The sequence below is a fragment of the Nocardia pseudobrasiliensis NBRC 108224 genome (genome assembly GCF_001613105.1).
Taxonomy (GTDB): domain Bacteria; phylum Actinomycetota; class Actinomycetes; order Mycobacteriales; family Mycobacteriaceae; genus Nocardia; species Nocardia pseudobrasiliensis.
In genome coordinates, this window is the sequence record NZ_BDBS01000050.1 from 1 (window position 1) to 96,498 (window position 96,498).

Below are 96,498 nucleotides of genomic sequence, written 5' to 3' on the forward strand. Positions count from 1 at the left end.
GATGATCGCGCCGGTGACCGCGCCGACTCCGGTGCCGATGATCGCGCCGGGGACGGCTCCGATCGCGGCGGCGGGGAGACCCGCTGCGGCCGCGCCGAGGGCCGCGCCGCCCGCGGCACCGGCGACGGTCAGGCCCGCGATCTTGTCGGAGCGGGTGGCGTTGATGCCGACGGAGTTCAGGCCGGTGGCGATCGCGGCCTCGGTTTCGGCGGCGGCGAAATTCACGGGGGTCAGGACGTTATCGGTGATGTCGTCGGGCACGGCCGTGGTGAACGCGCCGACGCGCAGGGTGCGCGGCGGGGGTGCGATCGGTGCGACGGGGGCGACCGGGGTGGGCGCGTGCAGGGCCTGCCAGTCGATCGCGGGTGCGGTCTGCGGGGTGGGGACGGCGCGGAAACTTTGCGGCGCAACGTATTCGGGGACGAGCGGGGCGGGGACGGCCGGTGTGGTCACGCCGGGCTGCGCCGGGCCGGGGTGGCGTGGGGTCGCGGTCACGCCGGGCTGGACCGGGCCCGCGGGGGTCGGTGCGACATGGTCGCCGCCGGGTGCGGGGGCGGGCTCGACGGGAGACGGTGTACTCGAACCCGGCCGGATGTTCTCGACGGTCGGCGCGCCGCCGCGCACGACCACCGGACCGTCGGGACCGTTGGAACACGCCACGGCCAGGGCCAGCGGAATCGCGCCGACGATCAGGGCGCGCCGCGGCGCGCCGGAATTCACTAGCTGCCGACGAGCCACGTCGAACACACCACCCTGCAACTTCGATTGGTGAGAAGCAGATCCCCCACGAGCGGAAAGATCCCCCGGCGATCCGGTTCGGATCACCCGGGCAGGATGGTAACCAATTGATAACTATCGATGGCAAATCGATGTGACCACGCTCACCGAATATCGATGAACTGCGCCGTCGATCTCAACCCCGCTGTTTGCCGCTCGGTGGCTCTCCGCGCATGAGTTCGGCGAGCGCCTCCCGGTCGGTGACATCGAGTTTGATGCAGGCCCGGTACAGATGCCCCTCGACCGTGCGCACCGACACCGTGAGCCGATCCGCGATCTGCCGATTGCTCAGCCCGGCCGCTACCAGATTCGCGATCTCGCGTTCGCGAGCGGTCAGCGGCAGCGGTTGTGCGGATTGCCGCAGCGCGGGGGTGCTCGCGCCGCCGCAGGCCGCGGCCAGGCGATTGGCGGTGGCGGCCGATTCCAGCAGGCGGCGGCGATCACCCGAACGCTCGTGCGCCGAGGCCGCCTGCGCCGCGGCGTCCGCGGCCGACAGCAGCGCCCCGAGTTCCTCGAATTGCGCTGCGGCGGTGTCCAATCCGGGTCCGTCGTTGGAGGCCACCGCCACCGCGTGCCGGGCCTGGACCTGTACCAGCCGCCCGTCGATGCGGGCGGCGAGATCGGCCAGGCGTCCCGCGACGGTGTGATCGCCGAAGCGGGCCGCGGTGTGCAGGGCCATCGCCTCGATCGCGTGCTGATGGGCCCGCGCGGCGGCGTCGGCGGCGCCGATCGCCAGCCGCACCGCCGGGGTGACCGTCCCCTCGGCCGCGGCCTGCCACGCCTGTGCGATCTGCAGTTGCGGCTCGTACACCGCGCTGTGGCGGCCGCCGCGCGATACCGCCTCGGCGATGGTTTCGGCCGCCTCGGCCGCACGTCCCAGTGCCGAATACGCCTCGGCCAGGCGAATTCTCGCCGGGAACATCCACGCCGCCGCACCCTCGGTATGCAGTGCGGCCAGCGCCTGCTCCAAATTCTCGATGCCGTCGGGGAAGCGGCCCTGCGCCACGTTCACGGTGCCCTGCAGGATGCGCGAAAGGCCCCACGCCAGAAACTGTCCCGGTGCGGAGTAGCCGAAATAGGTACTGGCACAATGTCGCGCGGATTCCAGATCGCCGGTGAGGGTCAGCGCCAGCACCTCGGCATGGGTGGACATGAACCGATTGAGTCCGTCTATATGGGATTCGACCTGATGACCCCGGTCCGCGTACTGTCGGGCCGCCTCGCCGCGTCCCATCAGCGCCAGTGCCAGCCCGCCGCCGAACGAGGCCCACCACACCGCCCAGGGCGGCGCGTCGGCGGTCTCCATCACCTGTTCGGCATCGACGAACGCGTCCTCCAAACGGTTTTCGTTCACCGCGCACGCCGAGGCCAGGCCCTGCAGCGTCAACGCGATTCGCGGATGGGTGACCTTGCCGCGGACCAGCGCCAGCACCTCGTTGGCGCGATCGGCATCGCCCATGGCCCACAGCAGATTCGCCACCCGCGTACTGCCCCAGCGCGCCAGCTGCACCTCGTCGAGTTGATCGGGATCGAAACTGGCCAGCGTGCGCTCGGCCTCGATCCGATGCCCCTGCCACAGCAGCGCGCGGGCCAGCAGATCGGCCGCCTCGAGTCCGCCGCGTCGCTCGACCGCCGCCCGCGCGAACCGCTCGCCCAGCGGAATATTGGCCAGTCCGATGGCATCCTCCGACGCCGCCACGAACAGCTCCAGATCCGCGGATTTATCGCTGTCCAAGGCCAATTCGGCCAGCCGGATGCGATCGGAGGCGGATTTTATCGGCCGCTCCTTCAGTGAGGAGTACAGCCGCCCGCGCAGTCGCCGGGCCGAGGCGATGCCCAGCCGCCGTCGGATGACCTCGCCGAACAGCGGATGGTTGTAGCGCACCAGCAGCTGATGGGTGTTCTCGACAATCCTGATGACACCGCGGGATTCGGCCGACTCCACGGCCTCCTCGCCCGCGAGCTCGGCCAAGACGTCCAGATCGATCGGCTCGCAGAAGGTCAGCAACTCCAGCACCCGCAGCACCGACTCCGGCAGCTGTTCGACCCGATCCTCCAGCAGCGCGGCCAATTCCGAGGTGACCGCGGCCCGACCGCGCAACTGCCACACCCCGTTGACCTGCCGCAGCGTGCCCGCCTCCAGCGCGCCCTCGACCAGATGCCGCAGGAAAAGCGCGTTGCCGCCGGAGGATTCCCACATCAGATTGGCGGTGAAGCCCTCCAGCTGGCCGCCCAGCATGGATTCGACGAGTTCGACGCTCTGGCGTTGGGTGAACGGACGCAGGTCGATTCGCAGCAGATGTCCGTCTTTCCACAGCGAGGTCACCGCGTCGGGAACCTGCACCCCGCTGCGCACCGTGCAGACGATCCGCGCGGCCTTGTCGATGGCCAGCTGCAGCAGCAGCGTCGCCGACAGCTGATCCAGCAGATGCGCGTCGTCGACGCCGATGATGGTGTCGCCGTCGGCAAGCAGCGCCTCGCGCGCGGCGGCCATGAATGTCACCGGATCGTGCGCGGTGTACACCCCGACCATATGCGCGAAGACGCCCAGCGGAATGCTGCGCGCGGATTCGGTCCCGGCGACCCATCGAACATTCCCGCCCACCGCGGCCGTCGTCTGGCGGGCCAGCGTCGTCTTACCGACCCCCGCATCGCCGGTCAGGACCGCCCCGACGAATTCGGTGCCGGTGAGTGCCGCGCGGATGGCGTCCAGCTCGTGCCCGCGCTCGATCATCGGCCAATTCCGAGCCATATCAATCACTCTAGTGCCCGAGTCGATCGTAAGCGGTGCGAACCAAGACCAGGCGGTAACCGCGTTATACCGTCCACACCTGGTCGATCGGGGTGCCCTGCTCCGGCGGCGGCGTGGGGGTCCCGGCCGGGGTGCGCGAGAAGCGGGGCGCGGGTGCGTGCTGGACCACGCCATCGATCTCGATCAGGCCGGTGCGGGCCACGATATGGGCATTCCGCTCGGCCTCGGTCAGGGTCAGCACCGGGGTGCAGCAGGCGTCGGTGCCGTCGAAGATCGCGGTCCATTCGTCGCGTGTTCTGGTTTTGAACTTCTCGGTGAACAGTTTCCGAAATTGTTCCTGACCGTTCGGATCGAGCTGATGTGGCAGGCCGTCGGCGTCGATTTCCAGGCCCCGCAGCAGCTCCTCGAAGAACTGCGGTTCGATCGCGCCCACGGCCATGTACTTGCCGTCGGCGGTCTCGTAGGTGTCGTAGAAGGCCATCCCGGTGTCGAGCAGATTGGTGCCGCGTTCGTCGGACCACAGGCCCACGCCCTTCATGCCCCAGATCATGTGCGACAGCGCCAGCGCGCCATCGATCATCGCGGCATCGATGACCTGGCCCCTGCCCGAGTTCTGCCGTTCCACGAGCGCGGCGAGGATGCCGAACACCAGGAACATCGAACCGCCGCCGAAGTCGCCGACCATGTTCAGCGGCGGCACCGGGCGTTCGCCCCGGTGGCCGATGGCGTTGAGCACGCCGGTCAGCGAGATGTAGTTGATGTCGTGGCCCGCGCGATCGGCCAGCGGGCCGTGCTGACCCCAGCCGGTCATCCGCCCGTACACCAGGCGGGGATTGCGCTCGAGCGCCACATCCGGGCCCAGTCCCATGCGCTCGGTGACACCGGGACGGAAGCCCTCGATGAGCACATCGGCCTTATCGATCAGGCCGAGCACCTTATCGATCTCGGCCGGATCCTTCAGATTGGCCTCGACAATGGTGCGGCCCCGCCACTGCGGTCGTTCCATGAAGCCGGGCAGCATGCCGGGCCGCTGCACCCGCACCACATCCGCGCCCAGGTCCGCGAGCAGCAGCGCCGCATGCGGGCCCGGGCCGATTCCGGCCAGTTCAACAACTCGAATGCCCGCGAGCGGACCCTGTTTCGCGGCGGTGGATGGAGTGCTCACGCCCTACCTCGTTCGTCGTCGATGCTGCGCACCGGATCACATCCGGTTGTTGTCAGTATGACAATAGGGCGTGGGGTCCGCGCGTCAGCGTCCGGACGAACCCGAGCCCGGCATCACGCGGGGCGCCTCGGCCTGTCCTCCGAGCAGCCGTGCCCGCTCGGAGGACAGGCCGACGTTCGCGCAGTCCTGATACGGATCCCAATCACCGTGCAGCTGTTGGCAATTCCAGGTCCGACCGGCGGCTTGAACGACGATGACCACGCCGTAGCCCCAGCGCGCGGACTCCTTGCCGTAGGCGTCGATCACCTGGAAGGCGGTATCGCAGGAGATGTCGAGGGCGCGGACCTCGAGGTCGTTGAAGCCGCGGCCGCAGTGCCAGCCGTCGAAGTCGGGATCCGGGGCGACCGTGCTCGTCGGGCTGGTCGTGGTCGGAGATGGCGAGGTGGTGGGTTCGATCGTGGGCGGGGTGGGCGTCGTGGTGACGGTCGGCGGCGTGGTGACGGTCGGCGGCGCGGTGGTGGTTGTCGGCGCGCTGGTGGTCGGCTCGGTCGTGGTGGTGGGCGCTGCCGTGGTGGTGGGTGTCGCTGGGGCGGTTTGGGTTTCCGGCCCGGCTGCGTGTGCGTAGGCGAGGGCGGTGAGCGAGACGGCGGCCGCGCCGAGGGCGAGACAGGCTACGAGTCGCAAGGGGGTGCTCCGATCTGATGAAAATATCTGTAGCACCGCGGATTTCGACGGCAGACCCCCGATACCGGACTCCGTCGGTGAGGCCCAGCGTACCGATGGGCGTAATGCCCACCTCGCCCATGCTTCCAGGGGCTACCGCCCGGATCCCGCATCGACTACCGACTGTGCGGTATTTCTATTGGGTAGATATTCGTCGAGGTGAGGGAGGTTCGTTGTACACCAGATTGGTCGGCGCGATGCTGTCGGCGCTCGGGTTGGTATTCGTTCTGACCGGATGCGGATCGCATTCGTCGGGTGACGATCGGATCGGGGTGCGCGCCATGGTCATCACCATGTTCGATCCCGAGGTCGAGCCGTGGGTGAAGCAGCGGCAGTGGACGCGGGAGATCTCGGTGCCGGGCGTGCGAACCCCGGTGCGCTGCAACGACTCCGGACTCTGCGTGCTGGTGACGGATATGGGCAAGACCAATGCCGCCCTGTCCACCTCGGCCGTATTGGCCTCGCCGCGACTGGATTTCGACCGGGCGTACTTCATCACCGCGGGAATCGCGGGCACGCCGCCGGAGGTTGGCACCCTCGGCTTCGCCGCGTGGGCGCGCCGGGTGGTCGACATCGACCTCGGACATCATGTTCTGCCGCAGGACGATCCGACCGTGCCCAACTACGGCTTCCTGGATATGCCCAGGGCGGGCACCGAGGTCTACGAGCTGGATCAGCAACTGGTCGACGCGGTGTACCGCAACACCAAGGACGTCGCCCTCGCCGACAGTCCGGCCGCGGCGGCCGCCCGCGCCGCCTTCCCCGGTCAGGAGGGCCGCAAACCCGATGTGCAGCAGTGTGATACGGCCACCGGCGACAACTTCTGGTCCGGCGCCGCGTCTTCGGCGCAGACCGCGGCCATCGTCAGCGCGCGGACGAGCGGTCAGGGCCGCTACTGCACCTCGCAGATGGAGGACAATGCCACCGCCGCCGCCCTGGCGCGCGCGGGGATGCTCAACCGCTACGTATGTCTGCGCACCGCAAGTAATTTCGACCGCCCGCGTCCGGGGCAGACGGTTACCGAACTACTGACCGCCATCGACTCCGGCGCGGAGAATCCGGGCTTCCCCCTGGCCGTCGACAATGCCTACCGTGTCGCCTCGGCGGCCGCCGACTACCTGATGGCGCATCCGAACCTCGACTGAGGTCATTCGACGACGGGCAGCTGCGAGCGGGGCATGCGCAGCGTGGGGGGCTCGTCGTCGGAGATGGCGGGCATGGGCAGGGTGGGAAGCGGATCCTCGTGAACCGGGCGCACCTTCACCGGCAGGCGGTAGAACGCGCGGGCGTTGTCCGCCAGGACCTTGTACATATCGGCGCCGACCACATCGCCGATCAGCTCGATATCGGAATCCCGGAAGGGCCGCCCGGCGCGGGTGCCGGGCAGATCGGAGCCGAACATCAGGGCGTCCGGATTCACCGCGTGGATGCGCCGCAGCGCGGCGGGGATGTCCATCGACACCCGGCCGAAGCCGGAGGCCTTCACCCGCGCACCGCGATCGACCAGATCGAGCAGATATGGCAGGCAGTCGTCGGACATGCCGAGATGGTCGATCGACAGCGACGGCAGTTTGGAGATCACCGGTTCCAGTGAACCGAGCATCGAGCCGTCGATGTAGAGCTCGACATGCCAGCCCGCGAGCTCATGGGCCCGCAGGGCCTGCATGGTCAGGGTGACGATATCGACCGCGGCGCGCTTGAGATTGAATCGCAGCGCGCGCACCCCGGCGCGATCCAGTGCGAGGATCTGCTCGTCGGTGGCGTCGGGGTGCAGGGTGATCACCCCGACCCAGCCGGGGCCGAGTTCGGCCAGGGCCGTGGTCAAGTAGCGGTCGTCCGCACCCTGGAACGACGCGCTCACCACCGCACCACCGTCGACGTCGAAGCGCGACATGCGCTTTCGGTAATCGGCGATGGTGTAGTGGTCGGGCAGGTAGCCCTGGTTCTCGATCAGCGGGAACCGCGGATCGATGACGTGGACATGGGCATCGAACACGTGATCAGCATGCCTGAAGGACGGTCGCGCGGTCACACCTTGTTCGGTTCGCTGGCACGCAGCATGTCCTCGCGCTCGACGACCTTGACCCGCTCGCGGCCCTGCGGCTCGCCCAGGGCACGCTCGTGCGCGTCGAGCCGGTACCAGCCCGCCCAGGTGGTGAACGGAATTCCCTTGTCCTCCAGCCACTTCGTCACGGCCTCGGGATCCGGCTGCTCGGCCGGAGCGAAGGCCGGGGCGTCGTCGAGCAGGCAGGCGATGGTCTCGTTGGCATCGCCCTTGGTGTGGCCGATCAGACCGACCGGGCCGCGCTTGATCCAGCCGGTGACGTAGGTGCCGGGCAGATAGCGCTGCGCGGGATCCGCGGCGGCGTCGTCGGCCAGGACGCGACCGGCCTCGTTCGGGACGGTTCCGGCCTGCTCGTCGAACGGCAGCTGCGGGATGTTCTGCGACAGATAGCCCACGGCCCGGTAGACGGCCTGGACATCCCAGTCGGTGAATTTGCCGGTCGGCTTGCAGTTGCCGGTGCCGTCGAGCTGGGTGCGCTCGGTACGCAGGCCGACGACCTTGCCGTCCTCGTCGCCCAGCACCTCGGCGGGGGATTCGAAGAAGTGCAGGAACAGCTTGTGCGGCCGATCGCCCACATCGCGAATCGCCCACTGCTCCAGCGTGTTGCAGACCATGTCGACCTGCTTGGAGTGGCGGCGCGCGGCCTCGGAGCCCTCGTCGTAGTCGATGTCCTCGGGATCGACGATGACCTCGATATTCGGCGAATGATCCAGCTCGCGCAGCTCCAGCGGGGTGAACTTGGCCTGCGCCGGGCCGCGGCGGCCGAAGACGTGCACCTCGAGCGCCTTGTTACCGCGCAGGCCCTCGTAGACGTTCGGCGGAATCTCGGTGGGCAGCAGTTCGTCACCGGTCTTGGCCAGCACGCGCGCCACATCCAGCGCCACATTGCCGACGCCGAGGACCGCGACCTTCTCCGCCTCCAGCGGCCACTCGCGCGGCACATCGGGATGTCCGTCGTACCAGGACACGAAGTCCGCTGCGCCGTAGGAGCCGTCCAGTTCGATGCCCGCGATGCCCAGTGCGCGATCGGCATTGGCGCCGGTGGAGAAGATCACCGCGTCGTAGAAGCGGCGCAGCTCGACCAGGGTGATGTCGGAGCCGTAGTCGATATTGCCGAGCAGGCGCACCTGCGGCTTGTCGAGCACCTTGTGCAGCGCGGTGATGATGCCCTTGATGCGCGGATGATCCGGCGCGACGCCATAGCGGATCAGGCCGAACGGGGCGGGCATCCGCTCGAACAGGTCGATGCTCACGTCGGCATCGGATTTCATCAGGGCGTCGGCGGCATAGATTCCGGCCGGTCCGGCGCCCACGATCGCGATGCGCAGTGGGCGGTTCGCTGCACTGTGTTCGGTCATTCTTACGCGCACCCTCTGGTCGAGAACTCTGTCGTCATGTCTTAGCCGTCGTTCTTAGCTTAGGCTAAGTTGACGCCCGGATCGCTACCTCGTTGCTGCATCGGGATCCGATCCCACCGGCCGCGGCCGGAGTTCCAGGCATTCTATCGGTGGCAGCTATGGCCGATATTCCCGGTCTCGGCCGGGAAATTCGAGTGTGATTCGAACCACTATCGATGACCAGCGATGATATCCGCATGACCGATGCCGATGAACCGACCCCGATCGACCAGCGCGAGCCCGTCCGGTCCCTGGCGCCGTTCATCGCGGCCGCGGTGGTGGCGTTGCTGTTGATCGGCGGAGTGGTTCTGCTGGGCGTGCTGCGCCCCGCTGAGAACAATGTCACAGAATCCGATCGTCTGGCCGTCGCGGTCCGCAATTTCGCCACCGCCCAAGCGGATTCGAACGCCGACCGCCGCGCGACCACCGTCTGCCCCGGCTTCGATCCGGCCAAATCCCCGCTGGGGCCCGACGCCGTCGGCAAGCAGGTCGAGATCTCCGGCATTCGCGACGCCACCGTCGACGGCTCCCGCGCCAAGGCCACGGTGACCAGCAAGATCGACGGCCGCGAACAGACCGCCACCTGGAATTTGAGCAAGTCCGGCGATCAGTGGGTGGTCTGTAACTCCTGACGTTTGACAGCCGGGCCCCTGACCAGGCACTCTCATCCCAGGTCATGAGTACCAGCGCTAAGCCCCGGCTAGCTGGTCGGCAACCCTCTTTCGTGGCGGGGTGCTCCGGGTGACGACCTGGCCACGCGCCGAAACCGGCGCGGCAAGTGCGGATTCGAGGAGGTTCGATCGAATGTACGAGCAGATCTGCTGTCCCCGTGAGGTGCGCTCATGAGTTACGCCGGCGATATCACCCCGCAGCAGGCGTGGGACCTGTTGCGCGACAACCCCGATGCGGTCCTGATCGACGTGCGCACCGAGGCCGAATGGCGGTTCGTCGGCGTACCCGATACGAGCGATGTCGACCGGCCCACGGCCCTGATCGAATGGGTCGACAGCACCGGAACGCCGAATTCGCAGTTCGTGGATCAGTTGAAGCAGACCTTGGCCGGTCGCCCGTCCGACAGCGACGCGCCGGTGATCTTCCTGTGCCGGTCCGGTCAGCGCTCGATCGGCGCGGCCAAGGCGGCGACCGCGGCGGGATATGAACCGTCCTACAACGTGCTCGAGGGCTTCGAGGGCCCGCTCGACGCCGACGGACATCGCGGCGGCGCGGGTTGGCGCGCCCTCGGCCTGCCCTGGCGGCAGTCGTGATCACCGGCGGCGCATTCGACAAGCCACTGCCCGAGGGCGTCGGCCCGGCGACCATCGGCGTGCGCGGCGGCGTGCGGCGCTCGGGTTTCGAGGAGACCGCCGAGGCGCTGTATCTGTCCTCCGGCTTCGTCTACGAGAGCGCCGAGGCCGCCGAGGCCGCGTTCACCGGCGAGGTCGAGCACTTCATCTACTCGCGCTACGGCAATCCCACGGTCGCCATGTTCGAGGAGCGGATGCGCCTGATCGAGGGCGCCGAGGCCTGTTTCGCGACCGCGAGCGGTATGGCGGCGGTCTTCGTCGCCCTCGGCGCGTTGCTGGGCGAGGGCGATCGGCTGGTGGCCGCGCGCAGCCTGTTCGGCTCCTGCTTCGTGGTGTGCAATGAGATCCTGCCGCGCTGGGGCGTGGAGACCGTCTTCGTCGACGGCGAGGATCTCGATCAGTGGGAGCGGGCGCTGTCGCAGCCCACCAAGGCGGTGTTCTTCGAAACCCCGTCCAACCCCATGCAGACGCTGGTGGATGTGCGCCGGGTTTCCGAACTCGCACACGCCGCGGGCGCGAAGGTGGTGCTGGACAACGTTTTCGCCACGCCGCTGCTGCAGCGCAGTCTCGATCTGGGCGCGGATGTCGTGGTGTATTCGGCCACCAAGCACATCGACGGCCAGGGCCGGGTACTCGGCGGCGCGATCCTGGGCGAGCACGACTACATCGACGGGCCGGTGAAAACGCTTATGCGCCATACCGGTCCGGCGCTGAGCCCGTTCAATGCCTGGACGCTGCTCAAGGGTCTGGAGACCATGCCGCTGCGCGTGCGCCACTCGGTGCGGTCGGCGCTCGAGGTTGCGCAATTCCTCGAACGGCATCCGTCGGTCGCGTGGGTGAAATACCCGTTCCTGCAATCACATCCGCAGTACGAGCTGGCTCGTCAGCAGATGTCGGGCGGCGGCACAGTGGTCACCTTCGAGCTCGCGGCGCTGCCGGAAGAAGCCAAGAAGCGGGCCTTCGAGGTGCTCAACCGCCTGCGCATCATCGATATCTCCAACAACCTCGGCGACGCCAAATCGCTGGTCACCCATCCGGCCACCACCACTCACCGGGCCATGGGCCCGGAGGGTCGTGCGGCCGTGGGCATTACCGACGGCGTCGTACGCGTCTCGATCGGCCTGGAGGACGTCGAGGATCTGCTCGCCGATCTGGATCAGGCGCTCACCTGAGCCGATGAATTTCGGCGCGCGGGGCCGTCTCTTCTGTGACTCGACAGAAGGGACTTCCCGTGCAGATCCTCGCTCGCCTGTGTATGACCGCCGATGGCTATGTGACCACCCCGGACGGCTGGCCGCCGCAGGTCATCGATCCGGTACACGGTCCGGGCAGCCACGGCATCGCGGAATTCCTGCGTACCTGTGAGGCGGCCCTGATGGGCCGCACCACCTTCGAACCCGCGCTCACCGCCGACCGCTGGCCGTGGCCGGATCTGCGGGTCTTCGTCCTCGGCTCGCATCGGCCCGAGGGCACGCCCGACGAGGTGACCTTCGACGACGATCCGGTCCGGCTGCTCGAGAAGATCCGCGCGGCCAACCGCGGCGGCGATGTCCATCTGATCGGCGGTCCGGGCACGATCGAGACCTATCGCGCCCTCGGCGTACTCGACAAACTCGAACTCGTGGTGCTGCCGTTCCTGGTGGGAAGCGGTATGCGCCTGACGGATTCGTTCGATCCCGACACCGATCTGGAGTTCGAGAGCTCGCGTCCGCTGCCGGGCGGTTCGGTGGAGATCGTCTATCGGGTACTTCCGAAGCATTGACAGCATTCTGTCAAATATGACAGCATGCTGTCATGATGAAAACGGTGCACATGGCGGTTTACGACACCTTCGCCGATTGGGAGGTCGGTCATGCGACCGCGCATATCAACCGGTCGATGTGGCAGCGTGAGCCGGGGACGTGGCAGGTGCGCACGGTCGGTGCGGGCCGCGAGGCTGTCACATCGGCGGGCGGAATGCGGGTGCTGCCGGATATCGCGGTCGACGAGTTGTCCCCCGCCGACAGCGCGATGCTGATTCTGCCGGGCGCGGACACCTGGGTGGGGCCGGAGTTGGCCGTCTTCGCCGCCAAGGCGCGTGAATTCCACGAGGCGGGTGTGCCGGTCGCGGCCATCTGCGGGGCGACCTTCGGGCTGGCGGCTGCGGGCCTGCTCGACGATCGTCAGCACACCAGCAATGACCCGGGATACCTTGGGATGAGCGGATATTCGGGCGGAGCGCACTACCTGGCCCGGCCCGCGGTGACCGACGGCGATCTCATCACCGCGACCGGGACCAAACCGGTCGAATTCGCTCGCGCCGTCTTCGCGCGCCTGGATCTGTACGAGCCGCATATCCTCGAGGCCTGGTATCGGCTCTACGGCGACAATGATCCCCAGGGGTTCTACGCCCTCGCCGAATACGAGCAGAGCCGGGCGGGGGTCGGCGCGTAATGCCGCGGTCGGAGCAGGAGCTGTTCAGTACGGCCGCGATCACCTCGTTCAAGCTCAACGGCCAATTCCTCACCATCGCAGAGGAATTGGCCCGCCCGGCCGGAATCACCGCGGCCTGGTGGCAGGTGCTCGGCGCGGTACTGCCCGAACCGCTGCCGGTCGCGGGGATCGCCCGCGCCATGGGGATCACCCGTCAGAGCGTGCAGCGCATCGCGGATCTGCTGGTGGACAAGGGTTTGGCCGAATATCGGCCCAACCCGGCCCATCGCCGCGCCAAACTCATCGCCGCCACCGAGGCGGGCCGGGCGGCCGTGGCCCGGATCTCGCCGCGGCACGCCGTGCTCGCGAAACGTCTTGCGGCCGAACTGGGTTCGGCCGAACTGGCGAAGATCGTCGACGCCCTGACCACCCTGTCCGCGGCCGTGGAGCGGTTGGAAGCCGAATAGCTCAGGCGTCGAACGGATTCGAGGTGCGGCCCACCAGATCGGCCACCGAGTCGATCACCGTTGTCGGCCGGTACGGATACTTCTCCACCGAGGCGCGCGAGGAGATCCCCGAGGTCACCAGGATGGTCCGCATACCGGCCTCGAGTCCGGAGATCACATCGGTGTCCATCCGGTCGCCGATCATTACCGTCGACTGGGAATGCGCGCCGATTCGCCGCAGCGCCGAACGCATCATCAGCGGATTCGGCTTACCGACGTAATAGGGATCCTTACCGGTGGCCCGGGTGATCAGCGCGGCCACCGAACCCGTCGCGGGCAGCAGACCCTCGCGTGAGGGGCCGGTCGGGTCCGGATTGGTCGCGATGAAGTTCGCGCCGCGATCGACCAGGCGGATCGCGGTGGTTATCGCCTCGAACGAATAGGTGCGCGTCTCACCGAGGACCACATAGTCCGGATCGCTGTCGGTCAGTACGTAGCCGATCTCGTGCAACGCCGTGGTGAGCCCGGATTCGCCGACCACATACGCGGTGCCGCCCGGCTTCTGATCGTTGAGGAAGGTCGCGGTCGCCAGCGCCGAGGTCCAGATCGACTCGGGCGGGATGTCCAGGCCGGTGTGGCGCAGCCGGGCCTGCAGATCGCGCGGGGTGCGGATGGAGTTGTTGGTGAGGACCAGAAACGGGATGTCGTTGGACTGGAGTTCGGCCAGGAACTTGTCGGCGCCCGGCACCAGATGATCCTCGTGGACCAGCACCCCATCCATATCGGTCAGGTAGGACAGAATGGGCTCTCCGCTTGCAGTCACACAGCCAATTGTGGGCTATCGGCGTCGTCGAGGTGGACGACTCGGCCATATGCGACGATTCACACATCGGCCTATGGTCGAAGGCGGCCGAGCGCGTCCCGTACGTCGGGTCGGTGAAATAGTTGGTCGCCGCCCGGCGCTGCACTCGGTCGAACGGGAAACACGATCCCATCAGTGACAGCGAACAGGAGTGGCGCAAGTGAGTGAACTCAGGCTCGGGTACAAGGCGTCGGCGGAACAGTTCGGACCGCGTGAGCTCGTCGAGCTCGCGGTGCTCGCCGAGGAACACGGGCTCGACAGCGCCTCGGTGAGCGACCACTTCCAGCCCTGGCGGCACAAGGGTGGCCACGCGCCGTTCTCGCTGGCCTGGATGACCGCGGTGGGCGAGCGCACCCAGCGCATCCAGCTGGGCACCTCGGTGTTGACCCCGACCTTCCGCTACAACCCGGCCGTGATCGCCCAGGTTTTCGCGACCATGGGCCTGCTCTACCCGGGCCGGATCATGCTTGGCGTGGGCACCGGTGAGGCGCTGAACGAGATCGCGACCGGCTACAAGGGCGAATGGCCCGAGTTCAAGGAGCGATTCGCGCGGCTGCGCGAGGCCGTCGACCTCATGCGCGCGCTGTGGACCGGTGACCGCACCGATTTCGACGGGCAGTACTACCACACCGTCGGCGCGTCGATCTACGACGTGCCCAAGGGCGGCATCCCGATCTACGTCGCCGCGGGCGGGCCGCTGGTGGCCCGGTACGCCGGTCGCGCCGGTGACGGTTTCATCTGCACCTCGGGTAAGGGGATGGATCTCTACACCGAGAAGCTGATGCCCGCGGTGAAGGAGGGCGCGGACAAGGCCGGGCGCTCGGTCGAGGACATCGATCGGATGATCGAGATCAAGATCTCCTATGACACCGAACCCGAACTGGCGCTGGAGAACACGCGCTTCTGGGCGCCGCTGTCGCTGACCCCGGAGCAGAAGCACTCGATTACCGATCCGATCGAGATGGAGGCCGCCGCCGACGCGCTGCCGATCGAGCAGATCGCCAAGCGCTGGATCGTCGCCAGCGATCCGGACGAGGCCGTCGCCCAGATCAAGCCGTATGTGGACGCGGGCCTCAACCATCTGGTCTTCCACGCCCCGGGCCACGACCAGCGCCGGTTCCTGGATCTGTTCCAGCGCGATCTCGCGCCGCGGTTGCGGGCGCTGTAATGCGATCGGGCCGCCGCTCACAGGTGAGCGGCGGCCCGAATCTCGTTGTGCGGCAGGTCAGAACATATTGCCGCCACCCTGCATGGTCTCGACGACGCCGAGGACGAACATCAGCGGGCCGTAGAGTGCCGAGGCCAGCGGGTCGCCGTTGCGGTGGCCGTCCAGAATCCAGTTGTAACCCATGGGATTTCCTCCGAATCTCGGTTGTCCGGTCGTCTACTACTTCGCGGGCAGTTCGCAGGTCTTCTTGGCGCCCTTGGTCTTACAGGTGTCCTTGCCGCCCGCACCGCGCCCTCGCCGTTCACCACGGCCGGCCTGCCGTTGATATCGGTGACGGTGATCCGATCGGCCAGCGGTCCGCCGCGAATCTCGGCCTGCCCGTTGACGGTTGTGACCTTGATGGCGTCCTTGCCCTTCGGCTCGGAGCCCTTCGTTATTGATCGGACATCGAGTGCATATCGCGCGTGGAACAGCCGGTCGGCGCGGGCGCGTCGGTATCCAGGCGCTGGGCCAGCCAGTCGACGGCCGCCGGACGCGCGGTATCGCCGATGGTGGTGTGGTCGGCCGTGAGATCGCGGACATAGGTCACCGATGTGCCACCGACGCAGTATTTTTCGGCCAGCGCGTCGGTCGAGGCGACGGTGATGATCTCGTCGTTGACGTCCTGATAGAGGAAGATCGGCGCGGTGGGGGCGTTGGCGCCCAGGGCGATTCGATCGAGGACCGCCGAAACCTGCGGCAGGGCCAGGAATTGGGTCAGCGGCAGATCCAGATAGCGTTGCCAATCGGTGAACATGAAGCGGAAGTTGTTGGCGATCACGCATTCCGAGCGCGCCGCGTTCAGCGCGGCCTGACCGTCGGGTGACATATGCGCGCGCACCGCGTCACCGAAATCGGGATAGGCCGCGGCCAGCGAGGCGAACAGCGCGCCACCCAGCCCGGCGGAGATGCCGCCGTTGCTTTTCAGAATCGAATCGCGGGGCGCGGGCACCGGCGTGCCGATCGAGGCCCCGACCAGATTCAGCTCCGGCGCGTAGCGCGGCTGGGTCTGGGCCGCCCAGGCCGTCGCCAGGCCGCCGCCGGAATTGCCGTACAGGCCCACCCGGGTTCGCTCGCTCAGGCCCAGCGGCTGGAAGTGTTCGGCGGCGCGAATGCCGTCCAGAATCGCGTATCCGGGTTCGTCCGCGACGGCGAAATGCCCTCGGGGACCGTCGAAATCGGCGATCGAGACCGCCCAGCCCCGCTGGAGCAGCGCCGCGATATCGGGGCGTTGCATCGTCGCCGCGTTCGTCGGCAGATCGGGCAGTCGCAGTTGATACGAGGTCGCGCAGGCGGGCGCGGAGCTGTTCTCGTAGGCCTGGAACGCGGCCAGCGGGCGATCGTCGCGGGCGTCGTCGGGCAGCAGCACCGTGGTCGCGGTCACCTCCGGCCCGCCGTCGAGATCGGTGCTGCGATACAGCAGTTGCCAGGCGGTGGCCGGGATCGAGACGCCCAGCTGAACCGGCCGCGACCGCAGCACCGTGCCGGGCGCGCTGGTCGCGAAATCGGCGGGTGGCGCGTAGAACGGATCGGACTGCGGCGGCGCGGGCAGCAGGTCGGCATGGGCGGGGGCGCTCAGGCCGAGGCCGGTCAGGGCCGCGACGATCACACCGGCAACGGCTCCGGCCCGGCGTGCGACTGTGGACAATGCGGTCTCCCGTCCGGCAAATCAATTCCGGACAGAAATACTAATCGACGCGACCGTCGACCTAGCTGATGTGTTGCCGACGCAACAATTCAGGCTCGGGTGAGAGCGAAGATGCGCAGATCCCGGCTCGTGCGGTTGCGATAGGCGGCATAGGCCGCGGTCGTCTCGACGAACCGGGCGAAGATATCGTCCTTCTGCGCGGGATCCTCGATCAGCTTGGCGCGCACCGCGATTCGCTCACCCGCGATGGTCACCTCGCCCTCGGGACGGGCCAGTAGATTCGCCGTCCAGGCCGGATGGCTGGCCTGTCCGAAATTACTGCCGATCACATACAGCACATCGCCGTCGTGCACATACAGCAGCGGGCTGGTGCGCGGCTGGCCGGATTTGCGGCCGGTGGTGGTGAGCAGGATGACCGGCGCACCGATCGGGCCGAGTACGGTGTAGCGGCCCGCGGTGCGAGTGAGCAGCCTCCGGTCCAGCGGGGTGAGCTTGCGGACGACGAACGAGCCCGGCTCGGTCGACGCGAAGCGACTGGCCAGGCGCGAGAGCAGGCTCGTACGTGAACCCCATTGGCGGTGCGGGAACGGTGCTGTCATGGCGAGTATTTTAGGTAGCTCCGGGAGACCGGGGAATTCACAGTTCGGCGCGCACCTTCGCCACGAATTCGATATGTCCGCGCCAATCCTCATCGCGCGGTGCGACCAAGACGCGCTCGACCCCGGCCTCGGTGTACCCGGCTACCTGATCGGCGGTCTCGACCACCTCGCCCGCCGGGAACGCGACGATCGTGACCGAGGGTGCGGTGCGGCCGAATCGCTCGGCCAATTCGGCCAATTCGGCCCGTGCGGCCCTCGCCTGCTCGGGTGTCTGGCCGATGCCGATCCAGCCGTCGGCGAATTCCGCGGCCCGTCGCCGCGCCCGGACGCCATCGCCCGCCACCAGGATGGGCGGCACGGTCGCGCCCGGCGACAGCGTCGCCACCGTCCCGTCGCGCAGCGTGGCCGCCCGTCCGGCGATCAGATCGGGCAGGATCCGCAGGCTCTCGTCGGTGCGACGACCGCGTTCGGCGAACGACTGTTCGGCCGCCCGCCAGCCGATATCGCCGTGCGCCGGATTGCCGGTGCCTACGCCCAGCAGCAGCCGGTCGCCGGAGACGTACTGCAGCGAGATCGCCGATTTGGCCGCCCAGGCCGGGGGTCGCAGGGCCAGCAGCATGACGCCGTAGCCGAGGCGCAGCCGCTCGGTGACGGCCGCGGCGGTGGCCAGCGCGACCGTACTGTCCAGCATCGGCGCACTACCGATCAGATGGTCGGTGGCCCAGACCGATTCCAGGCCGCCCTCCTCGGCGAGCCGGGCCGCGACCCGCACATCGCCCAGGATCGGCCGGGCCGGATCCGGAGTCGAGGTGGGTAGGAAGGTGCCGATCAGCGGTGTCATGACGATCCCGTCCGCGGCCCGAAACGCACGGGGCCGCATTGCTTTTGGTGTGTAACTGATAGTGACGCTACGGCACGGACATGAGCCGTCCAATGCCTGGAAAGCGCAGAATGATGTCCGAAACGCTCGCAGACCCACGAGTCGAACTTCACGTGTGATTTTCCAGAAAGTTGCCGTCCGGACGGCAGGTACGGACCTCGACCCTCATTAAGCTCGTGCTCATGTCCGAACCCGCTCCGTCCACCGTGTACATCGCCTCCCTCGAAGGGGACACCGGCAAGTCGACGGTGGCGCTGGGCATGCTGCACCTGCTGTCCGCGACCACGCCCCGGGTCGGGGTGTTCCGGCCGATCACCCGCTCCACCGACGGCGCGGACTACATCCTCGAGCTGCTGCTCGAGCACTGCACCGCCGATATCGACTACGAGCAGGCGGTCGGGGTCACCTACGACCAGGTGCACGCCGATCCGGACGCCGCGATCAGCGAGATCGTGATGCGCTTCCACGAGGTGGCCAAGGTCTGCGACGCCGTCGTCATCGTCGGCAGCGACTACACCGATGTGGCCAGCCCCAGCGAGCTGCGCTTCAATGCCCGCATCGCGGTGAATCTGGGCGCGCCGGTCCTGCTGGTACTGCGCGGCGCGGATCGCTCGCCCGCCGATATCGTGCACGTGGCCGAGCTGTGCCAAAACGAATTGGCCGCCGAGCACGCCAGGGCCATGGCGATAGTCGTCAACCGCTGCGATCCCGCCGAGATGGACCAGGTCGCCAAGGCCATGGCCAAGATCGACGCACCCTCCTGGACCCTACCGGAGGTGCCACTGCTGACCGCGCCGACGATGTCGGAGCTGCGCGAGGCCATTCGCGGCGAGTTGTACTCCGGCGATCCGGAACTCATGCACCGCGAGGCGTTGTCGGTGATGGTCGGCGGTATGACCGCCGAGCACATCCTGGAACGACTGACCGACGGCGAGGCCGTCATCGTGCCCGGTGATCGCTCCGACGCGCTGCTGGCGCTGGTGAACGCCCATGAGGCCGAGGGCTTTCCGTCGCTGTCGGGCATCATCATGAACGGCGGCATGCTGCCCGATCCGGCGATCGCGCGGCTGATCGGCGGCCTGAAGCCGAAGCTGCCGATCCTGACCACCGAGCTGGGCACCTTCGATACCGCCAATGCCGCCGCCCGCACCCGCGGCCGGGTGTCGCTATCGAGTATCCGCAAGGTCGACACCGCGCTGGCGCTGATGGAACAGCGCGTCGACGGGCGAAAACTGGTGGAGCTCATCGAGGTTCCGGTGCAGTCGGTGGTGACGCCGCAGATGTTCGAATATCAGCTGGTCGAGCGGGCCCGCGCGGACCGGCGGCGAATCGTGCTGCCCGAGGGCGACGACGATCGGATCCTGCGCGCGGCCGGACGGGTGCTGCAGCGCAAGATCGCGGATCTGACCATCCTGGGCGACGAGGCCGCGGTGCGCGGCCGGGCCGCGGAACTGGGTGTGGACATCGATGCCGCGCAGGTCCTGGATCCGCGCACCTCCGAGCTGTGCGGGCGGTTCGCCGAAACCTATGCGCAGCTGCGCAAGCACAAGGGTATGACGGTCGAGCGAGCGCGCGAAACCATCAGCGACATTTCGTATTTCGGCACCATGATGGTCTACGAGGGCATCGCCGACGGCATGGTGTCCGGCGCGGCGCACACCACCGCGCACACCATCCGGCCCGCGCTGGAGATCATCAAGACCGAACCCGGCGTCTCGACGGTATCGAGCGTATTCCTCATGTGCCTGGCCGATCGGGTACTGGCCTACGGCGACTGCGCGGTGGTGCCGGACCCGACCGCCGAGCAGCTGGCCGATATCGCGATCTCCTCGGCGCGCACCGCCGCCCAGTTCGGCATCGACCCGCGGGTGGCGATGCTGTCGTATTCGACGGGTGAATCCGGCAGCGGCGCCGATGTCGACAAGGTGCGGGCCGCCACCTCACTCGTACACGAGCGCGCGCCGGAACTGCTGGTGGAGGGGCCGATCCAGTACGACGCCGCGATCGAGCCCTCGGTGGCCAGCTCCAAGCTGCCGAACTCTCAGGTAGCCGGGCGCGCAACGGTTTTCGTCTTCCCCGACCTCAATACCGGCAACAACACCTACAAGGCGGTGCAGCGCAGCGCGGGCGCGGTGGCGATCGGCCCGGTGCTGCAGGGTCTGCGCAAGCCGGTCAACGATCTGTCGCGCGGCGCGCTGGTCGCCGACATCGTCAACACCGTCGCCATCACCGCCATTCAGGCGCAGGCGCAATGAGCAATGCCACACCCCCGGCGGAACTACGCGGGGTAATCCGGGGTTGAAGGGAACGAAGGAGGCGTTATGCGGGTCCTGGTGATCAACTCCGGTTCGTCGTCGATCAAATATCAGCTGCTGGATCCCGTTTCGGGTTCGGTGGCCGCATCCGGGCAGGTGTCGCGGATCGGTGAGTCGGTCTCCGACGGCACGGCCACGGTCGAACATCACGGTGACGGGCACACCCTCGAACACGACGGCCCGATCGCCGATCACGCGGCCGGGCTGCGGGTGGTGTTCGACCTGTTCGAGCGCAGCGGACATCCGCTGGCCGAGGCCGGGCTGGCCGCGGTCGGACACCGAGTGGTGCACGGCGGCGAGGTGTTCTATCGCCCCACGCTCGTCACCGACGATGTGGTGCGCTCCATCGAGGAGCTGTCCGCGCTTGCGCCACTGCACAATCCGGCCAATGTGACCGGCATCCGCTCGGCCCGCGAACTGCTGCCGGACGTACCGCAGGTGGCGGTGTTCGACACCGCGTTCTTCCACGGCCTGCCCGATGCCGCCAAGACCTATGCCATCGATGCGAAAGTGGCCGCCGAACACGGCATTCGGCGCTACGGATTCCACGGGACCTCACACGAATACGTCTCGGGCCAGGTGGCCGAGTTGCTCGGGCGCGATCCGGCGGGGCTGAATCAGATCGTGCTGCACCTGGGCAACGGGGCCTCGGCCTCGGCGATCCGGGGCGGGCAGGCGATCGACACCAGTATGGGACTCACGCCGCTGGAGGGTCTGGTGATGGGCACCCGGTCCGGCGATATCGATCCCGGGATCATCCCGCATCTGGCCCGCACGGCCGGGCTGGATATCGATGGCATCGATGAGCTGCTCAATCGCAACTCCGGTATCAAGGGCCTGTCCGGGGTCAACGACTTCCGGGCGCTGTTCGAACTCATCGAATCCGGGGATGCGGCCGCGCGGCTGGCCTACGACGTCTATGTGCATCGGCTGCGCCGCTATATCGGCGCCTATCTGGTCGGATTGGGCCGGGTGGACGCCATCACCTTCACCGCCGGTGTGGGCGAGAACAACGCGCAGGTGCGAGCGGACGCGCTGGCCGGGCTGAGCCGATTCGGCATCACCGTCGATCCGGTCCGCAATACCGCCGAAGACCGTGTCGCCCGTCATATTTCGGCTCCGGAGGCGCCGGTGGCGGTGCTGGTGGTGCCGACCAACGAGGAATTGGCCATCGCCCGCGCGTCCGCGCGCCTGGTGGCCTAGCGCCCTTTCACGAAATTCTCATGATCGCCTGCGCATAGTGGTCGGCGGATCGGTCGCACGGCCCCGGCCAGCCGATACGCACACCGCGACGGGCGGCTGCCCCCGTCCGACGCGGCGGCGGGCCGGGGCCGGCAATCCCGAGTGCCCGATCCCGTCCCGGCCGTTTCCCTCGCAGCCGGGACGCCTCGACACCCCGGCCGGGCGGGCGCACCTCGCTCGCGTCCGCCCGGCCCGCGGTGTGTCCGGGCTCAGAACCAGGTCTTGGCGCGGATGGCGTTGGCCAGATCGACCAGGGCGTAGCGATGGGTGCGGCCGGGGGCCGACCTGGCCAGCGTGCGCAGCGCGGCTTCCGCGCCCTGGCGCAGATCGCGTTCGGTGAACGGTTCGCCGAACAGACTGGCCCCGGGCAGTTTCGGGCTGCGGCCCGCCTGCAACCAGGACAGGGCCGCGCCGAGCACCAGCACGCGCATCTGGGGCGCGCGGTGTTCGCCGGGCGGTAGGGTCTGGACGCGGGCGGCCGCGATATGCAGCGTGGATTCCTCGAGATCGGCGACCGGCACCGCGGTGAGCAGCAGCAGGACGGCCGTCATCCGCGCCTCGGTGTAGTGCCGCGAGGCCGCGGGCACCTCGTCCAGGGCGCGTACCGCCTCGGTGATGCGCCCTGCCGCGGCGAGCTGACGGGCCAGCCCGAATGCCGCGCTCACCACGCCGCGATCGGTGCGCCATACGGTGGCGTAGAACTTCTCCGCATAGGCCCGCCACTGCTCCGGATCCGACGATTCCCAGTGCTGCAGTACCAGTTCCGCCGTGGCGGCCAGCGCCAACTTCGGCGCGATCTCTCCCGGCAGCGCGCACAGGACGCGGTCGAAATGGGCGAAGGCCTGTTCGAAATCCTGATCCAGCAGCGCGGCCAGTCCGAGATACCAGTCCACCCGCCAATCGGTTTCGTCGATGCGCGCCAACAACTCCCGCGCGGCGGCGGAGTGATCCAGATCCAGATGGATGCGGATCTCGGCGAAAGTGGCCTCCACCGTGAATGTTTCGGGAATCCCGCCCGGTTCGGCGGCGGCCCGGCCGCGGGCGATGCGCACCGCGTCGAGGGCGTGATCCGGTTCGGGATGCGCGGTTCCGGCCAGCAGCGCCGCCGAGGGATCGGCCGGATCGATGAGCGGAACCGGCAGCGCCGCGGCGACATCGCGGGCGCTGAGATTCTGACTGCGGGCGTGGCCGTCGGCATAGGCGTCGGTCTGCGCGACCAGCTCCTCGGTACCGAAGCTGGTGCGGGTCGGGCTGAACACCGTCGACAGCTGCGGGTGTTCGGTTCCCGATTCGGTGGCCAGGATCTCGCGCAGCACCCCGGCCAGCTGGGTGACCATCACCCGCGCGGACGGGAAGCGGCGATCCGGATCGGGATCGGTCGCGCGCAGCAGCAGCCGGTGGAAGAATTCGTGCCGCTCGAGTACGGGTTCCTTGGCGGGATCGGGGATTCCGTCGAGGTAGCGGCCCTGCTCCATCGGCATGTTCAGCGTCAGCACCGCCAGCGTGCGGCCCACCGAATAGATGTCCGAGGCCACGGTGGGACCGGTCCGCGCGATCTCCGGGGCTTGGAAACCCCTGGTGCCGTACAGATTTCCGTAGGATTCGAGAACCGTCACCGCGCCCAGATCGATCAGCTTCACCTGATCCTCGGTCACCATGATGTTGTCGGGCTTGAGATCGTTGTAGGCCAGTTCCTGCGCGTGCAGATATTCCAGCGCGGGCAGTACCTCGAGAATGTAGGCGATGGCCTCGGTCACCGGCATGCGCTCGGGTTTGGTGTAGGTGTCGAGCATGCCGCGCAGCGAGTGGCCGCCGACGTATTCCATGACGATGTAGCCGATCGGAACACCCTCGGGGGAGGGATGTTCGACGAAGTTGTGGATCTTCACGATGCTCGGATGCGCGAGTTCGGCCAGATACTGCCGCTCGGCCACCGCGACCGCCTGCGCCTCGGCGTCGCCGCCGTGCAGCAGGCCCTTCAGCACCACCCACCGATCGCTGACATTGCGGTCGATGGCCAGATAGATCCAGCCCAGGCCGCCGTGCGCGATACAACCCTGGATCTCGTACTGTCCCGCGACCATATCGCCGGTCCGCAGATAGGGCCGGAAATCGAAAGGGGCGCCGCAGATTTCGCAGGCACCCACGGCGGTGGGCGGATGGGCGGCGGTGGCGCGGCCCACGGGTTTGCCGCAGCGCCAGCAGAACCGGCGATTCTCCGCGACCACCGGATTGTCCAGCACAGCCGACCGCGGATCGACCGGGGGCACCGCCGGAATCGACACCAGCCCCGCCCCGAGTCGCCGGGTCGGGCGGGTGCGCGCGGTCCGTCCGCTGCGGCCCGACGGCTGGGTCGACACCTGGGTTTGGGCCTGGGTCGATTCGTCTCCGGCGGTCATGACTCAGTCCCGGTAGGTGGGTTGAGGCGGGCCGGATGAGGGACCGAGCACCGACAGCAGCCAGTCCCGGTACATCCGGTTCCAGGTGCCGTCGGTGCGAATGCGCTCGAGGGTCGCGTTGACGAAGCGGACCATATCGTCGTTGCCCTTGGGGATGCCGACGCCGTAGGGCTCGTCGCTGAGGTTGTCGCCGACCATCTCGGTATAGGGATCCTGTTTGGCCAGCCCGGCCAGCAGTGCGTCGTCGGTGCTGATCGCGTCGACCTGACGCTGCTGCAGCACCACCAGGCAGTCCGCCCACGCGGGCACGGTCAGGATGGCGGCGGCGGGTTGTTTGCGGCGGATCAGACCCAGCGAGGTGGTTCCGGCGGCCACGCAGACCCGCTTGCCCGCCAGGTCGGCCAGGCTGTTGATCCCGGAGTTCTTCACGGCCAGAACCCGTTGGTGGGACATGAAATACGTGGTCGAGAAGTCGACGCGCTGACGACGGTCGCAGGTGATGGTCATGGTCTTCACCACCACGTCCACCGTGTGCTCCTGCAGCGCCCGCTCGCGTTCGGCCGAGCTGAGCATCCGGTATTCCACCCGCTCCGGATCGCCGAACAGATCGCGCGCGATCTCCTTGGCCACATCGACGTCGAATCCGGCGAGGGTGCCGCTGATCGGATCGCGGAAGCTGAACAGATTGCTGCCCGGATCCAGTCCGACCAGCAGTCGCCCCCGCGCCCGGATGGCATCGATCGAGGGGCCGGTGGTGAGCCCGGCCGGGCGCAGGCTGGCGGTGGGATTGCACTGATAGTCGTTGGCCGGGGCCACCGGTTCGTTGGTCTGCAGCCCGGTCGCCTTGGCGGGCAACGGCGGTTCGGTATAGCTGACCGAACGACTGGCCCGGGGCGGGGGCGGCTCACTGGTGCAGGCCGCGGCCAGCAGCGCGGTCGCGGTCAGGACGATGGCCATGGCTCGGCGCGCGCTCATCGGTACTCCCGCAGTCGGGGCCACAGGCCGGCCAGTACTCCGACGGCGGCCAGCAGCGCGAGGATCAGGGCGCCCGGGGCCAGCACGTCGAGGGTCCGGGCGGCGTCGGAGATATTGCCGCGCAGAGTGTTTCGGGTCTTGCCGATACCCTCGGCCAGGGCGTTGTCGAGCGCGTCGACCGAGGCCGCGGCCTCGGTGGACCCCGGGCCGATGGCGACCGCGCCCGCACCCAGGAAATCGCCGCGGCCCAGGGCGTCGTTCATGCGCTGATGCGCCTCGCGCCAGCGGTCCAATGCCCCGCGCGCGGCGCCGACGTCATCGGAACCCGGTGCGTGCGTGGGATATCGGTTGAGCAGGGAGGTCAGCTGGGCGATGGTGGCGTCGTAGGTGTGGTCGTAGTCGCCGCTGGCGTCGCGGCGGACCAGTTTCAGCGTCTCGGCCGTGCGGGCCTGCTGGACCAGGATGCGACTCTCGGTCAGATCGGCGGTCGGGACGCTGCCGTCGTCACGGCCGCGCATGGTCGACACCGCCGACAGCGAACCCGCGATCACGGTCCAGGCCAGCAGCACCAGCAGGATCGCCGAGGCCAGCAGCAGACCGGGATTGAGCATTCGATGCCAGCGCCGAGCCAGATACAGCTGCCCGATCACCAACCCGGCCAGGGCGATGATCGGCAGTGCGATCGCCGACCAGGGCGGGCGTACGTGATGGCGCTGGGTGGCCATGATCGCGGCCGATCGATGCTCCTGCAGTTCGCGCGCGGTCGGCAGCACGCGGGTCTGCATCAGATTGGACGCCTCGCTGAGATAGGCCGCGCCCACCGGATGGCCCTCGCGATTGTTGGCGCGGGCGGTTTCGACCAGTCCGGTGTAGACGGGCAGTTCGGTGGCGATGCCGCTGCGCAGCCGGGCGTCCGGATCGGTGGCCCCGGTGCTGCCGGACTGGGTCACCAGTTCGGCCGCGGCCTCGCCGACGGCCTGGTCGTAGCGGTCGCGAACCTGTTTGGGTTCCAGGCCGCCGGAGATGAACGCGGTGCCCGCGGCGGCGTCGGCCACCGACAGCGAGGTGTAGAGGTGCTGGGCCGAATTCGCGTCCGGCTCGGCCTGATCGAGCAGATTGTCCAGGGCGTGCTGGCGGCTCGAGACCGCCGAGGCGGTCACCACACCGGCGATCACACAGAGCCCGAGTAGGAGCAATCCGATGGCAATCAGCCGGGCGGGTGAGGAACGGGCGAATGCGCGCAGGTCGGTGGCGTCGAGCTGCCGTCGCACGGCGGCGGCCGCGGCCCGTGGCGACAGTTCGTCGAGCCGGGGTTGCCCGGTCCGGGCCATATCCACCTCCAAACGATCATCGGCCTGTGCCGTGTGGACTGAGCTTATTGTGGTCGTACCGACGCCGTTTCGGGTGTCACCCGCGGGAAGATGTGCTTCCCGGGGCGTCGGCTGCGCTGGCGGGAACGGGACGAGGGCGAGCATGCGTGGTGACGGAGACGGCTTTGTGGTGAATCCGGACGGTTCCCGGAACTGGGGTTTGTTCGGCGCCGCCGGATTGTTGCTGCGGGCCCCGCGCGCCGGGGGCGGCGCGGTGGTGCTGTTGCAGCATCGGGCGCCGTGGAGCCATCAGGGCGGCACCTGGGCGCTGCCCGGGGGCGCGCGCGACAGCCACGAGTCCAGCGTGCACGCCGCGGTCCGGGAGACCGAGGAGGAGACCGGAATCCAGGAGGTCGACGTGCGGGTGCGCGGCTGCCGGGTGACCGCGACCATGCCGAGCGGCTGGACCTACACCACCGTCGTCGCCGATGCCGCCGAACCATTGGCCACCACCGCGAATCGGGAGAGCGCCGAATTGGCCTGGGTGCCCGAGGAAGAGGTCCACGATCGTCCGCTGCATCCGGCGTTCGCGGCGGCCTGGCCGTCGCTGCGCGCCCGGTCCGCGCGGGTCAGCCTGGCCGGTACGGCCGATGCCGCCGCGGTGGCCGCGGCGTTGCCGCGCACGGTCGATCTGGCCGAACGCGGCTTCGTCTGGCTGCACGCCAACGGCGACGGCGGACCCACCGCGCGCATCGCCGACCCGGCCGCACCTCCGGAGGAGACGGCCGGAAATGTTCTGGTGCTCACTCTCGAACAGCTGCTGTCCTGACTCGTGCCCGCGCGAATCTACTTCGCGTTCTCCAGTAGCCGCCGCTTCAGGGAACGCGCGGCGGCCTGCGGATCCCGGGCCTCGGTGATCGCGCGGACCACGACCACTCGATCGGCCCCGGCCGCGAACACCTCGTCGAGGCGCTGTTCGTCCACCCCGCCGATGGCGAACCACGGCCGCGTCGGATGCGAATCCGCCGTGGAGCGAACCAGATCCAGCCCCGCGGCCGTGCGACCGGGCTTGGTCGGCGTATTCCAGACCGGGCCCGTGCAGAAGTAGTCGATGTGGTCGTCGATGGCGGCCAGACCCGCCTGGGCACGGTTGTGGGTCGAGCGGCCGAGAACCACCTCGGGACCGAGGATTTTGCGGGCGTACCAGGGCGGCAGGTCGTTCTGACCCAGATGCAGAACATCGGCCCCCGCCGCCAGGGCGATATCGGCACGATCGTTGACCGCCACCAGCGCCCCGTGCCGACGCGCGGCCGCCTTCAATTCGGCGAGCGCGCCGAGTTCGGCCTTGGCCTCGAGCGGCCCGAATTTCGCCTCTCCGGGCGAACCTTTGTCACGCAGTTGAATGATGTCGACCCCGCCCGCCAACGCCGCCTCGGCGAACTGAGCCAGGTCACCCTTGTCGCGGCGGGCATCGGTGCACAGGTAGAGCAGCGCGGAGTTCAGGCGCTCCCGAGGTGGTACGGGTCGGTTGGGGTGGGACGGTTGCACGCCCTCGACCGTAACCGCGCTACCGTGGGTAGTCGAAACGAATGAGCATCCCCGAAGCGAAGGCGGCCGCGAGGGGAGGATCCCGCTGTACGGGACCGAGCGAGGTGGAAGGTAATGCGGACGCTGGCCGTCGTGGGTGGGGGTGTGATCGGGTTGTCGGTGGCGTGGCGCGCCGCCGAATCGGGGTGGGACGTCACGATCTTCGATCCGGATGTGGGATCCGGAGCTTCCTGGGTGGCGGGCGGCATGCTCGCGCCGCTGTCGGAGGGCTGGCCCGGTGAGGACGAGGCCCTGGCATTCGGGGCCGCGTCGCTGGCCCGCTGGCCCGAATTCGGCAGGCGATTACAGGAGGCGACCGGGCTGTCGGTCTTCGTCGCCGAACAGATCCTGACCGTGGCCCTCGATGCCGCCGACGCCGAGGATCTGCGCACCATCGCCGCATTCGTCGGCGCGCACGGCCACGAAGTGCGGCTGCTGGACCGCGCGGGTGTCCGCGGAATCGAACCGAATCTGGCCCGAACCGTCCGAGCGGGACTGCTCGCGCCGACCGAATCGGCCGTGGACAACCGGCTCGTGGTCGAGGCGCTGCGGCGATGTTGCGCCCTATCGGAAGTCACGATTCGCCCCGAGACCGTCGCCGCGCTCACCGACCTCGACCACGACCGAATCGTCCTGGCCGCCGGAGCCGCCTCGGCCCGCCTCTGGCCCGAGCTGCCGGTGCGTCCGGTCAAGGGCGAGATCCTGCGTCTGCACCACCGCCCCGGAGCCCCGCCGCCGCCGCGGCACGTGATCCGCGCGCGCGTGCACGGCCATCCGCTCTACCTGGTCCCGCGCGGTAACGGAATCGTCGTCGGCGCAACACAATACGAGGCGGGCTTCGATACCGCCGTCACCGTCGCGGGCGTACGCGACCTGATCGCCGACGCGGAGGCGATCCTGCCCGCCCTCGGCGAATACGAACTGGCCGAGGCGAGCGCCGGCTCGCGACCGGGCACCCCGGACAATCTGCCCCTCATCGGCTCGCTCGACGAGCGCGTCGTCGCGGCGACCGGCCACGGCCGCAACGGCATTCTCGGAATCCCGCTGACCGCCGAGGCGGTCGTGGCCCTACTCGACGGCGAACTGCTCACCGAGGTGAAAGTGGCCGATCCACAACGTTTTTCAACAGGAGGTATGCGATGACGGCCATTCCCGTCGGAGTCACCGTGAACGGCCAGGACCACGAGTTCGCGCACGCGCCGACAGTCCGCGAACTGCTGGAACGGCTGAACCTGCCCTGCCAGGGCGTGGCCGTGGCCGTCGACGGCGCGGTCTTCCCCAAATCGAGCTGGGATCGGCCGGTCGAACGGGGTTGGGAGATCGAGGTTCTAACGGCGGTGCAGGGTGGCTAGTGCGATGGAACCGCTGCGGATCGCGGATCGGAAATTCGATTCCCGCCTGATCATGGGCACCGGCGGCGCGGACAATCTGGCCGTCCTCGAGGAGGCCCTGGTCGCCTCGGGCACCGAACTCACCACGGTCGCCATGCGCCGCGTCGACGCGGCGGGTGGCACCGGCGTCCTGGATCTGCTGAAACGACTCGATATCGCCCCGCTGCCCAATACCGCGGGCTGCCGCACCGCGGCCGAGGCCGTGCTCACCGCGCGCCTGGCCCGCGAGGCGCTCGACACCGACTGGGTGAAGTTGGAGGTCGTCGCCGACGAGCGCACCCTGCTGCCCGACGCCATCGAATTGGTCAGCGCCGCCGAACAATTGGTCGACGACGGCTTCACCGTCCTGCCCTACACCACCGACGATCCGGTGCTGGCCCGGCGGCTCGAGGATGTCGGCTGCGCGGCCGTCATGCCGCTCGGCTCGCCCATCGGCACCGGCCTGGGCATCGGTAATCCGCACAATATCGAGATGATCGTCGCCGCGGCGAACGTCCCGGTCATCCTCGACGCCGGAATCGGCACCGCCAGTGACGCGGCCCTGGCCATGGAACTCGGCTGTGCCGCGGTCCTGCTCGCCACGGCGGTCACCCGCGCCCGCCGCCCGGCCGTCATGGCCGCCGCGATGGCCGCCGCGGTCGAATCGGGTTATCTGGCCCGCGCGGCCGGACGCATCCCGAAACGGTTCTGGGCCCAGGCGTCCTCACCGGACCGATAAAGGGGAGTGGATATTCGGTCAATTTCCGGCAACCGGCCTCCCGACCGGCCCGGATGCCGAAGGTCCCCAGATCAGGGGACCTTCGGGGACCGGCTCGGGGTCGCGGTCATCCCTGAGGACTACGTGAAACGCGACCTCTGAGCGATAGTGAACGGCCCGGTCTCGAGGAAGACTGGGCCTCATGATCGAAGTACGAGGGCTGACCAAACGGTTCGGCGCGACCGTCGCGGTCGACGACCTGTCCTTCACGGTCAAGCCGGGCCAGGTGACCGGCTTCCTGGGCCCCAACGGCGCGGGCAAATCGACCACGATGCGAATGATCCTCGGTCTGGATCAACCGAGTTCGGGCGAGGCGCTGATCGGCGGCGTGCCCTATCACCAGCTCGATCACCCGCTACGGGTGGTCGGCGCGCTGCTGGATGCCAAATGGGTGCACCCCAACCGCTCCGCGCGAGCCCATCTGCGCTGGCTCGCGGCGTCCAATGATCTGCCCGCCTCCCGCGTCGACGAGGTGCTGCGGCTGGTCGGCCTGACCGAGGTCGCCGACAAGAAGGCCGGCGGTTTCTCCCTGGGCATGTCCCAGCGCCTCGGTCTGGCCGGCGCGCTACTGGGCGATCCGCCGGTGCTGCTGTTCGACGAGCCGGTCAACGGCCTGGACCCGGAGGGCATCCTGTGGATCCGCCGGTTCATGCAGCGCCTGGCCGCCGAGGGCCGCACGGTACTCGTCTCGAGCCACCTGCTCTCCGAAATGGCCCAGACCGCAGACCATCTGGTCGTGATCGGCCGCGGCAAGCTGATCGCCGACACCAGCACCAAGGACTTCATCGAGCGCGCGTCGGAGGCGACCGTACGCGTGCGCAGCCCGCAGCTCGATCAGCTGCGCAGCCTGCTCACCTCCAACGGGATGACCGTGCGGGAGGACGAGGGTCCGGCGCTGGTCGTGGTCGGTGAGACCAGCGACTCGGTCGGCAAACTCGCGGGCGCGAACACCATCACCCTGTACGAGCTTGCGCCGCAACGGGCCTCGCTCGAGGAGGCCTTCATGCGAATGACCGGCGGCGCCGTGCAGTACCACGGCGAAGGTATCGACCAGGTGATGGGAGGTGCGCTCTGATGAGCGTGTTGGCCGCCGAGCGCATCAAGCTCACCTCGACCAAATCGCCGCTGTGGTGCACCGCCCTGACCGCGGTGTTCGCCCTCGGTATCGCGGCGCTGTTCAGCCTGCTGGTCAATGTCAGCGTCAACGAGTACAACAAGGAGCTCGCCAGCGGGCATCCGACGATGACCGAGGCCCCGTATCCGGCGAACAGCATCGCGGCGCTGGGCATCACCGGCGCCTCCCAGGGCATCCCGGGCTTCGGCTACATCATGATCATGATTCTGGCCGCGCTCGCGATCACCAGCGAGTACCGCTTCGGAACCATCAAGGCCACCTTCATGGCGGTGCCCAATCGCACCAAGGTGATGCTCACCAAGGCCGGCATGATCGCGGTGTCGGGCGCGGTGCTCTCGGCGGCGCTGACCTTCCTGAGCTTCTTCATCTTCAAGGCCATCGTGTCCAGCCAGGGCGGGCAGAAGCTGAGCCTCACCCACGGCGATATGCACATCTTCTACGCCGTGCCGATCTTTGTGGCGCTGGTGGTGTTCCTGGCCGTCGGCGTCGGAGCATTGATCCGGCAATCGGCGGGCGCGCTGACGCTGCTGATCGTGTGGCCGGTGCTGATCGAACCCATCGTCGGGGCCTTCGGCAAGGTCGGCCGCAATATCCAGGTGCTGCTGCCGTTCCAGAACGCCGGTCGATTCCTCGGAACCGCGGGTGGTGACAATTTGCCCTGGCACTGGGGGCCCTGGGGTGGTTTGCTGTACTTCTTGGCCTTTGTCGCCATCGTGTTCGGCGCCGCGGTGTTCGTGGTGAACAAGCGCGACGCATAAAAATCCAACTGCCCGAGCTCCGGGGCGACTTCCCTCGCCGCCCCGGGGAATGGGAAAGCGACCCTGTCGGGGGGTCGCTGCACCCGGGTCACGTCGGTCACTGCCCGTCCGGCGTGGCAGCACCGGCCCGATGCGAACCTTCGCATCGGGCCGGTGTCGTCTGTAAGGGAACATTGCGTTAACTGCGAGGAACACCACTTCCAAACGGAACATATAGATGACTAGCATCGACGACAGCAAACAACGCGCTATCTATCAGCGGACCCATCGGTGTGTTCGCCCCGCTCGATGGAAGAGGTGGCACGTGACGATCATCGGTAACTCCCGCTCGGAACAGTGGCTGAGCTACGCTCGGGACGTGAGCGAAAGACCCTCCGGGGAGGGCGAAAACGAGCCGCGCGCGGCCGGTGCGGACGGCGAGCCGGAGGTCGTCATCCCGCTCATTCCTGTCGACGAGATCGGCCCCGGTCGGCGTTCGGTCGGCCGACTGCGGCCGGGACAGCTGTCGGCGCTGATGTCGGTGGCCGGTCAGCGTCCGGACCTCATCGGCGCGATTCGCAAGGCCCGGCAGAATCTGCCCGGCGATCCGGCCTTCGGCGATCCGCTGTCGCTGTCGGGTCCGGGCGGCCCGCGGGCCGTGGCCCGTGCGGCGGACAAGCTGGTCGGCGATTCGCCCAGCGCTGCCAGGGAAATCGGACTCGGTGCGCTGCAGGTCTGGCAGGCCATGCTGGAACGGGTCGGCCGCGGTAAGGGCGCCCAGCAGGTGACGGTCATGTTCACCGATCTGGTGGCGTTTTCCAACTGGTCGCTGTCGGCCGGCGACGAGGCGACCCTGGAACTGCTGCGCCGGGTGGCCAAGGCCATCGAACCGCCGATCGTCGAGCGCGGCGGTCAGGTGATCAAACGCATGGGCGACGGTGTGATGGCCGTATTCACCTCACCCGATCGCGCGATCCGCGCCGCGGTCGCCGCCAAGGAGAATCTGACCCGCGTCGAGGTGCAGGGCTATCGCCCGCAGATGCGCCTGGGTCTGCACACCGGTTCGCCCCGCGAACTCGGCGGCGACTGGCTCGGCCTGGATGTCACGATCGCGGCCCGCGTCATGGAGGCGGGCGGCAATGGCAACACCATGCTCTCCGAGGCCACCCTGCAGGCCCTGAACCCGGAAACGCTGGGCGAGTTGGGTTATGCGGCCCGCCCGTACCGCCGCAGCTTCTTCGCCGCACCCCTCAGCGGCGTGCCGGAAGACTTGCGCATCTTCCGCCTCGAGAACAACTGAGTGCCGCTACTTCCACCAGACGATCGCGCCCACCGCCGCCAGCACCGCGCATACGCCCAGCGCGACGGCGATCACGCGGTTGTTCTTCCAGGTGCTGTAGGCGCCGCCGACGAGGAATCCGGCCAGGGCCAACAGGAAGACGACGATCACGGAATGCGACACCGCCCCATCATGCCCTGCGGGCCGGGTGGTGGGTCGTTCGGGCCGGACTGGCCCTGCTGACCTGCGATGATTCAAATTAACAAGCACGCAGGCTTGATTTTTTCTGCACCCGATGTGACCCTGTAACCGACGTGGCGAGGGCGCCGCGCGGATGTGCAGGAGGGTCGCTCTATGGCCGGACCGGCCACTGGTTCCGAGGTCATCCGGATCGGTAATTGCTCGGGCTTCTACGGCGACCGGGCCAGCGCGATGCGGGAGCTGCTCGAGGGTGGGCAGCTCGATGTGCTCACCGGGGACTATCTCGCCGAACTCACCATGTTGATCCTCGGCCGGGACCGGATGAAGGATCCGAATCTCGGCTATGCCAAAACCTTCGTGCGCCAGCTGGAGGACTGCCTGGGCCTGGCCCTCGAGCGCGGTGTGCGCATCGTCGCCAATGCGGGCGGACTCAATCCGGCCGGTCTGGCGCAGCGCCTGCGCGAGGTGGCCGACAAACTCGGTCTGGCGGCAAAGATCGCACACGTCGAGGGCGACGATCTGCTGCCCCGCGCGGCCGAATTGGGCCTGGGTTCCCCGCTGACCGCCAACGCCTATCTGGGCGGCTGGGGCATCGCGGCGTGTCTGGACGCCGGGGCCGATGTGGTCGTGACCGGCCGGGTCACCGACGCGGCGCTGGTGGTCGGGACCGCCGCCGCCCACTTCGGCTGGAAGCGAACCGATTTCGACGCCCTCGCGGGCGCGGTCGTGGCCGGGCACATCATCGAATGCGGTACCCAGGCCACCGGCGGCAACTTCTCCCTGTTCACCGAGATCGAGGATCTGGACCGCCCCGGCTTCCCCATCGCCGAGGTGCGCCGCGACGGCAGCAGTGTCATCACCAAACACGAGGGCACCGGCGGCACCGTCACCGTGGATACGGTCGAGGCGCAGCTGATGTACGAGATCCAGGGCGCGCGCTACGCCAACCCGGACGTCACCACCCGCCTCGACACCATCCGGCTCAACCAGGAGGGGCCGGATCGCGTTCTCGTCAGCGGAGTTTCGGGCGAGGCCCCGCCGCCGAGCCTGAAGGTCTCGCTGAACACCCTGGGCGGCTTCCGCAACGAGATGACCTTCGTGCTCACCGGCCTGGACATCGAGGCCAAGGCCGATCTGACGCGGCGGCAGCTGGAGCGCTGGCTGCCCGTCCGCCCCGCCGAACTGGAATGGTCCCTGTCCCGCCTGGATCGTCCCGATGCCGAGACCGAGGAGCAGGCCAGCGCGCTGCTGCGCTGTGTGGTCCGCGATCCCGACCCGAACAGGGTCGGCCGCGTGTTCTCCAATGTGGTGGTCGAAATGGCCCTGGCGAGCTATCCCGGCTTCACCCTCACCTCCCCGCCCGGAAACGGTTCGCCCTACGGCGTTTTCACCCCCGGATACGTCGACGCCGTGGCGATCACCCAGACGGCCGTACTACCTGACGGATCGCGGCTCGACATAGAACCCGCTACGCGGACATTGGAATTGACGGATGTCGCCGAGCCCGAACTCCCGGAACCCCTGCCGCACTCCGAAACCCGCCGCGTCCCGCTGGGCGCGATCGCCCTGGCCCGCAGCGGCGACAAGGGCGGCAATGCCAATATCGGCGTCTGGGTGCGCACCGAGGAGCAGTGGCGCTGGCTGGCGCACGCCCTGACCGTCGACGAATTGCGCCTGCTGCTACCGGAAACCGCGAAACTGACCATCACCCGCCACGTCCTGCCGAATCTGCGGGCGCTCAACTTCATCGTCGAGGGCCTGCTCGGTCAGGGCGTGGCCTATCAGGCCCGATTCGATCCACAGGCCAAGGGGCTCGGCGAATGGCTGCGCTCCCGCCACGTCGACATTCCCGTGGAGCTGCTATGACCTATGTGAACCCCTGGGAGACCGCCGAGCGCCGCGAATTGCGTGCCACCGTGCGCGGATTCGCCGAACGCGAGGTGCTCCCGTACCTGGACGACTGGGAGCGCGCCGGGGAGATCCCGCGCGAACTGCACAAGAAGGCCGGTGCGCTGGGCCTGCTGGGCATCCAGTTCCCGGAGCAGGCGGGTGGCTCCGGCGGTGACGGTATCGACGCGGCGATCGTCTGCGAGGAGATGCATTACGCGGGCTGCTCGGGCGGCCTGTTCGCCTCGCTGTTCACCTGCGGTATCGCGGTGCCGCACATCATCGCCTCGGGTAACAGCGAGCAGATCGAGCGCTGGGTGAAGCCGACGCTCGCGGGCGAGAAGATCGGCTCGCTGGCCATCACCGAACCCGGTGGCGGCTCCGATGTCGGACATCTGCGCACCACCGCGGTCCGCGACGGCGACGACTATGTCGTCAACGGTTCGAAGACCTTCATCACCTCGGGCGTGCGCGCCGATTTCGTGGTGACCGCGGTGCGCACGGGCGGTTCCGGCGCGGCGGGTGTTTCGCTGCTGCTCGTGGAGAAGGGCACGCCCGGTTTCACGGTCAGCCGCAAACTGGAGAAGATGGGCTGGCTGGCCTCCGATACCGCCGAGCTGTCGTATGTGGATGTGCGCGTACCGGTTTCGAATCTGGTGGGCCCGGAGAACTCCGGCTTCGCCCAGATCGCCCAGGCCTTCGTCAGCGAGCGGGTCGGCCTGGCCGCCCAGGCCTACGGCCACGCGCAGCGCTGCCTGGATCTGACCCTGCGGTGGTGCCGCGACCGCGAAACCTTCGGCCGTCCGCTGATCAGCCGCCAGGCCGTGCAGAACACGCTGTCGGAGATGGCGCGGCGCATCGACGTGGCCCGCGTGTACACCCATCACATCGTCGAGCGGGCCTCGCACGGTGACACCGATCTCATCGCCGAGGTGTGCTTCGCCAAGAACACCGCGGTGGAAACGGCGGAATGGGTTGCCCACCAGGCGGTGCAGCTGTTCGGCGGCCTCGGCTACATGCGCGAGTCCGAGGTCGAGCGCCACTATCGGGATGTGCGCATCCTCGGTATCGGCGGCGGCACCAACGAGATCCTGACCAGCCTCGCGGCCAAGCGATTGGGGTTCCAGTCTTGAGCGTTCTACGCACATCGGTGGATTCGGCATCGGCGGACTATCGAACCGCCGCCGAGGCCATGACCGCCAAACTCGCGGAGGTCGAGGCGGAATACGCCAAGAACATCGCGGGCGGCGGACCGGACAAGATGGCGCGACATCGCAAGCGCGGCAAGCTGACCGCGCGCGAGCGCATCGAACTGCTCATCGATGAGGATTCGCCGTTCCTGGAGCTGGCCCCGCTGGCGGCCTGGGGCAGCGAATTCCATGTCGGCGCGAGCGTGATCGCCGGAATCGGCGTGGTCGAGGGCGTCGAATGCATGATCGTGGCCCCGGATCCGACCGTGCGCGGCGGCACCTCGAATCCGTGGACGCTGCGAAAGAACCTGCGCATGAACGATATCGCGCTGGAGAACCGCCTGCCGGTCATCGGCCTGGTGGAGTCGGGTGGCGCGGATCTGCCGACGCAGAAGGAGGTCTTCGTACCCGGCGGGCGGATGTTCCGGGATCTGACTCGGCTGTCGGCGGCCGGAATCCCCACCATCGCACTGGTTTTCGGCAACTCCACCGCGGGCGGGGCCTATATCCCCGGCATGTCCGACTACACGGTCATGATCAAGGAGCGCTCCAAGGTGTTCCTGGGCGGCCCGCCGCTGGTCAAGATGGCCACCGGCGAGGAGTCCGACGACGAATCGCTGGGCGGGGCCGAAATGCATTCCCGCGTCTCGGGTCTGGCCGATTATCTGGCGGTCGACGAGCCCGATGCCATCCGGCTCGGCCGGGCCATCGTCAAACGACTGAACTGGAAGAAGCAGGGGCCTGGACCGCGTCCGGTGGCAGAGGTGATCGCGCCGCTGTACGACCAGGAGGAACTGCTCGGCATCGTGCCGACCGATCTGAAGATCCCGTTCGATCCGCGCGAGGTCATCGCCCGCGTGGTGGACGGCTCCGATTTCGACGAATTCAAACCACTCTACGGTTCCAGCCTGGTCACCGGCTGGGCCGAACTGCACGGCTATCCGGTCGGCATTCTCGCCAATGCCCGCGGCGTGCTGTTCTCCGAGGAGGCGCAGAAGGCGGCGCAGTTCATCCAGCTGGCCAATCAGTCGAATACGCCGCTGCTGTTCCTGCACAACACCACCGGCTATATGGTCGGCAAGGAATACGAGCAGAAGGGCATCATCAAACACGGCGCGATGATGATCAATGCCGTCTCCAATTCGAAGGTGCCGCATATCTCGGTGCTCATGGGCGCCTCCTACGGCGCCGGGCATTACGGCATGTGCGGCCGCGCCTACGATCCCCGTTTCGTCTTCGCCTGGCCCAGCGCCAAATCCGCGGTCATGGGTGGCGCGCAGCTGGCGGGCGTCATCTCCATCGTGGGCCGCGCGGCCGCCGAGTCGAAGGGTATGCCGTTCGACGAGGAGGCCGACAAGGGCATGCGCGCCATGATCGAGGCGCAGATCGAGGCCGAATCGCTGCCGATGTTCATGTCCGGCCGCCTCTACGACGACGGCGTGATCGACCCCCGCGATACTCGCACGGTATTGGGAATGGCGTTGTCCGCCATCCACAATGCCCCGATCAAGGGCGCCGAGGGCTTCGGCGTCTTCCGAATGTGAGGGCGGCATGACGACGATTTCCACGGTTTTGGTCGCGAATCGCGGCGAAATCGCGCGGCGCGTCTTCGCCACCTGCCGTCGCATGGGTCTGGGCACGGTCGCGGTGTACTCCGACGCCGATGCCGAATCACCCCATGTGCGCGAGGCCGACGCGGCGATCCGGCTGCCGGGCAACACTCCCGGCGAAACCTATCTGCGCGCCGATCTGCTCATCGAGGCCGCCCTCGCGGCCGGAGCCGACGCCGTGCACCCGGGCTACGGATTCCTTTCCGAGAATGCCGATTTCGCCCGCGCGGTCGGCGAGGCCGGGCTGACGTGGATCGGCCCGCCGGTCACCGCCATCGAACAGATGGGCTCCAAGGTGGAGTCCAAGAAGATGATGGACGCCGCCGGGGTGCCGGTCCTGGCCGAACTGAATCCGGCCGAGGTCACCGCCGCGATGCTGCCGGTGCTGATCAAGGCGTCGGCGGGTGGCGGCGGCCGCGGCATGCGGGTGGTCCGCTCGCTCGACGAGCTGCCCGGACAGTTGGAAGCCGCACGGCGCGAGGCGGAATCGGCCTTCGGCGATCCGACCGTATTCTGCGAGCGCTATCTCGAGACAGGTCGGCATATCGAGGTGCAGGTCATGGCCGATACCCACGGCACGGTGTGGGCGGTCGGCGAACGCGAGTGTTCGATTCAGCGGCGGCATCAGAAAGTTGTGGAGGAGGCTCCCTCTCCGCTGGTAGAGAAGATTGACAGCATGCGCGAGCGGCTGTTCGAGGCCGCCCGGTTGGCGGCGGAGGCCATCGGTTACGAGGGTGCGGGCACGGTCGAATTCCTCGCTGACGACAAGGGCGAGTTCTTCTTCCTGGAGATGAACACCCGGCTCCAAGTGGAACATCCGGTCACCGAGAACACCACCGGGCTGGATCTGGTCCGGTTGCAGCTGCAGGTCGCGCAGGGTCAGCGACTGCCCGCGAAACAGCCCGCGCTGCATGGGCATTCGATCGAGGTGCGGCTGTACGCGGAGGATCCCGCGCAGGACTGGCAGCCGCAGAGCGGCACGGTGTACCGGCTCGATCTCGGTTCGACCGCAGCGGAATTCGAGGTGCTCGACCGGCCGGGTATCCGGCTGGACTCCGGCGTCGTGGACGGTTCGGTGGTCGGCGTCCACTACGACCCGATGCTGGCCAAGGTCATCTCCTACGGCGAGACGCGCGAGGAGGCCGCTCGACTATTGGCAACGGCGTTGCGGCGGGCCAGGATTCACGGCCTGGTGACCAATCGGGATCTGCTGGTGCGGGTGCTCGAACATCCCGCATTCCTGGCCGGTGACACCGATACCGCGTTCTTCGACCGGCACGGTCTGGACGTACTCTCGGCCCCGCTGGCCTCGCAAGCCGATGAGCGGCTGTCGATCGTGGCCGCCGCGCTGGCCGACGCCGCGCACAACCGGTCGCGGGCGCGGGTGGGCTGCGGCTTGCCCACCGGCTGGCGCAATCTGCCCTCGCAGCCGCAGTCGAAGTTCTACGACAGCCGCGTCAGCGGCAAACACGAGATCCGCTACCGGATCACCCGTGCCGGACTCGAGGTCGAGGGGACCGACGGACTCGAATTGGTCGAGGCCACACCGGTTTCGGTGACGCTATTGGTACCGGGCGAACGCGGTGCGGTGCGCCGCAACTTCGAGATCGCCCGCTATCGGGATCTGGTGACGGTCGATTCGCCGCTCGGCCCGGTCGCCGTGCGCCGCCTGCCGCGCTTCGAGGATCCGTCCGAGCACATCGCCGAGGGTTCGCTGCTCGCGCCCATGCCCGGCTCGGTCATACGCCTCGCCGCCGAGGCGGGCGAACGGGTCGCCAAGGGGCAGCCGATCCTGTGGCTCGAGGCGATGAAGATGGAACACACCATCGCCGCGCCCGCGGACGGTGTACTGACCGAACTGAATGTGACCGCGGGACAGCAGGTCGACGTCGGCGCGGTACTGGCCGTCGTACAAGCCGCCGACGACAACACCCAGGAGTGAGCGTCATGAGTTTCATCGAGACCGACGAACAGAAACAGCTGCGGGCCGCCGTCGCCAAGCTCGCCGCCAAATACAACCTCCGCGACTACGCCGGACCCAAGGCCCGGCGCAACGAGCCGCTCACCGAATTGTGGGACGAGGCGGGCAAACTCGGCTTCCTCGGGGTGAATCTGCCCGAGGAGTACGGCGGCGGTGGGGCGGGCATCTACGAATTGGCGCTGGTGCAGGAGGAGTTGTCCGCCCAGGGCTGTGGACTGCTGTTGATGGTCGTCTCCCCGGCCATCTGCGGCACGATCATCAGCAAGTACGGCACCGACGAGCAGAAGCGGCACTGGCTGACCAAACTGGCCGACGGGTCGGCGAAGATGGTCTTCGGCATCACCGAACCCGATGCCGGATCCAATTCCCATCACATCACCACCACCGCGCGTCGCGATGGCGGCGACTGGATTCTCAACGGCAGCAAGATCTACATCTCCGGCGTCGACCAGGCCGAGGCGGTGCTGATCGTCTCGCGCACCGAGGACGCCAAGACGGGCAAGCTCAAGCCGGCGCTGTTCATCGTGCCGGTCGATGCCCCCGGCTTCGTGAAGACCCGGCAGGAGATGGACATCATCGAGCCGGACAATCAGTTCACGCTGTTCCTCGACGATGTGCGGCTGCCCGCCGAGGCCCTGGTCGGTCAGGAGGACGCGGCGCTGGCGCAGCTGTTCGCGGGTCTGAATCCCGAGCGCATCATGGGTGCGGCCATGGCCGTCGGCATGGGCCGCTACGCGATCGACCGGGCCGTGGCATACGCGCGCGAGCGGCAGGTGTGGAAGACGCCCATCGGTGCGCACCAGGGCATTTCGCATCCGCTGGCGCAGGTGAAGATCGAGCTGGAACTGGCCAAGCTGATGATGCAGAAGGCCGCGGTGCTCTACGACTCCGGTGACGACTTCGGAGCCGCCGAGGCCGCGAATATGGCGAAATACGCTGCGGCCGAGGCCAGTATCAAGGCGCTGGACCAGGCCATCCAGACCCACGGCGGATCAGGTCTGACCAGCGACGTGGGCCTGGCGGGCATGCTGGCCGCCGCGCGCATCGGCCGCGTCGCGCCGGTCAGCCGGGAGATGGTGCTGAACTTCGTGGCCCAGCACTCCCTCGGCCTGCCCAAGTCCTACTGAGGAGTGCCCGTGAGTGAGACGCCCTATGTCCGGTACGAGGTCGGCGACGGCTTCGCCGTACTGACCCTGGACTCGCCGCACAATCGAAACGCTTTGTCGTCCAAGCTGGTTCAGGAGCTGCTGGCCGGATTGCGGGCGGCCGGTGCGGACGCCGCGGTGCGCGGGGTGATTCTCACCCACACCGGCAATACCTTCTGCGCGGGTGCGGATCTCAAGGAGGCGCTGGATTCCGATCCGGCCACCGCCGCGGATATCCGCACCCAGTGGATGGTGTCACTGCTGCGCACGATTCTCGAATCGCCGAAACCCGTTGTGGCACAGGTCAACGGCAATGTGCGCGCGGGTGGGATGGGTATTCTCGCGGCCTGCGATCTCGCGGTCGCCGGGCCGGAGTCGAGTTTCGCGCTCACCGAGGCGCGAATCGGCCTGGCGCCGTTCATCATCTCGCTCACGCTGCTGCCGCGCATGAGCGCGCGTTCGGCCGGGCGCTACTTCCAGACCGGGGAGACCTTCGACGCCGTCGAGGCCGAGCGCATCGGGCTGATCACCGTGGCGGCGGCGGATCCGGCCGCGGAGGTGGCGCGACTGCGCGGGCAACTGCGGCTGGGCTCCCCGCAGGGCCTGGCCGAGAGCAAGCGGCTGGTGAATGCCGCCCTGCTGGCCGAATTCGATCGGGCGGCCGACGACCTGGCGAAACGGTCCGGCAGCTTCTTCGGCACGCCGGAGGTGATCGAGGGTATGACGGCCTTCTTCCAGCGCCGCCCACCGAACTGGGCACAATAGGCGATCATGGCTACCCCGCACGAACCCAAGCAGGACCGCAGCCGAGCAACCCGGCAGCGGCTGCTCGAGGCGACCATCGACTGTCTGGCCGAGATGGGCTGGACGTCGGCCACCGTGGCCGTGGTCGCCGAACGGGCCGGGGTCTCGCGCGGCGCGGCCCAGCATCACTTCCCGACCCGGGAGGATCTGATCACCGCCGCCCTCGAGTACATGTTCGATACCCGCATGGCACAGGCCAAGGCCGAGGCGACCACGATGATCGGGATCGCCGAGGGCGTCGGGCGCACCGAGGCCGTGGTCGCCGGACTGGTCGAGTCCTATACGAGTCCGCTGTTCAAGGCGGCCCTGCAGGTCTGGACCCACGCCGCCGCCGATCCGGTGCTGCGCGAGCGCATCGTTCCCCTCGAGGCTCGCTTCGGTCGCATCTCCCATCGCATGGCCGTCGAGGCGCTCGGGGTGGACGACTCCGATCCGGTGGCCCACCACCTGGTCCAGGCCACCCTCGACCTGGCCCGCGGCCTGGGCCTGGCCGATGTGCTGACCGACGACTCCGCCCGGCGCAAGGAGATCGTGCAGCAGTGGTCGGCGACCCTGCACAACGCGCTCGCAGGGAAGTGAGTTGGGTACGCTCGCAGGGAAGTGAGCTGGGTAACGGGATTTGGCCCAGTGGCGGGTGACGGTTAAGCTGGCGGAGCTTCGTTCTGGTCCCGTCGTCTAGAGGCCTAGGACGCCGCCCTCTCAAGGCGGTAGCGCGGGTTCGAATCCCGTCGGGACTACTTACTTCGCCCACCCTCGCGGGTGGGCCTCACCAGCCGAAAATCTCGGCCATTTCGATGGATTCGTCATCCCAGCGTTCCTCGATGGCCCGCCGCTGCTCCTCCGGCAGCTCCTCCGACCAGCCCACGCGCCGCCAGAAGGCCGCGCGGTGTTCATCACTGAGTGGGTGAGGCGTCCCCATGCTTCAGCCTAGGTCCGCCCGCCCCACCCCGAGCCCGCTTCCGCGAAATCGTTTGCCGTTCAGCGATGTTGGGTCAGATCGTAAACCCGGACCCCATCGATGTCGCGCGCTGTGAACTCGCCTTCCACCCACGCCGAAATCCGAGCCGCGTCGGACTCCTCGGCCCTGCCTGCCGGCCCCCGCTCCCGCCCGGCAATGAAGTAATGAATCCGCCCCTCGCTCACATACCGCTGAAACCGCTCGAGCGAAGGCGAGGGATCATGCCCACTGAACCCACCCACCGGCATCACCGGCAACTGCGTAGCCAACTGGAACGGCGCCGCACTCATGGACCCCACGGTAGCCGCCACCCACGTGTAACCACCCCCACCTCCAGCAAGCAACCGAACCACCTCCGCATTCGGCGGCCCACCCATCATGAACCCCGCGGCCCCACCGGGCCCCAACCGCCCACCGGGCTCCGGTTGCCCGCCCGGACTCTGCTGCCTTTGCGGATCAGGTTGTCCACCTGGCCCGTACGGCGCACTTGAACCCGATTGTCCGCTCGGGCCGAGCTGTCCCGGCTCGGCCTGCCCGCCCGAACCCGGCTGTCTTTGCGGACCACCCGGCCCGGGGTGGTCGGTCGAATCCGATTGCCCGCCCGGCCCACTCGGAGCCGGCTGCCCACTCGGTCCCGCGTATCCGCTCGGACCGGGCTGTCCTCCCGGCCCCGGCGGCATGCCCGGGCCGCCGAAATGCATCGGGACCTTCGGGCCTGCTATGGGGATCGGCCCGGCGTGGGAGAGGGTGAGGGTTTCGACGGTGTAGGCCAGGGGGCCCGCGAGACCTACGGTCAGTGCTGCCGCGGCGGTGGCTGTGGCGGCTCGTTTCGAGGTCGGGAGCAGTAGGGCGAGGGTGGTCGCGATGCCCGCGATCAGGATTGTCCAGCGCAGCCAGGGCAGGAAGGCGGCGGTACGGGACAGCAGTAGCCATGCGGTCGCGGTCGTCAGTGCCATGGTCAGGGCGGCGGTGGCGCGGACCCATCGCTTGTCCCTGTTGTGCCACAGGGTGATCGCGCCCGCGCCGAACAGCGCGGCGATCGCGGGGGACAGGGCGACGGTGTAGTACTGGTGGAAGATGCCCTTCATGAAGCTGAAGACCAGGCCGGTCACCAGCAGCCAGCCGCCCCACAGCAGGAACCCCGCGCGGTGTCGGTCGGTGCGAGCGGCCCTGCCACACAAGAAGATTCCCGCGACGCACAGGATGAGCGCGGCCGGGATCAGCCAGGCGATCTGACCGCCCTGACCCGGTTGGAACAGTCGCGTGATTCCGACGCCCTCGGAGAACCAGCCGCCGCCACCGCGCGGCGAAGGACCGCCCGGCCCGCCGCCGTTGAACTCGTCGCCATTGAGGCGGCCCAGGCCGTTGTAGCCCAGGGTGAGTTCGAGAATCGAATTATGCGGGGAGCCACCGAAATACGGCCGCGAGTCGGTCGGCCACAGTTCGGCGATCAACACCCACCAGCCCGCGCCGACCAGCACACCCAGTCCGGCGGCGAGCAATTGCGGCACCCGTTTGCCCAGCCCCGGCGGACCCGCGATCAGATAGGTCAGCGCCAGCGCGGGCACGACCAGCATCACCTGCAACTGCTTGGCCAGGAAGCCGAGGCCGACGAACAATCCGCACAGCACCAGCCAGCGCGTGCGCCCGTCCTCGACCGCCCGGGTCATCGCCCAAGCCGCGGCCGCCATCATCAGCACCAGCAGCGCATCGGGATTGTCGAACCGGAACATCAGCGCCGCAACGGGAGTCAGCGCCAGTGCGAGCCCTGCCAGCAGCCCGGCCGCGCCGCCGAAAGTCCGCCGCACCGTCGCCCACACCAGGGCCACCGCGCCGACGCCCATCAGCACCTGCGGCAGTAACAGGCTCCAACTGTTCAGCCCGAACAGCCGAATCGACAGCGCCATCGGCCACAGCGAGGCGGGCGTCTTGTCGACGGTGATCGCATTGCCGCCGTCGGAGGAGCCGAACAGAAACGCCTTGCACGACACCGAACCCGCCTGCGCGGCAGCGGCATAGAACGCATTGGCCCACCCGTTGGCGCTCAGATTGCACAGATAGGCGATCGTGGTGCCGAGCAACAGCGCCGCCAGCGCGACATACTCCCACCGAACCCGGCCCGGATGCGACGGCGGCCCGTCCACGGCGGCGGACGGGCCGAGTGCGGTCGCGGTCATGGCGTGGGATCCGAATCCGCCTGCGGCCGAATCACTTCGGCAAGCTGCGTACCCGATCCGGCGATGGCGTTGCGGAACACCCAGCGCAGCCCGACGAAGCGGGTGAGCGTGGCGACCAGATTCGCGACCACCAGCACCACCAGCTCCCAGTGCACCGCGGCATCGGGCGCCCAGTGATGCAGGACGAACAGCGACCCACTGGTGAGCAACCACGCGAAGCCGAAGATCAGCAGACCCTGGAAGTGATGCGATACCGCCCGGGTCGACCCCCGCACCCCGAAGGTGAACGCGCGGTTGGCCGCGGTATTCGCGATCGCGGTGAGCAGCAGCGCGGTGAAGTTGGCCGGCTGCGCCCCGATAACCCCCTGAAGCAGCACGTACAGGAGCATATAAGCGAGTGTGGAGATCACGCCGATGATGCCGAATCGCACCAGCTGCCCGACCATCCCCAGCGGCACGCCGTCGACCAGCGGTTCTCGGCCGACCGCCGCGCGCAGATCGTTGATCGGCAGTGATCCGGTGGTCAATCCCTTGCCGACCCGCCAGACGCCGAGCAGATCCTTGCGCGCGGTGTCGACGATGTCCACGCGGCTGTCCGGATCGTCGATCCAATCCACCGGAACCTCGTGAATGCGCAGTCCTGCCCGTTCGGCGATGACCAGCAGTTCGGTATCGAAGAACCACTCGCCGTCCTGCACCAGCGGCAGAATGCGCCGCGCGACCTCGGTGCGCATGGCCTTGAAACCGCATTGCGCGTCGGAGAACCGGGCCTGCAGCGAGGCCTTGAGGATCAGGTTGTAGCAGCGGGAGATGAATTCGCGCTTGGGCCCGCGCACCACCCGCGACGATTTCGACAGCCGCGTGCCGATGGCCAGATCCGAATGTCCGCTCACCAGCGGCGCGACCAGTGGCAGCAGCGCGTTGAGATCGGTGGACAGGTCGACGTCCATATAGGCGACGACCTGAGCGTCGGAGGCCTCCCACACCGCGCGCAGCGCCCGGCCCCGGCCCTTGCGGTCCAGATGCACCACGCGCACCCCGGCCAGTTCGTCCGACAACTCCCGCGCCACCTGCAGGGTGGTGTCGGTGGAGGCGTTGTCGGCGATGGTGATTCGCGCCGAGAAGGGAAAGCCCTCACCGAGGAACGCGTGCAGTCGGCGCACACACCCGGCGAGATCACGCTCCTCGTTGTAGACGGGAATAACCACATCCAGTACGGGGGCGCGCACCGCATCGGGGGTGGGGGTCGCCTCAACGGCCGTCACTGTCTCGGACATGCACTCTAACCTCGGTGATCAGCCTTTGGCACCGCTGCGCTCCGCCTGGGAGGTTGCTGGGAGGGGCCCAGAACTTCTTCCGTTCGGAACTTTTGTGTGTGCCGAGGCTAGCAACCGTTGAGCGATCCGGCTATCCCGCGGCCGGGACTGTTACCGACTCAACTGGCGGGTTCGAGATTCAACTCCGGTCGTCCAATTCGAGGACGACCAGGGGGATCGGCCGGGTGATCTTGGCCTGGAACTCGGCCAGCAGTGGATTGTTCGCCAGGACCCAGTCGGCGAATTCGCGGTACTCCTCGCCCTCGAGCGCCCGCCCGCGCCCGGTGTGGGTGGCCTCGCCCAGTTCCACGGTGATGGCCGGATTCGCCTTGATGTTGTGCCACCAGGCCGGATATTTCTCCTCGATGAACGAGCTGAGGTACATGACCTCGCCGCGATACAGCGGGCTCAGCGGCACCGTATGCGGCCGGCCGCTGCGCGCGCCGATCGTGGTGAGCAGCAGCAGGGTGGTGCCCTCGTAGGCGCCGCTCACCTTGCCCGCGTTGGCGCGGAATTCGGCGACCACATCGCCGTTCCAATTCGCCACTCCGACCTCGACGGCCTGATTCCAGGGCGCGTCGGGATCGTCGTAGGAATTGAACTCGCGCCGGTCATCATGTGCCGCAGTCGATTCGGTCATGGCGGCAGTATGCCGGAGGGTACCGACAAGGTTCGGCGGCCGGACTCAGTCCAGCAGCCGCCACAGCGGTGACACCGGACCGTGCCCCGCGCCGAGGTCGTAGGAGGCTTGCAGGCAGCGCGTGGTCCACTCCTTGGCGAAGGCGATCGCCTCGGGCACCTCGTAACCGTGGGCCAGGGCGCAGGCCGTGGCCGCGGCCAGGGTGTCGCCGCCGCCGTGATCGTTGCCCGTGGCGATGCGCGGCGCGGACAGTTCGTGGAATCGGTTGCCGTCGTAGAGCAGATCGGTGCTGAAATCCGAGGAGCGCAGATGTCCACCCTTGACGATCGCCCACCGTGGGCCGAGGGCCAGCAGCGCCTCGGCGGCCGTGCGGGCCGTGCGATCGTCGACGACCTCGACGCCGGTCAGCAGCCGGACCTCGTCGAGATTCGGGGTGACCACCGTGGCGAGCGGAATCAGCGTGTCGCGCAAAGCATCCAGGGCCGAGGCGTGCAGTAGCGGATCGCCGTGCATGGAGGCCGCGACCGGATCGACGACCAGAGGTATCGCGCCGTCGCGGCCGATGCCCACCTCGGCGCATACCGCGGCGACCGCCTCGATGATGGCCGTGGAGGCGAGCATGCCGGTCTTGGCCGCGCCGATTCCGATATCGCCCACCACGACCCGCACCTGATCGGCCACGGTCTGCGGCGGAATCTCGTGGAATCCGCTGACGCCCACGGAGTTCTGCACGGTCACCGCGGCCACGGCGACACAGGCGTGCACGCCCAGCAGCGCCATCGTGCGGGAATCGGCCTGGATCCCCGCGCCGCCGCCGGAATCGGTTCCGGCGATGGTCAGGACGCGGACCGGGGTCTGCCCGTCGGGGGTCAGCGGCAACAGTTTCACGAGTTGGAGCCTACAATCCGGTAATAGAACGGATCATTCCGTTCAGGTGATATTCTGACTATATGCCCAAGACAGTCGATACCCCGGCCACCAAGGGTCTGCCCGGCCGCAAGGCGCAGGCCGCCCGCAACGACGGCCTGATTCTGGAGGCCGCCCGCGAGGTCTTCCTCGCCGATCCGGGCGCGCCGATCGCCGCGGTCGCCGAGCGCGCCGGGGTCGGGATCAGCGCCCTGTATCGCCGCTACTCCTCCAAGGAGGTGCTGCTGCGCACACTGTGCTACGAGGGGCTGTGCCGCTACAATGCCGAAGCCGAAGCGGCGCTGGCGAATTCGGACGATTGGGCGGCCTTCGTCGAATTCCTGCGGCGGGTGGTCGATGCCGATGTGCATTCGCTGACCGTGCATCTGGCGGGCACGTTCACTCCCGACGACAGTTTTCTCCCGCAGGTGCGGCGGGCCGGGGAGCTCAACGACGAACTCGTTCGCCGCGCCGAAGCCTCGGGCCGGTTGCGCGCCGGGGTCGGTCCCAATGATCTCGGCCTGATCCTGGAATCCTGCGCGGCCGTCACCGTTCCCGATCCGGCCCGCACCGCCGAATTGCGCCGCCGGGTCTTGACGATGTTGATCGATGGACTCACCGTCGAGGGGCAGCTGCCGGGTCCGCCACCCGCTCCCGGTGAATTCGCCCATCGCTGGCAGCCGAAGGGCCGATGAGAGGGTTATCGATGAACTGGACATTGGACGTGGTGGTCGTCCCGGTCTCGGATATCGACCGGGCCGAGGACCTCTATCACCAGACCGATGTCGGCTTCGGCTGGAGCGTGCGACAAATCTCCACCCACCCTTGATCGCGCCCTGGCCCTTCTCGTCCCGGCCCTTCTCTAGTTGTCCCGGCCCTTTCTCGTTGTCCCCGGACGAAGTCCGGGGCAAGGCGGTACCCCGGGCTTCGCCCGGCGACAACGAAAGAAGGCCGACGACAACGAAAGAGAACCGACGACAACGAAAGAGGGCTGACGACAACGAAAGAGGGCGTAGTACAAGGAGAACGGAAGGAAATCGCCCCTACGACACGACCGGCAGGTACACCTGCCCGCCCGCCTGGGCGAACTCCGCCGACTTCTCCGCCATTCCGGCCTCGAGCGCCTGCGAATCGCTCAGCCCCTGCTGCGCGGCGTACTCACGGACGTCGGCCGAGATGCGCATGGAGCAGAACTTCGGGCCGCACATGGAGCAGAAGTGCGCGGTCTTGGCGGGTTCCGCGGGCAGGGTCTCGTCGTGGTACTCCCGGGCGGTGTCCGGATCCAGTGACAGCGCGAATTGGTCGCGCCAGCGGAATTCGAAGCGCGCCTTGGACAGTGCGTCGTCGCGCTCCTGGGCGCGCGGATGCCCCTTGGCCAGATCGGCGGCGTGCGCGGCGATCTTGTAGGTGATCACGCCGGTCTTCACATCGTCGCGGTTGGGCAGGCCCAGATGTTCCTTCGGCGTCACGTAGCACAGCATGGCCGTCCCGGCCTGAGCGATGATGGCCGCGCCGATCGCGGAGGTGATGTGGTCGTAGGCCGGGGCGATATCGGTGGCGAGCGGGCCCAGCGTGTAGAAGGGCGCCTCCTCGCACAGCTCCTCCTCCAGCCGCACATTTTCCACGATCTTGTGCATCGGCACATGACCCGGACCCTCGATCATCACCTGCACGCCATGGGATTTCGCGATCTTCGTCAGCTCACCCAGCGTACGCAACTCGGCGAACTGCGCCTCGTCATTGGCATCGGCGATCGAACCCGGCCGCAGACCGTCGCCGAGGGAGAAGGTGATGTCGTACTTCGCGAGGATCTCGCACAGCTCGGCGAAGCGGGTGTACAGGAACGACTCCTGATGATGCGCCAAACACCAAGCGGCCATGATGGATCCGCCGCGGGAGACGATGCCGGTGACGCGCTTGGCGGTCAGCGGCACATAGCGCAGCAGCACGCCCGCGTGCACGGTCATGTAGTCCACGCCCTGCTCGGCCTGCTCGATCACGGTGTCGCGGTAGATCTCCCAGGTCAGCGCCGTGGGATCGCCATTGACCTTTTCCAGCGCCTGATAGATCGGCACGGTGCCGACCGGAACCGGCGAATTGCGCAGGATCCACTCGCGGGTCTCGTGGATGTTCTTGCCGGTGGACAGGTCCATGATGGTGTCCGCGCCCCAGCGGGTGGCCCACACCATCTTCTCCACCTCCTCGGCGATCGAGGAGGTGACGGCCGAATTGCCGATATTGGCATTGATCTTCACCGCGAACTTCTTGCCGATGATCATCGGCTCGCATTCGGGGTGGTTGTGATTGGCCGGGATCACCGCGCGGCCCGCGGCGACCTCGTCGCGCACGAGCTCCGGTGAGACCCCTTCGCGCGCAGCGATATAACGCATCTCGGTGGTGACGATGCCCGCCCGCGCCCACGCCAGCTGGGTGCGCGGTCCGGCCGCGTCGGGCTTGGCCCACCCGTCGCGCAGTTTCGGTAGACCGCCCTCGAGATCGAGGGTCGCGTCGGAATCGGTGTACGGGCCCGAGGTGTCGTAGACGTCGAAATGCTCACCGTTGGTGAGATTGACCCGCCGCACCGGAATGCGCAGCGTCGTGCCGTCGGCGTCGACCTGCTCGTAATGTTTGACGCTGCCCTCGATGGGACCGGTGGTGACGGTGTCGACCGTGGTCGAAGCGTGCGTCGATGACATACGTGAATCCTCCCTACGCCGGCATTACCCGGTCAGGTTCGTACGGTCGACGGCCCTGATCCGCCCGAATGGGCTAGCCGTCCTCTCAGCCCGCTGGTGCGAGCCCCCGTTGGCGATGTGCTGTTGTACCCGGCCGAGGGTACCTGCGGTGTGATCGGGGCGACAGGGGAGGTTCCTCCAATCACGCCGAGCAGGGCGATCGGGTCGATTGTCCGATCGCCCCGCATCCGGGTACGCGATGCGATCAGTTCTCGTTCGGTCCGATCGGCCAGCCGAGCGCGCCGGCGAGTGCGTTGAGATTGATCATCGTCTGCTGCACGAAGGCATCGACATTGGCGAACATCGACACGACATTGTCGGTGCGGCAACCGGTTTGGTCCGGCGCGTTCGGCGCGAGCCGACCACGGATCCAGTTGAAGGCGTCGCCCATGCCCAGGGTCGTGAGGGTCAGATGCTCACTGAGGTGATCGCGCTTGTAGATCACCGACGTGCCGCCCGCACACCACTGCTGCACCATGCGGTCGTTGGACCAGACCGGTACGGCCTCGTCGAACACGCCCTGGTAGACGAAGGTCGGCGCGGTCGGCGGATTATGGCCGAGCACCAGGGAATCGAACACCTCGCGAATCTCCGGCAACGCCAGATACTGATCGATCGGAATTGTCAGCAATCGCTGATAGTCGACGAACATTTCGGTCAGGGCGTTGCGGGATACGCACTGCTGGTTCGTGCGATCGATCAGCGCGCGCCCCTCGGGCGTCAGATACCGATAGGTGACGTCGTGGAATTTCGGATAGGCGTTGCTCAGTGAGGCGATGCCGATGGCGATCAGGGTGGAGAACATCGAGCCGTTCACATGCAGCAGCGACTGTACGTCCGAGGTCGGCGCGCCGAGTGCGACGCCTTTGACATTCAGCTCCGGTGCGTAGCTCGGCTGCATTTCCGCCGCCCAGCCACTACCCATGCCGCCGCCCGAATAGCCCCACAGGGCCACCGGCGTATTCGCGCCGTCCAGACCCAGCGGTTCGAATCGCTCGGCCGCCCGAATGCTGTCGAGCACCATGTAACCGGGCTCCTTGGCCACGGCCAGATGGCCGTCGAGACCCTCGAAATCGGGGATATTGACCGCATAACCCTGGCTGATCGAGGCGGCCAGGCCGAGATATTCGCTGTTGGAGTGAATGCCCTCGAGTCCGGTCAGTCCGGTGCCCTGCTGCAACACATAGGACGGCGCGCACTGGGGTGCGGCGCTGTCGTAATAGAACTGATGGGAGACCAGTGGCCGATGGTTGCGCGGATTCGCGCCCATGGCCATCGCGACCGTGGTGACCGCGACGGTCGGCCGTTCGTTGAGATCGGTGGTGCGATAGAGCAACTGCCAGGCCCGGACGTGCACCGGCAGGATGGTGGCCACCGCCAGCTGCACCGGACGCGATCGCAGAATCGTTCCGGGTTCGGCGGATTCGAGGTCCGCGGGCGGTTGATAGAAGGAATCGGCTTGCGGCACGGGTGGTTCCGCGGCAGCCGGAATAGGTGAGGTGGAGCCCAACAGCAGTGCGGAGGCGACGGTTGCGAGCGCCGTCAGTACGGCCACCGACCGGCGGCCGCGGCGATCCCCATTGATCACAGACACGTCCTGTCCTTCCCTCATCAGGTGTGACAGGAATTACAACACGCCGTCCGATTTGCAACAAGGGATCTTTTTATCAAGGCTGCGACTATCGTCTGAGTATGACCCGCAGCAACCCCGCCGCGCGGCCCGCTCCGACCCCGGCGCGGCGCCGGATCCGCGGCCTCGATGCCGAGGAGCGCAGCGCCCAGCGTCGTCGACAGCTACTGGACGCCGCCACCGAACTGTTTGCCCGGCAGGGCTTTTCGGGGACCTCGATCGAGCAGATTTGTCAGCAGGCCTACGTCGGCACGAAGGGCTTCTACGATCACTTCGACAGTAAAGAGGCCTGCTACGTCGCCTTGCTCGAACAAATCACCGCGCAGTTCCAGCAACGGGTGCTCGCGGTGGCGGTCGAATCGGCGGGGTTGGAATGGCAGCCGCGGGTGGCCGCGGTGATCGCGGCCTTCGTCCACGCCCTCGCCGACGATCCGCGCCTGGCGAAGGTGACCTTCGGCGAGGCGGGCGGTATCTCGCCGGCCGTCGAACGGCAGCGACGCAGTAATCGCCGCTGGTCGGCGGCCTTTCTCGATCAGCAGTGGGAGGGCGCGCCGGATCCCGATGCGGAAATCCAGCGGCGGCGGCTCGCCCTGGCGCTGGCCACGATCGGCGGCATGTTCGAGCTGGTGACCGACTGGCTGCACCATCACGACGACGGCGGCTCGCCGGATGCGGTGGAGACGCTGGCCGGGGATCTCACGCACTACTTCGGCATGCTCGACGCCGGACGTCGCGCCGCCGAGCGATAGAACGCGCCGCCGGTGTCACCGACGGCGCGCTCGAACCATCGATTCAGTTGCGGGCGGGCAGAATTCGACCGCCGACCTCGCCCAGGCCGATCCGACGGCCGTCGGATCCCGGTGCGGTCGCGGTGATGACCACCTCGTCGCCGTCCTCCAGAAAGGTGCGCTTCTCGCCGTTCACAGCGACGGGTTCGCTTCCGCCCCAGGACAATTCCATGAACGAACCGCGTTGATCGCGCTCCGGGCCGGAGATGGTGCCGGAGGCGTACAGATCGCCCGGGCGGGTGGACGCGCCGTTGACGGTCATATGCGCGAGCATCTGCGCCGGGGACCAGTACATGCGCCGATAGGGCGGGCGCGCCACCAGCTCGCCGTTCCAGTGCACGGCCAGATCCAGGTCCAGGCCCCAGGATTCGCGTTCGCGCAGATACGGCAGCGGTTCGGGCTCCTGCCCGGGCAGCGGCACCCGCGCCTGCTCCAATGCCGCGAGCGGGGTGATCCAGGCCGACATCGAGGTGGCGAACGACTTGCCGAGGAACGGGCCCAGCGGCTGATACTCCCAGCCCTGGATGTCACGCGCGGACCAGTCGTTGATCAGCGCGACGCCGAAGACGTGCTCGGCGAACTCCGCGGTGCCGATCCGCTCACCCAGCTCCGAGCCCGCACCGACCACGAAACCGAGTTCGGCCTCGATGTCCAGGCGCTTCGTCGGGCCGAAGTCCGGTGTGCCCGAGGGAGTTCGGCGCTGCCCGGTGGGCCGCGCGATATCGGTGCCGGAGACCACGACCGTACCGGAGCGCCCGTGATAGCCGACCGGCAGATGCCGCCAGTTCGGCAGCAGCGGTTCGCTGTCCGGCCGCAACAGGCGGCCGAGATTGCTCGCGTGATCGATACTGGCGTAGAAGTCGACGTAGTCGCCGATCTCCACCGGCAGTCGCAGGCGGACCGAATGTACGGAATGGACTGCGGCGGTGGGTATTTCGCCCTCGACGCGCTCGCGCAGCCGGTCGCGGACCTCGCGCCAGCGGGCCGGACCCTGCGCCAGGAAGGCATTGAGGGTCGGGGCGGCGAAGGTCGAATCCTCCAGCAGCGCGGCCAGATCCAGTACCGCGTCGCCGAGTCGCACGCCGACGCGGAAGTCGCCGCCGCTCGGCGCGAACACCCCGTAGGGCAGATTGCCGGGACCGAACAGGGAGTCCTCGGCGACCTCGATGCGCAGGGTGTCGGTCATCGGTTCTCCTCCTCGGCGGCCGGTCCGCGACCCGACCAGGTCCATGCGTAGTTCGGATCCTCACAGGCCAGCGCGCCCTCGCCGAGGCCGAGCGGCCGGAAGGTGTCGACCATGACAGCCAGTTCGTCGAAGAACTCCGCGCCGATGCTGCGCTCGTAGGCGCCGGGCTGCGGGCCGTGCGCGTAGCCGCCCGGATGCACCGAGACCGAACCCTGTGTGATGCCGGATCCCCTGCGCGCCTCGTAATTTCCGCCGCAGTAGAACATGATCTCGTCGGAATCGACATTGGAGTGGTAGTAGGGCACCGGAATCGACAGCGGGTGGTAGTCGACCTTGCGGGGTACGAAATTGCACACCACGAAGTTGTTGCCCTCGAAGGCCTGATGGGCCGGCGGCGGCTGATGGATGCGGCCGGTGATCGGCTCGAAGTTCTCGATATTGAACGTGTAGGGGTACAGGTAGCCGTCCCAGCCGACCACGTCGAAGGGATGGGTGGCATAGACCAGGCGGGTGCCCACGATCTCGCGGCCCGGGCGGTGCTTGACCAGCACCTCCACCTCGTCGCCCTCCTCGGTCCGCAATTCGGTGGGGCCGTGGAGATCTCGTTCGCAGTACGGCGAATGCTCCAGGAACTGGCCGTATTTGGACAGATAGCGCTTCGGTGGGGCGATGTGACCGGTCGCCTCGATGGCGTACGCCTTGAGCGGCTCGCCCGCGCCCGGTCGCCAGCGATGGGTGGTCGCCCGCGGTAGCAGCACCTGATCGCCCTGGCGGACCGGCAGCGATCCGAAGACCGTGTCGACCGTGCCGGAACCGGATTCGATGTAGACCAGCTCGTCGCCGATCGCATTGCGGTACAGCGGTGATTCCCGCTGGGCCACCACATAGGAGATGCGTACGTCGTCGTTGCCCAGAATGAGCCGGCGGCCGGTCACCACATCCGTATTCGCCGCGGTGTCCCCGGGGAACAGCTCCGGCAGCCGCAGATGCCGGTGGCGCAGTGGATGATTGGGCACCGTCTCCTGATTGGGCGGTTGCCAGGGCGTCGAATCCACGATCGCCGGTGGCAGTGCCCGGTGGTACAGCAGTGAGGAATCGCTGGAGAAGCCCTCCTCGCCCATCAGCTCCTCGTAGTAGAGCTGCCCCTGCTCGTCGCGATGTTGGGTGTGCCGCTTCGGGGGCACCGACCCGAGTTGCCGATAGAACGCCATGCCCGCTCTCCCGCCAGGTTGCTGGTCGGATAGATAATTTTTCTTCATCCTAGCTATCCGGATTGCCCTGTCGTAAGCGCTTTCGCCATTCCAACCGGATTGTTGGTCACGAGCCCCTGCGGGCACACCAGGACTTCAGGCGCTACGCAACGCCCGGTACACGGCCGCACCCACGAAGGCCCCCAGATCCTCTGGGCTCCAATCACCTTCGCCCGACATCAATGTGCGCACCGCCCCCTCGCCCGCGGACACCCACAGCTCCACCAGGGCCGGAAGCTTGCGATCGGCATCCTTGGTACCCCAGGCGTGCAGCGTCGGGCGCAGTCGGCGCAGGCAGCGCTCGACGGCGAATTCGCGACCGCGGCCGAAGGAGTGGCTCACCGCCGGATCGGGATTGCCGTACAGCAGCTTCCAGGTGTCGGGCCGGGTGGCCACCGTTTCCAGCAGGGCCCGGAAACCCTCGACGAACACCTCTTCGTCGGCCTCGACCCGGCGGCGCGGCAGCGCGTTCATGATGCCGTCGAGCAGATAGCGCTCCTCGCGGCGGATGAGCTCGTCGATGAGTTCGACGCGATCGGCATAGCAGGCGTAGACGACCGGGCGGGTGACGTTCATCCGTTCGGCGACGGCCGCGATGGTGACCGCCGCGATGCCGTCCTCGACCGCGATCCGCAATGCGGTATCGAGCACCTGCGGTCGGCGGCGTTCTGGCCCGAGGTGCTGGGCGCGCTGGCGCGGCACGGCCGGACTCGAACCCATGATCACAAGATATCAGCGGCTGGAACGGGCCGGCCGACCGCTTTCAGCAAACTCGCAGCACCGAAAGGTCGCCGCCATACCCGTCTGCATTTGACCTGATGCGCCCGATTTGTACAAGGTACAAGGAATTCTCCTGGAGTTTCTATGCCTACGGTTGCGTAACCGAACGGCCGTACGGCAACCTCCAGGTACAACATCAACCTCACCCTGAGGAGGCCCTTCCGTGTCGCACTACAAGGCGAACCTTCGTGACATCGAGTTCAACTTGTTCGAAGTGCTGGGAATCGGGGCACAGCTGGATGCCGGGAACTACGGGGATCTGGATACGGAGACCGCCCGGGGCATCCTGACCGAGGTGCTGCGACTGGCCGAGGGGCCGGTGGCCGATTCGTTCGTCGACGCCGACCGCAATCCCATCCGGTTCGACGCCGCCAACCACGAGGTGATCGTTCCCGATCTGCTGCACAAGACGGTCGCGGCGGTCAACGAGGCGGGCTGGTCCGGGCTGGGCATGCCCGAGGCGATGGGCGGGGTCAACGCGCCGTCGCCGCTGACCTGGGCGACGCAGGAGATGCTGGTGGCCGCGAACAACGCGGCCGCGTTCTTCAATATGGGCCCGCTCATGCACCACGTCCTCTTCTCCGAGGGCACCGAGGAGCAGCAGCGCTGGGCTCGGCACGCGTGGGACAACCGCTGGGCCGGAACGATGGTGCTCACCGAGCCCGACGCGGGCTCCGATGTCGGCATGGGTCGTACCAAGGCGACCCAGCAGCCCGACGGCACCTGGCATATCGAGGGCGTCAAGCGCTTCATCTCCGGCGGCGATGTCGGCGCCACGGCCGACAACATCTTCCACCTCACCCTGGCTCGGCCGGAGGGCGCGGGCCCGGGCACCAAGGGCCTGTCACTGTTCGTGGTGCCGAAGTACCTGTTCGACCGCGAGACAATGGAACTCGGCGAGCGCAACGGCGTACTGCTGACCAATCTCGAGCACAAGATGGGCATCAAGTCCTCGCCCACGGCCGAATTGACCTACGGCGGTGACAAACCCGCCGTCGGCTACCTGGTCGGCGAGGTGCACAACGGTATCGCTCAGATGTTCAAGGTGATCGAGAACGCCCGCATGATGGTCGGCGTGCTCTCGGCGGGCACGCTGTCCACCGGCTATCTGAATGCGCTGGAGTACGCCAAGACTCGCGTACAGGGCGCCGATCTGACCCAGATGACCGATAAGACCGCGCCGCGCGTGACCATCACCCACCACCCGGACATCCGGCGCAGCCTGGCGCTGCAGAAGGCGTATTCGGAGGGTCTGCGCGCGCTGTATCTGTACTGCTCCGCCTACCAGAGCCCCGATATCGCCGAGGCCGCCTTCGGTGCGGATCCGGAACTGGCCGCGCGGGTCAACGATCTGCTGCTGCCGATCGTCAAGGGTGTCGGCTCGGAGCGGGCCTACGAGGTGTTGACCGAAACCCTGCAGACCTTCGGCGGTTCGGGTTATCTGCAGGACTACCCGATCGAGCAGTACATCCGCGATGTGAAGATCGACTCGCTCTACGAGGGCACCACGGCCATCCAGGCGCAGGACTTCTTCTTCCGCAAGATCATTCGCGACAAGGGCGTGGCGCTGACGCATGTGGCCGGGCTGATCCAGAAGTTCGTCGATTCCGACGAGGGCGACCTCAAGGCCGAGCGGGCGCTGCTGGCGACCGCGCTGGGTGATGTGCAGGCGATGGCCGCCACGCTGTCCGGCTACCTCGTCGCCTCGCAGCAGACGCCGGAGGAGATCTACAAGGTCGGCCTGGGCTCGGTCCGATTCCTGCACGCCACAGGCGATCTCGTCATCGGCTGGCGGCTGCTCGAGCAGGCGAAGGTCGCGCTCGCGGCGCTGGACGGGCAGCCCTCGGAGAAGGATCGACTGTTCTACACCGGCAAGGTGGCAGTGGCCTCGTGGTTCGCCAAGAACCAGCTGCCGTTGCTGACCGGCGTGCGGTCGGTGCTGGCGAATCTGGACACCGACATCATGAAGCTCGACGAAGCGGCGTTCTGAGTTTCTCGCGGAATCCCGGGAAGATCGGCGGATTGGGGGTACAACTACCCCATGGTCTTCCCGGTGGACTTCGGCTGGCTGCAGGCATTGATCGTCGTACTGTTCGTGATCGGCCTCGCGCTGGTCGTGACGGGGCTGGTCAAGGCGCGGCGGGTCGGTTGGCGGGCCGTGGTCGGACGTGGGGCCGGGGCGCTGTCGGTATTGCTGGTGGCGGTGGTGATCCTGTGGGTCACCACGCTGCTGCAGACCTTCCTGGGCTTGACCGGAGAGGTCAAGGCCGCGCATCTGGTCGCGAAATCCGTTGCCAACAGCCCGCATACGCTCGATATCGATCTGACGCTGTTCGGCGACGGCGACCATCCCGATCAGCATCAGACCTATCAGGTCGAGGGCGATATGTGGGTGCTGCAGGCCAATATCGTCGAGCTCGAACCGTGGGTGAACGCGCTGGGCTTCCATTCCGGGTACAAGGTGACCAGGCTCTACGGTCAGCGGCTGGACGGCGTTGCGGTGAAGCAGAATCAGATCTTCCTCAACGGCAGCGACCAGGACTTCTTCGAGGACATGCGTAACGAGAGCTGGTACACCAAGCCGTTCGTCCGTTCGGCCTACGGCAATGCGGTGATCGCCGTCGCGGGCAACTACGACGTATTCATCTCCCGCGATGCGATCAAGACTCGCCCGGCCTAGTCGCGGAATTCGGCGATAACGACCACTTCCTTATCAGTCCAGATCTGCGTCCAGTTCGGCCCACGTGATGCTGACATCCAGCGGATCACTGATCGCGACGGCAATCGGGCTATGTGACCGGAACCGAGTCTCTGCTACCACGTACTGGCCCGCGCTGTTGAGCCGCAACACTTCAATGGACTTGACGGGACCGTTGTTGTTGTCCAACTTCACGATCCAGTATTGCTCGATACCCAGATCGGCATACTCGGCTCGCTTATCGATGCAGTCGGCCGTGACGGTGCCTGGCGAGACGACTTCGATTACAAGGAGCGTGTCCGCAAACGTCGGCTTGGTCTTCCATCGGCCGCGCGGCTCCTCGATACAGCGATAGACAATGCCATCCGGCCGTCGGAAGTTGAGCGGGACGTCCGACACCAGCATGTCCAGTTCGCCGCTGGCCTTGATGCATGGTTCGTCGGCGCCGCGTTTGCGAACAGCGTCGCGTAGAGCCCTCTCGATTGCATGGGCTACGGCAACATGGTTCGGTGACGGCGACTCGCAGAATACGACGAGACCGTCCTTCGCCTCGATTGTCCGGGACAAGTCTTCAGGCATTGCCAGGTAGGTGTCCAGATCGATCGACGGATCACCCATGCGCAGCCAGGACCAGTCGTATGCTCCGCTCACCTGGATCAGCCTACCTACGGCAGGCGCGCGGTGGCCGCGTTCCCCGCCTGCCATGATCGTGCCCGACGCGCCTCATTCGGTGGTGTCCACGACGACGGGTGCGTGGTCGGATGCACCTTTACCCTTGCGTTCGTCCCGGTCGATGCGGGCGTCGGTGACGCGAGCGGCCAAAGCCGGTGAGGCGAGGATGAAGTCGATCTTCATACCCTCTCGCCGCGGGAAGCGCAGCTGGGTGTAGTCCCAGTAGGTGTAGACGCCCGGTCCGGGGGCGAAGGGGCGCACCACATCCGAGAATCCGGTGTCGAGGATCGAACGGAACGCCTCGCGCTCCGGCTCCGACACGTGGGTCTTGCCCTCGAAGAACTCCGGGGACCACACGTCGTCGTCGGTCGGCGCGATATTCCAGTCGCCGCACAGCGCGATCTGTGCACTCGGATTCTCCGCCAGCCAGCGCGCGGTCGAAGCCCGCAGCGCCGCAAGCCATTCCAGTTTGTAGGCGTAGTGCGGATCGTGCAGCGCCCGGCCGTTGGGAATGTAGAGGCTCCACACGCGCATCCCGCCGCAGGTCGCGCCGACGGCTCGCGCTTCCACCACCGGCGCGGGCAGCAGCGAGGTCGCGGCGTCCTTGTCGAAGCCGGGCTGGCCGGGGAAGGCGATCTCGACATCGTCGAGACCGATCCGCGACGCGATCGCCACGCCGTTCCACTGACTCAGGCCGATATGCGCGACCTCGTAGCCCGCCTCTTCGAAACGCTCCGTGGGGAACTGGTCGTCACGGCATTTGGTCTCCTGCATGGCGAGTACATCGATATCGCCGCGATCGAGCCAGGACAGCACCCGATCCAGCCGCGACCGAATCGAATTGACGTTCCACGTTGCCAAACGCACAGATATACCCTCGTCACGTTTCACGCCGGAGAGGCGTAGCGGTAGTGATGGTGTTCCACGAAGCCCATATCCCGATACAGCGCCAGCGCCGCGGCATTGTCCGCCTCCACCTGCACGTAGGCGTGGGTCGCGCCGTGCCGGTGTCCCCAGCGGATCAGTTCGGCGCAAATCAGCGTGCCCAGGCCGTGGCGGCGGTGCGGGGCCGCGACGGCGATGCAGCTCAGGCCGATCCAGCGCAGGCCGTCCGGCGCGGTGGTCAGCGCACCGCGGCCGATGGCCAGCGGATCCGGCAAACCCAGTGTGGCGAAACCCAATTCGCCCTCGCGCACGGCCCGCAGTACCGGCACGTCCGGATTCGGCGGCGGGACGGCGACCGTATCCTCGCCGCGGAAGCGATGCAGTTCCAACCAGGCCTCGTTCGGCTCCGGTTCCACCCGCACCATCGAGGGGCCCTGGGGCAGAACGAAATTGCCGATATCGATACCGAGTACCACGGTCTCGCTCCAGGTGCGCCAGCCCGGCGGCGCGGGCGCGAGCCGGTCCGGCAGGCGCAGGCGCACGGGCAACTCGCGCGCGGCGTACCACTCGGCGACGCGCTGCAGCGTTTCCACGTGCAGCCGGGCCGGTTCGCCCATTTCGCCCAGGGGCACAGCGGAATTGGCGCGGTTGGTATAGCCGTTGCCCGCGGCAAGCAGCCAGCCGTCGAGCCAGGCGCGCTCGACTCCGGGCCAGCCGTCACATGCGGCGGCCTCCAGCGCGCGGATCTCGGCGGTGCGAATCGGCCTGGGCCCCAAGACTTTCATCGCCACGACGGCCACGGGCGGCACGGCCACGGTCTGTCCGTCGGAGGTACGCACCGTCACCGGGTCGTAGGCGATCAGTTCGCCGATCACATCGGTGAACTCGTAGCCCTGTCCGGCGGGCAGCCGGTAGCGGACCACCACGCGGCCGCCGAGCGGGAAATCGGTCGTCACTCAGCCTCGTCGTGGCCGAACGGATCCGGCACGGTGCCCGGCACCCAGCTCAGATCCGGCTTGCCCCAGCCGTTGCGCTTGATGGCCTTCTTCGCCGCGCGGGCGTTGCGGCCGATCAGCACGTCCACATAGAGGAAGCCGTCGAGATGGCCGACCTCGTGCTGCAACATGCGAGCGAAGAAGCCCTTGCCCTCGATCGTGATCGCCTTGCCGTGCTCGTCGGTGCCGGTGACGCGGGCCCAATCGGCGCGGCCGGTGGGGAACTGCTCGCCGGGGACCGACAGACAACCCTCCTCGTCATCGTCCGGATCGGGCATCGTCTCGGGGATTTCGGAGGTCTCGAGTACCGGATTGACCACTACGCCGCGCCGCTTGGCGACCTTGCCGTCCGCGGCGACATCCGGGCAGTCGTAGACGAACAGCCGCAGCCCGACGCCCACCTGATTGGCGGCCAGACCCACACCGTGCGCGGCGTCGAGGGTGTCGAACATGTCGCTGATCAGCTCGGCGAGCTCCTCCGGCGACTGGGTGACCTGTTCGGTGGGATTGTGCAGGACCGGATCACCGACGATGCGGATCGGAAGAATCGCCATGGTCACACACTGTACTGAAGGGCCTCCGACACGCCGTAGGTCGCATCTGGGAACGCGGGCATCCGTGGTTGAATGAGCGGCGACGTATAAGCACCTCAGTGTTTGGAACAAGACGTCTGGCGAGGGAGCGATATGGACAGCGCAGCGGCCCGGAATCTATCCGCAAGCGGGGACAGCTCTACCGCGGGCGAGGACACCGGGATCGCGGCACCGGCAGAGGACCAGGCCGCCGACGGACTCACCCGGCGCGAGCTCGATGTTCTCGATTTCGAGCGTAAGTGGTGGAAGTACGCGGGCGCCAAGGAAGAAGCCATTCGCGAACTGTTCGGCATGTCCGCCACCCGCTACTACCAGGTGCTCAATGCCATTGTCGACAAGCCCGAGGCGCTGGCCGCCGATCCGATGCTGGTGAAACGGCTGCGTCGGCTTCGAGCCAGTCGGCAGAAGGCCCGAGCGGCGCGCCGCCTCGGCTTCCAAGTGTGACTAGGCTCGACCAGGTGAGCAATCCGAATCCGCCCTCCGGCGGACCTCCGCTACGAGCGCTTGCGATGGTGCTGATCGCACTGGCCATCGTATTCGCGGGTCTGGGCGCGATGTCGTTGTCGAAGTCCGGCTCGGAGAGTTCGGGTTCCACCCCGCAGGGGCAGGCGCAGTCCACGGGCGCACCCAAACCGACCACGAGCGCCGCCGCGCCCGTCACGAGTTCGGCCGCCGCGCCCGCACCGACCACCACGACGCCGCCGACCACCACCCCCGCACCCACCACCACCGCCGCCGCGCCGACAACCGCTGGGGCCGTGGACAAGTCGATCCCCGTGCGGGTGCTCAACAACGGGACCGTCGCCGGCCTGGCGGCGCGGACCGGTAGCGAGTTGTCCGCCGCGGGTTGGAATGTCACCGAGACGGCCAACTACCCCAACGGAGTTGTCCCGAAATCCACCGTCTACTACGGGAATTCGCCGGGCGAGCAGGCCGCTGCCCGCGCGATCGCCGCCGAACTAGGGGTTTCCGCCGAACCGCGATTCGCCGGAATAGCCGACGCACCTCCCGGAATCATCGTCATCGTCACAGGTAACTGAGCCCCACCGCCGATCTGGATAACGGCTCTGGCATCATCTTGTCCGGTAACGAATCTGTCCACCGTGCATTACTCGTAAACTCGGTACTCGTAAAGGAGTTCCCCGATGGCCACGTCCACAATTCGTCGCCCGTCCTGGCGGACTGTGACTCCGGTGCTGGCGCTCGCGGTCTTCGGCCTCGCGGGCTGCACCAACAGCCAGGAGTCGAGTGACGTCAAGGGGACGAACCCCCCGGTGTGGACCGGTTCGGCGGCTCCGGGCGGTACCGCCGGTGAGCACAGCGCCTCCACCACCGGCTCGACCCCCGGCGACTCGGTGTCGGTCCAGCTCAAGGATCCCGCGGGCGCCCAGGTCGGCACCGCGACCATTGCCAAGTCCGGCAACCACCTGGAGCTGACCGTCGATGTGCACGGTCTCAAGCCCGGCTTCCACGGCCTGCACTTCCACTCGATCGGCAAGTGCGAGGCCAACTCCACCGCTCCGGCCGGCGGCCCGGCGGGCGACTTCCTTTCCGCGGGTGGACATCTGCAGGTCGGCGATCAGACCTCGCATCCGGCCAGCGGCGACCTGACCTCGCTCGAGGTGCGCCAGGACGGCACGGCCCACCTGGTCACCACCACGGACTCCGTCACCCTCGACGACATCAAGGGCAAGGCCCTGATGATCCACGCGGGTGCGGACAATTTCGGCAACATTCCGAGTCGATACACGCAGGCAGGCGGCGCCGCCGGTCCGGACGCCGAGACAATGGCGACCGGTGACGCTGGTGGCCGGATCGCCTGTGGCGTGGTCGGGTAAGGCGCAGGTATGCCATGGGCGAGCCAGGCACTCGTAAGGTCAACTGGAACAGCTCGCCCCGCCCGACATTGGGCGTGGAATGGGAGATAGCGCTCGTCGACAAACAGACGCGCAACCTCTCCAATACCGCCGCCGCGGTTTTCGACGCCGTCGGTGATCTGCGGGCCCATGACGGTACGCCGCAGATCACAAAGGAGCTGTTGCGCAACACCGTCGAACTCGTCAGTGGCGTGCACCACACGGTGGGCGAGGTGGTCGACGATCTGCACGGGACCATGACGGCCGTGCGGCGCGCGGCCGATGCGGTCGGGGTGGATCTGTTCTGTGCGGGCACGCACCCCTTCGCGCAGTGGTCGACCCAATTGCTCACGCGCAGTGAGCATTACGACGAGCTGATCGAGCGCACCCAGTGGTGGGGGCGGCAGATGCTGATCTGGGGCGTGCATGTGCACGTGGGAATCTCCCATCCGGAGAAGGTCTTTCCGATCCTCAACACCCTGCTGCTGTCGTATCCGCATCTGCTGGCGCTGTCGTCGTCCTCGCCCATGTGGGCCGGGAACGATACCGGCTACGCCAGCAATCGCGCGCTGATGTTTCAGCAGTTGCCGACGGCCGGGCTGCCGTTCCAGTTCGAAAACTGGACGCAGTTCGAATCTTTCGTGCACGACCAGATGAAGACCGGCGTCTTCGAACAGCTCGGCGGCATGCACTGGGATATCCGCCCCGCGCCCAAATGGGGCACCATCGAGGTCCGTGTCTGCGACGGAATCCCCTCCTGGACAGAGCTTTCCGCGATGGTCGCCCTGATCCACTGCCTGATCGTGGATCTGGACCGCCGGGTCGAGGCCGGGGAGACGCTGCCCACGATCCCGCCCTGGCACGTCCAGGAGAACAAATGGCGCGCCGCCCGCTACGGCCTCGACGCCATCATCATCACCGACGCCGACAGCAACGAGCGCCTGGTCACCGACGACCTCACCGACCTCCTGAACCGCCTCGAACCCACCGCCAAACTCCTCGGCTGCGAAAACGAACTCTCCCTCGTCCCCGAAATCCCCAAACGCGGAGCCTCCTACCAACGTCAACGCCGAGTAGCCGCCGCCTCCCAGGGCGACCTGGTCGCCGTAGTCGACGCCCTCGTAAAAGAACTCGCGCACTGACAACGGCCGAGCGCCCGCCAACCCGGCCGAGCGCCCGCCAACCTGGTCGAGCGCCCGCCAGCCCGGTCGCGCATCCGTCAATCCGGCTGAGCGCCCGTCAATCCGGTCGAGCGTCCGTCAGCCCGGTCGAGCGTCCGTCAGCCCGGTCGAGCGTCCGTCAGCCCGGTCGAGCGTCCGCCAACCCGGTCGAGCGCCCGTCAGCCCGGTCGAGCGCCCGTCAGCCCGGTCGAGCGTCCGTCAGCCCGGTCGAGCGTCCGCCAACCCGGTCGAGCGTCCGCCAACCCGGTCGAGCGCCCGCCAACCCGGTCGCGCATCCGTCAATCCGGCTGAGCGCCCGCCAATACGGTCGAGCGCGCCCGTCAGCCCGGTCGAGCGTCCGCCAACCAGGCCGAGCACCCGCTCATCTGGATGTGCGCCACTTCCCCTCGGTTCGCTGCGCTCCCATTTCCCTGTCGCCCGGCCGCCAGGCCGGGCGACAGGGTCGGTGAGGTTTTCGTAGCCGCGCGGTAGCCCATAGTTCAGCTGCTCAGGCGGGTGGCGTTCATCACGCGTTTACTATGGTCGTCGTGCTTCTCGACGACCCGCGCTCAGGTTTGGACGGTGACGACCGCCGGGGGGCGCGCATATCCGGGCGGCGGGTCGCGGTGGGGGCGGCTGTGGCCGCGGTGCCCGTGTTGTTGATCGTTTTGCAGATCGTGGCCTCCCGCAACGGGTTCGAGGGGCCGCTGCACAGTCTGTGGAACGACTTCGTGGGTACGCCGAAGTCGGTGTCGGTGCCGTGGGCGGGGCTGGCGCTGGCGCTGGTGGGTGTGTCGTGGCGGCGGCGGTTCATCATCCTGGGCGCGGCGCTGGCCATCGATGCGGTGTTCGCGGTGGTGCGGGTGCTGCACGGTGGGCCGCTGACCATCGGCAACGGCGCGGTTATCGCGCTGACCGGCCTGGCCGTGGTGGCATGGCTGGGCTGGGAGGGCGCGGACAAGCACAATGCCCTGCACGCGGCCGCGCTGGGCGCGCTGCTGATCCTCGCGACCAAGGTCGGTGACGTGTGGTTGCACATCACCGTGCTGGCCGGACCGAATGTGCTCGATCGCTATGTGCTGCTGGCCGATCACGCGCTCGGCGAACCGTCGTGGGTGATGGGCCGGGTGATCGAGGCGATCGGGCCGGTCGGATACGGCGTGCTGCACTGGGTCTACATCGAACTGCCGGTGGCGGCGATGGTCGTGGCGGCCTGGCAACTGCGTCGAGTCGTGTCCTCGGGGATCTGGCCGAATCACTATCTGGTGCGGACGTTTCTGGTGCTCGGCCTGGTCGGGCCGGTGGTGTACGTGCTGTTCCCGGTGGTCGGACCGATGTTCGCCTTCGCCGCCGACGGGCACGGCCTGCAGATCGGCAACTACTGGCCGCATACCGTGCCGCCGCTGGATCACATCCCCGCGGCGCTGCCCTTCGACACCGTGACCCCGCGCAACTGCATGCCCTCCATGCACACCGCCTGGGCGACGACGGTATTCCTGCATTCGCGCCGCGCGGCCGACGGCTCGCCCGCCCCGCGCTGGCTGCGCTGGGGCGGCGCGTTCTGGCTGCTGGCCACGCTGACCGCGACGCTGGGCTTCGGCTACCACTACGGCGCCGATCTGCTCGCGGGGGGCGTGCTCTGCCTGACCGTGGAATCCGCGCTGCGCGCCCCCGAACGCGGCTGGGATCGAACCCGCATCCAATTGGTCGCCGGCGGAACGGCTCTGCTCGCGACGATGCTGCTGTCGTATCGCTATCTGGCGGTGTGGATGTCCCAGCATCCCTTCCCGGCCGGTGTCATCCTGCTGGGCCTGTTCGCCGCCTACGTATGGGCCTTCCACGCCGCCTGGTTCGCGCGTTCGGCGATGCCGCGGCCGGTGACCGCCGAGCGGGTGCACGCGAATTAGTCCACGTCGTCGCCCAATTCGTTGATCAGCAGCAGGCCGTCGCGATGCCGCTGTTCACGATAGGCGGTGCGACCGATGAGATGTGCGATCGCGGGCGCGGTGAGCAGCGTGAACAGACCCACCAGCGGCAGCAGCCACACATTCGGATGGCCGCGCAGCTGGACGGCCGCGCCGATGAGGATCAGGACCAGCCCCACGACCTGAGGTTTGGTCGCGGCGTGCATGCGCGACAGGGTGTCCGGGAAACGCACGATCGCGATGGCGGCCGTCAGCGCCAGCCCGGCCCCGAACAGGATGGTGAGGTAGGAGATCCACTGCAGCACGGTGTTCATCGGTCGTCCCGCACGCGGAAGCGGGTGACGGCCGCCGAGCCGATGAATCCGACCAGGGCCAGTGCGACGATCGCGGGCAGCACCATGGTGTCGTCGCTGTAGGCGGCCCAGACCGTCAGCCCGGCCATGGCCAGGGCCACCAGGGAGTCGATGCCCACCACCCGGTCCAACGTATCGGGCCCGGCCAGGACCCGATAGCCGGTCAGCACGGCCGCGGCGGTCAGCAGCAGCGCGGCGACGATCGCGACAACCGTCATAATCTCTCCTCGGGAGCCGTTGTGGGACCGGCGGATTCGTGCCATTCGGCGGGCCGCTCGAACGAGCGGATCAGCAGCCGCTCGAGTCGTCGCGTGGTGCGGTAGAACTTGTCCACCGCGGCCTCACTACCCACATCGAGCACATGCACCCACACGGTATGGGTCTGGCGGTCCAATTCCAGCACCATCGTGCCCGGAATCAGATTGAGCAGATCCGCGCACAGCACCAGCACCAGATCCGAGCGGATCTCCAACCGCACCCGCAGCACGCCCGAGACCGGCGGACCCGACGGCCGCACCGCGAACCAGGCGATCTGCAGACTGGACTCGAGCGCGTAATACACACTGACCGCGATCAATTCGACCAGCGTCAGCGGATGCACCCGCCCGTGGATCGGCACCCGCGGCAGCGGCAGCGCGTACATGATCAGCGCGCCGATGGCCAGGCCCGCCAGCACATTCGCGACGGTCACCTCGCCCCACAGCGCGGTGTAGACCACGGCCAGCCACAGCAGCACCCCGATGCGAACCAACCGCTCCCGGCTCATCGCACACCACCGCCCTGCCACGAATCCGCCGGTCCGAGTACGGTTTCCAGATACGACGAGCGGTCCTGCAGATCCTCGGCCGCCCGCTCGGCGATTCCGAGGATCGGCCCCGCGAACACCGTCATGGCCAGGCCCACCGCGATCAGGGCGACGGTCGGGGCGAGCATCAGCCGCGGCATCCGGCCCACATCGGCACGATCGTCGAATCGCACATCGGTGGACTCGTCGATCAGCGCCGAGGGCGCGGCATCCGACAGATCCCCTTCGGGCGCTTGCGCGCGCGGCCGCCAGAACGCCTTACTCCACACCCGCGCCATGGCGTACAGCGTGAGCAGGCTGGTCAGCACCGAACCCGCCACCAGCACCCAGGCCAGCACGCTGCCGTCGGCCACACCGGCCTGCAACAGTGTCACCTTGCCGATGAAGCCCGAAAGCGGGGGAATCCCACCGAGATTCAGCGCCGGAATGCCGAACAGCACCGCCAGCGCCGGACTGGCCGCCAGCAGTCCGCCCAATCGGCTCAGCGACGCCGATCCGGCCTGACGCTCGATCAGCCCGACCACCAGGAACAGCGTGGTCTGCACCAGAATGTGATGCGCCACATAGAAAACCGTGCCGGTGAGTCCGGCCGCGGTATTCAGCCCGACCCCGAACATCAGATAGCCGATATGGCTGATCAGTGTGAACGACAGCAGTCGTTTGATATCGCTCTGCGCGATCGCGCCCAAGATGCCGATCAGCATGGTGAGCAGGCCGCAGATCATGAGGATCCGATCGAACCGCCCGGACGGGAACAGCAGCGTATGCATCCGGATGATCGCGTACACACCGACTTTGGTCAGCAAACCGGCGAATACCGCGGTCACAGGCGCGGGCGCGGTCGGATACGAATCGGGCAGCCAGTTCGACAGCGGGAACACCGCCGCCTTGATCCCGAACGCCACCAGCAGCACCGCGTAGATCCCGCTGCGGATTCCGACCGGCACCTCCGCCATACGCGCGGCCATATGCGCCAGATTCAGGGTTCCGGTCGCCGCGTACGCCAGTGCGATTCCGGTGAGGAAGATCAGCGACGAGACCATCGAGACCATCACATAGGAGACCCCGGCCCGCACCCGATCGGCGCTCGCGCCGAGGGTCAGCAGTACGAACGACGCCGCCAGCAGCACCTCGAAGCCGACGAACAGATTGAACAGATCACCCGCCAGGAACGCGATCGAAACCCCCGCGCTCAGAATGAGATACGTGGGCTGGAAGATCGAGGTCGGCTGGCGTTCGGTGCCGTCGCTGATACCCTGCCCGACCGCGAACACCAGCACCGCCAGCAGCACGATCGACGAGACCAGCAGCATCGCCGCCGAGAGCCGATCCACCACCAGCGTGATTCCGATCGGGGTGTCCCAGCCGCCGACCTGCACCGCGGACATGCCGTGCCGGTCGACCAGATACAGCAGCAGACCCGCGATGGCCACCACGGCGATGAGCGCGGCGATCGAAATCGCCTGCTGCACCCGCGGTCTGCGCCCGGCGATGAGCGTCGCCGCCGCGGTGAGCAGCGGGATCAGTACCGGCAGCGGGGTGAGGACGGGTAGCGCGGTCATTCCTCGGGGTCCTCGCCTTCGCGCCGCGCGGCGACCTTCACATCCTCGGGATCGTTCTCGACCTGTTCGGACAGGGTCAGGACGTAGGCGCGATAGGCCAGCGCCAGCACGAACGCGGCCAGGCCCATGGTGATCACGATCGAGGTCAGCACCATGGCCTGGGCGAGCGGGTCGGCGGGTTCGTCGTGCACCCGATTGCCCTCACCGGTGATCGGCGCCCGCCCGTCGGGTCCGCCCAGGGTGATGATCAGCAGGTTGATCGCATTGCCGAACAACAGCAGCCCCAGCAGCATCTTCGATACCGCGCGTTCGAGCACCAGATAGACGCCGCAGGCCACCATGACGGCGATGAGGATCAGCAGGGTGATGTTGGCACTCATGAGGGAAGGCTTTCGGTATCCAGCCGCGCACCCAGACTGCGCAGCACATCCAGGACCAGCCCGACCACGATCAGATAGACGCCGAGATCGAAAAGCATTGCGGTGACCAGCTTCACATGTCCGACCACAGGCAGCGTCAGTTCGACGATCGCCGAGGACAGCGGCGGCGCGCCCAGCAGCAGCGATCCGGTGGCCGTCGCGGCCGACAGGGTGAGGCCCGCCCCGAGCACATGGCCCGCGTCGACCGGCAGGGCCTCGGCCAGTTCGTAGCGGCCGCCCGCGAGATACCGCAGGACCAGCGCCAATCCGGCCAGCAGACCACCGGCGAAACCGCCGCCCGGTGCGTTGTGCCCGGCGAAGAAGAAGTAGACCGACAGCATCATGATCGTCGGGAACAGCAGCCGGGTCGTCATGGCCAGCACCATCGATCGATCGCGCGGGGCGACCAGGTGTGAGGCCGGAAGCCAATAGGAGCGTGCGGGATCGGGAATGTAGCCGGGTGCGTCGGCCACCCGCGGCAGCGTGCCGAAACGGCGGCTGCGGAACACCAGCGAGGCCACGCCGGTCGCGGCGACCACCAGTACCGAGATCTCGCCGAGGGTGTCCCAGGCGCGGATGTCGACCAGCAGCACGTTCACCGCGTTCCGACCGCCGCCCAGATCGTAGGCGGCGCGCGGGATCCGATGCCAGATCGGTTCGGCGCCGCGGCCCGCGGCGGCGCAGGCGGCCAGGATCGCGACCGTCGCGCCGACCAGGCTCGCCAGGATCGCGCGGCGAATCCTGAAGGGCGCGGTGCGATTCGGTTCGATCTCGGCCGGGAATTTGCGCAGCACCAGTACGAAGATCACCAGGGTGAGCGTCTCCACCAGGAATTGGGTCAGCGCCAGATCGGGCGCGCCGTGCAGGGCGAAGATCACACCGCAGCCGTAGCCGGTCACGCCGACCAACAGCACCCCGGCCAGGCGGTTGCGCATCATGGTCGCGCCCAGCGCCATGCCGATCATGATCAGTCCGATGACCGCCTGAAGTGGGGAATCCCACAGGCGCAGTCGCACATTCGTACGCGCGCCGGTGACGAGCATGCCGATCGGCAGCACGATCAGCGTGATCAGGATCAGTGCCTGATTCAGCGGCAGCGAGCCGCGCTGGATGGCGCCGGTCATGCGCAGCGACAGCTGATCCATCGCACGCAGCGTGGCGTCGTAGACCCGGTCGGCGTTGCCCAGCCATGGATTGGCGGATTCGCCGATGCGGTCGCGGATTTCGAACAGCACGATGCCGCAGGTGATCGCCACCATGGTCAGGGTTACCGGCAGGCCCCAGCCGTGCCACAGGGCCAGGTGGGAGAGGTCCTCTCCCGGAACGGATTCCGCGTACGGCCGCAGCAGCCGGTCCGGTAGCGCCGCGCCGAGTCCGGCGGCCAGGCTCAGCGCGGCCAGCAGCGCCGGGGGCGCGACGAACATCGGATCGGGGCGGTGCCAGTGCGTTTCGGGTTCGGGCGCGCCGATTCGCACCCCCTTGGAACCGAAGGCGCCCCACAGGAATCGGATGCTGTAGCCCACGGTCAGCATCGAGCCGATCACCACGCCCGCGGCCAGTGCCGCGCGCACCGGCGCGGCCAGATTCTCGGCGTCCAGCACCGCGGCGAAGGCGCCCTCCTTGCCGACGAACCCGATCAGCGGCGGGATTCCGGCCATACTCGCCGCCGCCAGCGTCGCGACCACGCAGAGCACCGGCGCGCGCCGGCCGATTCCGGACAGCCGCCGCAGATCTCGCGTGCCCGCGCTGTGGTCGATGATCCCCACAACCATGAACAGACACGCCTTGAACAGCGCGTGCGCCACCATCAGCGCCACCCCGGCCAGGGCGGCGTCCGGCGTGCCGAGACCGAGCAGCACCATGAGAAAGCCCAGCTGACTGACGGTTCCGAAGGCCAGCACCAATTTCAGGTCGTACACCTGCAGCGCCCGCAGACCGGCCAGCAGCATCGACAGCAGGCCGAGGGTGAGCACGATCGGATGCCACGGCGCCGCGACCGCGAAGGCCGGGGACAACCGCGCCACCAGATACACACCGGCCTTGACCATCGCCGCCGCGTGCAGATAGGCGCTGACCGGGGTGGGTGCGGCCATCGCGCCGGGCAGCCAGAAGTGCAGCGGCACGATCGCCGATTTGCTCAACGCGCCCACCAGGATCAATACGATCGCGATCCCGGTCGACCAGTCGTGCGGATCGGCGCGCCGCACCACCTCCGACAGCAGATAGGTGCCGTCGCGCTGACCCAGCACGATGATGCCGACCAGCATCGCCAATCCGCCCGCGCCGGTGACCAACAGCGCCTGCAGCGCGGCCCGGCGTCCGGCGACATGTTCGGCGTGATGGCCGACCAGCAGGAACGACAGGACGGTCGTGGCCTCCCAGAAGGTGAACAGCAGCAACATATTGTCGCTGGTGACCAGGCCGAACATCGCCCCGGCGAAGGCGACCAGATAGCCCGCGAAGATGCCGAGGCGCTGCCGGTCGTGATCGTCGAAATAGCGGGCGCAGTAGGCCAGGATCAGCGCGCCGATGCCGAGGACCAGCGCGGCCAGGATCGAGGAGAGGGCGTCGAAGCGCAGCTGGAGATTCATGTGGATGCCGGGCGCCCACCGGATATCGATCGCCTGCCCGCTGTTCCAGTTGGCGGTCACCCAGCCGAATCCGGCCAGCGGGACCAGGGCCAGCAGATAGAACGCCCGCCTGCCCAGCGACCGCACACACGGCGGCGCGAGCAGTGCGGCGGCGGCATGCGCGAGCAGGATAGCGAGCAAACGTCACTCCGTCGGGTCGGCGGGGTGGTGCGGAGCCGATCTTACTTGTCGCATGCCCGATTCGACCGCCGCGCGGCTATGGGCTGGGCCATGTTCGGCGCGCTCGGCTATATGTGCGCAATCATCGTTCGGCCGCGGCGTCGCTCGGCCGCCGAACCACCGGCTTGCGCCAGCGTCGCAGCGCGATCAGGCCGAATACGCAGCCGATCGAGATCGCCAGCGCGGTCCAGTACGGGCTGGCGGTATTCGGGGTGGGCGTCGGGCAGTAATACCAGTGCCCATCCTCGATCGACACCGTGCCGCGTTCGCTGTAGCCGGAGTGATCGCGCAGCGAGGCGACCACCGACGGCACGAATACGATGCCCATACCCAGCACGCGGGTCGGGTTGTAGCGGGGCGCGGCCGCGCTGAAGCAGTAGCCGCCGATGACCGCGAGCACCACGCTGAACAGCGCCGCCCGCAGAGGTGAGCCGCCGGCCGCCGAGGTCAGCGCGCCGAACAGGGCCAGCAGCACGAGGACCAGCAGTGCGGCCATCGGGGCCGCGCGCCGAAAACCCAGTACGATCCCGCCGCCGATCGCCGCGATCAGGGGCAGTGCGGCCCATGCCGGTACCTGCGCGGGAATGGTCGACGAACCGACCGCCGACAGTGCGATGGCCAGCAGCACCAGCGTGCCGTCGCGGCGCGGCAGCAGCATGGCCGAGATCAGCCCGGCCACAATGGTCGCCGCCACGGCCACGCCGATGGCGGCGGCATTGTCGGCATGGCGGGCCAGCCATTCGGTGCCGAACAGCGTCACACCGATGAACAGCGCCCCGGCCACGATCGGCGCCATCGGCAGTTCGACCGCGCGTCGTTCGATACCGGTCCGGTTGCGGTTGGCGACAGTGCCCAGCGCGATGGCGATCAGGGTCGCGACGATCAGCCACAGCGGCGGATTGTCCCCGGCCGGGCTGTACATCGGGGCGCCCGCGGGGGTCCGGCGCGCCTCGCCGTGCGGAACCCGAAGCGCCACACCCATCGCGACGCTGGTGAGCGCGCCGAGCGTCCAGCCGAAGACCTGTGGTCGCGCGTGCATGACCGCGGCGGCTAGCGCGCCCAGCATGATTCCGGCGGCGATGGCGTCGACGAAATTCACCGTGGACAGTGAGGTCGCCGGGCCCGAATGCGAGGTGGCGACATGGTTGACGCACATGATCGCGATACCGCACAGCGCCGCGCCCCAGGCGGCCAGCCCATGGTTGACCGTGGTCGCGAATACGGCCACGACCAGGGCGATGATTACGCCCGCGGCAATCGAGCGAGGCAGGCTGACGGCCAGCAGATCCAGTTGCAGCGCCGAGGTTTCCGAGGACCAGGCAAAGTTGATCGGCAGCATGAGTGACATCCCCGCAACCAAGGTGCCAAGGAATGCCGTACCCGTCTCGTATGCTCCGCGACCGCTTCGCACCAGGCCAAATTACCTGTGAAACCGATCACGCCCGGACTCGACGTGCCGGTTACTGGATATTTGCCCGATTTTCCGCGTACTGCCGCAGCGACTCGACCTGATCGGCCTGCAGCGACGGCCGCACGGTCGCGCGGGCCGCGACGACGTCCGCGCCGGAGATATCGGCGGCGTCCACATCACGTCGCATGGCGGCCAGGGCCGCCTCGCGCAGCAGGGCCGCGCAGTCGGCGGCCGAATAGCCGTCGAGGTCGGTGGCCAGCGCCGTCAGGTCGACGTCATCGGCGAGCGGGACCGAGCGGGCCGCGGTGCGCAGGATCTCGGTGCGCGCGGCCGCGTCCGGGGGCGGGACGAAGACCAGGCGTTCCAGACGGCCGGGCCGAGTCAGCGCCGGATCGATGAGTTCGGGACGGTTGGTGGCGCCGACCACGACCACTTCGCGCAGCGGTTCGACCCCGTCCAGTTCGGTGAGCAGGGCGGCCACCACCCGATCGCCGACGCCGGAATCGGTGCTCTGCCCGCGGCGCGGCGCGAGGGCGTCGATCTCGTCGAGGAAGATCAGCGATGGCGCGGAATCGCGTGCGCGCTGGAACAATTCGCGTACGGCGCGTTCGGAGGAACCCACCCATTTGTCCATCAGCTCGGCGCCCTTCACCGCGTGCACGCTCAGCTGTCCGGTACCGGCCAGCGCGCGCACCAGGAAGGTCTTACCGCAGCCGGGCGGACCGTAGAGCAGTACGCCGCGCGGCGGATCGATACCGAGGCGGGCGAAGGAATCCGGATGGCGCAGCGGCCACAGCACCGCCTCGGTGAGCGCCTGTTTGGTCTCGACCATATCGCCGACGTCGTCGAGGCTGAGGCTGCCGATCGCCAATTCCTCTGTGCCCGAGCGCGACAGCGGCCGGATGACGGCCAGCGCCCCGACCAGATCCGCCTGGGTGAGCACCGGATCGCTGTGCTCGCGGCTGGCCCGCGAGGCCGCGCGCAACGCCGCCTCCCGACACAGGGCGGCCAGGTCGGAGACCACGAAACCCGGTGTGCGCGCGGCGATCTCCAACAGTTCCAGCTGTTCGGTGGGCACCTTGCGCAGTAGTTGTTCGAGCAGATCCTTGCGGACGGCCGCGGTGGGCAGGGTGAGCGCCACCTCGCGATCGCACAGATCCGGTGCGCGCAAACGACTATCGATGCCCGCCGGATGAGAGGTGGTGGCCAGGAACGCGACTCCGGGCGTGGCCACGGCCGCGCGCAGCTGGTCGAGAATGAGGGTGGCCACCGGTTCCGGCTCGGCGGGCAGTAATGCATCGATATCGGTGATCAGCAGCACTCCACCGGGGCCGGAACAGATTTCGCCGACCGCGAGGCCGACCTCGCGCAGCCGGGTGCCGCTCTCGGTCGCGCCCACCGTCGGCCCGTCGAGTTCGACGATGCGGCGCGGGGTGGCCACCGCCCGCGCCAGCGTGGCCTTACCCGCACCGGCCGGGCCGGTGACCAGGACGCCCAGATGCGGTGGGGCGCCGAGGGTTTTGAGCAATTCGGGTTCGTCGAGGGCGAGGCTGAGCCATTCCGACAGCTTGCCCGCCTGCGGGCGGACCCCGGCGAGATCGGCCACCGCCACCGCCGACGGGCGCTCCCGCACCCGCATGCGCGTGCCGGGCAGTCCGGTCTGGGTCTCGTGTCCCGCGCCGGGATCGTGGGAGGCGTCGACGGTGGGAACCCCCGCGCCCCAGACCACCGCGCTGTTGGGCTGCACGCTGACCGGACCCCGCACGGGATCGGTGGCGGTGACGGTCAGCAATTCGGAGGTCCACGCGATGCCGAAGGCCCGCGACAGCGCCTGCGAGGCGGCCGCGGTGCTGGTGCCCGGGCCGAGATCGCGCGGCAGCAGCGACACCGCGTCCCCGACCGTGACCACCTTGCCCAGCAGCGCCTGCCGCAGCGTCTGTTCCGGAATCGACCGCATCGCCTGCACCGATCCGGTGACCGACAACTGCCGCGCCCCGAACACGGTCGCGGGCGCGACCACCACGGTCGCGTCCTCCTTGATCCCCGCGTTCGACAGTGTCACATCATCGAGCAGCGCCACCCCGGTCGGCGTCCCCGCGGGCGCGACCCCCGCCACCGCGGCCGTCCGCCGCGACCCGATCAACGCGATCCCGTCCCACTCCCGCAACCCCAACGCCGCCAACGCCTCCGGATGCATCCGCACCACCCCCCGCCGCGCGTCGGCAGCGGACGGGTTCAACCGGGCAGTCAAAGACAGTTGCGACACGCAGCAATAGTATTGGCGCTGCCTCCGGCAGCACGGGTTCGTGGCGCCCTGAGCCGCGCCACGAACCTCTCAGGTCAGCGCTGGCGCTGACCCGGACGGCGCAGGCGCAGGCGGGCCGAGGACACCGAGACGCGCAGGGCTGGGCGGCGGCGCGCGGCGCGGCGCTGGGCGCGGCGTTCGGCCGGTTTGTGGTGCCAGACCTCGGGACGGGCCGCGACCCAGCGCTGCGAGCGCCAGGCGAACGGGATGTGCACGAGGTACAGGCCCACCAGAACCATCAGCAGGATGAGCGGATAGGTGACCAGGGCCGCGGCGGCCAGGGCCACCAGCACCAGCAGCATGGCCGCGGCCTGCGGGGCCACCGACACCGATTTCATCGCCAGCGTCGGAATCGTGCTGACGGCCAGCAGCGCGGCGAAGACCGTCCAGACCGCGACGACCGGGAAGTCGTTCCACCACCCGGCGTGGAACTGCTCGTGCAGCGCGACCGGCAGCAGCGCGATCAACGCCGCCGCGGGTGCGGGCACGCCGACGAAATACTCACGCTGCCAATCGGGACGGGTGTCGTCGTCCATCAGCGTGTTGAAGCGGGCCAGCCGCAGCACCAGGCTCACGGTGTAGATCAGCGCGATGATCCAGCCCGCGCTCTCCTCGCGCAGAAATCCGATGTAGAGCACGAGCGCGGGCGCTACGCCGAAGGAGATGGCATCGGACAGCGAATCCAGCTCCGCGCCGATCTTGGTGGTGGCGGACAGCATTCGCGCCAGCCGACCGTCGAGGGTGTCGAGTACGGCCGCCGCGCCGATCATGGCCAGCGCCGTATCGAGGGAATTGTCGAGGGTGAACTTGACCGCCGACAGTCCCGCGCACAGCGCGAGGATCGTCACCACGCTGGGCAGCAGGCGGACCGTCCGGCGTCGATGGCCCTTGCCGACCACGGTTTCTTCGATCATGACAGCTCGGCCAGCACCGTCTCCCCGCCGATCGTGCGCTGCCCGGGCTCGACCAGCAGCCGGGTTCCGGCGGGGAAGTAGGTGTCGACCCGGGAGCCGAAGCGGATCAGTCCGTAGGTGTCGCCGATGATCAGGCCGTCGCCGACAGTGACATCGCAGACGATTCGGCGCGCCAGCAGTCCGGCGATCTGCACGACCGTGATCAGCTCTCCGGACGCGGTCTCGAGCACCATCGAATTGCGCTCGTTGACCGCACTGGCCTCGGGCAGATCCGCGGAGCGGAATTGTCCACGCCGATAGGCGATATCGCGCACGGTGCCCGAAACCGGTGTGCGCTGCACATGCACGTCGAGCACCGACAGGAAGATGCTGACCCGAGGCAGTTCCTCGGTGCCCAGATTCAATTCGGCCGGGGGAGCTGCCTTGTCGACCAGTGCGATCTGCCCGTCGGCCGGTGCCACCACCACGCCGGAACGGTTCGGCGGCACCCGATTCGGATGCCGGAAGAACGCCGCCGTCGCCGCCGCGGCCGTCAGGCCCGCACGCCGCACCCAGGTCCGCTTGCGGCCCACCAGCGCCACGGCCAGCGGCGCCGCCACGAACGGCAGGCCGGCGGGATGCAGCGGCGGAATCGCGTCGCGGACCAGGTCGGCGACATGGCCGAGCCCGGTGCGTTCGGGCGTGCCGGGCGGTGTGGGACGACGGGCCACAGGCTCCTCTTTCGTGCGCGGGTGTCTACGCGGTTGTCGAGACCGCGCTCACACCTTACGGGACGCGCACCATCGGAGGGTGTGACGAGCGGCCCGCACACCCTCCGACGAGGTACTCAGCCGACTTTGCGGCGACCGGTGACCAGACCCACCAGGAACAGCAGGATCACCGCACCACCCAGACAGGTCAGGAAGCTGAAGATGAGCCCGCCGCCCTCGACGTCCACGCCGAGCAGCTTCAGCAGGAAACCTCCCAGCAAACCGCCGATCACGCCGACGACAATGTTGAGGAAGATGCCCTGCTGGGCATCGGTTCCCATGATCTTGCTGCCGATCCATCCGGCCAATCCGCCGATGATGATCCAGCCGATAATCCCGAGACCGAGCATTGTGTCCTCGAATCACTCGTTGGAACAGTGGTTGTCACCGGCCGCTCGAGGGTTCGGGCAACCGGTATGCGAACTGGCAATACCCGAAACCATTGTGACCATACCCATCCCGTTATCCCTTGTTCCGAGCTAATATGAGGGGGCCTCATGTCTACGGCATCGTAGGGAGTCAGTGAGGACCCGATGGAGGAAGAGTTCGACGCGCGGGCGTAGCCGGAAACGTCGCAGCAAACGCCCTGCCGGATGGTACCTAGGAGAAGTACGATGGCTGCTCGACTCGCCCAGGTCACAGGGGTGGAATACACGGCGATGCTCGGGCTCGGGGTGTACCGCCCGGCCCGTGTGGTCACCAATGACGAGGTTTCCGGTCCGATCGATTCCAGCGACGAGTGGATACGCACCCGCTCGGGCATTCGGACCCGACGATTCGCCTCCGATTCCGAAACCATCGTCGCCATGAGCGCGGCGGCCGGGCGCGATGCCCTGGACGCGGCCGGCGTCACCCCCGATCAGATCGGCTGCGTCATCGTGGCCACCTCGACCTGGCTGCTGCTCACCCCCGCGGCCGCACCGCAGGTCGCCACCGAATTGGGGATGAACCATCCCGCGGCCTTCGACATCTCGGCCGGCTGTGCGGGTTTCTGCCACGCGGTCGGGCTGGCGTCGGATCTGGTCAAAGGCGGTACCGCGACGCATGTCCTGGTGATCGGCGTCGAACGCCTCACCGACACCTTCGATCCCGCCGATCGCTCCACCGCGTTCCTGTTCGCCGACGGCGCGGGCGCGGTCGTGATCGGCCCCTCCGACGAGCCCGGCATCGGGCCGACGGTCTGGGGTTCGGATGGTGAACAGCATCACGCGATCCGGCAGGACAAGGACTGGATGCAGTTCTTCGGCGAGGTCGACGAGCTTGGTGGCGACGCGGTCCGGCCGTATCTGGCGATGGAGGGCACGGCCGTATTCCGCTGGGCCGCACATTCGTTGAAGAAGGTGTGCCTCGACGCCATCGATCGTGCCGGACTCACCTCCGCCGAGATCGACGCGTTCGTACCGCATCAGGCCAACGGCCGCATCATCGACATCATGGCCCGCGAACTGAAACTCGCCGAGGACTGCGCGCTGGCCACCGATATCGAGGAGACGGGCAATACCTCCGCGGCCTCGATCCCCCTGGCCATGGAGGCCTTACTCCGCAAGGGCGATACCAAGCCCGGCGCCGCCGCACTGCTCGTCGCGTTCGGCGCCGGACTGTCCTATGCCGCCCAGGTGGTCACCCTGCCCAACTGGACCTAACTCAGACTCCAGGTCACCGTCACCGCGAACGACACCGTCTGCATACCCGGCTCGAGCGGCACATCCGACATCGGCGCCTGGTTGTAGCGCGGGCCGGGCGGCGGCGTTGTGCCACTGGATGATTCGCTGACGGTCTTCACATCGCGCAGCTTCAATCCAGCGAGCACCGCGTACTGCTCGGCTCGTGCCTTGGCATCGGCGAAGGCACGGGCTCGGGCGTCGGAAAGCAGTTTCGAATTGTCGTCGAGCGCGAAAGACACACCCTGGACCCGGGTTTCGTTACCGCCCGCCTGCACCGCGGCCGCCAGAATGGCCGAGGCCTTCGGCAGATCCCGCACCACGACATGCAGCGAATTCGTCGCGTTGTAACCGGTCACCGCATGATCCGGACCGTACTGCGGCTGCACCGACACATCGGCGGTCTGAATATCCTCGCGCTTGGCCCCGGCCCCGACGACGGCATCGGTAACCGCCTTGGCGCGCGAATTGGCGGTATCCACCGCGGTCGACACATCACCCGCCGTCACCGCGACGCCGAGATCGGCATTCAAGATATCCGGCGCCCCCCGCACCTGCCCGTTCCCGACCACGGTGACCTCACGTCCCGACCCGGAACCGGAATCCGAACTCCCGCATCCGCTCAACAGGACGGCAGTCCCAGCCAGAGCTGCGGCAATACCTGTGATTCGTCGCATGCCTCAACCTAGGCGCGGCCACCGGCGCGGGGCCAGCCCGCCACGCCGGAATCAGGACTCGGCGGCGGCCTTGATCTTGGTCAGGGTGGCGTTCATGCCGTCGATCAAATTCTGTTCGAAGACCTGCTCGCCGCCCAGGACGGCATCGATCAGCATGCGCACCGGTTTGCGGACGCCGTTGGGTATGTCGCGGCGTTCGGTCACCCGGGTGCCGGTGGGGGTCGGTTCGAGGGTGTAGCTCCAGATCGTGCTGTTCTCGATCATTCGGAAGGCGAAGGCCTGCCCGGGTTCGAAGCGCACGATGCGTGAGGTGGTCGGGTAGTACTTGCCGCCGTCGCGGTTGAGATTGATCGTCCAGGTGCCCGCGCGCGGCTTGCCCAGCGGAATCATGCGGACGGTGTTCGGGCTGAACTCCGGCATCCGCTTCAGATCCGACAGCACCGCCCACACCCGCTCCGGCGGCGCGGCGATCTCGATGGTGGCTTCCAAGGGTTGCGGCAACGCTGCCTCCGGGAGATGTGACGGTCGGTATCAGAAATCCTAACGGTCGCCACGCCGCGCAGATGCTGTGACTCAGATCTCAGTCGAGTGAAAATCATCAAGATCACATTTCGGTGTGATCAGCACCGGTAGCTGTAATGCCCGGCGCAGAATCGGTGATAAATCATGCAGATTTGGTTGTTGGAGTCCACTGCGAGGTGATCGGTCGTGAACATACGCTCACTCCTGCACCGTCGGCACGCGGAATCGGTTCCCCTGCTGCCGGTCGCGGCGGACAACGATCGGGACGAACGGCTCGAACGCCTGCTCACTCCGGGCGAGCTCGAGCTGCTGGAGCGGCATCGACTCTGAATGGGCTTGCGTGGGCGACCATACTTTTCATGTGAGTTCACCAGCTGTCGCCAAACCGGCAATTCTGAGCGTCGACGACGATCCGGGTGTCTCCCGCGCCGTGGTCCGCGACCTGCGCCGTCGGTACGGCGCGGAGTACCGGATCCTGCGCGCGGAATCGGGCGCCTCGGCGCTCGAGGCGCTGCGCGAGATGAAACTGCGTGGTCAGCCGGTCGCCGTGCTTATCGCCGACTACCGCATGCCGGGTATGGACGGCATCGAATTCCTCGAACAGGCAATGGATCTGCATCCCTACGCCCGTAGGGTGCTGCTGACCGCCTACGCCGACACCAACGCCGCCATCGAGGCGATCAATGTCGTGGATCTGGACCACTACCTGCTCAAGCCGTGGGATCCGCCGGAGGAGAAGCTGTATCCGGTCATCGACGCGCTGCTCGAGGCCTGGCGCGGCGACGAGCACCGCCCGGTGCACGAAACCAAGGTGATCGGTCACCGCTGGTCGGCCCGCTGTTCGCAGGTGCGCGAATTCCTGGCCCGCAACCAGCTGCCCTATCGCTGGTATCTGGCCGACGAGCCCGAGGGCGCGCGGCTGCTGGAGGCGGCCGGGGCCAGCGAGGACCAGTGCCCGGTCGTCATCGATCCGGCCGGACAGACACTCATCACCCCCACCGACAGCGAGTTGGCGGGCAGCGTGGGCCTCAATACCGATCCCACCGGCGATTTCTACGATCTGATCGTGGTGGGTGGCGGCCCGGCCGGTCTGGGCGCGGCGGTCTACGGCGCGTCGGAGGGGCTGCGCACGGTGCTCGTGGAGCGGACCGCGACCGGCGGTCAGGCCGGGCAGAGTTCGCGCATCGAGAACTACCTCGGCTTTCCCGACGGACTGTCGGGCGCGCAGCTGGCCGATCGGGCCCGGCGTCAGGCCGTGAAGTTCGGCGCGGAGTTGATCACCGCGCGCGAGGTGACCGGACTGGAGGTGTGCGGTTCGGCGCGGGTCGTGCGCTTCGACGACGGCAGCGAGGTCTCGGCCCATTCGGTGCTCATCGCCACCGGCGTGAACTACCGCCACCACCCGGCCCCGGGCGTGGACGATTTCACCGGCCGCGGCGTCTACTACGGCTCGGCCATGACCGAGGCCGCCGACTGCGCCGATCGCGAGGTCTACATCGTGGGCGGCGCGAATTCGGCGGGTCAGGCCGCGGTGTTCCTGTCTCGCAACGCCAGGAACGTCCACATCCTGGTGCGCGCGGATTCGCTGGATAAATCCATGTCGCACTACCTGATTCAGCAGATCGAGCAGATCCCGAACATCAAGGTGCACACGTGCACCGAGGTGATCGCCGCCGACGGCGCCGACCATCTGGAGCGGATCGTGCTCCGCAACAACGCCACCGGCGCGGAAGAAAAGGTCGACGCCGAGCGTTTGTTCCTGTTCATCGGGGCCGCACCGGAAACCCAGTGGCTCGACGGTCTGGTCCGTCGCGACGACGCGGGCTACGTGCTGGCCGGTCCCGATCTGATGGTCGACGGAAACCGCCCCGCCGGGTGGGAGCTGCCGCGGCCGCCCGGTCACCTGGAGACCAGCATTCCGGGCGTCTTCGTGGCGGGCGATGTGCGCTCGGAGTCGGCGAAACGAGTCGCGTCCGCCGTGGGCGAGGGCGCGATGGCGGTCATGCTCGTCCACCGATACCTCGCCAAGCAGTAGGAGGAACGCTCGATGGGCACCCGATTGATCTGTGATCCCGACGAACTGCGCACGCTGTTCCTGTTCGAGAAGCTCGACGACGAACAGCTGGCCTGGCTGTGCCGCGACGGCCGGGTCGAGGAGTTCGAGCCGGGACTCGTCTTCCGCGAGGGCGATCCGGCCACCTGCTTCTATGTGCTGATGGAGGGCGAGGTCGTATTGACCAAGCTGTCCGGCGGCGAGGAGATCGAACTGGTCCGCACCCGCCACCACGGCTCCTACGCGGGTGCGTGGTCGGCCTATATGGGCGACCGGGCGGATCAGAACTACAACGGTTCGTTCTACGTGACCGAGCCGTCGAAGTTCTTCGTCCTCGACGCCGGAACCTTCTCGCGCATGGTCCAGGAATGGTTCCCGATGGCACTGCACCTGCTGGAGGGCGTGTTCTTCGGCAACCGCAACACCAACGAGATCATCGGCCAGCGCGAGCGACTGCTGGCGCTGGGTTCGCTGTCGGCGGGCCTGACCCACGAACTGAACAACCCCGCGGCCGCCGCGGTCCGGGCCACCTCGTCGCTGCGTGAGCGCGTCGCCGGGATGCGGCACAAGCTGAAGATGATCGCGCACGGCAAATTCGATCCGGCCTCGCTCGAGGCGCTGGTGCAGTTGCAGGAGGAGGCGGCCACCCAGGTCGCCAAGGCTCCGACGCTGACCCCGATGGAGGCCGCCGACCGCGAGGACGAACTCGGCGACTGGCTGTCCGAACACGGCATCGCCAACGGCTGGGATATCGCACCCACCTTCGTCCAGGCCGGATTCGACATCGACTGGCTGGAGCGGGTCGCCGCGACGCTCGAGGGTTGTGACACCGGCGTATTCGAGGGCGCGATCCGCTGGCTCAACTACACGGTCGAGACCGAACTGCTGATGAACGAGATCACCGATTCGACCACGCGGATCTCCTCGTTGGTCAATGCCGCCAAACAGTATTCGCAGATGGACCGGGCCCCGTTCCAGGTGGTCGATATCCACGAACTGCTCGACAGCACGCTGGTGATGCTGGCCCGCAAGATCGGCGACGGCATCAAGGTGGTCAAGGAGTACGACCGCACGTTGCCGCAGGTGCCCTGCTATGCCGCGGAACTGAATCAGGTGTGGACCAATCTGATCGACAACGCGGTGGCGGCGATGGTCGGTCAGGGCACGCTGACCGTCCGTACTTATCACGAAAACGACTGCGTAGCAGTGGAAATCGGCGACAGTGGGCCCGGGGTCCCCGCCGATCTGCGGCATCGGATCTTCGAGCCGTTCTTCACCACCAAGCCGGTCGGCGAGGGAACCGGTCTGGGACTGGATATTTCGTTCCGCATCGTGGTCAACAAGCATGGTGGCGACATCCGGGTGGAATCGGTGCCGGGCGATACCCGGTTCATCGTGCGGCTTCCGCTGGATCCGCAGGGCCGTGCCGTGGAAACCGAAGCCGCGCAACCGAATACCGGAGGTATGTGATGTCACAGGCCATCGAGGGTATCGATCCGGCCGTTCCGCCGAGTGGGCCGGGTTGTACAGAATGCGAAGCGGCACAGGGCTGGTGGGTGCATTTACGGCGCTGCGCCCAATGCGGTCACGTGGGCTGCTGCGACAGTTCGCCCGCGCAGCACGCTTCGCGGCATTTCGCCGATACCGGGCATCCGTTCATGCAGAGTTACGAGCCGGGCGAGGAGTGGTTCTGGGACTTCCGCACCGAGGAGATGTTCTCCGACGGCCCGGAATTGGCTCCGCCGCACCATCATCCGGTCGATCAGACGACGCCCGGGCCGCGCGAGCGGGTGCCCGCGGACTGGCGCGAACACATCCACTGAGACCGGGTCTGCTGCACGAACGGGGCGTCGTCGACGGAACGTGCAGCAGACTGCCAGTACCGGAACGTCTGCCAGGACGCGTTCCCGGTAGGCGGTTGCCGTCGTGGGTGGCTCAATACTGACGACGGCAACGCGCCCGATCTGAACCATACGGCGGCTCCAAACAGCACAATGGGCTGTGAGTGCACGCTCGTCGACTCACGGTGCACAGGAACCGACTTGGTGCGGAGACCCGAGATGGCGACCGTTCTGAATTCCGACCTGATGGATCCTCGCGATCGAGCCGAGGCGATATCCACCGCGGTGCAGGAGGCTGCGGGGCCCTCGTATTTCGCGCCGGCGACCCCGGGCGGGCAGATCCGTGCCCGCTTCGAGATGTGGCGTCTGGGGTCGATCGAGCTGCGCAGGGCGTTGATGTCCGGATTCACCGTGGTGCGCACCGCCAAACAGATCCGGCAGTCCCCGGCGGGCATGATGTCGTTCAATGTGCAGCATCTGACCTCCTCGCGCGTGGTCCACGCCGGTACCAGGGCCGAGTACGGTCCCGAGCAGATGTTCGGCATCGATTTCGATCTGCCCTACGAAGTGGAGTGGAGCGGTGGGCGCGTGAGCACCCTGCTGGTTCCGCTCGACGGGCTGGGTGTTCCGGTCGATACGGTGCATTCCGCCCTGCGGTCGCCGCGGCGCAGCCCGCTCTACGGCTTGCTCGTCGACCACCTCGAGGCGATGGTCCGATCCGCCGACGCACTCGAGGCCGATCCGGCCGCCGGTCAATTGGGCGAGGCCTGCGTGGATCTGGTGCGCGCCTTCCTGCTCTCCGCGGTCACCCCGAACGCGGCGGACGGTACGGCATTGCCGGAGGATGTGCTGCTCAGCCGGATTCGCGACCACGTGGACCGGCATCTGGCCGATCCAGAACTCGGACCGTCCGCCCTCGCGCAGGCCCACAACATCTCGGTGCGCTATCTCTACAAACTGTGCAACAGCGCCGGACTGAGCCTGGAGCAGTGGATCATCGGGCAGCGGCTGGAACATGCTCGCGCCGAACTCGAACATCGCGATGCCCGGCATCGGTCGATCGCGGCGATCGCCTATGCCAGCGGTTTTCGCGATCCCTCCCATTTCGCGCGCCGATTCCGCAATGCCTTCGGCGCGACGCCGAGCGAGTGGCGCCGGGAGAACGGATGCTGACGCGGGAATCGTATGTGTTCTTCGAACATCCCGAGGCGGACCGCAATCACAGCGAGGCGTGGAGCTTCGGCAGGGTCACGCTGCTGCGTTCGCAGGCGTCGAATCTGCGCGTGGTGCGGACGGCTCGACACGTCGACACCGATCCCGCGCCGATTCTGGCGCTCACCCTGCATCAGCGCGGCAACGGGCATTACGAGCAGTACGGCAGCCGCATCGTGGGCACTCCCGACCGGGTCGTGCCACTGGATCTCAACACCCCCTACCGCATCCGATGGGGTGGTGAGTGCCATGCGCTGACGCTGCAGCTACGGCTGGAGTCGCTGTGCCTGTCGGCGGAGACGATTCGCCTGGCCGCGCCCTGCCTGCCGATCAGCCCCATACATCCGCTGGTAATGAAACACCTTGTCGCACTGTCGAAGTCGATCGACGAAACGACGTCCATCCCGGCCCGGGCAGCGCTCGGTGACGCCTCGACCGAGCTGGTGCGCGCACTGCTGCTGTCGGCCGCGCAGACCGGCGCCGATGCCGCGGCGCTGCCCGATGCCGTACTGCTGACCCAGGTCCGGCGTTATGTTTTGGAACATCTGACCGATCCGGAACTGAGCCCCGAGCGCATCGCCCGGGCCCAGCACATCTCGCTGCGCTCGCTGTACAAGGCATGGGGCCGTGGCGAACTCAGCCTCGAACAGTGGATCATCGGGCAGCGGCTGGAACGGGCCCGTGGCGAGCTGGCGCATCCGGAGATCGGCAATCGGTCGATCGCGACAATCGCCCGCATCTGCGGATTCCGCGATCCCTCGCATTTCACCCGGCGCTTCCGCGCGGCCTACGGCATGTCGCCCAGTGAATGGCGCCGGGCCGTCCTCGATCAGCCGTCGCCGTGATTTTCGGACGGTCGATCGGGTTTGCAACCTCGCCCCGGCCCGGTACGCTGCGACGCGCGCCGGACAGGCCCGGCGCCGGTGAGACCATCGGGGAATCGACGGTGATGAAACGACTTTCGCTGGCCGCTGCCGTGCTGGGCGCCCTGGTCCTGGGGCTGACCGCATGCGGTGGGAACGACTCATCCGGTCACGACGGCGGGGCGCATCAGGCCACCACGACCGCCGCGCCGACGACCGCCGCGCCCACCACCTCGTTCGCGGTGGTGGAACCGCCGCGCGAGGCGCCGAATCCGGGCGCCGCGCAGAATTCCGCGCTCGGACCCGCGTCGAGCACGACCTGCTCGACCTTCAAAACCCTCGGCGCCGACGGTGAGAAGACGCTGATCGAGAAGGTGCTGGCGGAGAATCCGGGTTCGAAACTGGACGGCAATCCCAATCTCGCCCTCGGTACCGCGAAGCTGGTGTGCCTGGCCTCCAGTCAGGCCGACAAGCCGGTCGCCGTCGCCATCGGTATCGCCTAGCGGTAGCCTCCGCCTCGTGGACGAGGCGGGACTGGCCGAATTCGAGGCCCGGCGACCTCGGTTGTTCGCGCTGGCCTATCGCATGCTCGGGGCAGCCGGTGAGGCCGAGGATGTCGTACAGGAGGCGTATCTGCGCTGGGACGGCGTCGACCGCGCCGAAATCCGTTCCGCCGAGGCGTGGTTGACCACGGTCGTGGTGAATCTGTGCCGGAGCTGGCTCGACTCCGCGCGCGCCCGCCGCGAGACCTACACCGGACCGTGGCTGCCCGAACCCGTGCCGACCGGTCGCGGCGAACTCGGCCCGCTCGAGACGGCCGAACAGCGCGAACTGGTCTCGCTGGCGATGCTCACGCTGCTGGAGCGGCTGTCGCCGATCGAGCGCGCGGTCTTCGTGCTGCGCGAGGCGTTCGGCTATCCGCACGCCGAGATCGCCGAACTGCTGGAGCTGACCGAGGCCAACTGTCAGCAGCTCTATCATCGTGCGCGCCAACGGATCCGGGTCGATCGCGCCCGCTTCGAAACGCCGCCGGAACGGGCCAGGGAACTGTTCGAACGATTCCTGATCGCCGCCCGCACGGGCGATGTGGCCGCGCTGGAACGCATGTTCGCCGCCGATATCGTCGCCACGGCCGACGGCGGCGGCAAGCTGAACGCCGCGCGGCGGCCCATTCTGGGGGCGCAGCGGGTGGCGACCTATGTGGCCTGGCTGTTCGACCGCGATGTGCCCGGGATCGAACTCGCCGTCGAGGAGATCAACGGCGCGCCCGCGTTGGTCGCGCGGGTGCAGGGCGAGGCCATACTGATCGCCTCGATCGATGCGACCGAGGCGGGCGTCGCGGCCGTCTGGGTGCTGGTCAATCCGGACAAGCTCGCCTACTTCCAGCGCGTCGACGCCCTGTGACCGAGGACACGGTCTTCTCCTGTCAGGGATGAGGTCGCCGTCCGGTCTGGATTGTGTCGGCCTCTTCGGAAGGAGTCACAATGAGCGGGCAACATCGAATCGTCGTACTGGGTGCGGGCTATGCGGGTCTGGCGGCGGCGCGCCGTTCGGCCAAGGCGCCGGGCGCGCGGGTCACCGTGGTCGACGCGCGTGCCGAATTCGTCGAGCGGGTGCGCTTGCACCAGGCCGCGGCCGGGCAGAGCGTGGCGCATCGCAATCTGCGGAAGATCCTGGAGCGCAGGGGTATTCGATTCGTTCAGGGTATGGCGGTCGGAATCGACACCGCCGGTCGGCAATTGGCGCTCGCGGACGGCGGAACCGTCGAATACGACACGTTGATCTACGCCCTCGGCAGCCGTGCCGATCTGGAGAGCGTCGCGGGTGTGCGGGATTACGCGCTGAGCGTGGCGACCGCCGACGATGTCGAGGCCATGCGCCCACTGCGCGGCCGGGTCCTGGTGGTCGGGGGCGGCGCGACCGGTATCGAGACGGCGGCCGAACTGGCCGAATCGCGACCGGATCTGTCGGTGGCCCTGGTGAGCTCGGAGGAACCGGGCGCGTGGCTGTCGGATCGGGCCCGCGGACATATCCGCGCCACCCTCGAGCGCCTCGGCGTCTCGGTGCGCGCCGGGGTGAAGGTGGTGGAGGTGCTCGCCGACGGGGTGCGCACTGCCGACGGTGAGACCCTGCCCGCCGAAAGCGTGCTGTGGACAACCGGATTCGCGGTGCCCGACCTGGCCGCTCGGGCCGGATTGGCGGTCGACGCGCGCGGCCGCCTGCTCGTCGACGAACAGCTGCGCACCTCCGATCCCGCCGTCTACGCGGCGGGCGACTGCGCGGTCGTGATCGGCCCCGACGGTCGTGAGCTGCGGATGGCCTGCGCCACGGCCATACCCGTTGCCTCGCGCGCCGCGGCGGTCGTCACCGCCCGGCTGCGCGCCACCGAACCTCCGGCGCCGCGCTTCCGCTACTACCTGCAGTGCATCAGCCTGGGCCGCCGCGATGCCGTCATCCAATTCCTGCGCGCCGACGACACACCCACCCCGCGTGCCCTCACCGGCAGGCCCGCGGCCTGGGTGAAAGAGGCCATCGTGCGGGGTGCGGCCCGGGTGGCTCGGCCCTGAGCTAACGCCGTCAACAATTCGTTGACTCGACGACGTTAGTCAACTTAAAGTTGACGCATGACGCAGAACATCCGCCTCGACGATCTGATCGAAGGCATAAAGCGGGCGCGCCCCGACGACGCGCTCGAGCAACTGTCCGACGCGGTCGTGGCCGCCGGACATCTCGGCGATGTGGCCGATCACCTCATCGGCCACTTCGTCGATCAGGCCCGGCGGTCCGGCGCCTCCTGGACCGATATCGGCCGCAGCATGGGCGTGACCAAACAGGCCGCGCAGAAGCGATTCGTCCCCAAAGCCGATGCGACACTGGACCCCAGCACCGGATTCGCCCGCTTCACCACGCGGGCCCGGGCGGTCGTGGTGGCTTCGCAGGAGGAGGCCCGCCGGGCGAGCAATGCCGAGATCCGGCCCGAGCATCTAGTGCTCGGCCTGCTCGCCGATCCGCAGAGCCTGGCCGCGCACGCGATCGTCGGTAACGGGGTGAGTCTGGACGCGGTCCGCCGCGTCGCCACCGCCGCCCTGCCGCCCGCGGCCGAGGATCTGCCTGCCCTGATCCCCTTCGACGCCAATTCCCGCAAGGCCCTGGAGCTGACCTTCCGCGAGGCTCTCCGCCTGGGCCACAACTACATCGGCACCGAGCACATCCTGCTGGCACTGCTCGAACAGGAGAACGGGACGGGGCTGCTGTCCGGCCTGGGGCTGGATCGCGATGCGGTGGAGGCGGATATCGTCGCCCTGCTCGCCCCGCTGGCGGCGGCGAACGCGCCGACTCCGCCGACTCCGCCGGATGCCCCCGCGCCGCCGACACCCCCTACTCCGCCCGCACCCCCTACTCCGCCCGCTCGATAACGCTCATTCGGGAATGCGGGCCACGGCGAACACCCGACGGAACGGCAACCAGGTCGTCCCGTCGGTCTGCTGGGGGTAGGCCGCCCGCAGGATCGGCGCCAGTTCGGCGGTGAACCGATCCCAGTCGGCATCGTCGAGCGCGTTTCGGACCGGCCGCAGCGCGGTGCCCGAAACCCACTTCAGAACCGGATCGTCACCGGTCAGACGCTGCAGATAGGTTGTCTCCCAGGCATCGACAGCGCATCCGGCCTCGGTGAGCACCGTCGCGTAGCCCGTCGGATCGAGGACATTGCGCGATTGCAGGACGCCGGTCGGCTCGAGCCGTTCCCGCCACTGATCCCGCGCGGCCAGTTCGCGAATGCTGTTGTGCGAGGGCGCGTCGAAATTGCCCGGCACCTGGATGGCCAGCCAGCCGCCCGCGGGCAGCGCCGCGGCCCATTCGGTGAGCAGGGCGGGGTGCCCGGTCACCCACTGCAGCACGGCATTGCAGATCACCACATCGGTATCCGGCTGGGGTCGCCAGTCGCGCACATCGAGTAGTTCGGCCGTCACGCCCCGGGCCCGGGCGGCGGCCACCATCGCGGGCGAGGAGTCCGAGGCCTCGACGATCGCGTCGGGCCATCGCTGCGACAGTGCGGTGGTCAAATGTCCCGGCCCGCAGCCGAGATCGACGACACGCCGAGGGTGCTCGGCGCGCACGCGTCCGAGCAACTCGAAAAAGGGGCGTGAACGGTGGTCGTCGAAGGCCAGGTACTGCTGGGGATCCCACATCAGAGGCTCCAGGGGTCGCGTCTACCAAACCGTACGTACGTACTGTATTTCCGAAATGCAGGATTGCACAAGCCTTGTCCGGATACGATGTTGCTATGGCGGATGATCGCGATTCCGACCTAATAGCAGGGGAATTACGCTCCGACCTGCTGCGGGCGCTTTCGTATGTACAGACCGAGACCGGTCCGGACGGTAGCTACATCGTCAACGGCGACTTGCCGCCCGATGTGGCGCCGCCCTTCATCCGTGCCATCATGCGCATCGAGGCCGAACTGCTGATCAACGATGCCGAGCAGGTCACCGTCGAGCGTGGTGAACCGCGCTCGCCCGAGGAACGCCGCACCGATGCCTTCCTGGCTCTCGCGCTGCGGGTGACCGACACCTGATCGTCGCTCCTCCCGACCTTGCACTCGATACCAGAGAGTGCTAAAAAGGGATCTGGCACTCCCGACCTGTGAGTGCCAGGTCGGGATGGTGAGAGCGGGATCCACGACACTCCTGCTCGTCCGTCGCGGGCACCGAGCCTGGCCAGATCGTGTCAATCCCCTGATCTGGAGGATCTCAACGCAATGGCCAAGACGATTGCGTACGACGAAGAGGCCCGTCGCGGCCTCGAGCGGGGCTTGAACAGCCTCGCCGACGCTGTCAAGGTGACGCTGGGCCCCAAGGGTCGCAACGTCGTTCTGGAGAAGAAGTGGGGCGCCCCCACGATCACCAACGATGGTGTGTCCATCGCCAAGGAGATCGAGCTCGAGGACCCCTACGAGAAGATCGGCGCCGAGCTGGTCAAGGAAGTCGCCAAGAAGACCGACGATGTCGCGGGCGACGGCACCACCACCGCCACCGTGCTCGCTCAGGCGCTGGTGCGCGAGGGCCTGCGCAACGTCGCGGCCGGTGCGAACCCGCTGGGTCTGAAGCGCGGCATCGAGAAGGCCGTCGAGGCCGTCACCAACCGCCTGCTCGACTCGGCCAAGGAGGTCGAGACCAAGGAGCAGATCGCCGCCACCGCCGCGATCTCCGCCGGCGACCAGTCCATCGGTGAGCTCATCGCCGAGGCCATGGACAAGGTCGGCAAGGAAGGTGTCATCACCGTCGAGGAGAGCAACACCTTCGGCCTCCAGCTGGAGCTGACCGAGGGTATGCGCTTCGACAAGGGCTACATCTCGGGCTACTTCGTCACCGACCCCGAGCGTCAGGAAGCGGTCCTCGAGGATCCGTACATCCTGCTGGTCGGCTCGAAGATCTCGACCGTCAAGGACCTGCTGCCGCTGCTGGAGAAGGTCATCCAGGCCGGCAAGCCGCTGCTGATCATCGCCGAGGACGTCGAGGGTGAGGCCCTGTCGACCCTGGTCGTGAACAAGATCCGCGGCACCTTCAAGTCCGTCGCCGTCAAGGCCCCGGGCTTCGGCGACCGCCGCAAGGCGCAGCTGGCCGACATCGCCATCCTGACCGGTGGCGAGGTCATCAGCGAAGAGGTCGGCCTCTCGCTGGAGACCGCGACCGTCGACCTGCTCGGCACCGCCCGCAAGGTCGTCATCACCAAGGACGAGACCACGATCGTCGACGGCGCCGGCGATGCCGACGCCATCCAGGGCCGGGTCGCGCAGATCCGCTCCGAGATCGAGAACTCGGACTCGGACTACGACCGCGAGAAGCTGCAGGAGCGCCTGGCCAAGCTGGCCGGCGGTGTTGCGGTGATCAAGGCCGGCGCCGCCACCGAGGTGGAGCTCAAGGAGCGCAAGCACCGCATCGAGGACGCGGTGCGCAACGCCAAGGCCGCTGTCGAAGAGGGCATCGTCCCCGGTGGTGGCGTGGCCCTGCTGCAGGCCGGCCCCGCGCTCGAGGATCTGAAGCTCGAGGGTGACGAGGCCACCGGCGCGAACATCGTCAAGGTCGCGCTGGCCGCCCCGCTGAAGCAGATCGCCTTCAACGCGGGCCTGGAGCCCGGCGTGGTGGCCGAGAAGGTCGCGGGCCTGCCCGCCGGCCAGGGCCTCAACGCCGACACCGGTGTCTACGAGGACCTGCTGGCCGCCGGCGTCGCCGACCCGGTCAAGGTCACCCGCTCGGCACTGCAGAACGCGGCCTCCATCGCGGCCCTGTTCCTCACCACCGAGGCCGTCGTGGCCGACAAGCCGGAGAAGGCCGCCGCCCCCGCGGGCGACCCGACCGGCGGCATGGGCGGCATGGACTTCTGAGTCCAGCCTCCCGGCAACCTGGTTAGTCCCGAAGGCCGGTCCACCCTCGAGGTGGGCCGGCCTTCGGCCTGTTCGGGCATAGGATGGGCGGGACCGCGCTCTGCCGGAGTGGGCGAGTATCGATCCCGAGTCGCTCGTCGTGACCGAGGAACAGTTCGACGAACTGCCCGAAGAGATCCAGAAGCGCATCGAGGTGCTCGATGGCATGGTCATCCTCCGCCGCAGCGGCAGCCCGGAGCAAACATTGTGGCCCGCATGCTGGCGAATGCGCTGGACTCCTCGGGCAGCCGGAAAGATGACCGGTAGTCCTTGTCGGTGCGCGTGATTACGCTGCGGCCCGTGACCGAAACGGTGGGGGAAGATCTTCCCGGCGCGATCGAGATCATCTCGGCCGCAGCAGAATTCGAATGGGACTGGACTCGCGAGCAGATTCCGCGGTTGGCGGAGCGGTTGGGGTGGCGCGAGCCCGAGCCGAAGGGGCCGCGCTACAGCTGGTTCTGGACCACGCTCGCGGTTCGCAATCCGGTGGCGCAGTATCAGGTTCTGATGGGCGATGACATCTTTCGCATCGTCGTCAACATCACCGACAAGGATCTGTCCGCCCGCGCCGATCGCAAAGATCGGCCGGTTGATCAGGCCGCCCTCGTGGAATTGACCGACCGCATGCGTACCGAGTGGGGCGAGCCGTCCCGGCGGGATCACGTCGACGCCTCGACCGTGTGGTGGGATCTGCCGGGCCTGACCTTCGGCCTCGCACCCGGCACCGGATCCATCGACCTGGTGCTGATGAAACCGGCACAGGCCCGGCAGCTGATCGGCATGGCCGTCACTCGCGCCGAGGCCGAGCGCAAGGACGCCGAACGGGCCGCGGCACTGACCGACTCGAATCTGCTCCTCGCCGTGATTCCGCTTCTGGCGCAGGCGGATCCGGGCGATTGGTCGCGGACCGCCGTGGCCCGGCTCCTCGACGCGACAGACTGGGACAGCCGAGAGGAGGACAGGTCGTCCCTCTCGGCGCGGTCACGGACCGACACCGTAGACGCGCGGTTCATCGCTTCGAGGACCGGCGACTACATCGACCGAGGGCGGTTCGGGCTCGGTGAATTCGAATCGCTGTGGACCACGCACCACTTCGCACCGGCCGTGCTCGACACGGTTCATGCGACCGCTCTCGCCGAATGCCGTCGCCAGCTCGGCACACCGACGCTGGTCGGTGGGCCCGGCGCGCTGGCGATCTGGCGGCGGCCCGACACCACCCTCACCCTCTCCCGTGACCTGCGGAATTCTTCGATCACAGTCCAGCTGACACCGACCGAACCCACCGAGCGCTATGTGCATTGGCAATGGGACTGCGATGACGACTGGCGTGCCGAGGAGCGGTGGCTGGTCTGTCCGGACGTCGAGAATCCGGTGTCGGGAGCCGCGCTGAAGCAGATGTGGGGGCATCCCGAACAGGGCGGGATGGGCGATTCGGTTCGTCTGGAACGTGATGTCGTCGAACTGTTCACCTCGCTCGGCGCCGATCTGCCGGTGCTGCATCCCTATGCCACGAAGGTCGTCTGGATCGTCCAGGGTCCTGCCGATGGCTTCGTTCAGGGCTACTTCTGTGCCGACGAGCGGATCTGTCGCGTGGAGTCGTGGGCTCGGGGTGAGCAGACTCGTTCCCAGGAGTTCCCGCTCGGATTCGACGGTGGTGCTCGGGCCGCCGCGATTGTGCTGGCCGCCCTCGGCGAGCCGCCCCTCGCCAATCGGCTCGAGGAACTGCGCTGCGAAGCGTGGGCCGAGCCGAAACCACAGCGGCTCTGGACAATTCGGTTCGGTATCTGATCGCGGGGGCATGGACATTTCCGGTGTGGTCCGGGATGATCGTCTGTTCGGCTTCAGTCGGAAGCCGTCGTTAGGGGAGAACAGATCATGTTTTCGATGGGCAGGATTGCCCTGGGGGTCGTCGCGTCCGCCGTCGCCGTCATCTCCGTCGCCGCGCCCGCGCAGGCCGATCGTGGGCCGGATGGTCACTACTACGGTGCGATCGCGATTTCGACCGACAATCCCGAGGACGCCACGGTCGGATACATCACCGCTCGGTATCCGAGTCAGGCCGCGGCGGATCGGGCCGCGCTGGAGGGGTGCGGATATTCCAATTGCTGGATCATCGTTCGGTACGTCGACGGATGTGGGGCGCTCGCCGAACGGGACGGCCGGTATCTCGGTGGCGTCGGGGCCACTCAGGCCGAGGCCGAACGAGCCGCAATTGCGGCATTCGGTCCGACGCCGCCACCGTCGTTGAGTTCGGAGCCCACTCCGGCTCGAGTGGTCGATTCTCAGTGCAACTGACGAAATGCCGGTTCGCCCTCGGGCGGGCCGGCATTTCCGCTATCCGGCGTAGCGGCCGTTTGGGCGCGTGACCAGGCGATTTGACATTGAAAGCGGTTGGCACGTAACTTATTCCAGGTCAGAGCGACACGGACACCGACCCGGGCCTGAGAGGCCAGGGAGAACGAGGTTGGACGAGGAGCGCCTGACGATCACACTGGCTCGACCGAGACCCCGATTTGGATCGGAGTGGAGGGCTGAGCTAAGCTTGAAAAGTTGCCTCACGATCGAGCGGGACAAGAGCCCGGGAGATT

94 protein-coding genes, 1 tRNA gene and 1 riboswitch are annotated in these 96,498 nt (G+C 67.7%); of the genes, 51 read left to right on the plus strand and 44 right to left on the minus strand.

The genetic code is table 11. The features are described 5' to 3' along the window. The 4 genes from NP4_RS41335 to NP4_RS32425 all read right to left on the minus strand — a co-directional run. On the minus strand, positions 1 to 738 hold a 738-nt coding region (locus NP4_RS41335; protein ID WP_156524959.1), incomplete at its 3' end, for a hypothetical protein. Between the two features lie 175 nt (positions 739 to 913). Next, positions 914 to 3,529 carry a helix-turn-helix transcriptional regulator gene (locus NP4_RS32415; RefSeq protein WP_068006113.1) on the minus strand — a complete coding sequence of 872 codons (2,616 nt, stop codon included), beginning with the start codon at positions 3,527 to 3,529 and terminating at the stop codon, positions 914 to 916. Between the two features lie 64 nt (positions 3,530 to 3,593). Further along, the gene (locus tag NP4_RS32420; protein WP_068006115.1) at positions 3,594 to 4,694 is read right to left on the minus strand and encodes a CaiB/BaiF CoA transferase family protein; all 1,101 of its coding nucleotides are present in this window, start codon (positions 4,692 to 4,694) and stop codon (positions 3,594 to 3,596) included. Positions 4,695 to 4,778: 84 nt separating this feature from the next. Next, on the minus strand, positions 4,779 to 5,378 hold the full coding sequence (locus tag NP4_RS32425) for a hypothetical protein (protein WP_068006117.1): 600 nt from the start codon (positions 5,376 to 5,378) through the stop codon (positions 4,779 to 4,781). A 212-nt stretch (positions 5,379 to 5,590) separates the two neighbouring features. On the opposite strand from NP4_RS32425, the gene NP4_RS32430 reads away from it, so the two are divergent. Then, on the plus strand, positions 5,591 to 6,562 hold the full coding sequence (locus tag NP4_RS32430; RefSeq protein ID WP_169813837.1) for a nucleoside phosphorylase-I family protein: 972 nt from the start codon (positions 5,591 to 5,593) through the stop codon (positions 6,560 to 6,562). Between the two features lie 2 nt (positions 6,563 to 6,564). Here the strand turns inward: NP4_RS32430 and NP4_RS32435 are convergent, their stop codons facing one another. Both NP4_RS32435 and NP4_RS32440 read right to left on the minus strand, forming a co-directional pair. Then, positions 6,565 to 7,413: an amidohydrolase family protein gene (locus tag NP4_RS32435; RefSeq protein ID WP_068006119.1), complete on the minus strand. Its 849-nt coding sequence runs from the start codon at positions 7,411 to 7,413 to the stop codon at positions 6,565 to 6,567. 32 nt (positions 7,414 to 7,445) lie between these two features. Next, positions 7,446 to 8,840, minus strand: a complete 1,395-nt coding sequence (locus NP4_RS32440) for an FAD-dependent oxidoreductase (protein WP_068006121.1) — start codon at positions 8,838 to 8,840, stop codon at positions 7,446 to 7,448. Positions 8,841 to 9,076: 236 nt separating this feature from the next. Here NP4_RS32440 and NP4_RS32445 point away from each other — a divergent pair, with 236 nt between their 5' ends. From NP4_RS32445 to NP4_RS32470, 6 genes are all read left to right on the plus strand, one after another. Next, complete coding sequence (locus NP4_RS32445) at positions 9,077 to 9,511, plus strand: Rv0361 family membrane protein (RefSeq protein WP_147288077.1); 435 nt, start codon at positions 9,077 to 9,079, stop codon at positions 9,509 to 9,511. A 40-nt stretch (positions 9,512 to 9,551) separates the two neighbouring features. After that, a riboswitch (SAM riboswitch) is annotated at positions 9,552 to 9,666 on the plus strand. 55 nt (positions 9,667 to 9,721) lie between these two features. Further along, positions 9,722 to 10,144: a rhodanese-like domain-containing protein gene (locus NP4_RS32450; protein WP_068006126.1), complete on the plus strand. Its 423-nt coding sequence runs from the start codon at positions 9,722 to 9,724 to the stop codon at positions 10,142 to 10,144. After that, positions 10,141 to 11,355 (plus strand): O-succinylhomoserine sulfhydrylase, encoded by a 1,215-nt coding sequence (locus tag NP4_RS32455; protein WP_068006128.1) that lies wholly within the window; start codon positions 10,141 to 10,143, stop codon positions 11,353 to 11,355. The genes NP4_RS32450 and NP4_RS32455 overlap by 4 nt, the downstream gene beginning before the upstream one ends. A gap of 35 nt (positions 11,356 to 11,390) precedes the next feature. Then, entirely contained in the window at positions 11,391 to 11,945 is a 555-nt protein-coding gene (locus tag NP4_RS32460; RefSeq protein WP_218023997.1) for a dihydrofolate reductase family protein, read from the plus strand. A 32-nt stretch (positions 11,946 to 11,977) separates the two neighbouring features. Then, a complete protein-coding gene (locus NP4_RS32465) occupies positions 11,978 to 12,616 on the plus strand; it encodes a type 1 glutamine amidotransferase family protein (RefSeq protein WP_068006133.1) in 639 nt (212 codons plus the stop codon). Then, a complete protein-coding gene (locus tag NP4_RS32470; RefSeq protein ID WP_068006135.1) occupies positions 12,616 to 13,062 on the plus strand; it encodes a MarR family winged helix-turn-helix transcriptional regulator in 447 nt (148 codons plus the stop codon). The genes NP4_RS32465 and NP4_RS32470 overlap by 1 nt, the downstream gene beginning before the upstream one ends. Position 13,063: 1 nt before the next feature. Here NP4_RS32470 and NP4_RS32475 read toward each other — a convergent pair whose 3' ends face one another. Continuing rightward, positions 13,064 to 13,822, minus strand: a complete 759-nt coding sequence (locus NP4_RS32475) for an HAD-IIA family hydrolase (protein ID WP_174556197.1) — start codon at positions 13,820 to 13,822, stop codon at positions 13,064 to 13,066. 241 nt (positions 13,823 to 14,063) lie between these two features. On the opposite strand from NP4_RS32475, the gene fgd reads away from it, so the two are divergent. Then, the gene (fgd, locus tag NP4_RS32480) at positions 14,064 to 15,071 is read left to right on the plus strand and encodes a glucose-6-phosphate dehydrogenase (coenzyme-F420) (RefSeq protein ID WP_068006139.1); all 1,008 of its coding nucleotides are present in this window, start codon (positions 14,064 to 14,066) and stop codon (positions 15,069 to 15,071) included. A gap of 57 nt (positions 15,072 to 15,128) precedes the next feature. On the opposite strand, the gene NP4_RS42925 is transcribed toward fgd, so the two are convergent. From NP4_RS42925 to NP4_RS32495, 4 genes are all read right to left on the minus strand, one after another. Then, entirely contained in the window at positions 15,129 to 15,254 is a 126-nt protein-coding gene (locus NP4_RS42925) for a hypothetical protein (protein WP_255285603.1), read from the minus strand. 250 nt (positions 15,255 to 15,504) lie between these two features. After that, on the minus strand, positions 15,505 to 16,758 hold the full coding sequence (locus NP4_RS32485) for a lipase family protein (RefSeq protein WP_147288123.1): 1,254 nt from the start codon (positions 16,756 to 16,758) through the stop codon (positions 15,505 to 15,507). Between the two features lie 89 nt (positions 16,759 to 16,847). Continuing rightward, entirely contained in the window at positions 16,848 to 17,357 is a 510-nt protein-coding gene (locus NP4_RS32490) for a nitroreductase family deazaflavin-dependent oxidoreductase (protein ID WP_068006142.1), read from the minus strand. A gap of 37 nt (positions 17,358 to 17,394) precedes the next feature. Beyond that, the gene (locus NP4_RS32495) at positions 17,395 to 18,198 is read right to left on the minus strand and encodes an LLM class flavin-dependent oxidoreductase (protein ID WP_068006144.1); all 804 of its coding nucleotides are present in this window, start codon (positions 18,196 to 18,198) and stop codon (positions 17,395 to 17,397) included. Positions 18,199 to 18,419: 221 nt separating this feature from the next. Between NP4_RS32495 and pta the strand changes: the two genes are divergently transcribed. Further along, entirely contained in the window at positions 18,420 to 20,492 is a 2,073-nt protein-coding gene (pta, locus tag NP4_RS32500; RefSeq protein ID WP_068006146.1) for a phosphate acetyltransferase, read from the plus strand. Between the two features lie 66 nt (positions 20,493 to 20,558). Then, positions 20,559 to 21,755: an acetate kinase gene (locus tag NP4_RS32505; protein ID WP_068006149.1), complete on the plus strand. Its 1,197-nt coding sequence runs from the start codon at positions 20,559 to 20,561 to the stop codon at positions 21,753 to 21,755. A gap of 248 nt (positions 21,756 to 22,003) precedes the next feature. Here NP4_RS32505 and NP4_RS32510 read toward each other — a convergent pair whose 3' ends face one another. The 3 genes from NP4_RS32510 to NP4_RS32520 are packed head-to-tail and all read right to left on the minus strand — an operon-like array spanning position 22,004 to position 26,499. Then, on the minus strand, positions 22,004 to 24,193 hold the full coding sequence (locus NP4_RS32510) for a serine/threonine-protein kinase (RefSeq protein ID WP_082876422.1): 2,190 nt from the start codon (positions 24,191 to 24,193) through the stop codon (positions 22,004 to 22,006). Positions 24,194 to 24,196: 3 nt separating this feature from the next. After that, positions 24,197 to 25,168, minus strand: a complete 972-nt coding sequence (locus tag NP4_RS32515; RefSeq protein WP_068006150.1) for a glutamate ABC transporter substrate-binding protein — start codon at positions 25,166 to 25,168, stop codon at positions 24,197 to 24,199. Continuing rightward, positions 25,165 to 26,499: a GlnX family signal transduction membrane protein gene (locus tag NP4_RS32520; RefSeq protein ID WP_068006266.1), complete on the minus strand. Its 1,335-nt coding sequence runs from the start codon at positions 26,497 to 26,499 to the stop codon at positions 25,165 to 25,167. The genes NP4_RS32515 and NP4_RS32520 overlap by 4 nt, the downstream gene beginning before the upstream one ends. Positions 26,500 to 26,641: 142 nt before the next feature. On the opposite strand from NP4_RS32520, the gene NP4_RS32525 reads away from it, so the two are divergent. After that, entirely contained in the window at positions 26,642 to 27,307 is a 666-nt protein-coding gene (locus tag NP4_RS32525; protein ID WP_068006152.1) for an NUDIX hydrolase, read from the plus strand. Between the two features lie 17 nt (positions 27,308 to 27,324). Here NP4_RS32525 and thiE read toward each other — a convergent pair whose 3' ends face one another. Then, positions 27,325 to 28,026, minus strand: coding sequence for a thiamine phosphate synthase (thiE, locus tag NP4_RS32530; protein ID WP_068006153.1), 702 nt, complete (start codon positions 28,024 to 28,026; stop codon positions 27,325 to 27,327). Positions 28,027 to 28,140: 114 nt separating this feature from the next. Between thiE and thiO the strand changes: the two genes are divergently transcribed. From thiO to NP4_RS32560, 6 genes are all read left to right on the plus strand, one after another. After that, on the plus strand, positions 28,141 to 29,208 hold the full coding sequence (gene thiO / locus NP4_RS32535; protein WP_068006154.1) for a glycine oxidase ThiO: 1,068 nt from the start codon (positions 28,141 to 28,143) through the stop codon (positions 29,206 to 29,208). Beyond that, positions 29,205 to 29,417 (plus strand): sulfur carrier protein ThiS, encoded by a 213-nt coding sequence (thiS, locus tag NP4_RS32540; RefSeq protein ID WP_068006155.1) that lies wholly within the window; start codon positions 29,205 to 29,207, stop codon positions 29,415 to 29,417. The genes thiO and thiS overlap by 4 nt, the downstream gene beginning before the upstream one ends. Before the next feature lie 4 nt (positions 29,418 to 29,421). Beyond that, on the plus strand, positions 29,422 to 30,174 hold the full coding sequence (locus NP4_RS32545) for a thiazole synthase (protein ID WP_068006157.1): 753 nt from the start codon (positions 29,422 to 29,424) through the stop codon (positions 30,172 to 30,174). Positions 30,175 to 30,355: 181 nt separating this feature from the next. Then, positions 30,356 to 31,288 carry an ABC transporter ATP-binding protein gene (locus NP4_RS32550; RefSeq protein ID WP_068006160.1) on the plus strand — a complete coding sequence of 311 codons (933 nt, stop codon included), beginning with the start codon at positions 30,356 to 30,358 and terminating at the stop codon, positions 31,286 to 31,288. Further along, positions 31,288 to 32,106: an ABC transporter permease gene (locus NP4_RS32555; RefSeq protein ID WP_068006162.1), complete on the plus strand. Its 819-nt coding sequence runs from the start codon at positions 31,288 to 31,290 to the stop codon at positions 32,104 to 32,106. Before NP4_RS32550 ends, NP4_RS32555 begins: the two co-directional genes overlap by 1 nt. 514 nt (positions 32,107 to 32,620) lie before the next feature. After that, the gene (locus NP4_RS32560; protein ID WP_068006268.1) at positions 32,621 to 33,385 is read left to right on the plus strand and encodes an adenylate/guanylate cyclase domain-containing protein; all 765 of its coding nucleotides are present in this window, start codon (positions 32,621 to 32,623) and stop codon (positions 33,383 to 33,385) included. 6 nt (positions 33,386 to 33,391) lie between these two features. On the opposite strand, the gene NP4_RS41800 is transcribed toward NP4_RS32560, so the two are convergent. Continuing rightward, a complete protein-coding gene (locus NP4_RS41800) occupies positions 33,392 to 33,547 on the minus strand; it encodes a CG2302 family histidine operon protein (RefSeq protein WP_169813838.1) in 156 nt (51 codons plus the stop codon). A 171-nt stretch (positions 33,548 to 33,718) separates the two neighbouring features. Here NP4_RS41800 and NP4_RS32565 point away from each other — a divergent pair, with 171 nt between their 5' ends. From NP4_RS32565 to NP4_RS32600, 8 genes are all read left to right on the plus strand, one after another. Further along, positions 33,719 to 35,431: an acyclic terpene utilization AtuA family protein gene (locus NP4_RS32565; RefSeq protein WP_068006164.1), complete on the plus strand. Its 1,713-nt coding sequence runs from the start codon at positions 33,719 to 33,721 to the stop codon at positions 35,429 to 35,431. After that, positions 35,428 to 36,585: an acyl-CoA dehydrogenase family protein gene (locus NP4_RS32570; protein ID WP_068006166.1), complete on the plus strand. Its 1,158-nt coding sequence runs from the start codon at positions 35,428 to 35,430 to the stop codon at positions 36,583 to 36,585. Before NP4_RS32565 ends, NP4_RS32570 begins: the two co-directional genes overlap by 4 nt. Continuing rightward, positions 36,582 to 38,186, plus strand: coding sequence for an acyl-CoA carboxylase subunit beta (locus tag NP4_RS32575; protein WP_068006168.1), 1,605 nt, complete (start codon positions 36,582 to 36,584; stop codon positions 38,184 to 38,186). The genes NP4_RS32570 and NP4_RS32575 overlap by 4 nt, the downstream gene beginning before the upstream one ends. Positions 38,187 to 38,193: 7 nt before the next feature. After that, on the plus strand, positions 38,194 to 40,194 hold the full coding sequence (locus NP4_RS32580) for an ATP-binding protein (protein WP_068006170.1): 2,001 nt from the start codon (positions 38,194 to 38,196) through the stop codon (positions 40,192 to 40,194). A 5-nt stretch (positions 40,195 to 40,199) separates the two neighbouring features. Then, the gene (locus tag NP4_RS32585; protein WP_068006172.1) at positions 40,200 to 41,360 is read left to right on the plus strand and encodes an acyl-CoA dehydrogenase family protein; all 1,161 of its coding nucleotides are present in this window, start codon (positions 40,200 to 40,202) and stop codon (positions 41,358 to 41,360) included. Between the two features lie 9 nt (positions 41,361 to 41,369). Then, complete coding sequence (locus NP4_RS32590) at positions 41,370 to 42,143, plus strand: enoyl-CoA hydratase family protein (RefSeq protein ID WP_068006173.1); 774 nt, start codon at positions 41,370 to 41,372, stop codon at positions 42,141 to 42,143. 6 nt (positions 42,144 to 42,149) lie between these two features. Beyond that, positions 42,150 to 42,761, plus strand: coding sequence for a TetR/AcrR family transcriptional regulator (locus NP4_RS32595; protein WP_068006174.1), 612 nt, complete (start codon positions 42,150 to 42,152; stop codon positions 42,759 to 42,761). A gap of 85 nt (positions 42,762 to 42,846) precedes the next feature. Beyond that, positions 42,847 to 42,919: transfer RNA gene (locus tag NP4_RS32600), tRNA-Glu, on the plus strand. A 29-nt stretch (positions 42,920 to 42,948) separates the two neighbouring features. Here the strand turns inward: NP4_RS32600 and NP4_RS41805 are convergent. The 5 genes from NP4_RS41805 to thiD all read right to left on the minus strand — a co-directional run bounded on the left by NP4_RS41805 (position 42,949) and on the right by thiD (position 48,161). Beyond that, positions 42,949 to 43,101: a hypothetical protein gene (locus tag NP4_RS41805; RefSeq protein ID WP_169813839.1), complete on the minus strand. Its 153-nt coding sequence runs from the start codon at positions 43,099 to 43,101 to the stop codon at positions 42,949 to 42,951. Between the two features lie 59 nt (positions 43,102 to 43,160). Continuing rightward, a complete protein-coding gene (locus NP4_RS32605; protein WP_068006176.1) occupies positions 43,161 to 45,317 on the minus strand; it encodes a glycosyltransferase family 39 protein in 2,157 nt (718 codons plus the stop codon). Continuing rightward, positions 45,314 to 46,594, minus strand: coding sequence for a bifunctional glycosyltransferase family 2/GtrA family protein (locus NP4_RS32610; RefSeq protein ID WP_068006177.1), 1,281 nt, complete (start codon positions 46,592 to 46,594; stop codon positions 45,314 to 45,316). The genes NP4_RS32605 and NP4_RS32610 overlap by 4 nt, the downstream gene beginning before the upstream one ends. A 178-nt stretch (positions 46,595 to 46,772) precedes the next feature. Next, positions 46,773 to 47,273, minus strand: a complete 501-nt coding sequence (locus NP4_RS32615; RefSeq protein ID WP_068006178.1) for a nitroreductase/quinone reductase family protein — start codon at positions 47,271 to 47,273, stop codon at positions 46,773 to 46,775. 45 nt (positions 47,274 to 47,318) lie between these two features. After that, positions 47,319 to 48,161: a bifunctional hydroxymethylpyrimidine kinase/phosphomethylpyrimidine kinase gene (gene thiD / locus NP4_RS32620; protein ID WP_068006179.1), complete on the minus strand. Its 843-nt coding sequence runs from the start codon at positions 48,159 to 48,161 to the stop codon at positions 47,319 to 47,321. A gap of 62 nt (positions 48,162 to 48,223) precedes the next feature. Here thiD and NP4_RS32625 point away from each other — a divergent pair, with 62 nt between their 5' ends. Beyond that, positions 48,224 to 48,874 carry a TetR/AcrR family transcriptional regulator gene (locus tag NP4_RS32625; protein WP_068006182.1) on the plus strand — a complete coding sequence of 217 codons (651 nt, stop codon included), beginning with the start codon at positions 48,224 to 48,226 and terminating at the stop codon, positions 48,872 to 48,874. Positions 48,875 to 48,885: 11 nt separating this feature from the next. Continuing rightward, the gene (locus tag NP4_RS42930) at positions 48,886 to 49,008 is read left to right on the plus strand and encodes a hypothetical protein (RefSeq protein ID WP_255285604.1); all 123 of its coding nucleotides are present in this window, start codon (positions 48,886 to 48,888) and stop codon (positions 49,006 to 49,008) included. 214 nt (positions 49,009 to 49,222) lie between these two features. Here NP4_RS42930 and thiC read toward each other — a convergent pair whose 3' ends face one another. Both thiC and NP4_RS32635 read right to left on the minus strand, forming a co-directional pair. Beyond that, entirely contained in the window at positions 49,223 to 50,875 is a 1,653-nt protein-coding gene (thiC, locus tag NP4_RS32630) for a phosphomethylpyrimidine synthase ThiC (protein WP_068006184.1), read from the minus strand. A 244-nt stretch (positions 50,876 to 51,119) separates the two neighbouring features. Next, entirely contained in the window at positions 51,120 to 52,508 is a 1,389-nt protein-coding gene (locus NP4_RS32635) for a lipase family protein (RefSeq protein WP_169813840.1), read from the minus strand. Between the two features lie 98 nt (positions 52,509 to 52,606). Between NP4_RS32635 and NP4_RS32640 the strand changes: the two genes are divergently transcribed. Beyond that, on the plus strand, positions 52,607 to 53,293 hold the full coding sequence (locus tag NP4_RS32640; protein WP_068006189.1) for a TetR/AcrR family transcriptional regulator: 687 nt from the start codon (positions 52,607 to 52,609) through the stop codon (positions 53,291 to 53,293). Positions 53,294 to 53,336: 43 nt separating this feature from the next. Here NP4_RS32640 and fahA read toward each other — a convergent pair whose 3' ends face one another. The 3 genes from fahA to NP4_RS32655 form a co-directional block, all read right to left on the minus strand. Next, positions 53,337 to 54,518 carry a fumarylacetoacetase gene (gene fahA, locus NP4_RS32645; RefSeq protein ID WP_068006270.1) on the minus strand — a complete coding sequence of 394 codons (1,182 nt, stop codon included), beginning with the start codon at positions 54,516 to 54,518 and terminating at the stop codon, positions 53,337 to 53,339. Further along, positions 54,515 to 55,729 (minus strand): homogentisate 1,2-dioxygenase, encoded by a 1,215-nt coding sequence (locus NP4_RS32650; protein ID WP_068006191.1) that lies wholly within the window; start codon positions 55,727 to 55,729, stop codon positions 54,515 to 54,517. The genes fahA and NP4_RS32650 overlap by 4 nt, the downstream gene beginning before the upstream one ends. Positions 55,730 to 55,864: 135 nt before the next feature. Continuing rightward, positions 55,865 to 56,488 carry a TetR/AcrR family transcriptional regulator gene (locus NP4_RS32655; protein WP_068006273.1) on the minus strand — a complete coding sequence of 208 codons (624 nt, stop codon included), beginning with the start codon at positions 56,486 to 56,488 and terminating at the stop codon, positions 55,865 to 55,867. 223 nt (positions 56,489 to 56,711) lie between these two features. Between NP4_RS32655 and NP4_RS32660 the strand changes: the two genes are divergently transcribed. Beyond that, the gene (locus tag NP4_RS32660; RefSeq protein WP_068006194.1) at positions 56,712 to 58,538 is read left to right on the plus strand and encodes an acyl-CoA dehydrogenase; all 1,827 of its coding nucleotides are present in this window, start codon (positions 56,712 to 56,714) and stop codon (positions 58,536 to 58,538) included. 51 nt (positions 58,539 to 58,589) lie between these two features. After that, positions 58,590 to 59,228: a hypothetical protein gene (locus NP4_RS32665; protein ID WP_068006197.1), complete on the plus strand. Its 639-nt coding sequence runs from the start codon at positions 58,590 to 58,592 to the stop codon at positions 59,226 to 59,228. Between the two features lie 33 nt (positions 59,229 to 59,261). Here the strand turns inward: NP4_RS32665 and NP4_RS32670 are convergent, their stop codons facing one another. The 4 genes from NP4_RS32670 to NP4_RS32685 form a co-directional block, all read right to left on the minus strand. Further along, positions 59,262 to 59,897, minus strand: a complete 636-nt coding sequence (locus NP4_RS32670; RefSeq protein ID WP_169813841.1) for a Uma2 family endonuclease — start codon at positions 59,895 to 59,897, stop codon at positions 59,262 to 59,264. A 72-nt stretch (positions 59,898 to 59,969) separates the two neighbouring features. After that, positions 59,970 to 60,785 carry an exodeoxyribonuclease III gene (locus tag NP4_RS32675; protein WP_068006275.1) on the minus strand — a complete coding sequence of 272 codons (816 nt, stop codon included), beginning with the start codon at positions 60,783 to 60,785 and terminating at the stop codon, positions 59,970 to 59,972. A 20-nt stretch (positions 60,786 to 60,805) separates the two neighbouring features. Next, positions 60,806 to 61,759: an N-acetylglutamate synthase, CG3035 family gene (locus NP4_RS32680; RefSeq protein WP_068006203.1), complete on the minus strand. Its 954-nt coding sequence runs from the start codon at positions 61,757 to 61,759 to the stop codon at positions 60,806 to 60,808. Continuing rightward, positions 61,756 to 62,352, minus strand: a complete 597-nt coding sequence (locus tag NP4_RS32685; RefSeq protein WP_068006205.1) for a peptide deformylase — start codon at positions 62,350 to 62,352, stop codon at positions 61,756 to 61,758. The genes NP4_RS32680 and NP4_RS32685 overlap by 4 nt, the downstream gene beginning before the upstream one ends. 132 nt (positions 62,353 to 62,484) lie before the next feature. Between NP4_RS32685 and napA the strand changes: the two genes are divergently transcribed. From napA to NP4_RS32710, 5 genes are all read left to right on the plus strand, one after another. Beyond that, a complete protein-coding gene (napA, locus tag NP4_RS32690; RefSeq protein ID WP_068006207.1) occupies positions 62,485 to 62,835 on the plus strand; it encodes a nucleoid-associated protein NapA in 351 nt (116 codons plus the stop codon). A gap of 14 nt (positions 62,836 to 62,849) precedes the next feature. Further along, entirely contained in the window at positions 62,850 to 63,431 is a 582-nt protein-coding gene (locus tag NP4_RS32695) for a LytR C-terminal domain-containing protein (RefSeq protein WP_062514951.1), read from the plus strand. A 105-nt stretch (positions 63,432 to 63,536) separates the two neighbouring features. Beyond that, positions 63,537 to 64,229 carry a superoxide dismutase[Cu-Zn] gene (gene sodC / locus NP4_RS32700; protein ID WP_068006209.1) on the plus strand — a complete coding sequence of 231 codons (693 nt, stop codon included), beginning with the start codon at positions 63,537 to 63,539 and terminating at the stop codon, positions 64,227 to 64,229. A gap of 14 nt (positions 64,230 to 64,243) precedes the next feature. Then, the gene (locus NP4_RS32705) at positions 64,244 to 65,389 is read left to right on the plus strand and encodes a glutamate--cysteine ligase (RefSeq protein ID WP_068006211.1); all 1,146 of its coding nucleotides are present in this window, start codon (positions 64,244 to 64,246) and stop codon (positions 65,387 to 65,389) included. A gap of 557 nt (positions 65,390 to 65,946) precedes the next feature. Continuing rightward, positions 65,947 to 67,314 (plus strand): phosphatase PAP2 family protein, encoded by a 1,368-nt coding sequence (locus NP4_RS32710; protein WP_082876425.1) that lies wholly within the window; start codon positions 65,947 to 65,949, stop codon positions 67,312 to 67,314. Here NP4_RS32710 and mnhG read toward each other — a convergent pair. From mnhG to NP4_RS32765, 11 genes are all read right to left on the minus strand, one after another. Further along, the gene (gene mnhG, locus NP4_RS32715) at positions 67,311 to 67,646 is read right to left on the minus strand and encodes a monovalent cation/H(+) antiporter subunit G (protein WP_068006213.1); all 336 of its coding nucleotides are present in this window, start codon (positions 67,644 to 67,646) and stop codon (positions 67,311 to 67,313) included. The two genes, NP4_RS32710 and mnhG, sit on opposite strands and share 4 nt — an antisense overlap. Continuing rightward, a complete protein-coding gene (locus tag NP4_RS32720) occupies positions 67,643 to 67,903 on the minus strand; it encodes a monovalent cation/H+ antiporter complex subunit F (protein ID WP_062514939.1) in 261 nt (86 codons plus the stop codon). The genes mnhG and NP4_RS32720 overlap by 4 nt, the downstream gene beginning before the upstream one ends. Then, entirely contained in the window at positions 67,900 to 68,451 is a 552-nt protein-coding gene (locus tag NP4_RS32725) for a Na+/H+ antiporter subunit E (RefSeq protein WP_068006215.1), read from the minus strand. The genes NP4_RS32720 and NP4_RS32725 overlap by 4 nt, the downstream gene beginning before the upstream one ends. Next, positions 68,448 to 70,052 carry a Na+/H+ antiporter subunit D gene (locus tag NP4_RS32730; protein ID WP_068006216.1) on the minus strand — a complete coding sequence of 535 codons (1,605 nt, stop codon included), beginning with the start codon at positions 70,050 to 70,052 and terminating at the stop codon, positions 68,448 to 68,450. The genes NP4_RS32725 and NP4_RS32730 overlap by 4 nt, the downstream gene beginning before the upstream one ends. Continuing rightward, positions 70,049 to 70,432, minus strand: coding sequence for a Na(+)/H(+) antiporter subunit C (locus tag NP4_RS32735; RefSeq protein ID WP_068006217.1), 384 nt, complete (start codon positions 70,430 to 70,432; stop codon positions 70,049 to 70,051). Before NP4_RS32735 ends, NP4_RS32730 begins: the two co-directional genes overlap by 4 nt. Beyond that, entirely contained in the window at positions 70,429 to 73,242 is a 2,814-nt protein-coding gene (locus NP4_RS32740; protein WP_068006218.1) for a Na+/H+ antiporter subunit A, read from the minus strand. Before NP4_RS32740 ends, NP4_RS32735 begins: the two co-directional genes overlap by 4 nt. Before the next feature lie 121 nt (positions 73,243 to 73,363). Further along, positions 73,364 to 74,620 carry a hypothetical protein gene (locus tag NP4_RS32745; RefSeq protein WP_114755941.1) on the minus strand — a complete coding sequence of 419 codons (1,257 nt, stop codon included), beginning with the start codon at positions 74,618 to 74,620 and terminating at the stop codon, positions 73,364 to 73,366. Positions 74,621 to 74,741: 121 nt separating this feature from the next. Beyond that, positions 74,742 to 76,958, minus strand: a complete 2,217-nt coding sequence (locus NP4_RS32750; protein WP_068006221.1) for an AAA family ATPase — start codon at positions 76,956 to 76,958, stop codon at positions 74,742 to 74,744. A 74-nt stretch (positions 76,959 to 77,032) separates the two neighbouring features. Next, positions 77,033 to 77,911, minus strand: coding sequence for a CDP-alcohol phosphatidyltransferase family protein (locus NP4_RS32755; protein WP_068006223.1), 879 nt, complete (start codon positions 77,909 to 77,911; stop codon positions 77,033 to 77,035). After that, positions 77,908 to 78,621 carry a phosphatidylserine decarboxylase gene (locus NP4_RS32760; protein ID WP_068006225.1) on the minus strand — a complete coding sequence of 238 codons (714 nt, stop codon included), beginning with the start codon at positions 78,619 to 78,621 and terminating at the stop codon, positions 77,908 to 77,910. The genes NP4_RS32755 and NP4_RS32760 overlap by 4 nt, the downstream gene beginning before the upstream one ends. Before the next feature lie 116 nt (positions 78,622 to 78,737). Next, entirely contained in the window at positions 78,738 to 79,010 is a 273-nt protein-coding gene (locus tag NP4_RS32765) for a GlsB/YeaQ/YmgE family stress response membrane protein (RefSeq protein ID WP_068006227.1), read from the minus strand. A 264-nt stretch (positions 79,011 to 79,274) separates the two neighbouring features. Here NP4_RS32765 and NP4_RS32770 point away from each other — a divergent pair, with 264 nt between their 5' ends. Next, the gene (locus NP4_RS32770) at positions 79,275 to 80,303 is read left to right on the plus strand and encodes a beta-ketoacyl-ACP synthase III (RefSeq protein ID WP_068006230.1); all 1,029 of its coding nucleotides are present in this window, start codon (positions 79,275 to 79,277) and stop codon (positions 80,301 to 80,303) included. On the opposite strand, the gene NP4_RS32775 is transcribed toward NP4_RS32770, so the two are convergent. Then, complete coding sequence (locus tag NP4_RS32775; protein ID WP_068006233.1) at positions 80,300 to 80,998, minus strand: SIMPL domain-containing protein; 699 nt, start codon at positions 80,996 to 80,998, stop codon at positions 80,300 to 80,302. The two genes, NP4_RS32770 and NP4_RS32775, sit on opposite strands and share 4 nt — an antisense overlap. Positions 80,999 to 81,049: 51 nt before the next feature. Further along, entirely contained in the window at positions 81,050 to 81,499 is a 450-nt protein-coding gene (locus NP4_RS32780; protein ID WP_068006235.1) for an SRPBCC family protein, read from the minus strand. Between the two features lie 207 nt (positions 81,500 to 81,706). Between NP4_RS32780 and NP4_RS41340 the strand changes: the two genes are divergently transcribed. The 10 genes from NP4_RS41340 to NP4_RS32825 all read left to right on the plus strand — a co-directional run bounded on the left by NP4_RS41340 (position 81,707) and on the right by NP4_RS32825 (position 90,905). Beyond that, complete coding sequence (locus NP4_RS41340; RefSeq protein ID WP_156524960.1) at positions 81,707 to 81,850, plus strand: hypothetical protein; 144 nt, start codon at positions 81,707 to 81,709, stop codon at positions 81,848 to 81,850. Between the two features lie 31 nt (positions 81,851 to 81,881). Continuing rightward, on the plus strand, positions 81,882 to 83,555 hold the full coding sequence (locus tag NP4_RS32785) for an NAD(P)/FAD-dependent oxidoreductase (protein ID WP_068006280.1): 1,674 nt from the start codon (positions 81,882 to 81,884) through the stop codon (positions 83,553 to 83,555). A gap of 12 nt (positions 83,556 to 83,567) precedes the next feature. Beyond that, positions 83,568 to 85,043, plus strand: a complete 1,476-nt coding sequence (locus NP4_RS32790) for an ATP-binding protein (protein WP_068006238.1) — start codon at positions 83,568 to 83,570, stop codon at positions 85,041 to 85,043. Then, a complete protein-coding gene (locus NP4_RS32795) occupies positions 85,043 to 85,396 on the plus strand; it encodes a UBP-type zinc finger domain-containing protein (RefSeq protein ID WP_068006242.1) in 354 nt (117 codons plus the stop codon). Before NP4_RS32790 ends, NP4_RS32795 begins: the two co-directional genes overlap by 1 nt. A gap of 237 nt (positions 85,397 to 85,633) precedes the next feature. After that, positions 85,634 to 86,587 (plus strand): helix-turn-helix domain-containing protein, encoded by a 954-nt coding sequence (locus NP4_RS32800; RefSeq protein WP_068006244.1) that lies wholly within the window; start codon positions 85,634 to 85,636, stop codon positions 86,585 to 86,587. Beyond that, on the plus strand, positions 86,581 to 87,471 hold the full coding sequence (locus NP4_RS32805) for a helix-turn-helix domain-containing protein (protein WP_068006247.1): 891 nt from the start codon (positions 86,581 to 86,583) through the stop codon (positions 87,469 to 87,471). The genes NP4_RS32800 and NP4_RS32805 overlap by 7 nt, the downstream gene beginning before the upstream one ends. 104 nt (positions 87,472 to 87,575) lie before the next feature. Beyond that, positions 87,576 to 87,992 (plus strand): hypothetical protein, encoded by a 417-nt coding sequence (locus NP4_RS32810; RefSeq protein ID WP_114755943.1) that lies wholly within the window; start codon positions 87,576 to 87,578, stop codon positions 87,990 to 87,992. A gap of 16 nt (positions 87,993 to 88,008) precedes the next feature. Beyond that, positions 88,009 to 88,893, plus strand: a complete 885-nt coding sequence (locus NP4_RS32815) for an RNA polymerase sigma-70 factor (protein WP_068006249.1) — start codon at positions 88,009 to 88,011, stop codon at positions 88,891 to 88,893. Positions 88,894 to 88,973: 80 nt separating this feature from the next. Beyond that, positions 88,974 to 90,056: an NAD(P)/FAD-dependent oxidoreductase gene (locus NP4_RS32820; protein ID WP_068006251.1), complete on the plus strand. Its 1,083-nt coding sequence runs from the start codon at positions 88,974 to 88,976 to the stop codon at positions 90,054 to 90,056. Between the two features lie 57 nt (positions 90,057 to 90,113). Beyond that, the gene (locus tag NP4_RS32825; RefSeq protein ID WP_082876427.1) at positions 90,114 to 90,905 is read left to right on the plus strand and encodes a Clp protease N-terminal domain-containing protein; all 792 of its coding nucleotides are present in this window, start codon (positions 90,114 to 90,116) and stop codon (positions 90,903 to 90,905) included. A gap of 3 nt (positions 90,906 to 90,908) precedes the next feature. Here the strand turns inward: NP4_RS32825 and NP4_RS32830 are convergent, their stop codons facing one another. Then, positions 90,909 to 91,676 (minus strand): trans-aconitate 2-methyltransferase, encoded by a 768-nt coding sequence (locus NP4_RS32830; protein ID WP_068006253.1) that lies wholly within the window; start codon positions 91,674 to 91,676, stop codon positions 90,909 to 90,911. A 95-nt stretch (positions 91,677 to 91,771) separates the two neighbouring features. Here NP4_RS32830 and NP4_RS32835 point away from each other — a divergent pair, with 95 nt between their 5' ends. The 5 genes from NP4_RS32835 (at position 91,772) to NP4_RS32855 (ending at position 96,205) form a co-directional block, all read left to right on the plus strand. Next, the gene (locus tag NP4_RS32835) at positions 91,772 to 92,062 is read left to right on the plus strand and encodes a hypothetical protein (protein ID WP_062514829.1); all 291 of its coding nucleotides are present in this window, start codon (positions 91,772 to 91,774) and stop codon (positions 92,060 to 92,062) included. A gap of 183 nt (positions 92,063 to 92,245) precedes the next feature. After that, positions 92,246 to 93,871 carry a chaperonin GroEL gene (groL, locus tag NP4_RS32840; protein ID WP_062514831.1) on the plus strand — a complete coding sequence of 542 codons (1,626 nt, stop codon included), beginning with the start codon at positions 92,246 to 92,248 and terminating at the stop codon, positions 93,869 to 93,871. A gap of 139 nt (positions 93,872 to 94,010) precedes the next feature. Further along, positions 94,011 to 94,196 carry a hypothetical protein gene (locus tag NP4_RS41345; RefSeq protein WP_147288124.1) on the plus strand — a complete coding sequence of 62 codons (186 nt, stop codon included), beginning with the start codon at positions 94,011 to 94,013 and terminating at the stop codon, positions 94,194 to 94,196. Positions 94,197 to 94,210: 14 nt separating this feature from the next. Then, a complete protein-coding gene (locus tag NP4_RS32850; protein ID WP_068006257.1) occupies positions 94,211 to 95,698 on the plus strand; it encodes a DUF6301 family protein in 1,488 nt (495 codons plus the stop codon). Between the two features lie 96 nt (positions 95,699 to 95,794). Beyond that, positions 95,795 to 96,205 carry a DUF4189 domain-containing protein gene (locus NP4_RS32855; RefSeq protein ID WP_169813842.1) on the plus strand — a complete coding sequence of 137 codons (411 nt, stop codon included), beginning with the start codon at positions 95,795 to 95,797 and terminating at the stop codon, positions 96,203 to 96,205. Positions 96,206 to 96,498 lie beyond the last annotated feature (293 nt).

Bases quoted from the DNA above. Each gene is read 5' to 3' on its own strand.
- NP4_RS32415 (WP_068006113.1), bottom strand. From the start codon at position 3,529: ATGGCTCGGAATTGGCCGATGATCGAGCGCGGGCACGAGCTGGACGCC.
- NP4_RS32440 (WP_068006121.1), bottom strand. From the start codon at position 8,840: ATGACCGAACACAGTGCAGCGAACCGCCCACTGCGCATCGCGATCGTG.
- NP4_RS32445 (WP_147288077.1), top strand. From the start codon at position 9,077: ATGACCGATGCCGATGAACCGACCCCGATCGACCAGCGCGAGCCCGTC.
- NP4_RS32450 (WP_068006126.1), top strand. From the start codon at position 9,722: ATGAGTTACGCCGGCGATATCACCCCGCAGCAGGCGTGGGACCTGTTG.
- NP4_RS32465 (WP_068006133.1), top strand. From the start codon at position 11,978: ATGATGAAAACGGTGCACATGGCGGTTTACGACACCTTCGCCGATTGG.
- NP4_RS32470 (WP_068006135.1), top strand. From the start codon at position 12,616: ATGCCGCGGTCGGAGCAGGAGCTGTTCAGTACGGCCGCGATCACCTCG.
- NP4_RS32475 (WP_174556197.1), bottom strand. From the start codon at position 13,822: ATGGATGGGGTGCTGGTCCACGAGGATCATCTGGTGCCGGGCGCCGAC.
- NP4_RS42925 (WP_255285603.1), bottom strand. From the start codon at position 15,254: ATGGGTTACAACTGGATTCTGGACGGCCACCGCAACGGCGACCCGCTG.
- NP4_RS32490 (WP_068006142.1), bottom strand. From the start codon at position 17,357: ATGACAGCACCGTTCCCGCACCGCCAATGGGGTTCACGTACGAGCCTG.
- NP4_RS32495 (WP_068006144.1), bottom strand. From the start codon at position 18,198: ATGACACCGCTGATCGGCACCTTCCTACCCACCTCGACTCCGGATCCG.
- pta (WP_068006146.1), top strand. From the start codon at position 18,420: ATGTCCGAACCCGCTCCGTCCACCGTGTACATCGCCTCCCTCGAAGGG.
- NP4_RS32505 (WP_068006149.1), top strand. From the start codon at position 20,559: ATGCGGGTCCTGGTGATCAACTCCGGTTCGTCGTCGATCAAATATCAG.
- NP4_RS32510 (WP_082876422.1), bottom strand. From the start codon at position 24,193: ATGACCGCCGGAGACGAATCGACCCAGGCCCAAACCCAGGTGTCGACC.
- NP4_RS32515 (WP_068006150.1), bottom strand. From the start codon at position 25,168: ATGAGCGCGCGCCGAGCCATGGCCATCGTCCTGACCGCGACCGCGCTG.
- NP4_RS32520 (WP_068006266.1), bottom strand. From the start codon at position 26,499: ATGGCCCGGACCGGGCAACCCCGGCTCGACGAACTGTCGCCACGGGCC.
- NP4_RS32525 (WP_068006152.1), top strand. From the start codon at position 26,642: ATGCGTGGTGACGGAGACGGCTTTGTGGTGAATCCGGACGGTTCCCGG.
- thiO (WP_068006154.1), top strand. From the start codon at position 28,141: ATGCGGACGCTGGCCGTCGTGGGTGGGGGTGTGATCGGGTTGTCGGTG.
- thiS (WP_068006155.1), top strand. From the start codon at position 29,205: ATGACGGCCATTCCCGTCGGAGTCACCGTGAACGGCCAGGACCACGAG.
- NP4_RS32545 (WP_068006157.1), top strand. From the start codon at position 29,422: ATGGAACCGCTGCGGATCGCGGATCGGAAATTCGATTCCCGCCTGATC.
- NP4_RS32550 (WP_068006160.1), top strand. From the start codon at position 30,356: ATGATCGAAGTACGAGGGCTGACCAAACGGTTCGGCGCGACCGTCGCG.
- NP4_RS32555 (WP_068006162.1), top strand. From the start codon at position 31,288: ATGAGCGTGTTGGCCGCCGAGCGCATCAAGCTCACCTCGACCAAATCG.
- NP4_RS32560 (WP_068006268.1), top strand. From the start codon at position 32,621: ATGTCGGTGGCCGGTCAGCGTCCGGACCTCATCGGCGCGATTCGCAAG.
- NP4_RS32565 (WP_068006164.1), top strand. From the start codon at position 33,719: ATGGCCGGACCGGCCACTGGTTCCGAGGTCATCCGGATCGGTAATTGC.
- NP4_RS32570 (WP_068006166.1), top strand. From the start codon at position 35,428: ATGACCTATGTGAACCCCTGGGAGACCGCCGAGCGCCGCGAATTGCGT.
- NP4_RS32580 (WP_068006170.1), top strand. From the start codon at position 38,194: ATGACGACGATTTCCACGGTTTTGGTCGCGAATCGCGGCGAAATCGCG.
- NP4_RS32585 (WP_068006172.1), top strand. From the start codon at position 40,200: ATGAGTTTCATCGAGACCGACGAACAGAAACAGCTGCGGGCCGCCGTC.
- NP4_RS32595 (WP_068006174.1), top strand. From the start codon at position 42,150: ATGGCTACCCCGCACGAACCCAAGCAGGACCGCAGCCGAGCAACCCGG.
- NP4_RS41805 (WP_169813839.1), bottom strand. From the start codon at position 43,101: ATGGGGACGCCTCACCCACTCAGTGATGAACACCGCGCGGCCTTCTGG.
- NP4_RS32605 (WP_068006176.1), bottom strand. From the start codon at position 45,317: ATGACCGCGACCGCACTCGGCCCGTCCGCCGCCGTGGACGGGCCGCCG.
- NP4_RS32610 (WP_068006177.1), bottom strand. From the start codon at position 46,594: ATGTCCGAGACAGTGACGGCCGTTGAGGCGACCCCCACCCCCGATGCG.
- NP4_RS32615 (WP_068006178.1), bottom strand. From the start codon at position 47,273: ATGACCGAATCGACTGCGGCACATGATGACCGGCGCGAGTTCAATTCC.
- NP4_RS32625 (WP_068006182.1), top strand. From the start codon at position 48,224: ATGCCCAAGACAGTCGATACCCCGGCCACCAAGGGTCTGCCCGGCCGC.
- NP4_RS42930 (WP_255285604.1), top strand. From the start codon at position 48,886: ATGAACTGGACATTGGACGTGGTGGTCGTCCCGGTCTCGGATATCGAC.
- thiC (WP_068006184.1), bottom strand. From the start codon at position 50,875: ATGTCATCGACGCACGCTTCGACCACGGTCGACACCGTCACCACCGGT.
- NP4_RS32640 (WP_068006189.1), top strand. From the start codon at position 52,607: ATGACCCGCAGCAACCCCGCCGCGCGGCCCGCTCCGACCCCGGCGCGG.
- fahA (WP_068006270.1), bottom strand. From the start codon at position 54,518: ATGACCGACACCCTGCGCATCGAGGTCGCCGAGGACTCCCTGTTCGGT.
- NP4_RS32650 (WP_068006191.1), bottom strand. From the start codon at position 55,729: ATGGCGTTCTATCGGCAACTCGGGTCGGTGCCCCCGAAGCGGCACACC.
- NP4_RS32655 (WP_068006273.1), bottom strand. From the start codon at position 56,488: ATGGGTTCGAGTCCGGCCGTGCCGCGCCAGCGCGCCCAGCACCTCGGG.
- NP4_RS32665 (WP_068006197.1), top strand. From the start codon at position 58,590: ATGGTCTTCCCGGTGGACTTCGGCTGGCTGCAGGCATTGATCGTCGTA.
- NP4_RS32685 (WP_068006205.1), bottom strand. From the start codon at position 62,352: ATGGCGATTCTTCCGATCCGCATCGTCGGTGATCCGGTCCTGCACAAT.
- napA (WP_068006207.1), top strand. From the start codon at position 62,485: ATGGACAGCGCAGCGGCCCGGAATCTATCCGCAAGCGGGGACAGCTCT.
- sodC (WP_068006209.1), top strand. From the start codon at position 63,537: ATGGCCACGTCCACAATTCGTCGCCCGTCCTGGCGGACTGTGACTCCG.
- NP4_RS32705 (WP_068006211.1), top strand. From the start codon at position 64,244: ATGGGCGAGCCAGGCACTCGTAAGGTCAACTGGAACAGCTCGCCCCGC.
- NP4_RS32710 (WP_082876425.1), top strand. From the start codon at position 65,947: ATGGTCGTCGTGCTTCTCGACGACCCGCGCTCAGGTTTGGACGGTGAC.
- mnhG (WP_068006213.1), bottom strand. From the start codon at position 67,646: ATGAACACCGTGCTGCAGTGGATCTCCTACCTCACCATCCTGTTCGGG.
- NP4_RS32720 (WP_062514939.1), bottom strand. From the start codon at position 67,903: ATGACGGTTGTCGCGATCGTCGCCGCGCTGCTGCTGACCGCCGCGGCC.
- NP4_RS32725 (WP_068006215.1), bottom strand. From the start codon at position 68,451: ATGAGCCGGGAGCGGTTGGTTCGCATCGGGGTGCTGCTGTGGCTGGCC.
- NP4_RS32730 (WP_068006216.1), bottom strand. From the start codon at position 70,052: ATGACCGCGCTACCCGTCCTCACCCCGCTGCCGGTACTGATCCCGCTG.
- NP4_RS32735 (WP_068006217.1), bottom strand. From the start codon at position 70,432: ATGAGTGCCAACATCACCCTGCTGATCCTCATCGCCGTCATGGTGGCC.
- NP4_RS32745 (WP_114755941.1), bottom strand. From the start codon at position 74,620: ATGCTGCCGATCAACTTTGCCTGGTCCTCGGAAACCTCGGCGCTGCAA.
- NP4_RS32755 (WP_068006223.1), bottom strand. From the start codon at position 77,911: ATGATCGAAGAAACCGTGGTCGGCAAGGGCCATCGACGCCGGACGGTC.
- NP4_RS32765 (WP_068006227.1), bottom strand. From the start codon at position 79,010: ATGCTCGGTCTCGGGATTATCGGCTGGATCATCATCGGCGGATTGGCC.
- NP4_RS32770 (WP_068006230.1), top strand. From the start codon at position 79,275: ATGGCTGCTCGACTCGCCCAGGTCACAGGGGTGGAATACACGGCGATG.
- NP4_RS32775 (WP_068006233.1), bottom strand. From the start codon at position 80,998: ATGCGACGAATCACAGGTATTGCCGCAGCTCTGGCTGGGACTGCCGTC.
- NP4_RS32790 (WP_068006238.1), top strand. From the start codon at position 83,568: ATGGGCACCCGATTGATCTGTGATCCCGACGAACTGCGCACGCTGTTC.
- NP4_RS32795 (WP_068006242.1), top strand. From the start codon at position 85,043: ATGTCACAGGCCATCGAGGGTATCGATCCGGCCGTTCCGCCGAGTGGG.
- NP4_RS32800 (WP_068006244.1), top strand. From the start codon at position 85,634: ATGGCGACCGTTCTGAATTCCGACCTGATGGATCCTCGCGATCGAGCC.
- NP4_RS32805 (WP_068006247.1), top strand. From the start codon at position 86,581: ATGCTGACGCGGGAATCGTATGTGTTCTTCGAACATCCCGAGGCGGAC.
- NP4_RS32810 (WP_114755943.1), top strand. From the start codon at position 87,576: ATGAAACGACTTTCGCTGGCCGCTGCCGTGCTGGGCGCCCTGGTCCTG.
- NP4_RS32820 (WP_068006251.1), top strand. From the start codon at position 88,974: ATGAGCGGGCAACATCGAATCGTCGTACTGGGTGCGGGCTATGCGGGT.
- NP4_RS32825 (WP_082876427.1), top strand. From the start codon at position 90,114: ATGACGCAGAACATCCGCCTCGACGATCTGATCGAAGGCATAAAGCGG.
- NP4_RS32830 (WP_068006253.1), bottom strand. From the start codon at position 91,676: ATGTGGGATCCCCAGCAGTACCTGGCCTTCGACGACCACCGTTCACGC.
- NP4_RS32835 (WP_062514829.1), top strand. From the start codon at position 91,772: ATGGCGGATGATCGCGATTCCGACCTAATAGCAGGGGAATTACGCTCC.
- groL (WP_062514831.1), top strand. From the start codon at position 92,246: ATGGCCAAGACGATTGCGTACGACGAAGAGGCCCGTCGCGGCCTCGAG.
- NP4_RS32855 (WP_169813842.1), top strand. From the start codon at position 95,795: ATGGGCAGGATTGCCCTGGGGGTCGTCGCGTCCGCCGTCGCCGTCATC.